Raw genomic sequence first — 115,343 nt, forward strand, 5'->3', positions numbered from 1 at the left:
TGAAATTGTAAGCCAAACGGCGAATTTTGATGACAACCTAGAGCAATTTGAACCTTATTTGTCTGAAGCGATTTCAAAATACGGTATTGATTTACTGGTTGAAACCCGTAAAGGCGAGAAAATCAAATTCAAAAAGACCAAAAAAGAAACAATGAATGATAAATTGGGACTTCCGGTATTATCACTTTACGAAGAATTGGCTTAAAACTTAAATGTTTAAAAAATACAAGTTTAAACTTTAAAGCGAAAAAATATGCTGTTAAAAAAGAAAATCCCAATGAAGTACGTTCTTGGGAAAATAAAAGTAGAATTGGCTCTATTGATGGCTTATACGATATTGTTTGAGATTTTTCATCACTATTTTATTAATGTTTCCGTAGATATTCCGATTGCGATACCAACAATGATTGGTACGATTATATCCTTGTTATTGGCTTTCAAGTCCAATCAGGCGTATGACAGATGGTGGGAAGCCAGAATTATCTGGGGATCTATCGTAAACGAATCCAGAACTTTGATCAGACAATTGTTGACATTCTATAAAGACCCTGATTTTTCTGTTGAAGCAAACGAATTCAAAGAAAATTTCACTAAAAGACAAATTGCATGGTGTTTTAGTTTGGGACAGTCTTTACGAAATAAAGACGCTATAAAACCGATTAAGGACCTTTTAAGTGAGGAAGAGTTGCGTTTTGTAAAGAACCATCAGAACATTCCAAATGCGATCTTGTTGTTACATGCGAGAGATTTGAGAATTGCCAGAAAAAATAAACGTTTCAATACCTATCAACAAGTTGAAATTGATAATACATTAACGAGATTGTGTGATGCAATGGGTAAATGTGAGCGTATTAAAAATACGATTTTCCCAACGACCTACAGTATGTATATCAGAATGACATTGTGTTTGTTTATTATCTTATTGCCTTTTGGGTTGATCAGCTTATTAAGTTGGTTTGCAATTCCTTTGATCACAATCATTGGAGGTACTTTTTTCTTAATTGAAAAAATGGCGATTCATTTGCAGGACCCGTTTGAAAACAGGCCTACAGATACGCCGGTTACCGCTATTGCAAATACAATCGAAAAGAATCTAATGCAAATGTTAGATGAGTATCAAAGTGAATTTGATATCATCAAAGAATTTGATCTTAAACCCGAGCCTAGAAAAGCGGAAAACGACGCTTATTTCGTTTTATAATTAATTTTTTGGTCCTTTAATTGTTATTGTTAGCCAGGCAGCGTGTTTATTGTTCACACTGCCTGGTATTTTTTTTGGTTTAAAAAGCTATGAAGCTACAAAGGGTAAAAATAGTTTTGTGATTACTTTAGCTTCTAAAAATGTTTTTACCACGAATTTCACCAATTGGCACGAATTTTTTTTGCCACTGATTAAAATGATTCACACAGATTATGGATCAACACGAAAACCTGTGGAGTAGCAAAAATTAAGCTTATATATTCGTTAGTCTAAAAAGGAAAAATAGATATTAGAATTCAGTTTATCTAACACACACACACACACACACACAGACACACACGGTTTGTCCTTTCGACGAAGGAGAAATCTCCGCAAGAAACTCCGTAAAAACAAGCTCAGCAAATGCAGCTTTATTGGGTTTATTCGCTTTCGTTCGGGTCACCTTCGTAAAAAAAGACAAAGTGAGTTAATTAGTGTAATCAGTGCAATTCGTGTTTATTTTTTTTGCCACAGATTAAAATGATTCACACAGATTAACAAATCATTTTGATCATTTTGCCAAGAATTTCAAAGTTACCCCGAGTTAATTAGTGTAATCAGTGCAATTCGTGTTTATTTTTTTTTTACATCACAGTTTATGAATCATTTTAATCCTTTAATCTGTGGCTTTTTTTGCTCATAAACCATTGATGAACTTTCAATACAGGGGAATGTTTGGTTATAAATCAACCAGTTTGCCCAAAGTTTGTATAGATTGTCTCAGCTCGTTGGTCCAAGGCAAGCCAAAACTCAAACGCATACAATTTGAAAATTGATCCTGAAAAGAGAAGATTCTTCCAGGAGAAATACTAATCTGATGTTTCATTGCTAAATGATAAAGGTCAGCCGTATCTATTCTTTTATCAAGTTCAACCCAAAGGAAAAAACCACCTTGTGGCTGACTCACTTTTGTCCCCGTTGGAAAAGATTCTAAGACCGTATTAATATAATTGTTACAATTCTGATTTAATATCTTGCGAATCTTGCGAAGATGATTTTCATATCTTCCGTTTTTTAGAAAATCCCCCACAACCTCATGTGTGATGGTAGGAGAGGAGATGGTATGATAGAGTTTAGAGCGCAGGACTTCTTTTTTAAATTTCCCCGGTAATACCCAACCCACACGATATCCGGGAGCCAATGTCTTGGAAACAGAACTGCAGCAAAGTACAATTCCACTTTCATCGTAAGTTTTACAATTTGTTGGACGGCCGGAGCCAAAATACAAATCCCCGTGGATATCATCTTCAATAAGTGGAATGTTATAAAACTCCATTAAGCGAACGACTTCTTTTTTATGTTCATTTGGCATCATGCTTCCTGACGGATTACTGAAATTACTCATCAGTACACAGGCTTTTATTTTTTTGGTTGCAATGGCTTTTTTTACGGCATCTAATTCAATTCCTGTGGTAATATTGGTCGGTAATTCCATCACGTATAACCCCAAAGATTTGGCCAATTGTAAAACACCAAAATAAACAGGACTCTCTGTGATTATAGTATCTCCGGGTTTGGTTAAAGACATTAGGCAATGTGATATGGCATTGACACAACCGGGAGTGGTTATAATATCATCTTCGGTCGGAGATCCTCCCCAAGTGAATGCCCAACGTGCGATTTCTTTTCTTAGGTTTAGATTTCCCTGTAGTTCTTCATAACTGGTTCCACTATTGGGTAAAGACCGCATGGCTTGAATCATGCCTTTGTTCAGCTTGGCGATAGGAAGAAGTTCATTTGATGGAAAACCTAATGAAAACATCGTAACTCCTTTTGCTCTCATATCATTATAAACCAAATCGATTAAATCTTCACGCTCTACATTTTTTACGCTTAAAATAGGAGAACTGGCCGAGGGTTCGGGAACCGTTCGGGCAGAAATATTACTTACATAATAACCCGATTGCGGCCTTGATTCGATTAAAGAGCGACTTTCAACTTCATAGTAGGCCTTGCTCACCGTACTCATGCTGTAGCCCGTTTCTGAGCATACTTCCCGAATCGAAGGTAATTTGTCTCCAACACTCAAAACGCCCGATTTTATTTGCTTTTCAATTCGATCAGCAAACTGTAGATATAAGTAATTTGAATTTTTCATAAAAGAAACTGTTATGGTGCAATTTACAAAAACTGTATCTGTATTGCTGTATTATTTTTAAGAAATTTGTTGCATCAGAAATCAAGCAAAAAAGAAGATTCCGTGAAAACAACAAAATATTACTTAGCAGCCATTACAGCTTATACGATTTGGGGATTTTTTAGCTTAGCGCTAAAGCCAATTCATGACTATCCTTCTTTAGATATTTTATTCAATCGCGTTTTTAGTTGTAGCATTCTAATGTTATTGATTGTCTTTATTTTTAAAAGAAAAAGAGTAAAAGAAACTATAGAAATTTTTAAAGCATTATCAAAAGCAGAAAAAAGAAAGACTATTTTGTTAAACTTCGGAGGTAGTACTTTTCTAATGGCCAATTGGTTTACGTTTATCTATGTAATGAATCATGTTAGTGTAAAAGCAACTTCGCTGGCGTATTTGGTGTGCCCGATTCTAACCACGTTGTTGGCTTATTTTCTTTTGCATGAAAAACTTTCTAAGGTACAGTGGGTTTCTGTTGGGCTAAGCGTTTCAGGCTGTTTGTTATTGTCTTATGCCGACATAATGGACATGTTTTTTAGTATTATAATAGGTTTGACCTATGCGGGTTATTTAGTAAGCCAACGAGTAAATAAAGGTTTTGATAAATTTATTACACTTACATTTCACATTACTTTTGCAGCAATTGTTTTACTGCCTTTTTACCCGTTTTACAGCGGACCGGTTCCAACAGAGTTTAAATTCTACTTGTGTATAGAGACAATAGCAGTTCTGTTTACTATTTTTCCGTTATTCTTAAATCTGTATGCGCTTTCCGGAATTAATTCCTCTACAGTTGGAATGCTTTTAAATATCAATCCAATGATTGCTTTTGGTCTGGCAAATTTTGTGTACCACGAAAAAATAAGCAGTTTACAGATTGGTGCATACGGGATTATTTTTATGGCAGTATTAGTATTTAATTCACATCATCTTTTTGCAATAAGACAAAAATGGATTCTTGCATCGAAAAACACATAAGAAACAGTAGTTCAATAAAATTACCAGAATCTTAACAGGATTTATAAACAGGAATGAGTATTTTTCATTTCTGTTTTTTTTGTTTACGGACAATTCAAAATCAGAAAAAATTATGCCACGAATTTACACAAATTAAGGATTGAAATTTTTTGCAACGAAATAATGCCACAGATTAAAGGATTAAAATGATTTAGTGCTGCACCATCAACAAATAATTCGAGAAAATTAGTGCAATTCGCGGCAAAAAAATCAGTGCAAATCCTTTGAATCTGTGGCAAAAAAATAAATACACTAACTGATTTAAGATGTTATGAAAAACACCAAGCTCCAAGCCTTTATACCGTTATTTTATCTAGTATGGTCCGATGATCTTTTGACCCAAAAAGAGTTTGCCACTTTAAAAGAATTTATAGTTGGAAAAACAGGAATTTCGCCCGAAGACCAAGAGTATCTTTTGTCTAAAATTGATATTTCAAATCCGCCTTCGCGAAATGAATTGGAACAATGGAAATCAGATATAGCGAAAACCATTCAAAATAAACCTTCAATTAAAACCATTTTTGAACTTGCCGGAGCGCTTTCAGAAAAGGATTCTGCGATCTATGTAGTAGAGGCTGATTTTTTAAAATTAGAAAATGACCTTGGAATTTTAGGAGAAGAAGTAATTCAGAACTTTAAAACCAGAACAGGTTCTTTTACCGCCAGTTCTCAAACCACTTCTAATTTTGATATCCAAAAAATAACAACACTTCTGGATGGTAAAGAAGCGGCAATCATAAAAAAAGTAAAATCGATTATTTCAAAACGCGAATTTGCTTATGAAACTTCGACCGATATCAATGTCTATCGTCAAACCGTATACAATTGGTGCAAAATTTTAGCCGATGAAAATCTCGGAAATATGGCCTATCCAAAACAATATGGAGGAGGAGAAAACATAGCCGACTATTTTGCCATAATGGAAACACTCAGTTATCACGATTTGAGTCTCGTAATTAAGTTTGGAGTCCAATTTGGACTTTGGGGGATGAGTGTTCAGTCGCTGGGAACAGAGAAACATTACGCAAAATATTTAAAAGATATCGGTTCCTTAAAGCTTCCGGGCTGTTTTGCCATGACCGAAACACATCACGGTTCCAATGTTAAAGGACTTGAAACTACAGCAACTTACCAGCATAACAATCAAACTTTTATCATTCATACACCAAACAAAAATGCTCAAAAAGAATATATTGGTAACGCTGCAGTTCACGGTCAAATGGCAACAGTTTTCGCTAAACTGATTATTGGCGATCATGATTATGGTGTAAATGCTTTTATAGTTCCTTTACGTGACACAAACGGAAATACCTTAAAAGGAGTTACCATCGGAGATTGCGGGCACAAAATGGGACTGAATGGTGTCGATAACGGAACAATTAGTTTTGATCAGGTTGAAATTCCAAAAGAAAATATGCTCGATCGTTTTGCTTCTGTAAATGACAAAGGCGAATTTGAAAGTCCTATTCCAAGTGATAATAGACGTTTTTTTACGATGTTAGGAACCTTGGTCGGAGGGCGAATTGGTATTCCACGTTCGGCTTTGGCTGCTGCTAAATCGGGGCTTACGATTGCAATTCGCTATAGCGATCAACGCCGACAATTTGGACCTGAAGGCGGTTCTGAAGTGCCGATTCTGAATTACCGTATGCACCAACGCAGGTTATTGCCTCCTTTAGCCAAAACATACGCCGTGCATTTTGCTTTGCAATACCTGACCAGTCGTTTTCTGAACCGAACCGAATCGGAAATGCAAGAAATAGAAGCTTTGGCAGCGGGAATGAAATCCTATTCGACTTGGAGCACCAGAGATATTTTGCAGGAATGCCGCGAAGCTTGCGGTGGAAAAGGTTATTTATCTGAAAACAGAATCAACGCCTTAAAAAACGATACCGAAATTTACACCACTTTTGAAGGAGATAACACGGTCTTAATGCAATTGGTAGCTAAAAACCGTTTGTCTGAATTCAGAAAGGCATTTGGCGAAATGGGTTCTTTAGGAATCATCAATTATGTGTATGAAAATGCAAAATCAGCCATTGCCGAGAAAAATCCGATCGCAACCCGTAAAACAGATGAGGAGCATTTATTGGATGGAGCCTTTCATTTGTTGGCCTTTCAGCACAGAGAAAAAACAATTCTGGCATCGGCAGCAAAAAGAATCAAAAAACTGGTTGAAGAAGGCTTAGAAGCTTATGATGCTTTTAATGTCGTACAACATCAAATGATAGATGTAGCGCAAGCCTATTTGGAACGAGTAGTTTTGGAGCAATTTCAAACAGCGATTCAAACGGTAGAAGATGAAAATTCTAAAGCTATCCTGATAAAACTAAATCAATTGTATGCACTTTCGCAAATTGAAAAAAATAAAGCCTGGTATCTTGAAGACGGTTATATGGAAGCAGTAAAAACGAAAGCAATTCGTAAAATGGTCAATCAGCTTTGTTGGGATATTCGTCCCGATGCTGTTGCTCTGGTAAATGCTTTTGATATTCCCGAGAGCTGTCTGGCTGCGCCAATTGCAGTAAAAAAGTAATTAATTAGAAGTACATTTCGATGCTATTTTTTTGAATATCTAATAGGTGTTTTTTGAATAGCCGTTGGTCTAACCAACGAATTAAAAAAAGCTAATGATTTGAATTTTAGTCCAATATCAGAAAGTTAAGGATCGTCAAAAAAAGCCTCACGCAGATTTTAGCGGATTGAAATAAAAAAATCCGCAAAATCCGCAAAATCTGCGTGAAAAAATCTCTTAACTTAATAACATTGAGCTTTAGCCAAAACGCTAGACTTACGTTTTTTTGGCTAAAGCCTATCAACCCAAAGATGCACGACCGTTGGTTAAAACCAACGGCAATTCAAATCCGGATAGGCTATTTATAATGCAGAAGATTAATTTTTGCAAGATTAAATGGTAATGATGCGAGCTCTAACCCAATGTCAGAAAGTTAAGAATTATCAAAAAAACCTCACGCAGATTTTAGCGGATTGAAATAAAAAAAATCTGCAAAATCCGCAAAATCTGCGTGAAAAAATCTCACAGGTCAAATTACAAATGGAATGTAGTGAAAAACAGATTCCAATATAATGGTTTTCTTTAGGTTTGTCACTCTAAAATTTTGATGTTTGTCACTCTTTTAATTTATCCTTTTGTACTATCACTTTACTTATATTTGTAATTCTGTTTTATCTTTTATTAGTTTGAAAAAATATTTACTGTTTGTTTTCACCCTTCTCATTTGTTTTCCGACCTACTCATCGGATAGTACAGCTACTATTTTGAATAAACTGAATGATGCTCTGAAAAAGAAGCAGTATTACGTTAAACTTAAGGAAGAACGAATTCTGAACTTCAAAAAAATTAAGTCAGCTGATTTAACCAAAGAACAGGAGTACAATTATAATAAAGCCTTGTATGCAGAGTACCAGAAATTCAATTCAGATTCGGCTATTTTTTATGTGAAAAAGAATCTGAAAATAGCGGCTGAACTTCAAAATAAAGAACTTTCCGATTTGGCCAACCTGCAATTGGTATCGCTTTATTCCTCTTCCGGAAAATACCGTGAATCGGAAGGAATTTTAAAAAGTATCGACAAAAGAAAATTGTCGGTGCCGTTGCTTCCGACCTATTACATTGCATATCGCGAGTTTTTTGAACATTATGCAGCCAACAGTTACAACAAAAGATACATAGAACAAATACAGCAGTACCGGGACTCTTTGCTGACTGTTTTAGATCCGAACTCTTTAAATTATAAGATTAACAAAATTCAACAGGAGATTTACCAAAAAAAATATGCTGTTGCCCAAAAGAAATTAGTTGATCTATTGCAAGATCAAAAAGAAGATAACCCTCAGTATGCTATGATTGCGTATCTTTTGGGGAGTATTTATGAAGGAACACATCAATTAGAATTAAGAAAAAAATACTACGCTCTTTCGGCTACCTCAGACATAAAAAATGCAAATAAAGACAATGCATCCCTTCAGGAATTGGCATTGGTTTTTTATGAAGTAGGGGATGTAGATATGGCGTACAAGCTGACGCAATCAGCTATTGAAGATGCCTTGTATTGCAATGTGCAGTTTCGTACCCTTTTGATGTCAGAAGTATATTCGATAATCAATACGGTTTATTTAGAAAGAGAGGCCAAGAGAAAAACAGAACTGCAACTTTATCTTTTATGCATCAGTTTACTCTCGGTATTTTTGATTATCGCGGTGATTTATGTGTACAAACAAATGAAAAAAGTATCCAAAATCCGTGGAGAACTTTATGAAAGCGGTCAGAAATTAGCCGAATTAAACAAAGATATTACCGAAACCAACAATCAGTTGCAGGAACGTAATGCACAATTATCAGAATCAAATCATATTAAAGAAGAATATATTGCGCACTTTTTTAGTCTTTGTTCTACTTACATCAACAAATTGGAGAATTATCGAATCATTTTGAATAAAAAAGCTACGGCCAAACAATTTGATGAGATCTATAAAATGCTAAAATCAACTACATTGGTTGATACAGAATTGGAGGAATTATACAAAAACTTCGATAGTATTTTCTTAAACCTCTACCCAACCTTCGTAAAAGATTTTAATGAACTGCTTATTAAAGAGGAGCAGATTGTTTTAAAACAAGGAGAATTACTCAATACAGAACTTAGAATTTTTGCCTTAATCCGTCTTGGGATTACCGACAGTGTAAAAATTGCTGCTTTCCTGCGTTACTCTTTAAGCACGATTTATAATTACCGCACCAGAGCCCGAAATAAAGCCGCTGTTTCGCGAAATGATTTCGAAGAAATGGTCATGAAAATCGGTTTAATTTCCTTGAAAGCCTAAGGATTTATTTTAAAAGCACTACTTTTTTTTGGCTTATTAACTTGTTAACTTGTTGTTTGTTAGTATTTTAATTTTTTAAATCACTACTTTTTTTCGTTTAGAAATGTAACGTTTACTATAACGTTTTAGCTTTACAATAGTATTAAAAGACACTTTTTAAAAGAATGCGTTGGGTGTAATGGTGTCACATACTATCTTATCACATAGAAAGATAAATTTAGAATTGACCATCTAAGACGCTTCAAGAAAATCACAATTTTTCCAAACAGCCTTATGCGATTTATTCGGAATAAAATGTCTATTTTAAGCTTAGTAAGTCTATGCCTTGATGTGTTAAAACAACAATAACCGGCAGACCAAAAGAGCCTCCTGACCAAAGTAAATGCTTTAATAAATTAATAATTATGTTTAAAAACGTTAAGACAATTGTTGTTTTAGTTTTATGGAGTTCATTAGGACTTCAAGCGCAAAATAAAGTTCCGGTTTATCTGGATGATAAAAAGCCGATTCAGGAACGCGTAGAAGATGCGCTTCTGCGAATGACTACCGACGAGAAAATTGCCATGATTCATGCCCAGTCTAAGTTTAGTTCGCCCGGCGTTCCTCGTTTAGGAATTCCTGAAAACTGGATGACAGACGGACCACACGGAATTCGTACAGAGGTTTTATGGGACGAGTGGGATCAGGCCGGCTGGACAAATGACTCCTGTATTGCTTTTCCTGCACTTACCGCTCTTTCAGCTACCTGGAATAAGGAATTAGCTGCATTATACGGGAAATCAATTGGAGAAGAAGCCCGTTTCCGCAATAAAAATGTATTGTTAGGTCCAGGTGTAAACATCTACAGAACGCCATTAAACGGTCGTAACTTCGAATATATGGGTGAAGATCCTTTTCTGACTTCAAAAATGGTAGTTCCTTATATCAAAGGAGTTCAGTCTAATGGAGTTGCGGCCTGTGTCAAACATTTCGCCTTAAACAATCAGGAGACCAACCGTAATGCTGTAAACGTAATTGTTGATGATCGTGCTTTGTATGAAATTTATTTACCCGCTTTTAAAGCTGCCGTTCAAGAAGGTGATGCCTGGGCGATAATGGGTTCTTACAATAAATACAAAGGACAATTCTGCTGTCATAATGAGTTTTTATTGAATGATATTCTTCGTGGTGAATGGGGTTTCAAAGGCGTTGTAATTTCCGATTGGGGAGGAGTTCATGATACCAAACAAGCCATTCACAATGGTTTGGACATGGAGTTCGGCTCGTGGACAAACGGACTTTCGTGGGGAACAAGTAATGCTTACGACAACTATTATTTAGGAAAACCTTACTCAAACATGATCAAAAATGGCGAAGTAGGAACTAAAGAACTAGATGATAAAGTACGTCGTATTTTACGTTTGTCTTTCTTAACCACTATGAATAAAGAAAGACCTTTCGGCTCTTTCGGAACAAAAGAACATGCAGATGCCGGGTTAAAAATCGCCGAAGAAGGAATTGTATTACTTCAAAACAAAAATAATGTTTTGCCAATCGATCTTTCTAAAACCAAAAAAATTGCGGTAATCGGAGAAAATGCGATCAAAATGATGACCGTTGGCGGGGGAAGTTCTTCGCTTAAAGCGAAATACGAAGTTTTACCTTTAGACGGTTTGAAGAAAAGAGTAGGTTCACAAGCCGAAATTGTATACGCCCGTGGTTATGTGGGAGACCCAACCAGTAAGTACAACGGCGTAGTTGCAAAAGTTAGCTTAGAGGACAAACGTTCCCAAGAAGAGTTGACTGCCGAAGCCTTGAAGGTGGCAAAAGACGCCGATATTGTATTGTTTTTTGGAGGTTTGAACAAAAGTGATCATCAGGATGCAGAAGGACATGATCGAACAGAACTAGGACTTCCGTACCATCAGGATCAATTGATTTCTGAATTGCTTAAAGTAAATAAAAAAATCGTTTTTATAAATATTTCAGGTAATGCTGTAGCGATGCCGTGGGTAAAAGAAGTTCCCGGAATTGTTCAGGGATGGTTTTTAGGTACCGAGGCCGGAAATGCTTTGGCAGCTGTTTTAGTAGGAGATGTAAATCCTTCGGGGAAACTGACTTTTACTTTTCCGGTAAAATTATCGGATAATGGTGCTCATGCTTTAGGAGAATTTCCGGGTGGCGATGAGGTAATCTATAAAGAAAGCATTTTTGTCGGATACCGTTGGGCAGACAAGCAAAAAGCAAAACCCTTATTTGCTTTCGGACATGGTTTAAGCTACACTACTTTTGAATATGGGAAAGTGACAGCCGACAAAAAACAAATGACAGCCGGAGATCAGATCACGTTTTCCGTAAAAGTAAAAAATACAGGAAGCAGAGAAGGATCTGAAGTCGTTCAGCTCTATATCAGTGATTTGAAATCGTCTTTGCCTCGTCCGATTAAGGAATTGAAAGGTTTCGAGAAAATTTCGCTTAAAGGGGGAGAAGAGAAAACAATAACGTTTACAGTAGATAAAACGGCTTTAAGCTTTTTTGATGATAAAAAACACGACTGGGTGGCTGAACCAGGAGCTTTCGAAGCTATAATTGGAGCCTCGGCAGTGGATATAAAATCTAAAGTGAGTTTCTCGCTTCAATAATTTCTATTAATTTCTAAACTTTGGTTGGTTTGTAAAGCTGCAATGGTAAAAAGTTGCAGCTTTTTTTTAATCGACTACTTGTGGGAATGTGAGATGTTGAATGTGAAATAGGAAAGGTTTTATTTAAAATAATAATAATTTAAAAAGTACAGCATGAAACGAATAGTATTACTGACAGGAGTTTTTCTTTTGTTGCAAAATCTTTCTGCGCAAAGTCTTAACAAAATGCAATGGTTTAATGAACCCGAAAAATGGGAAATTAAGAATAATGCTTTGCTAATGAATGTTACGGCCAATAGTGATTACTGGCGTATTTCGCATTACGGATTTACGGTAGACGATGCCCCGTTTTATTATGCGAATTATGGTGGGGAATTTGAGGCAAAAGTAAAACTTACCGGAGATTATAAAGCCCGTTTTGACCAAATGGGATTAATGATTCGCGTTGATGAAAAAAACTACATCAAAACCGGAGTTGAATTTGTGGACGGAAAGTTTAATATCAGCACCGTTGTAACGCATGATAAAAGCGATTGGAGTGTTACAACTTTAGACAAAGCACTACCCTTTGTTTGGATAAAAGTAGTACGCCGTTTAGACGCGATTGAAGTGTTTTTCTCGTACGACGATAAAACCTATACCATGACCCGAAATGCACCGCTACAAGACAATACACCTGTGATGGTAGGCTTGATGGCAGCATCTCCTGACGGAAAAGGTTTTGAAGCTAAATTTGAAAATTTTACGGTAAAACAGCTGCCGGATCAGCGTAGGACGGAATGGCTTAACAGGCAAAATTCTAATAAATAAGAGGTTAAAATTCAAATTCCAAATTCCAAATTCCAAAATCCAAATTCCGAATGGGTTTTGTTTTACTTTTGGATGTGGAATTTTAACGCGAAACTTTGTTTCGTTCTGATTGTTTAAATTATTGAGATGTTTTTTGGGTTACAAAACGATGTCTTGATGCGTTAAAAAGATAAAATCGCTCTACTTGAAATTTTTAGTATTTTAGATTAAACCAAAACTAACCTTTTAACCACCAAAATATTTTATGAGTTCAGATTCATCAGTTATCAAACCCAAAAAGCATTACGAGATTCTTGACGGATTGCGCGGTGTTGCGGCAATTTTAGTAGTTGCTTTTCACATTTTTGAAACTTTCTCAGGCGGGAATCGTTTTATACAAATGATCAATCACGGTTATCTGGCTGTGGATTTCTTTTTTCTTTTATCGGGTTTTGTCGTTGCTTATGCGTACGACGATCGCTGGGAAAAGATGACTCAATGGGAGTTTTACAAACGACGTTTAATTCGTTTGCAACCTATGGTCATTATGGGAATGATCATTGGAGCCGCATTGTATTATTTTCAGGCTTCAGATGTTTTATTTCCGCAAATTGCAACTATGCCGGTTTGGAAACTGATTCTGGTGATGTTTGTTGGATTTACCTTAATTCCGTTGACACCATCAGCAGAAATTAGAGGTTGGGGCGAAATGCATCCGCTCAACGGGCCGGCCTGGTCTTTGTTTTTTGAATATATTGCCAATATACTCTACGCGGTACTCTTTCGCAGATTTTCAAATAAAGTGATGACACTATTTGTTGTGATATTTGCCGGAATGTTTATCAATTATACTGTTTTTGGACCAAAAGGGGATGTGATTGGTGGCTGGTCTTTAAACCTGGAACAAATGAATATTGGTTTTACCCGCTTATTGTATCCGTTTTTTGCCGGAGTTTTACTTTCCCGTTTGGGAAAATTAATTCACATAAAAGGAGCATTCTGGATCTGTAGTTTGTTGATCACGATAGTATTAGCCATCCCAAGAATTGGAGACGAAAATACTTTATGGATGAATGGGATCTATGAATCCGTTTGTGTTATTTTATTATTTCCTTTAATTGTCTCTATTGGAGCCGGAGGAGAGTTAAAAAATCCGTTTTCATTGAAAATCTGTAAACTTTTGGGTGCTATTTCATACCCGATTTACATTACACATTATCCGCTTATTTATTGGTATACAGCTTGGGTTGTAGATAATAAAGTTGCTTTAAAAAACGGTTATATGTTGGGAATCGGAGTTTTGATTGCCAGTATCGTATTGGCTTATGCCTGTTTGAAATTATACGATGAACCGGTTAGGAATTGGTTGCAGAAGAAATTTCAAAAAAGGAGTGTGCCTGTTTTATAAAAGATAAAAGTTTCATTTGTGATTTTGTTAGTTACAGATAAGTAGAAAGATAAAATCTAAGTTTTACCCATTTCCTACAAGGTCATTTTTGACCTTGTAGGTATAAATTAGAGTTATTAATTATTAAAAACCTACAAGGTCAAAAAAGACCTTGCAGGAGTATATAAAATGCTGTAATTAACTGTAAAATAGATAGTAGAAAGAAAAATTATTCTAAAATCAAATCGTCATAGAGAAGGTAGTAAGCTACAACTAAACCTTGCTACCCTTGCACAAATCCTTGCGTACCTTGTCTTTACTTTGTGATTAAATAAAGTAAAGGTTTGCAAAGATTTTCTTTTTCACGCAGATTTAGCAGATTAGGCTGATCTATTCACCTCTTAAAAAATCTGTTCAATCTGCTAAATCTGCGTGAAAAAAAATTAGATGTGAAATTAAAAAGGAGTCATACTGCTATAATTAAACTTTGCGTACCTTGCGGTTAAAATTGCCGCAATAAATTCGGAAAATAAATTACTCCAAAACCAATTGTCCTAAAGCTTCTTTACTAAAACCTTTCAATTGATCTGTTTTTCCTGCTTTGATTTTCGCCACCCAATTCGGGTCAGATAAAAGAGGTCTTCCAACCGCAACCAAATCAAAATCGCCTCTATCGAAACGTCTGTTTAATTCTTCTAATGAAGTTGGTTGAGAACTTTCGCCGGCAAAAGCACCAAAGAAATCTCCCGATAATCCAACAGAACCTACTGTAATGGTTGGTTTACCTGTAATTTTCTTAGCCCAACCCGCAAAGTTCAAATCAGAATTTTCAAACTCAGGTTCCCAGAAACGGCGTTGTGAACAGTGTAAGATATCTACACCGGCATCCACAAGAGGAGTAAGCCAGGCTTCCATTTCCTGAGGGTTTTTGGCCAGTTTATAATTGTAATCAGAAGGTTTAAATTGAGAAAATCTCATTATAACTGCGAAATCTTCTCCAACTTGCTTTCTGATTTCTTTAATTACTTCTATAGCAAAACGGTTGCGTTCCGGCAATGTTTTTCCACCATAACCATCGGTACGCAAATTGGTTTCGGCTCTAAAGAACTGATCGATTAAATAACCGTGAGCGCCGTGAATTTCGATAGTATCAAAACCTAATCTTTTGGCATCTGCAGCGGCTTTTCCAAAAGCGATTATTGTATCCTCAATATCTTTTTCAGACATTGCATTTCCGTTACTAAAATCAGGTCGGTTTAATCCTGATGGTCCTTCAAAAGGAGTAGGAGGAACCCATCCCGAATGGTGGTTGTCCATAATTCCCATATGCCAGATTTGAGGCCCCATTTGTCCTCCGGCTGCATGAACTTCATCGATGACCTTTTTCCAGCCTTGCAGCGCTTCATCCCCATGAAAACGAGGTACATTGGCATCATTTGAGGAAGAAGCTCTGTTTATTACAGTTCCTTCAGACAATATTAATCCAACTTCGCCTTCCGCTCTTTTTTGGTAGTAAGAAGCTACGTCGTTAGTTGGGATTCCGTTAGGCGAAAAAGAGCGCGTCATTGGCGCCATTACGATTCTATTTTTAAGACTTAAAGTTTTTAAGTGAAAGGGAGTAAATAAACTATTTGTACTCATAGTAATTTATAAATTAGATTTAATTATTTTACTGAGTGCTTCAAAGGCACCTTCGTTGCGTTTGTAGTATGTCCATTGTCCAACGCGTTTAGATTCGATAAAACCGGCACGTTGCAAAATCGACAAATATTCAGAAACTGTTGATTGCGTCAGGCCTGCCTTGGCTTGTATCTGCCCAACACAAACGCCATGTTCAAATCCTGCAGTGATTTGGCCCGGGAAGTTTATTTCAGGTTCTTTCAACCATTCCAGCATTTGTAATCTGGATTTATTAGACAATGCCTTGAATATTTCGATATGTTCCATGCAACAAAGATATCGACTTTTCCCGATATATCTGTTTAACGAAAAATATTTAGCATAACTTTAAGATGGAGCAGGGGGATATTAGAAGCTTAAATTTTGAAGGAGGTATTGAAATATTTCAGGAAGTCATTATATTTGTTTTGTTTTAGGTCTTTTATTGTTATTCCCGGCAAACCGCCAGAATACAGGTTTTTTGACTTACTTTGAGGTGAATTTATCACGCAGATTTAGCAGATTTATTTGGATTATTTTGACAATAGAATAAGAGAACAGATAGATAAGTGAGCGTTCCAATAATAAAGTTTAGTTTAAATGAACTTATATAACTTATATGGTTAAAAATTTCACACCCAGAAATGCAAAATAGCTAATTCTTTCACTAAGCCAATTAGTATGGAATACGAAAGATTTTGAATTAAAAATGATACAAAAGAAGATAGTCCCAAATTTATCTGATAAACACAATTACCTATGAAAAAAAACTACTTTATTTTAGCCTTCGTATTCTTTGCTCTAATCCATGTCAATGCACAAGTTGTTGGAACTGATGTAGGAGATATTGCACCCGAAATTGACCTTCCGGACACCAAAGGAACGACAATCGCACTTTCGTCTTTAAGAGGCGGATTGGTTTTAGTTGACTTTTGGGCAACCTGGTGTGGACCATGTCTAAAAGAACAACCGGAATTACTAAAGCTTTATAATACGTATCCGGATAAACTTTCTATCTATGGTGTTTCTTTAGACAATAAAAAAGCGAATTGGGTGGCAATGGTTGCGAAATTAAAACAACCTTGGTCTCAGGTTAGCGACATAAGGTACTGGAGCTCTCCTGTTGTGGGTGATTATATGATTCAGGCTTTACCATTTAATGTTTTACTGGATAAAAACGGAGTCGTATTAGCGAAGAACATCCACGGAAATGCATTGAATGAAATGGTCAAAAGCCTGGTAACAACACAATAGTGGTGAAAATTCCAAATCTCAAATTCCAAATTCCAAATTCCAATTTTAACGTATAAGATTGGAATTTGGAATTTGGAATTTGAGATTTGGAATTTAATTAATCGTTCGGTGTTTTTTTGACCCCTCCAAAATTGGTTTTCAGCATTTCTCTGATTTGAAACTGTGTTTTACTTCGGGTACTGTTTTTCCATTCCTGAAAATCAAGAATATGAATCTGGCTGGCGTACGGGTTGGTAACAAAGGCAAGCCTTGAAATCGAGTACTTATAGGATTTTAGTTCATTAGACACATGGCGGTCTGGAACAATGATAAGTATGGTTTCCCATTGGAGGAAATCTTTAGGGATATCTTCTCTTTCATTTAGTCCAAGCGACTCAAAAAAAGCAACTATTTTTTCATCATTCAGCGTATTAATCTTCTGATCGATGCTTTTCAGGGTGCTATGAAACGTGTCTACATCTTTTATAACACTCATAATTCATACAATTTATCTATTTGTAAGTAAAATTAAGTTAATTGAATAAGATTTGACAAATAAGGGCAGATAGAATGATTCTAAATTTTTTAAAACCCAATAATTATAGATGGAACTTGAAGAATACTAGTGATTTAAGGGGGTTAAATCCCAATTCTCAAATTCCAATTCTCAAATTCCAAATTCCAAATTCCAAATTCCAAATCAAAAAACCAAATCCCAAAATCTACAATCTAAAATCTTTTCACCTTTCCAAGAAGCAAATATCTGTTTGAATTTCATAACTTTGACGCATGAAGGAAACCCTTATTTCTGAAACTGTTGATTTTGCTGCTTCCGACTTGAAACTGAAGGGATTTAAGGTGTATGAGGTGGGGAGCGATTGTAGTGCCATACCCATTTATAATCGAAGAGATTTTTACAAGATCTGTATTACTACCGGTCAGAATATCATACAATATGCCGACAGAGGGATTGAAACCGACGGAACTATTTTGTTTTTCGGGAATCCGCATATTCCTTATTCTTGGGAAGTATTGTCTCCTTCTTATCATGGTTTTGCCTGTGTTTTTACAGAGGAGTTTCTAAAGGTAAACGATCGTTCAGAAAGTCTTCATGAATGTCCGTTGTTTAAAATCAGCGGAACTCCGATTTTTTATTTATCGGCTGAACAAAAGGTATTTGTAACGTCTCTTTTTCAGAAAATGATTGAAGAACAGGATACGGATTATGTTTTTAAAGACGACTTAATCCGAAATTATATCAATCTGATTATTCATGAATCCATGAAAATGCAGCCTTCGGAAAATTTCTATAAACATAAAAATGCGTCTTCCAGAATAACGGCTTTATTTTTAGAACTTTTAGAAAGACAATTTCCGATTGAGACTAAAAACCAGCCGCTTATCTTAAAGACACCGCAAGATTATGCACAAAATTTGGCTGTTCACGTAAATCATTTAAATCGTTCAGTAAAGGAAATCACGGGAAAACCTACCACAGCCCATATTACAGAACGAATTATCAGTGAGGCAAAAGCATTACTGCAACACACCGATTGGAGTATTGCAGATATCGGATATTCGTTGGGATTTGAATACCCGAGTTACTTCAATAATTATTTTAAAAGACTTACTGGAACGATTCCGAAATCACTTAGGGGGTAAATTGTTTGATATTCTTAATTTTTTGTTTGATTTTTATTATTCGGAGTAACTTTACTAAAGTAAATTTGTGTTCGATTAATCGTAATACTCATTTACAAGTCCTTAGTGGTCGGTTAAAGCGCAGTTTTCAATAACGGATTGCTTTTTAATAATAACACCGCGGATAAATCGGGACTGAAGAGTGACAGACCAGCATCCAATAGTTTTTGAATATTTAAAAAGAAACCCTTTAATACCTAATTTATGTCAACAAAATATAGTACCGTCACGGAAGAAGGAAAAGTTTCCAATATTTATATGACTGGTGATGTTTCTTATAAAAAACAAACCAGCGCTATTCACCCAAGAAATACAATGATAAAAGATGTTGCTTTTGAACCGGGTTCAAGATCCAACTGGCATATCAATTCAAGTTTGCAGTTGTTTATAGCTACAGCCGGAGTTGGTTATTATCAGGAAAGGGGTAAAAGAATACAAACGATTCAGAAAGGTCAGGTCATTACCGTATTGCCCGGAGTAGAGCATTGGTACGGTGCAACGCCGAATAGCCGATATTCTCATATCACAATTATCACAGAAATTGATAAAGGTAAAGGAGTCTGGTTAGCAAGTGTAACCGACGAAGAATACAATAGTTTTGAATAAAGTTTCTAAGGCACTAAGTTTCTAAGAAAAAACAGCAAACGTTAAACTTAGAAACTTAGCATCTCAGTACCTTAGAAACTTATCTTATTTTTTATCTAAACCTTGTTTAAGCATTTTGGCATGCTCCAAATGTACCGTTAAACCGGCAATACTTTTAGATGCCCAAAGTTTTGAGTCTGGTTAGCAAGTGTAACCGACGAAGAATACAATAGTTTTGAATAAAGTTTCTAAGTTTCTAAGTTTCTAAGAAAAAACAGCAAACGTTAAACTTAGAAACTTAGCATCTTAGTACCTTAGAAACTTACCTTATTTTTTATCTAAACCTTGTTTAAGCATTTTGGCATGCTCCAAATGTACCGTTAAACCGGCAATACTTTTAGAAGCCCAAAGTTTTATGTCTTGATCTTTTGCACTCTCAGAGGCTTTTCGTAGTTCATTAATTGCTTTTTCATGACCATCGATCATCATATCTGCGAATTTTTTATCAAAATCAACACCAGATTTTTCGTTTAATTTATTGTATGCTTCCTGACCCTCTTCGGTTAAAGAAGTTGGAATAGTGAAGTTTTTGGTTTTCGCCAAAGCGCTTACTTCAGAAGCAGATTTGGTATGTTGGTCAACAAGCATTTTTCCCAGTTTTTTTACTTCTGCATTGGTACTTTTGGTTTGAGCCAGTTTTCCGATTTCAATTTCAGCCAAATTTACCTCCGTAATATCTACTAAAAATTCGGAGTCATCCTGTTTATCTTCAATGGAGTCAAATTTGGCCTCATTTGTATCTTCAGCGGCCTCTTTAGGGTCTTCTTGTTTCGGTTCGTTTTTGCAGGAATTTAGAAATATCAGGATTAATCCCGCGCCAAAAATTACTTTTACTGCCAGTGCTAACTTTTTCATAATGGTATGTTTTAAATGTTATACTGTAAAACTATTCAGAATCTTAAAAAATATCTTACAGCATTTATAGATAATGTTACAGGATTTCTCTTTTTAGTAGTTTTATGGATCAATCGTATAAAAGCAGGAGTTATGCTTTCAATGTTAATTATGAAAAAAGAGGGATGAAATGTTTAATCGATTATTTTTGGCCTTTCAATATAAAAATCCGTTTTTGTCAGCGTTTTTGCTATTGCAAATCCGCATAATCCGCGTCCAATGCTACATGACATTTATAGATGGATGGTTGGCCTGAATTTAATTTGGAAAGATTAAGGTTTTACTTCTTCCGGAAGTGGAATTTTGTTTAATTCTTCCTCTTTTTGAGCTCTTTTTTGAGCCGCTTTTCCTTTCCCGATAGGTAATCCGGCTGTTACATAAAGCGATCTGTTGTATGAATTTGGGTTGATATCATTTTTCATAACCGGAACCAATCCGTAGTAATATTGAACGGTTAGGTTTAAACCATTTCCAACCTTCATATGATAACCGGTGCCAATAGCGATGCCGGCGTCAATGACATGAATCTGGTCGCGGATGTTTTTTTTGTAGACAACATCCTCTTTGTCGTATTCCTGATGGAATTTATCAAAGGCTTTTGCTAATAAACCCAATTGTGGTCCGGCTTTGAAATAGATGCCGTTTTTAAGTTGGTACTTGATTAAAATAGGAACATTAAAATACCGAATTTCCCGATCAACACTTCCATTAGCAAAAGTTTTATCCAGGTTTTCATCGTTTAAGGAATAGACCGGCAATCCGTGTGCGCCCATGGGAGATTTTACAATTACTCCGGTGTTGATCATCCAGGCCGGATTTTTTTTGGATCGGATATCAAAATAAAAACCTAGATTAAAACCGGGCTCTGTTCCTGAAGTATCCAGGTTAGAGATTGTCGAAAAATTGACACCTCCTTCTAAACCAAACTCCAGAAAAGGGGAGTTGAGTTTGTCTCCAAAGATCAGAGAGATTAAAACCTGAGAATGTACCGGAGCCATACTAAATAATAAAACGAGTAGTACTAATCCTTTTTTCATACAGTTGAAGTTAAAGTCCAAAACGATATTGCAGACCGCATAAAACCTGGGTGCGGCTGCCTAAAAAGCCAGTCTCTAATCGGAGCATAAAGTGTTTATTATATTGAAATTGAGTTCCAACAATAAAGTTCCACATATCTTTAGGGGCTTTCTGAAGCGAGTATTGTACAGTTGAAGAACCAGCGGTACTTAAAGCGCCGTCCAAGGTTGTCAAAATGTTTCCGGCAGATTCTAAGGCTCTGTTTGCGGTATTGTGTTTGGCAATATTGGCCGGATTTTTTTGTTGCGTAGGTGTTAATGCCCCCCACCAATTATCAACTTTTGTTTGATTTTCGGACACTTTTGCCAAACCGTTATCTACTTTTTCCTGAGCACCTTCCAGAGGGATTACATCAGATAAAGCTAGGTTTCCGTTGGTATCACCGGAAATATGTACTCTAAATCCACCAACCCATACCGCAATGTTTTGATCTTCTTTGTGAAATTTGAAAGTTTTACCCAATCGCGGTCCAAAAATATAGGAGAAGGCAGGTTTATCTAAAGCACTAATATCGGTCCAGGCCATATTCATATCAAGAGCCAGCCAGCCACCACCAATACCTATTGTGGGAGTCATACCAATTCCAAATGTAGTGGCGTTAAAATGCTGTTGGGTTTTAAAACTGACAACTTCAGACCAGTTATTATCGGCATCCGGAACCCAGACACCGGCATTTATTTTGGTCGCGGTATTGGCTTTCCCAAAGATACCATACACATTCAGAAAGGGAAGCAGCCATACATCTGGTCGGATCGTAACAGAACTGGCCACAACAGAAGATTTATCAAAACGTATAATCTCGTCCAGATTGTATAAGGGGCCATTATTGAATCCCACTTCTAAGCTATTGATAATAATATCTGACTCCTGCCAGAAGTAATTTACAGAAAGCCCTGCAGAATAGGGTAGTTTATACCCTTTTTGGGCTACTTTTTCTCCCCATATGGGTAGGGCGTAAGGGTATTTTTCGACTTTGAGACTGTCTTTAAGTTCCTGGTTTTTTTCTCCAACAATTTTATCAGTATATACCTGTCCGAAAATTTGAATGCTAAAGAATAATAAAAAAGCGGATAGTAGTGTATTGCATTTCATTGGCTTAGTGTTTTTAAAATTAATTAATCAAACTGCGTAAAATAAATAGGTACTAATATTCTTTGTGGTTCTTTTTTAGAATTGTGGTAGTATAAATGGATTATTTTAAAGGATTGAATGGGGCTAATATGTTAATTAGTGTTAAAGTTAAATAATTTTTCTTACCAATTTTATATTATTTTCAATAAGATGAGTTTTTATAATAGGAATAATGTGTTGAAAATGAATAGAATGTGGGTTTAAAGTAAAAAAGACAAAAGAGAAAGCTTCTTTTGTCCTTATGGGGTAATAACGTTGAAAAATTAATCTTCCCAACCGCAAAGTGTTAATCCGTAGCCCTGAGCTTTAGAAACTGGTACTTTTGTAATTTCATGCCGACAGGCGGTTAATCCACGACAATTTTCGGTGTAATGGTATTTTTTTGCTCCTACAGGCCCACAGATATATACTTTGGTTTCCAGCGGACGAAAAGAAGCAAAAATGACAAAGAGCAGGATAATGGCATGTTTCATTTGATGAGATTTGGGGTTAGGGTTTTAATCGACTAGTAAGAGGTATTCATTTTTTTGATTGTCAGTTGCTTTTAGTTTTCCACGGGAAATCCACTCTGTTTTAATTTCAATATCCGCGATGGTATCAAAAAGGAGTATTCCGGCTCCGTATTTTCCTTGAACATTAATATTCCCATGTACGGAATCTCCTTTCGAATTTACCCCTTTTACATCATAGTTATACTCGTAATGAGTTGGTGTACCCGTTCGGTATTCGTACTGATGTCTGGTGTTTACCTGATAGGTTTTTGCTTCTTCGGGCGTAATAGTTTTTCGATCATCGGCTGTAACGACTTCTTGATAGAAGGAATTTATTTTTTGTGGGGGAGTGGCTTTTTTGCAACTGACTAGTGTTGATAGCAATACTAAGAGTATATTTTTAATCATAGTTATACCTGAATTTAAGCCAGTTCGTAACTCTCAATAGTTTCTAACAGTTCTTTTTCAAATAAATATACATCATCTATAGTTTGTATGGGTTGACGAATTTCGCTTTTATTGTCATTAAAAAGACTGATGTATTTTTTACCTCCGTTAAGATGCAATCTGCAAATCGGTTTACGGTTATTATCATCAAGCAGCACTCCAAAATAGGATTGCGTATCACGATAGACAATGCGGTTTGTGGGAAGTTTTCGTCTCAATATGGCCACAACAATTCTGTAGCCTTCCAGTTCTTCCTCACTGGTAATAATTTTGGTATCTTCGGGAATGACAATCTCTTCGGATTCTTCTTTTTGCTTTTGGTTTTCTTTATTAATTGCGGCGTTTAGACGGTCGTTTATCTTTTCGCTGATAAATTGATTAAACCCTTTTTGAACAAGATCTTTAAATTCATCCACCACTTTTTCGGTTAATCTTCCGGCATATACTTTATTAGCAAATAGTTTTATAAATTCATTGGAAGGGTTTTGTAATTCATTGTCGATTTGTTTTTTGATTTCGGTGGTGTATTTAAGTAAACTGGCATTGTTTACGATTTTATTCACATCAAAATTGGACTTGTGAAATTTAATGATCTCGTTTATTACATTCTCTTTTAAACTTGTGATATCAAATTCCAGAAATGGTTTTTCATCCATTTTATTTTTTTCATCCAAATCGGTAAAAAACTGATAGGTAATTCCATTCGTTAAAAGGGCAAATCGTGTTTTAGTAACATGAAAATAGCGGAATAACTGAGAATTATGAATCGTTAGTTTTTCTTTCCAGCTCTTGCATTCGATGATAAGAATGGGAGCACCATCCTGAAAAATCGCATAATCTACTTTTTCTCCCTTTTTCAAGCCCAGATCGGCAGTAAATTCAGGAACAACTTCTGTCGGATTAAAAGTGTCATAACCCAATATGTTTATAAAAGGTAAAACAAAAGCATGTTTGGTTGACTCTTCTGTTTCAATTTTATCTTTTAGCAGTATAATTTTATCTGCTAATGCTTTAAGTTGAATGTTAATTTCCATAATTGTGTAGTTTAGTAATACTTTGATTATTTATTCAAATGTAAACCCAATAAAAATCAGTAGTTTATGGAAAACCGTAAACTGATTTTTTTTATATTTAGGGGAGTGTTATATAGCAAAAAGAGGATCGATAAAATCCTCTTTGCGAAACGAATTAATAATTTTCTTTTAGTTGGAAGTAAAAAGATTACTGCTTTTCCAGTATAAAGTTTTTGATGATTTTTTCCATGTTTGATGGTAAATCGGCATTTTTAATTTCAAAACGTTTTACTTTCATTTCAGTAAACCATTTGGTCCAATAGGCTTTTATGACTTTTTCTTCGTAAGGATTCGCACGACTGGGATTAATTCCTAAAACCAAAACTTCCAAATTTGACAGGTCGTCATTGGCTTTGATAAAACCAAAATCGCCATTTTGTACTTTTTCCTCCCAGTCTTTTGTGTTCAGACTATTTTTTTTGATCAGTTCCGGTGTAATAAAAGAGGTGCGATTGCCTTCTTTCATTTTAGTACTTTCATAATACATATAACCATCGGTTAATATGACCAGTATATTACGGTCTCCATTTTCGATACACTGATCTTTCACTTTTGAATCAAAAAAACTCCATATATCCGAGCCAATAAAATTGTTGTCTTTTATAGCCGAATTATAAATTTTTGAGGTTTGTAAAGCGTAATTTGAGTTTATTGAATTCAATAACTCCTTTGAAGCATTATTTTTATCAATCGTAATTTTCAACTTTTGAGAAATTGAATTAATGTCCGGATCTTGAGGTTCAGGATTAAAAAACAATTGCATTTTGTCCTTAATCTGTCTTATTCTTTTGGATTTTAAATGTTGGGTAAAAGCTTCTGAAACCCATTTTATGTATCCCAAATCCCTTTGATAGTATTCCATTGTTGGATTTGGATTCTTCTGAAGACTAATTCTGTCAGACAAATCCAAAAGTATACTAATGTTATAATTTTCTGCGACTGTGTTTTTAGATAGTATTTCTTCATGAGTTGTATCAGAATCCTGTTTACACGAAAATGCAGAAACCAATACTAGTAACAGGACGAATGTTTTTATAAGGTTGTTCATAGAATTAGTTTTTAGAATAGACCAAATGCTGAAAGTCAGGATCTACTAAGTTTAATTTACTAAGATGTTCTTCGGAATGAAGTTCACAGTTTTCCAGCAGTTCTGTTTTTTCTTTATGAGCCAAAGCGATTTCGGTATTTATTGCCTGAAACCATCCTTCTTTGTACTGATGATGGTAGTGCAGGTATTCTTTGACAGGGAATACAAATCCGTCGATTTTAGACTGTAGTTCTGATATTTTCCCGGTTATGGCAATTAGCTGTTGTTTGAAATCATTTGTTTTATTGATGTAGTCTGTTTTTAGTTTTTCTAAATCGATAAGTTTTTCCTTTTTACCTCTTACGAAAGCTCTGATTTTATCTATGTTTTCAAACTCCTTCATGACAAAATCAAAAACAAGTCCCCAGATGATATATACTACAAATCCGGCGAATATGATCATCCAGAATTCGGCTTCTCCCAATGCAATATTTAGATTGTAAGGAGCAGAATCTGTTGTTTTATTAAATTCGTAAATCTTTTTCTCGATTTGGTAAGCCAATAAGGCATCAAATAAAAAGGTGGTAAGGAATAAAGCAATCATCCTGAAGGTATTTTTAATGCCTTTTCCTTTTTGTACCATATGAATTACATAACCTAACCCCATAAAAACAAATGGGATGGTAACAACCAAAACGCCTTCTAACCAGCTTGCTTTAAAGGAATTGGTCAAGGCATCGGCATCAAAAATGGCGGCAGTTAAACTATCATTTGAAAATTCTTTAAAAAAGGCAGAATAAGAAGCAGAAATGTAAAAAACCAGTACATAAAGTGTAATGGGCAGGAGCAAAAATAATCCGATGTAAAACTGGGCTTTCAAGCCCTTTCCATCCTCAATACCGTATTTATCAGGATTACGTTTTACTTCGATAATTTCATTTTTTATTTGATCAACAGTAGCATCGATATCCAGTTCTTTTTTTTCATAAATGCCAATTGCCGCCTCGCATTTTTTAAGTTCTGTTCTGTTTTTCTCCTGTTCTTCGCGATAAGGCTGTTTTAGTTTATCCTGTTCGAGTTTTTGTTTCCGGCATTGATCTTCAAAACTCATATAAAGATTTTGTAAACATGCTTTTAGAACGATTGGCTTGCCGGTCGCTTTTATAGATGCTGCAAACCCGCTTTGATAATACGTAATTCTGATTTGTTCTCTGTCTTCTTCGTTTTCATCAATAGTTTCGACTGAAGAATCTTCCGTTTTTTTTATGCTGAACAGTTGGGTAAGTGATTTCATGATCTAAGTGTTTAATTGACTAATGATTTCTTCTTTTTGAATGTTTTTCTGAACGCAATCAATAAGGTAACTAGAGAGTTCCTCAATGTTTTCGTCCAGAAAATGAAATTTCCTGCAATACTTTTTCAGCATATTTAGTTCGTCATCGGTAACTTTTCCGTCAGCCCATATGATTCGTGCAAGATCATATAAGTACTCTATGCGTGTGTTTAGTGTCTCCGGTATAATTAGTTCGGAATTTATCGGGTTCAGGAAAAGTTTATCTAATTCCTCTCGTGGAATTCCTCGTTCATCAGCAAAATGATATAGCATTTGAAGTTCTAATACGTCAAATTGATCATCGGATAATGCCATTTGATACAATCTCAAAAAATGGCTTTTTAGTTCTAGTGTCATCATGTTTTGTACTGTTTATTTAGATAAGTTTTCGCAAGCAATTCCGTCTCCGTCCGCATCGAGATTCTTGTAACAGCTTTTATTACTATTAAAAGTTGCTTGTGCTTGTGCCTGAGTTGTAAAATCACCACAAGTTTTAGTGGGACAGTTGTTTTTTGCTGTTGTATCTGTTTTTTCTGATGAGGACGAATCTGAACATGCCATTGGCAATCCTAATAGCAATAGTGCTAAAAATAATATCAGACATCCGTTATTTTTATTCGAAAAAGATTTGGATCTGTTATTAGTATAATGTCCCTGAACATAAGTTCCATCTTTTTTAAAATATGCTTTTCTATATCCCATAGTTATAAATGTTTTAGTGTGTAAATTAAAAGTGTTGTAAATCCTGTAAAAGCAATAAGTACCATACAACCGCTATTTTGATATCTTAGCCCAGGTATTCCCGTCTTAACCGAATAGCTATTCTTGCTAAACGTCCCCATTTTTGTTCTTAAACTTGGAGAAATGCCGGATTGACTTAGGTTTATGCCGAGCCCACCTCCGAGTTTTATTCTCTTTTGAAATCGAAATCCCATGGCAGTTTAATTGGTATGACAATCAAGACAGCAGATTTTGCAGCCATTGGATTGAGGATAGGTTTTCTTTGCTTCGATAATGGCTGGTTCACAGGAAGCATATTCACCTAAGTATTTTCTATTGGCAGAAATTGGTAAATGGCTGCAATCGCTTGTATGGACTTCATGATCTTTACTTTCTTGTGCATTTTTGTTTACGTAATAATTTTTCATAATTTTTCAGGTTTAATTAATAGTTTGATTTTTAATTATTCAAATGTAAACCCAATAGAAATCAGTATTTTATGGAAAACCGTAAACCATAAGAATTTAAAATCGAACCATAAAAAAAGCCCCCGAAGGAGCTTGATAAATGATGGTGCGGACTATTAAAAGACTTAAATAATCCCCATATCTTTGGCAATAGAAACTAGATGAATCGTATTATTGGCCTTAAAAAAGTCTTTTAGTTTTGAGATTCTTTTTTCGATGGTGCTTTTGCTGTTTGGCTTTATCCCCAATTCTTTAAAAGTTTCAGTAAAATCGTCTTGTGGGGTTCCCAAAGACAAATGTTTTATGACTAACACATCAAAATCATCTATTTCGTAATTGTTATTTTCCTTAATTGCAGAAGCAATATCCGGCGAAATGTACTGTTGGTTGGACAACACTAAATGAATTGCTTTCTTTAATTCTTCAATGCTATTTCTGCCTTTCAATACAAAGCCATCGATTCCGGATTTATCAAAAAGTGATTTTATGCGATAGCCTTTGTCTTCGACAGAGTAGGCAATGATCTTAATATGAGGTTGTAAATTGCGAACCTCCTGTATGAGTTCATCACCATTGGCAATTTTTACTTCACGATGATCAGTTTTGAAAGACAAATCACTAATTAGTAAATCATAAGGTTCGTTGTCCTGAACCGCTTTTCGTATTTTTAGAAAAGCATCATCACAATATTTAGCATGTTGATAATTGATAATGCCTAAATCATCAAGGGCTTGCTCGATTCCTAAATTGATGCTATCCAAATCCTCAGCAATTATTACTTTTTTAAACATATAAAGTTTATTTTGGCGTTGATATTTTAACTCTGAATCCATTGTCAGGTTCAGTGTCAAAAATAATAGTTCCTTTTATAGTCAGAATACGGTTTTCCATATTCTGCAAACCATTTTTGATGATTTTTTCTTTTGTGCATCCTTTTCCCTTATCTACATAATCAATAAGCAGTGCTTTTGCGTTACTGTCAAATTTTACCATTACCACAGGGGCCTGACTGTGTTTTTTCATATTCACCATCAATTCCTGTAAAACACGATAAATAGTAACTTTTTTAATTTCGTCAACCGCTTCCCAGTTTATTTTTTCGATATTGTTTACAATGACATTTGTGGTACTGCTGTTATAAGTAGAGAGCATCTCTTTTAAGGTTGCCGAATAATTTGTACCGGTGTCGATATCATTATTTTCTCTCGAAATCCCTCTCACACGGGCATAAATATCGTCTAATTTTTGAAGTAGATTTTCTTTGGTGTTTGGCGTTGCTAAAGGTTGTGTTTCTGCGAAAGTGATGGCATGAAAGACATCATTCGCTAATTCGTCATGGATTTTTTTTGAAATTCGCTTCTCCGTATCATAAGAAGTCTGAATTTTTTCTATTCTGTGTTTGTTCAGATAGTACCTTCTGTATACGATCACAAGTGGTATGAGAAGAGCAAAAATGATCAGGAGTACAAATTTTTGATATTCTGCTTTTTGTAAGGACACTAAATCCTCTGCTTTTTCTAAACGAAGTTTCTGGTTTTCGTCTTTTTCTTTTTTGGAATCGTATTTGATTTTGGCAAACTTATTTTTAAAGTTGTTTCGGATCTTGATGATACTATCGTTTAATGTAATATACTTTTGAGCATATTTTGTATCGGCATCATTTGATATTAGTAAGGATAAAGCTTTGAGACGCTCATCAATACTATTAAATTTTGTCGCTATCGCATAAGCACTTTGGGCATATTGATTAGATTTTTGACGATCAGTTTCAGCAAAATATTCCGCTAAATGAAGGTAACTTTCAATACTCCCATAAGAATCATCGATTTGTTTTCGGAGTTCCAGACTTTTATTCATTAGTTGAAGCCCTTTGTCATTGACTCCTTTTTTAAAATAGGCATATCCCAGATTGTCAAGAACTCTGGCTTTTCCTTTTATAAATTTAGAATCTTCCAGCACTTTTGTGTCTAAGATGGATTCCAGTACAGTTATTGCGCTGTCGTATTTTTTCTGTTTAATGTAAACAACTGCAATATTGTTTAACGGGGCTTGCTGTATTACTTTTCCCGAGGCATTTTTTAAAGCTTCCTTATAATAATAAACAGCATCATCGTATAAAGAAAGTTCCTTATCAGCAATTCCGAAATAATTATTAATTGAAGCCGAATAATTATAGTCTTTTCTAATAAAAGGTAAAGCCTCTGTCAATGTCTCTTTACTACCATAATAATCGCCGTTTATTTGTTGAATAGACGCCATCATAACAAGATTATAAGTAATATTAGAGCTGTCTTTTATGGACTCAAAAAGTATTTTTGATTTATTGAAGTAGTAAAATGCACTATTGAATTTTTTGTTATCAAGGTAATTCAGTGCTTTTTCCCGCAAAGAATGAGCTTCTTTTTTACGAGAGTCCGGTTGTATTGAAACGGTTGTTTTTTCTTTACAGGAAAGGAAAATTATAAAAATAAATAAACAAAAAAACGGGGATCGTAGCATGAAAGTTACTTTCCCCGAATTTAGTAATTAATAGTAAACGAACTACTTTAACTTATTATTTTTTTGGTGGCTTGATTGGAATCGGCTCATCTCCGGGACCTTCATCAGTTGCTTGTGTTTCATATTTTAGATTTTCTTTTTTTAGATCTGTTTTTTTGTCGGCTGTTTCATAGTCGTCAGCTGTGCAAGAAAATAATGTAGTAGTCAATAGTGCAAATGTTCCCAAGTATATTAATTTTTTCATGATATTAAATTTTAAAAATGAACATGGGTATGGCCGTCCGGATTCTGTCCGGATCTTGTTAAAGCAATACCAATTGAGGTTGGGAAGTGGAGTGCGTAGAACAGTATGATTTTATTTATACTTCCCAGATAAAGTCCGTCTTACGGTTTTCCGCACTCTTTAATTGAACTAGTTTTGTACATTTGTTTTTGACCTGCAGATCAAATCGATAACTAATTTCTTTCACAAAGGAACTGCGTTTATGAGCCTGCATTGATAAGGAATTCCCGGAATTCCTACAATGTTTAAGAAATCCTGAAAAATCCTAGTAATTCCTGAAAAATCCCGGTAGCCTATGCGTAACAATACTTTTGAAGATTATAAAAAAGCAATTCAAGCAAAATATGAAGTGGAAAAAGAAGGCGTTTATTTTAATTTTTTATCTCCTCCTTCACAAGCCAATCTTAGAAATTTATGCTGGGAAATATTCAACTCCAATACGAATAGTGATGATTTAAAAACGTTTCATTCTTTCTTTGATTTTGAATTCGATCTTGAAAAAAGGAATCATTTTAAAGAGCAAACAGATAGATTTAGACCTATTGGAAGTTTTTTGAAAGGGGAGAAAGTTCCTTCTAATAGATTTGCTGTAGAACTTGCGGCAATTTTGGTTGACTTTCAGCCACGTCCCTATAAGAAATATAAGGAAAGAGGTATAATTGGATTAGATCAATCAGTAAAGAATCCTAATATACCGGAAGTCTTCTTGATGAAACCTTTAGAGGAGATCCCAAAAAACGAGAGTGAAGAGGAAGAGGATTACAAAGAAGAACCGGAACAAGACAACGGGAGTCCAAGTGATAAATTGATGGCAATAGCGGCTTTTGGAGCGATTGATGTAAAAATAGAGGATGAGGGAGTAGTCAAACAGGGCGTTACAGGAGTAGTAATGAGTAACGGTATTAGCCTTAAGAGCAGGTTATTTGATAAATTATTTAAGAGATCAAAATCAACTATGTTAGCGGTAACCTTAATTTTTTGTCTGATTGCTCTGGTAATTTATCTTGCTTTCATTAAAAAGGATTGTATGCAGTGGACGGGAGACCATTATGAAATCGTAGATTGTACTTCAGAAATAAGTAGGGATTCAAATGACATAATTCCACTCGATAAAAATCTGTTGGATTTTAGAAAAATAGAAGTTTGTGATACGACAACTTGTTTTAAAAAAAATGGAGATCCAATAGTTTGGTACTCCAAGAATAATAATCAGGTAGAGTTTTTTAATAAGGACGGTAAGAATCCAATAAATGATAAGCGCTTACGACGAATAACTGCACATATATTTACTAAGTACAAGGGAAGTTGTGTTCAAAAAAAAAGTGAAACTGCAAACTAGCAACTTCACTTTTTGATTTGTACAAAAGTTCATTTAGCAATCATTTTTCATTTTGTAAAACATAAAAAAAAGCACTTCTTATTACGGAAGTGCTTTCTTTATTGGGGATGAGAGATTAATAATAATTTCCGGTAATGTCGGTACTCTTATTAAAATTCTCTGATTTTTTTTCCTTGATTTTTTTATAACAAGCAGATGTCAGCATTGGTATAGCCAGACCTGCAATAAAAGCCCCTGCTTTGTCATGTCCGGTTTTCTTTAAAGCTGCACCAACTAAAAGTGAACCTACTCCTGCACAAATCAATTGTTTGACAGAGATTTTTGATGTGTTATCTTCTAATAAAGGGGTATTTCCTGCTAGTAATGGATTAATGAAATTTGCCATATTCTGTTTTGTTTTTTTAATTAGACATTTTTAAAATCTGAAAATCAATTCAGATTCGGTTTTAAGCTATAAACCTGTAATTATAAAGGGGTATAGCTTTTTTATTAGTTCTTTTTAGTAAATCTTCTTTTTAGGATATTAATCTCTTGTGCGATCCGTATCCTTTTTTTGCCCGGATTCTTTCTCTTTGTTTTTAGAAAAATTTGGATGATCATTTATAAATTCTTCTACAGTCTGAGTATTACCATTATTTAGCTTCGATTTATGAAGATTTTCTACGGTGTCTTTTTCCGGACAATGATCGTTGTCGGGATCATAATTCTTTTCTACCATAACACTTTTGATTTAAAAATTAACCTCAATAGGTTGTATGTATCAAAATTAAGGCCATAAACCGTTTTTACTTTATAGAATTTAGATTTCTAATTACATAATTTTCAGCGAAAAACGGTTACTGTTTTGGATATAACAGCTAAACCGGAAATTAGCGTACTACAATGATTGTAATAAGATGTTTTTGAAAAGGAATTGATAAAACGTAGACCCTTCTTTAGAGCAGCTGTAGTTGGATTGTTTTAAAACAGGATACAAATAATGCAATTTGAGATTTCCGTTTATGACCTAAAAATACTCAGTTGTGTGTAAAAAGTAAACCATTTTTGAGGAATAGAATTTTTAAGGTCTTTTTAAGTTTAGTGTTAATTTATTGGTAGTTAATGTTTTATGTTCGTAAAAGTGGTTTCTGCCTGTTTGTCATAAAATATAATGTTCCAATAGCAGAATTGTATTTGTAAATTAGCTGTCAAATAAATAAATCCAAATGACAGTACTTACATTTACCCTGATTATGATTCTGGGTGCATTTTTAGCTGGTTTTATAGGTTCTTTATCGGGATTAGGTGGCGGGATCATTATCATACCTCTTTTGACGATTGTTCTTGGAGTCGATATTCATTATGCCATCGGTGCTGCTTTGGTTTCTGTAATTGCCACTTCATCGGGTTCGGCTGCTGCTTATGTAAAAGAAGGGATCACCAACATGCGTTTAGGGATTTTTCTTGAAATCGCAACCACAATCGGAGCGGTTTGCGGAGCATTGCTTTCTACAATTGCGCCAACTTCTTTTATTGCAGTCTTATTTGGACTGACCTTGATTTTCTCCGCCATAAATTCATTAAGAAAAAAGACAGAACATATTGTTTTGGAATCAAGTCCATTAGCCAAAAAGTTAAAATTAGAAGGAACCTATCCTACGCACAATGGAGAGTTGGTGACTTACGGAACAAAAAATGTATTGGGAGGATTCAGCATGATGGGAATCGCCGGAATGATGTCAGGGTTATTAGGAATTGGTTCAGGCGCCTTCAAAGTAATTGCAATGGACAATATCATGCGGGTTCCGTTTAAAGTATCTACCACAACCAGTAATTTTATGATGGGTGTAACTGCAATGGCGAGTTCTGTTATTTACATTCAAAAAGGATATATCGAACCTGGAATCTGTATGCCAGTTGTTATCGGAGTACTGTTTGGAGCCATGGCGGGAGCTAAAATTCTGGTGAAAACAGATCCTAAAAAACTACGTATCTTTTTTGCCTGTCTTATTTTTGTACTGGCCTTAAACATGATCTACAGTGGACTTAATGGAAAAATATAAGACTATGACACAGGAAAAATTTGGAGAAAAAGATTTTCAGACTATTATAGGTAATTTATTGCGTTATGGGGTTTGGACTTCGTTATCCGTAGCATTTATTGGAGGTATTGTATATCTGTTACATCACGGCAACGAGCTTGAAGACTACTCTGTTTTTAAAGAAAATGACCGAAATATTTTCGAAGTAATTACCGCAGTATACCAAGGTGTAATTCAGGGAAGGGGAGAATCTATAATATTTCTGGGTATTGTATTGCTTTTCCTGACGCCGGTTTTCAGAGTATTATTGTCATTGTTTTCATTCTTTTTAGAGAAAGATTATTTATATGTTGTCATTACCACAATCGTTATCGGAATAATTGTATTGAGTATTTCATTTGGTTTTTCGCATTAAAGAGATTTAAAGGTGCTGAGGTTCAGAGTTGTTAAGGTAATAAGATAATGAGGCAATGAGATAATGAGGTATTAAGGTAATGAGGTAATGAGGTCAAAGGCGCACAGCTTTTTTTCAATAGCCTCCAGCTTCAGCTGGAGGTATAAAAGAAGGATATAAAAGGCTTTAGCCAAATCTCAGCATCTCAGCATCTCAGAACCTCAGAACCTTTTCAACTTTGAGCTAGAGCTAGAACTACTTCTCTAAAATCATTGTAATTCCTTGTCCGCCTGCTGCACAAATAGAAATGAACCCTCTTCCGGAGCCTTTTTCGTTTAGCAATTTGGCCATTACACCAATTATTCTTCCTCCCGTAGCTGCAAAGGGGTGAGCGGCGGCCAGACTGCTTCCTTTTACATTAAGTTTGTTCCGGTCTATGGCACCTAGATGTTTTTTAAGACCAATTTCTTTGCTTAGTTCGGGGCTCTCCCAAATTTTGAGCGTGGCTAAAACCTGAGCTGCAAAAGCTTCGTGAATTTCATAATAATCAAAATCCTGCAAAGTAAGATTGGCTTTCTCCAACATTCGCGATGCAGCAAATAAAGGGGCTAACAATAAATTTTGTTGGTTTTTGACATATTCAATAGCAGCTACTTCTGCGTGGGTGATGTAAGCCAAAATCGGTAAGCCGTGTTCTTTTGCCCATTCTTCACTGGCCAAAAGTATACTCGAAGCACCATCAGTAAGCGGAGTAGAGTTGCCTGCTGTAAGTGTTCCGTTGATTTTATCAAAAGCAGGAGCTAATTTGGAGAGTTTTTCCAGTGTGCTGTCTTTTCTTAAATTATTGTCTCTGTCAAGTCCGTTAAAAGGACTAATCATATCAGCAAAAAAGCCTTCGTCATAAGCTTTAGCCATATTCAGATGACTTTGTAAGGCCAGTTTGTCCTGATCTTCTCTTGTGATTTGGTAATATTTAGCCGTAATTTCTGTGTGTCCACCCATAGAAAGTCCGGTTTGTGATTCTTCGTTTTTGGGCACTAAGGGCGTCAGATCCTTTGGTCGGATTTTCAGAAACAACTTGATTTTTTCCCCTAATGATTTTGCTTTTCTTGCCTGGAGCAATATTTTTCGGAGCTTTTCACTCACCGCAATTGGCATGTCGCTGATCGAATCAACACCACAAGCAATTCCGGATTCTATTTGTCCAAGGGCAATTTTGTTGGCGATGTAGATGGCACTTTCAATTCCTGTATCGCAAGCTTGTTGCAAATCACAGGCAGGTGTTGCAGGATCAAGAGCAGTCTTCATCACACACTCTCGTATTAGATTATTATCTGCTGTATGTTTGATTACAGCACCACCAACCACTTCTCCAAGCAATTGACCTTGCAGTTTGTATTTCTCGATAAGACCATCAAATGTAGCCGTCATCATTTGTAAATTACTTACATCCGAATAGAAAGTATTAGCCCTGGCAAACGGAATTCGGTTATATCCAACAATGGCTACTTTTCTAATTTTATCCTGATTTTCCATAGTGATTGTATTAAGTTCTTATTGGGTAATAAAAGTACGACGATCTTGTTGTAAATCATAGGTAAGGTTTTGCAATTTAGTATTGAGATTTTTTTCAACGAATCTTATTACTTTTTATAAACCCCATCCTTTTCTTTAAAAGCCCATTCTGCCATGGCATGAATTACAGGAATCAAACCATTTCCGGCATTGCTTAATTTGTAGGTTACAAACGGAGGTACAACCGGTTTGGCTTCTCTGATTACCAAACCATCTGCTTCCAGTTGTTTCAGGTGTTGAATAAGCATCTTTTCGGTTATGGCCGGGATCGCTCTTTTTAATTCGCTGTAGCGCTTATTACCGGTTGATAAGTGGTAAAGGATTATGGGTTTCCAGTATCCGCCAATTTTTTCCATTACATAAGTCACAGGACAGGTGTCTAATGCGTATTGTTTGTTTTCCTGTATTGTAGAGGCTTCTTTGATTGCTGTCATGATACATACTTTAGGGTAAGTACTTGTATAAAAGTAAGTACAAATATACCTTTGTTTTTATAAATTTAAAACAAATTAAAGATGAAAATTATACTTTCAGGTTCTTTAGGAAACATAGGAAAGCCATTGGCAAACAAACTGGTAGCTGCCGGACATGATGTAACGGTTATCAGTAGTAATGCCGATAAAAAAGAAGCAATTGAAAAAATAGGGGCAAAAGCGGCTATTGGTTCGGTTAGTGACGTTGCTTTTTTGACTGATACTTTTATCGGAGCTGACGCTATTTTTGCAATGACACCACCCAATTTAGGAGGGAAAAATGTGATTTCTAATACCGTTGAGGCCGGAGAAGCTTTCGCGAAAGCAATACAAACCGCAAATATTAAGCGTGTAGTAATGCTTAGCAGTATCGGTGCAGATTTAGCAGGTGGAACAGGTCCAATTGCAGGACTTCATCATATAGAGGCAGTTTACAATAAATTAGAAAGTGCAGCGGTTACTTTTCTGCGTGCCGGATTTTTCTATACCAATTTGTACAATGATGTCCCGATGATTAAAGGTGCCGGAATTATGGGTGCTAATTATCCTGTTGGTATTAAAATGCCGTTAGTACATCCCGAAGACATTGCAACCGCAGTGGCGGAAGAGTTGTTAAAAGAAGCTACAGGTAAAAACATCCGTTATATCATTAGCGATGTACGAACTCCAGGTGAAATCGCAAAAGCAATAGGATTAGCCATTGATAAAACCGATTTACCTTGGGTTGAGTTTACGGATGAACAATCTTTGCAGGGGATGATACAGGCGGGATTGCCCGAAGAAATTGCCGGTTTGTATACCGAAATGGGATCAGGCTTGCGAAGTGGTAAAATTACAGAAGATTTTATAAAAGGAAGTTTCTCTGTGGATGGAAAAATCAAATTGGAGGATTTTGCAAAAGAATTTGCTGAGAAATTTTAAGTCCAATAGAGTATAAATTAAAAGCCGTCAAATGTATACTTGACGGCTTTTGGTTTTTTTGAATCAGAACAGATTTTAGGTTGAAAAAGCCAGACCTTTTGCTTTAAAGTTGCTAAACAATACCTGACGGGCATTGCTGACGGTTTCCTCGGTTTTGTAAATACTGCACCAGAATTTAATCTGGATTTTAAATTTCCCTTCAGAAATGGCGGTGTAATAAATTTGTGAAGGTTTTGTGTCGTTAACCAAAGGAATCGTTTGCAGGGACTCGTTTATGATGCTATTAATGGCTTCTGGTGAACTATCTCCTGTAATTTCAATAGAAACCTCGACCAACTTAAAATTGTCCGTGTACGTCCAGTTGGTGATGTTTTGAGATAATAGGTTTCCATTCGGAATAATGATCTCGGCTCCATTTGAGGCATTAATTTTTGTGGTACGCAATCCCATAGATTTTACGCGGCCTGATTCAGAGCTGATATCTACTACATCTCCAATCTGTATCGGTTTATCGAAGATCAGGATAATACCCGAAACGAAGTTACTGACGATGTTTTGCAATCCAAGTCCGACTCCTACACCTAAAGCACCTAAAAGAATGCTTAACTTGTCTAAAGGCATACCCGAAGCTGCTACCGCCAGAAGATATCCCACAATTAAAACAACAAGTCGGGTGATCAGTAATCTGGAATGTTGTCTTTTGTTGATGTTTTCTTCGTTTTCATCATCAATCTCTCCAAAAAAGTAAGCGACGTATTTTTGCAGCAAATGCGCAACCCAGATAATGATAAAAAACAATAAAATGTTGCCTAAGGTAAAGGTAATGCTGCCAATGGTGTTAGGATGGCTAAGCAGCGATCCGAACCAAGCCCGAAGTGATTCCCAGATATTCAAATTTGAAGCAATCACAACCAGCCACATATAACTGATGATCAGAATAAACGGTTTTTTTAAGGTATCTGATAAACTTTCGTGATCGAAAATCTTCTCAATTCCGCGCTTAACCCTTGTCGTGTAGATTTGTAGAATAATAACTTCTAAGATTATTTTCAAAAGAACACTTAGTGCGATAATTTGAGTAAGGGAAATAAAAGCCGTTAAACTTAGCATATTAGAAAGCGAAACGCGTCCGAAAATATTGTAAAGTATCGACAAACCATTAAACCCAACAAAAAGAATACTGGCCCATTTAAAGAACCCTTTAATGTACAATTCGTCTTTCACACTTTTGATCTGAACCAGTCCATAGCGTATTCCACATAGGTTTATGATAATAAAGCAACAACGTTGCAATAGCCCGACACTGATAAATAAATCGAGGAAACAGAGGGCAAAAAACAGTCCCAAAAGAAAGGTCCAGTTTCTCATCGCATTTGTAGACCACTTGTTTTTGAAAAGGATCGTAAGAATTCCGAGTAGGATAAGCTGAAGTATTTCAATAAATAAAGCCGGAGCATACAGATTGCTTACCACGGCAATGTTAAGGCCTATTACGGCTACAGGAATCAGAATGCCTCTGTTGAGGTATTTAAAATTAAAAAGAGACAAGTTCTCGGCATGGCCGTTGCTTTTCAGGTATTTGATATTGCGAGAGATGTACCAACCCAATAAACCTATGAAAAATGCTAAGGTAAATAAGCCCCCGGCACAATAACCCAGATAATAGATTGCGACATGTTCTTCGACAATTATTTTTGATTTGATGGTCTGGGCTACTTTCTTTTTGGGTATAGAATCGGTTACATTCCATAAAAAAGGATATTCTTTTTTAAGAATGCTGATTCCGGTTTTTTCAAGTTTGCTTTCTACGGCGATAAGCGCATTAGAAACGGCAATTTTTCTTTGTACGGTCAGCCTTTTGTATTTGTTTAATACGCCTTGGTTTTTAGTCATCAGACTGTCCGTATTCTTGTATTTTTTTCTAAGATTGGCAAATTCATTCTTAAAATTTTTACGGCGGATCGTATCTTTTAAAAGCCCTATTAATGTTTTGTCTTTGCGCAATTCGATAAATCGGTCTTTGATTTTTTCAAGATTTTTATTGCGTAAGTTGATGGCATTATTCTGTTCGTCCAATTGTTGTTGGATTTCTTTTAAAACAACACGATACATTTGTTGGTTGCGCACATTTGGATTGGCGTCTTTGAGACTTTCTAAAATTAAATCCAGTTTGCTTTGGGTTCCTTTAATCTCTCCAAAAAGGTGATGACTGGCTCCGTCAAAATCGGCATCGTTGTATGCTGTTTCCATCACCGTACTGGCTTTTTCAATTGCCATCAGATAATCGCTGTCGGTTGCGGTTTCTTCAAATAATTTAGAACGGCCTTCTGTTTTTTTAGCCGGAGTTTGCGAGTAGGTAAGTGTGGTAAAAAACAACAACGTCAATAAACTCAGAAAACGCGTAAAACTTCTTTTTTGAATCATAAAATTTGGGAATGAATTAAGGGCTCAAATTTAATTTTTTTTGAGGAACTTTCGTTAAAATCAGTCATGATTTAAGAGAAAGTTTTGGTTAGAAAATTAAAATTTAAACGCCATAGCGGTTCTGAAATAAAAAGCGGCTTTTTTAGAGGTGTAAGACTTGCTTTTTTACTGAAATTATATTTTGTAGGAATTGATTTAGTTATATTGTTATTCAGTTTGTTATGTTTCTTTATTTGATTTAATTGTTTATGAGTTTATACAGAAAACTCCAATTGTGAGAAATTGGAGTTTTTGCCATTTTGTCATTAAATTTTGTGTTAAAAAGAGTGTTTTTTAGCTTTAATTTTCACACTCCAATAGCTATAAACGGTTATCGAATTTATGCAAGCCAATAGCCAAAGAACCGGACTTGCAAAAAAATTTTGATAGGTTCTTCCGTTTGGAATTTCGACCAAAGGAACGGTAATTAAGACATCCAATGATAATGCTGTGACGGACATAATTAAACCAAGAGTTAAACCGTGCATTTTTGAACTGTTTTTATAGTGAAAAGAAGCTCCGATTATAGCATATAAAACAATCAGCATCATTACTATTAGGGTTTGCAGGTTAAAGTAATCTTTCACTATCGGAATTAGACCTAAAAGTGAAAAGGACAGACTAACACAAATCCACACAAAAATACCGGGCAGCAGAATTTTTGAATAAGCCATGATCGTGATTTTAGACATTTACAGCATTCCAAATTCCGGTTTTTGCGATCTCTTTTGCATAAGCACTGAAATCGGTGGCTTTGCGGTTCAGCACTTTTTCGATGTCGTTGGTGACACTTGAATTTCTGCCGTCCAATACGTGTTCAAAAAGGTAGTTGATCAGCCAGATATGATCTTCCGAAACTTGATATTCCCGTAGTTGCTGCGTGTATTCTTCCAGAGTTAAAGATTGAAATTGAATCTCTCGGTCTGTTGCTTTGGCAATTTCTTTAACGGTTTCGGGGAAGGTTAATAATCTTGGTCCGGTAAGTTCATAGGTTTGACTGTTGTGTTTGTCATTCAAAAGACATGCAGTAACGACATCGGCAATATCATTAGCGTCGGTAAAAGGTTCGAGAGCCTCTGCTCGGGGTAAGGCGACAAAGCCGGCTAAAATGGGCTCTAGAAAGAAGCTTTCGCTAAAGTTTTGATTGAACCAGCTCGCTCTTATAATAGTCCAGCTTTTTGCGGTAGATTGTACTATTTCTTCGCATACCTGTGCTTCTTTTTCACCTCTTCCTGATAAGAGAACCATTTTTTCAACGCCAAATTTATTCGCAAGACGTGTAAATTCGGTGATAATTTCCGGAGCGGAGGGAACTGCCAGGTCGGGTTGAAAAGTGATGTAAACCGAATGAACTCCTTCAATAACTGCTGGCCAGGTTTCAGGATTCTCCCAATCAAAAGGATGCTCCGCAGTACGCGATCCGATGATGATTTCTATATCGTTTAGGTGTTGTAAACGTTCTACGACTCTTCGTCCGGTTTTTCCGTTAGCACCAAGTACTAAAATTTTCTTTTTGCTCATATCAATATTTTTTAAGTGAATACTGATACAAAGGTGCCTGGTTTAAGGCTAAATCATTTGTTGCAAAAGAATTATGATTTGTTTGAAAAGTACTTTTGCTTTACATCATTCGGGCGGGTTGCGAATTTTTTATAAAAGGCATTAGAGAAAGAACTGATGCTTTCGTAACCCACTTCCCAAGCGGCTTCCTGAACCGTTTTATCCTTGTTCTGTAACAGCTCATAAGCTTTGTTTAATCGTTCTTCCTGAACAAATTTGAATACCGGAATGCCAAATATTTCCTTAAAGTTCTTTTTTAACTTGTTGCTGTTAAGTCCAACCATTTTAGATAGTTGGGTGATAGAAGGAGGTTGGGAGTAATTATGTGTGACAATTTCTTTGGCCTGAAAAATTTTGTCTTTGTCCTTATCAGAAAAGGCTTGTTTTTGATCACTTGCTAATAGTCCGAAAAAGTGCGCTAGTAGTTCGTTGATCTGACTTTTCAGGAATAACAATCGGGTATTGTCGGTATAATTGGTATTGAAAATTTTCTGAACGGCCAGTTGCATGTCCAAGGTCATATAAAAAGACGGGCCTTTTACAAAATGCTCCTGAGGGTTGAGTAATTGAGGCAGGTATTTTTCAAAAACTTCTTTTTCTGCTTGCGGTAAAGAAGGCAGATTTTTTAGTTTGGTGAAGATGCTAATGGACTGTAAAGGTTTATCGGGTTCAATTTTATGCGCAAATTCTACTTTCTGATTTCCAAAAAAGCAAATGGCCAAACCCGTGGTGTTGGTTAAGTATTTCGTTTGATTGTTGTGTTTTATTTCCAGTTCAACATTGCCTGAACCATAAAAGGCAAATCCTACAGCGTCACCATCAATTTCACATTTTTGAACAAATGTTTTTGTTGCGTTGGATTGTTCAATCAAAACAATAAAGTCGTTTAATTCGATGATATCTGTTGTCATTGGTTTTTGCTTTAGAATTGGTTGGGGCAGGATGTCTTTTTCTGTTTTTTAATGAGTCAGTGTTATGAAATTTTGTTACGTCAAGATAGAAAAAGTTTTAGAATAAAGTGAATCAAGTTCAAAAGTTGTAGAATTTCTCTTTTGTTAGAAGTAGCAGATCTTATACTTTTTTTGCCATCAATTTTCAAAGGGACATTTTCCAAATTTTCGCGTTGAGGGTCTCGCAAAGACACAAAGACGCCAAATTTTTCTTCTTATTTTTTAAGCTTTACTATTTTGTTTTCTAATTTCTCATTTTAGCTTTCTCGAAATGATAGGGGCTTTAAAGGTTTTTTTTACTTCTTTATTAAAACTTTGCGATTTTGCGACTTTGCGAGATTTTACTTCCTCATAACTCTTAGAATTGATTCAATAAAAGCTCAAAATTAGTTCAAAGAGAAAGACTTTTTTAATTTTTATGTGTTTCAAAACCGTATTATCTAGGATGTTTATGTTTCATTTTATAGAATGAAACCTCTTTGCAAGTTATTGTTTAATACTTCTTGTTAATTTAGTAGGTATCAAAACAATAGTAACAATTGATTATTAAAAAACGATTTCATTAAACAGCTGCTTATTTTTTTAATTTATTGTTTTATTTAAAAAGAGAAATATGTCCCTTCCCAACGAATTGTACAATACAAAATTTGCTGAATACATCGAATCGCTTAAGATTTTGTATTTGGTAGATGATAAATTTAAAACAATCTGTGATGAGTATTCGAAGAGTAGAATCAAAACAGAGAAGTACAGAAAGAAATTTGAAAAGGATTTTCGCAACCAGTTGGAGTTTGAAAACTTATCAAAAGAACTGGAAGAAGAGATATTGATTTATCTGATCCGGAAGGAATAAATAGCCCCTTGGACGCATTTTTTTAACACCTAGACTCATAGATAACAAAGCCTAAACAGGGCCGGGTTTAGCTTAATGGTTCTAAACCCTGTCTTTTTTGTGAGCAAGCTCTAATGCTGCAATAATTTGCTTTTTCATCAGCGTATGAGTGTAATCTTTGGCCTCAGCATAAGAAATCTGATATTTTCGTGGAATATCCCGGAATTGAACGGGGAAAGTTTCTAAGATCGTATCGTAATAACGATCAAGTTCGTTTTCGTGAGGCATCTCAAATTTCAATTGCAACTGAAATCTTCTCAATAAAGCAGTGTCAATACTGTGGTAATGATTGGTGGCACAAATCAGTAAACTGTCTGCAGGAAAGTAATCAATTAACTGAATGATGGTATTTACAAGACGTCTCATTTCTCCCACGTCTTTGTCTTCGCTATCGCGACTTTTTCCAATCTGATCAAATTCGTCCAAAAACAGCACTGCTTTTTCGCGAATCGCCTTGTCAAATAAGGCTTTTACATTTTTGGATGTCTCGCCAATGCGAGCATTTATTAGAGTACTAAGATTTAAAATGACAATGTTTTTCCCCAAAGCCGTCGCGATTGCTTTTGCCGTTGTGGTTTTACCGCAGCCCGAATGACCGTAAAGCAGTATTTTATGATCTACTTTAAAATTGTATTTTTTTAATTCCTCCAGATAGTGATGCTCTTTGATCGTCTGCGCTAAGGCAGCTTTATTCTCGGGACTAAAAAACAGATCTTTCAACGCAATTTTTTCAGTATCATTTACGATAAGCTCGGACAAATTCATTTGCAGTTTTTATTTGGTGCAAAAATAAAGCTTATTCTGTAATATAACAGCTTAAAATTTACTTGAGGTATATTTTGATGTCAAGATCACAATAAGGCTTTTGTTGGGCTTAAAACACGGCATTTAAGAGTGATTAAGTAGTAGGGGTGATCTGTCGGGTGCGATTTTTTAACACATAGAGACATAGCTAACAAAGCCCAAAAAAAGACGTTTCACTTAACATAAATCGCATAAGACTATGTGAATTTTTTTTGATTTTCTTATAACTCCCCAATAATAACAATTCTAAATCTATGTTTCTATGTGTTAAAAAAAATTATGCTCAACGGGTTATTTTAAGATTATAATAAGGCTTCTGGCGGGCTCAAAATACTGCGTTTAGGAGTGATTAGGCAGTAGGGATGATCTGTTGGGTGTGATTTTTTTAATACATAAAGACATAGCTAGCAAAGCCGCAAAAAAGACGTTTCACTTAAAATAATTTACATTAAGACTATGTGAAAAAAATGTAATTTTCTTAAAAAACTCTGGGAAAAGAACAACTCTAAATCTATGTTTCTATGTGTTAAAAAATTATGCTCAACAGGTTAGATATAATATTTATATTTGTTACAGAGAATCCAAATAGTATAAAAGAAACCCAATTAGGTACTTAGATGAAGAAAATCAATATTTTTATAATTTTCGCTTTTTTACTGACGTATTCAGCAACGTTTTACGGTCAGCAAGTTAAACTCATTACGGTTGATCAGCTTCAGGAAAGAATAAAAAAAGGAAATGACAGTACTTATGTGGTGAATTTCTGGGCGACTTGGTGTGCACCCTGTATTAAAGAATTACCGCATTTTGAAAAATTAAGTCAAGAGTATCAATCAGAAAAACTGGTTGTATTGTTGATTAGTGTGGATTTTAAATCGAAATTGAGTTCGGCAGTCATTCCTTTTGTGAAAAGAAAAAAGATAAAAAATGAGGTTTTTCTTCTCAACGAAAGCAATCCACAGGAATATATCGATCGTATAGAACCATCGTGGTCGGGGAGTATTCCGGCAACACTATTTATTAAAAAGGAGAAACGAAAATTCACCGAAAGTGAACTTAGCTACGAACAATTATTAACCGAGTATAAAAAACTATAAATCATGAAAAAGTACATCACCATTATGTTGTTTTTGACTGCCTTTCTTTCTCAGGCGCAAAGCAAAACTTTAAAGGCCGGAGAGACGGCACCGGATTTTAAACTTAAAAATGTAGACAACAAAGACGTTTCTTTTGAAAGTTTTCCAAAAGCAAAAGGTTTTATTGTGGTTTTTACGTGCAATACCTGTCCGTACGCCAAAGCATATGAACAACGAATAATTGACCTGGACAAAAAATTTAAACCCGAAGGATATCCTGTAATCGCCATTAATCCAAATGATCCGGAAGCATCAAAAGCTGATACGTTTGATAAAATGCAGGATTTGGCTAAAGATAAAAAATACGCTTTCCCTTATTTATTTGATAAAGGACAGTTGGTAACCGATCAATATGGTGCCAAACATACACCACATCTTTTTGTGGTGTCTAAAAGTGCAAAAGGAACTTTTGTAGAATATACCGGTGCGATTGACAATGATCCAGAAGGAGACAAAGCAGAAAAAACAAAGTATGTTGAAGACGTAATTTCGGCCTTACAAAAGAATCAAAAGCCAACTATAACAGAAACGAAAGAAATTGGTTGTACCGTGAAAAGAAAAGCGAAAGCATAATTTGATTAATGCCGCTAAAATAGTGTAAAAACGCCTCAATTTTTGAGGCGTTTTTTTATTTCTGACTTTGTGTTTTGGTCAAATCTTAGAAGCTCCCCTAGGAGTTGGTCTCTATAATGTTTTTTACGATACTGATGAAAGTATCCGTATTTTCGATTTCCTGCTTGATATAAGAGTCAAAATCCAATAAATTGAACCGCTCTATCATATCCTTTTTTGTATATTTTATTATTGATTCGAGACTTCGGCTATCTGTTTCGTGCAGTCGGTTTAATTGACGCTGTTTGCTTTCCAGATAATTTAAAGATTCTTTTAATGTTTGAATGTTTATTTTTTCCACCTGTTACTTTGTTTAATGGCGAATAATCAGGAATGAGGTAAAGTTCAATAGCTCCAAAAAACGTATTATTCATTTGAATTCACCTCATTCAAGAGTATCCTTTCTTACAAATACGCTCAAATAGGTAATTTGGTTTTAGTAGAATTCTATTTTTTTTTTCGAATAGGGTTCAAGTCCAAAAGTTTTGTGGAAGTAAAAATCTTGCCAATTCGCAAAACCGAAAAGTATTTTTCAAATATAAGATGAAAACACTCAAATATCGATTTAAATCTATTTTACTGAGGGTTTGGTTGTTATTTTAATCGCGTGTAGTTTTTATGGAGTACAAAAAATAAGGACAGTATATATGGAAGTATTTGAAATCATTTCGTTTGCACCATCAGAAGGCCCGATTGGGACAATAATTAGATTGGTGTCTTCCGATAATAAGAATGTTGAACCGGAGTCTTTGGTATTGGAAGGTGTTGAGTTTGCCTGTAGTAACAATAGAAGATTAAATTCTGCTTTTACTACTTCCGGTGTAGTAAATGAATCCTATACTCATTTTTCAGTTAAAGTTCCCCCTGATGTTTCTGAGGGAGAATCGTATGTCATCATTTTCAGGTTTAAGAAAAAATCAGAATATGGAAGTAAAGTTTATTTTATTACCTATCCTTTTAACGATCTTTTCGTCGTTAAAGAAAAAGACTAAGGTATTCATGCGCTGCAATGTAATATTTTGGGAATAAGTATTGGGTCATTAGTGGTTGTTTTTTAAGTTCAATTTCTCGATATTTTTACTAATAACGTTTTGATCCGCTGTCGTTTTGGCTAACTCCAAAGCTGTTTCAAATTGTTTCAAGGCTTTTTTTGTGTCAAAATCCGCATATAGATTTCCAAGCAAAGAATAATAAAAATGATTGTCGGTCAAATTGAGTTTCTCGGCTTCTGCAATGGCTTCTTTTTTGCTTTTTACTTTTGATAAAGCATAGGTTCTGTTTAGCGCGACAATAGGAGAATATTCTAAAATAATCAGATTGTTGTATAATTCCAGAATATGTTGCCATTTTTCGGTTGTATCTTCTTTAATCGTATGCCAATAGGCAATTCCGGCTTCAAGATGGTATTTTGAAAGAGTATTCCCGGTAGAAGATTGGCTCAGAAAATACATTCCGCGCTCTATTAATTCCTGATTCCAAAGCGATTGATCCTGATCGACGTATAAGATAATTTCTCCGTTTTCGGCTGTTCTGGCCTCAAATCGGGAAGAATGGAAACACATTAGAGCCATTAAAGCATTCGTTTCCGGTAAATTAGTGTTTTTGTTACTAATTAATAGATAAGTAAGACGCATGGCTTCGGCACACAGATCTTCGCGTAACATCGTATTTTGTGAAGTAGAGTAGTAGCCTTCCGAGTAAAGCAGATAAATGGTTTTCAAAACGGTACTTATTCGTTCCTTTATTTCCGAGATACTTGGGTTTTGAATTTTAATATCTTCTTCTTTAAGCTTTTCTTTGGCGCGGTTGATTCTTTTGTAAATGACTTCTTTATTGGAAAGGAAAGCATCGGAAATTTCATTGATTCCAAAACCACACAGTAGATTTAGTGCCAGTGCAATCTGTGCTTCGTTGGAATTACAAGGATTACAAACTGTAAAAATCATTGCCAATTGACTGTCGGCAATATTCTGATCCGATAAATCAATGTCGACTTCGGGATTGTTTAGTGGGGTGTTGTATTTTATTTCAGCGGCTACTTTGGTTTCAAAAAGAGTATTTCTCTTCAAGTAGTTCTTGGTTTTGTTTTTGGCAACGGTATAGAGCCAGGCGGCCGGGTTTTCAGGTGTTCCTTTTATAGCCCAGGTCTCTGAAGCAGACAAAAAGGTATCACTCACGATATCTTCGGCAATTTCGATATGATGAATACCAAACAGGTTACAAAGAACAGAAACAATTTTTTGATATTCGGTTCTGAATAAATGAGGTATAAGTTCTTTGTTCTCCATAGTGTAAAGTAAAAATGCCCAAGTAAAGATACAAAGGCATTTTTAAAATTTGTCATTTGAGAGTTTAAACGCCCATACGAATTTCAACGTTTCCACCGAAATTTAAAACCGGACATCCCTGTGCGATTTCGGCTGCTTCCTCATAATCTTTGGCTTTGATTATAATTAACCCTCCAATTGATTCTTTGATTTCAACAAAGGGACCATCGGTGATTCCTTTATTAGAAGAAACCAATTTACCTTGTCCGTCCCAACGTTGTAAGGGTCTTGCTAATTTGTCTTGTGCTGCAAGGCTGCCAAACCAGTTTTGCCATTGTTGTAAATGTTGTTGCAATTCTTCGGGTGAAGGCTGTGTCTCTTTGGTTATAAAATCTCTTCTGAAAATCAATAAAAATTCATTCATTTTTGTACGTTTTATAAGTTGTCAATTTGCTTTTGTAAAATTGTTTGGGCTACACACTGCTTTTATTCCAATGATAAAAATAGTGTTTTGCGGGATTAAAAAATCCAATTTAATTATCCAAATTGCCCCACTCTGTAAGTTCCCGGGGTATTAGCAAAAGCAATATTAATGCGATTCCAGGTATTTATTGTCGTGATGGCAAGTGTAAGATCTATTAATTCTTCTTCCGTAAATTCCTCTTGTGCAATATTGTAAATTTCATCGGGAACATCACAAGCATTTACAGCTTCTGCGTAGGCAAGAGCAATTCTTTCACGTTTTGTAAAGTAAGGAGTTTCTTTCCAGGCGCTTAATCCAAATAAACGTTGTGTAGTTTCGCCATTGGCCAATGCTTCTTTGGAGTGCATGTCTAAACAATAAGCACAATTGTTAATTTGAGATATTCTAAAATCGATTAATTCCATAAGAGATTTATCGAGGCTTGATTTTTTCAAATAACCGGTAATTGCAAATAAAGTTCCGATTGCTTTTTGACCTTTTTCAAATACGTTAATTCTAGTTTCCATGTAGTGTGATTTTTAAATGTTTATACTCTAATAACAATTGAACTTTCAAAATTGGACAAAAAAAATAAAAAAAATGTAAAAAAAAATGAACGTGAGCGTAAAAGTGAATGTTTACGGGACTTACGAACTGAAATAAAAAGAATTATTTGCTGTTTATTTTTATTTGAAAGTATTCCGGAAGACGAAATCGTGTTGGAAATGGAGTTAGTAATGAGCTGTAAACACATTTAGAAAAGTAAAAAATATAAGATTAGCATTTTTAAAGAGATATTTTATAAGTGATAAAGGTTTCTTAAATTGATTTGGAAACATTTTTGCTTGTAGTAAATTAGTAAGGCAATAACCTTAAAACAGTTGAATCATGAAAATAAAAATCATTTTTGCCACAGTATTGCTGGGTTTTGCAATATCGGCTAACGCGCAAAAGAGAATCAAAATTATCGAGCTTCCCGAAGCATCACAAGATTTTCTAAAAAAACATTTTAGTTACACCACTGTTGAAGTAGTCAAAAAAGACGCGGAACACGGTGAAAAAGGATATGAAGTCATACTGAAAGACGGAACCGAAGTTGAGTTCTGGAAAGACGGTTCCTATCGAGAGGTAGACGGAGGTAAGAAGCCAATTCCGACTGCATTTATCCCGGCAGCTGTTAAAGACTATGTCGCAAAAAACTATCCGAACGAAAAAATAACCCACATTGATTACGGTCACAAAGACCTCGATGTAGATTTAACGAACAAAATTGATCTTGAATTTACTAAAGAGGGCAAACTTCTAAAAGGAAAAAAAGAGTAAATTAAACCGTGGAGTGCGGTTCAGGGAAATTGCAATTTTTTCAGATCGTTTGATGGGGCTTGTTTGTTGTGAAATGTGGAATGTAAAACATTAAACATTAAACATGAAACATGAAACGTGAAACATGAAACATGAAAAGAGGAGTAGGTAAATACTATTCCTCTTTTTTTTGCGTTAATAAAGGAGCATTTTAAAATTCATTTTGAAGTACTTTTCAAAATTGATAGAATTGACGGTTGCAACACTTCAAAGCAATTGTATTTACTCGTAATCTTAGCTTCCGGATACACAAAACCTGTATAAACATTGTACAAGTGTATAAACTTTATACACACTAAATCGTATTGAATTATCGTAAATCCCTCAGAATCCATTTTATAGGATAATGGCACATGCATTGCTAAATGTGTTACTGTGAATTCCTGTTTTCGGGAAAATTTATTTAAAAGCCATAGGATAGAAATCAATAGAAGTACAATATGAAGAGTGAAACAATTATTTCAGAACAATTTTATACTACAAGCGACAATACAAACAATAACGAACATTCTGTAAGCAGTTCCATTTTTCGTTTTAAGAGTAAAACAGCAACCAATAACAGTGAAGAAAAGGCAAGTCCATTAGGTTTAATAGTCCTTGCAAGTACTTTTATACTGATGTTAACGGGCGCTTTTATGGTGCATCAATTTCAAACCGATTTTGATCAGTTTCAAATTGACCGAATAAATTCCAGTTGGGGATTTTCTTTTTTAATTTTAGCGATTGCTTTATTTGTCTTTCAAAGCGGTGTTTTTGCTTATAATTTATTTCTTTACCTGCGCTACAAACCAATCGAGTCCGTTTCGGATGATTTATTGCCAACCTGTACCGTTATCGTTCCTGCGTATAATGAAGGAAAATTGGTTTGGGATACTTTATTGAGTTTAGCCGAAAGCGATTTTCCGGAGCAAAAACTACAAATACTTGCTATTGATGATGGGAGTAAAGATGATACCTGGTACTGGATGCAACAAGCAAAAATAAAGTTAGGAGATCGTTTGACCATTTTTCAACAACCTGAAAATGCCGGAAAACGACATGCCCTTCACCGTGGATTTGAACTTGGTACAGGAGAAATTTTTGTAACGGTAGATAGTGATTCGATTGTAAAAAAGGATACTTTGAGAAATTTAGTGAGTCCTTTTATAGTTGACGAAAAATGTGGTGCAGTCGCCGGGAATGTTCTTGTTTTGAACAATAAAAAAGCATTGCTTCCTAAAATGTTAAACGTAAGTTTTGTAATGAGTTTTGAATTTATGCGTTCTGCTGAAAGTAGTCTGGGATCGGTGCTTTGTACTCCGGGTGCAGCAGCGGCATACCGCAGAGATGCTGTTTTGGAATGTCTTCCGGAATGGATCAATCAAACTTTTATGGGACAACCTTCTGATATTGGAGAAGATCGTGCGATGACCAATATGATTCTAAAACAAGGACTTCATGTGTTGTTTCAGCGAAATGCTTTGGTTTTAACAAATGTACCGGAAGAATATACCGGTTTATATAAAATGTTTATCAGATGGAGCAGGAGTAATGTGCGTGAGAATCTTATGATGGCACAATATGTTTTTAAAGATTTTAGAAAAGGATCTAAGTTTGGTACAAGACTTTTATTTGTGAACCAATCTTTGCAAATCATTTTAGCATATCCGTTTCTGATTTTTATGCTGTTTTTTATACTGACACATCCGTTGTTATTTTTAAGCTCGACTTTGTTGAGTATCTTGATAGTGTCTACTTTTCCGGTTTTATTTTACGCCAAAAGATACAATTTTGCTGATTCACTATGGGCTTATTCCTATAGTATATTCTACACCTTTAGTTTGTTCTGGATAACGCCTTATGCAATTGTTACAGCAAATAAAAGAGGATGGTTAACCCGTGGACTGTCGGATAAAAATTAAAAGTGAAAATTGAAGAATAAAAAGTGAAAATTGTAATTTTGAATTGATTGAGATTAATTTGTTTGAAAAGCTCCTGTTCGACTGAACAGGAGCTTTCTTGTTTTATAACTTATTTATATGGCGAACCTCTAAAAAGCTAAATTCTAATTAATTCAAGTTGCTGGCTAATTGTTTTTTTTTAATTTAAATAGCCTCCAGCTTTAGCTGGAGGTAAATGATTGAGAGCGTACAATTGGCTTTAGCCGAAAAAAGCACGGCATATTTGGCCAATATCGTTTAATTTTTAATCTTAACTATATTCCTCCAGCTAAAGCACAATATTATCAAACTAAGACATTTTTTCACGCAGATTCTGCTGATTCTGCAGATTTTTTTGTTTCATTCTGCTGAAATCTGCGTGAGACTTTTTTAGACAATCTTATAACTTGTTTTATTTTAGTGATAAGAGAACTGGCAACTTGAATTAATTAATGACCTTTTTAGAATAAACAGTACCATTTGTATCTTTTAGTTTAATAATATACATCTGGTGATTGTTTAATACTGGTAAATCATAGTGGGCTGAATTGATTTTATCGAAATGAAATAAAACTTTACCGGTAATATCATAGACATAGATTTCCTGTAATAGTATCTTATTAGCTTCAACCCTGAAAGAACCGTTGTTTTTATAGATAACATAAGACGGTAGCTCACTTTCGAAATTTTCAACACCCAATGTTCCACTTTTGATTATTATACCATAGTCTTCAACATCAAAAACATTTGATGAACTTGGATAACAGCCAGAGTCTGATATAGCTGTATCAGAGTAAGGGTCTAAATCAGCAGAAGCAGATCTGTAAACGATACGCATCGTTAAAATTTTATTACTTACAACTTGATTAGGAATTACAATATTGTGTGATAAAACAGTACGTAGTGTTTGGGTTTGGTCTCTCATTTGTTTACCGGCAAAGATGACTTCACTTTTATTAAAAACCCCGTCATTATTATAGTCAATCCAAGCTTTAACATAACTATTACGACTTGTTATAGTAGAGATAGAGGTTTGTAATTGGTAACTTTTAGAGGTTTGAACTTCGGTAATTTTTGAACATTTAAAATCAGAGTATTGTTCATTTAAACTTACAGAAGTTGTGTTTTGTATGGTGTTAAATTCTACTTTACTTAATGCAGCTCCAAAGTTCCCGCTTTGGTACGTTCCAAATTTACAAGACGGAGTAGTTCCGGTCTCGCCTATAGTAATAAGCTTTGATTTTGTTTTTGTAACAGTTCCTGCTGAAGTGGTAATGGCTAATGTTACATCATAAGTTCCGCCTTGTGTCAAAGCAAAACTTGGATTCTGCACAGTAGAGTTTAATGTTGTAGTGCCATTGGTAACAGTCCAAAGAAAACTAATACCAGGATATTGGCTATTTGGTAAAAGGCTGTTAGGAATACACGTTGAGGCATCTCTTAGTGTAACGCTATTATTAGAAGGGCAGATTATAGTTTTATCTGCAACAAAATCAACTTCTGCTTGTTGTACCGGTACTAAAGATAAATTTCCGTTTTGAGCCAATAAACCTTTTCGGGTTGTTTCTAATGTAGCGATCATTCTGTCGATTTGGTCTTGTGTAAACATGAATTTACAAGAGTTCGGAGAATACGACATTATATTATTCATAAAGTATTTATTACTTTTTAACGATAATCCAGTTCTCGAATCAACATAATTTAGAGCACATGCATTAATGTCTTCGTCTTTGTTTTTATCACAATCCTGATTTGTTTCGAGATGTGGCGGGGTATCTTCACAAAGATCTCCTGAAGCAGGGTCTAATGACGGACATGTAGTATCGGAACTTCCCTCAAAAGTATGACGTAGGCCTAATCCATGTCCTATTTCGTGTGCAATTGTTTTGTTATTGAGATCATAGGCAAGCGTTGCGTTAATAAAAGCCCCGTCTGTGCTTGTTCCGGGATAATAAGCATAACCGTTAAGTCCTGGAACTTTTGCCAAATAGACATTATAATATTTTTTTGGATCCCACTGCATGGCCGCTCTAATTTGAGAATCAGGCACTCCGGTCTTATCATTTATTCCGCCGCTAACGTAAGTAGCGTTGTTTGAATAATCATATCTTTCAATACCGTTAGTACAATTTCCATTTGGATCACGTACTGCCAAAACAAATTCGATTTTAGAATCTAAACCATAACGCTTATCAAAATTTACATCACCATTTAAATAGCGATAGTACAGATTTAATCTTTTTACATAGTTTAGGACCACCTCTTCAGATAAATTTAATCCTGTTCCTAAAGCTTCACCTGTATGTATAATATGTATCACAATTGGAATTTGATAAAGAACAGTCGCGTTGTTTTTTGAGGTTTTTGAAAACTCGTCGCGTTCTTTTATCTTTTGCTGTAATTGCATTTCCTGCATTTTAAGAACAGCAGGATCAATTTTATTTAATTCAATCTTAAAGCCGCATTTGTTATCAATATCCTGCGCCAGAATTTTTAAAGAGAACAGTAAAAAGAGAATAAAGTAGTTTTTTTTCATAATAAAAGTGGGGTTAGTCGAATAGAGAATTATTTGGAAAAATAAGTCAAGTATTCATTAAAGTCAGCAAAAATGTAAATTATTTTGATAGGAAGCATCATAAATTAGTAATAATTCTTATAATACTAAGATAGTTGTCAAAAAAAAGCATAACAGAAGTTATGCTTAAAACTAATAAAAAACTAAAAATTCATGAAACCTCTTTCTTTGTATTGGCACAAATATAAGATGGGCAGTTTGAAAGAGTTTGTATTGATTCATATATGATTTATATGAGTTTATATTTGTAAATAATGTTTATATTCATGTTGCTAAAAGTATGAATATTCTTGTTTTTGTCTGAGTGATAATTCTAAGATTATTGGATATACGAACATAAGTTGTCTTGAAGATTTCGAAATTCTCGATGCGCATAATTATTAAGCATGAGATAAATAGTACTACGCGCTCCCTTTCTGAGTATTTGTTTTGAAGGGAAAATGGAATGAATGTAACGACTCTTTTACCTTTAACATTAGAATCTCTAATGTAATTCTAATGATTTTCTAATCTGCTTATTTAGATTAAGTAAAAATAGATTGCTAGTTTTGCCTTCCTATTTTAAGAAATTCAAAAAAAATGCGTTTACTATTGCTCATGTTCTTGCTGGTTAATTTTTCGGCCTGGTCTCAAAACGGAAATGTTGGTGGAAAAGTTACTTTTAATGACAAGGAACATGCCTTTGGAGCAACAGTAATGGTCATGGGGACTCAAAAATACGTGGTGGTAGACAATGACGGCCGATTTGAAATTAAGGGACTTCCTTATGGAGTCTATACTTTAGAGGTTTCTTCTGCAGAAGCTCAAACAAAAACAGTTGATATTGTTTTAGACCGTCCTTCTTTGACGGTTGCCATAACAATAGAAAAGAAAGGGGCACAAGGTTTAAAAGAAGTTGTTATTCAAAAAACATCGGTTAAAAAAGAGATTATCAACAAGGGCTTTTCTGTAAACGTAATTGAAACGGAAGAAGCAGCCAAAAGAAATCTTCAAACAAACGATTTATTAGACCGATCCGTAGGGGTTAGAATTCGACAAAACGGGGGACTGGGTTCCAGAGTGGATTACAACCTAAATGGAATGTCAGGAAATGCAGTACGCGTATTTATTGACGGAATTTCGATTTCTACTTATGGCCCATCCTTCAGTTTAAATAGTATCCCACCGGCGCTAATAGAGCGTATCGAAGTGTACAAAGGCGTTATTCCCGCACACCTGGCTGATGATGCATTAGGTGGAGCCATCAATGTTATTCTTAAAAACGGAGCTAAAAATACTTTAAACGCTTCTGTTTCATACGGTTCATTCAATACTTTTCAAGCCAATCTAAATGCAAGTTATCGTGCTAAGTCCGGTTTTACGGTAAAAGCATCGGGATTTTCAAATTACTCCGACAACGATTATGAAGTATGGGGAAGATTTGTTTACAATATAAATCCTGGTGGGCAACGTATTCCAACGAGAGTTAAACGTTTTGAGAGTATGTACCGCTCTTATGGCGGAAGGATAGAGGCTGGTTTTACAAAAGTTAAATGGGCTGATGCTTTTTTGATCGGATACAATGGTTCAGCAGATTACAATCAAATCCAACACGGTCAATATATGACCAAACCCTATAAAGGTCGTTTTACGGAATCTGAGGCTCATGTGCTTAGTTTGAATTATGCCAAAAAGGACTTTTTGGTAAAAGGGCTTGAATTTACTCTGAACGCGGTTTATAGCCAGAGAAATGAGATCGTAAATGATACCGTTAAATGGGTTTATAATTGGGATGGTAAGAAGTCAATTGGTATACATGGAGTGCCACTTTTGACACCTTTAGGTGCTCAACAAGGCGCGGCAACACTAATTACAATTAAAAATAACATACTAAATACAAGAGCGGCATTAAATTACAGCTTGAATGAAAATCACAAAATAACAATTGGTAGCATGTTTTATGATTCAGATCGAAGTGATTTAGATATAATGAAACCCGAATTGCAAAGAACTTATGAACCTAAGAGTGATTATCAAAAAAGCATTACCTCGTTGGGTTATGAAATGAGTGCTTTTGAGAATCGTTTGAAAACAAATCTTTTCGGTAAGTTTTATGAGCAAAAGTACGTATACAGAAACTGGAGCTTGGTACAAAATGTTATAACGGAAAAGATAACCAAAAACACCACCTCGGTTTATGGTTATGGATTTGCAGGATCTTATTATGTGACACCAAAAGTGATGGTTTCGGCCTCTGCAGAAAGAGCATACCGATTACCGTCTGATGACGAAATATTTGGTAGACCCGGACAAAATATTTTACCTAACCTTGCTTTAGGACCAGAGTTAAGTAATAACCTGAATGTAGGATTAAGATTTGGTCCTTATAAATACAACGCGCATAAAATCTCTTGGGGTGGATCTTATTTTTGGAGGAATTCCGAAGATAAAATTGCTCAAAGAATAAGTGACAGAGTAAATGAAGCAATCGAGGCATCGCCTTATGTGAATGTGGGAAGAGCGCAGTCAGTTGGTTTTGAAGCCTCAGCCGAGTATGTTTACGATAACAGATTGTTTGTGTCTTTGAACATGTCAAAATTCAATTCTTTATATAAAACGAAGTATGATAGTAATGGTAATCTCGTTCCATGGTATAACCGGCAGTTGCCAAACGAGCCCTTTTTTACAGTGAATGGAAGTGTTCAATACAATTTTAAAAATATTATACAGAGTGAATCAGAGTTTAATCTGTATTACAATTTTGGTTATGTAGCTCCTTTTTATACGTCATGGCAGAAAGAACTGGATTTTGCTCCGGCACAGTTTCCGCAGGATTTGGGAGCCAGTTATACGTTTCCAAATAAAAAATTTGTAGTGAGCTTGGATGCCAGAAATATTTTTAACGAACAGATATATGATAATTTTGGTGCTCAAAAACCCGGAAGAGCCTTTTATGTGAAGTTGAACTATACGATCAGTAAATTTTAATAATTAAATTTTTAATACAATAAATATGAAAAAGAGTACCTTTAAATTACTTGCATGTGGTTTGGTTCTAACCACATTTGGATTGGCAACTAGCTGCAGTAGTGACGATAAAAAAGAAGAGGTTATTGTTGCTCCGCCAGCAGCAGATAGTCGTTGGATCACTCTTGCAGGAGCTTTAATGCAAGATCAGCCAGGGGATGGAAATGGTGGAACCAAAGTGTTTTCGATTAGTAAAGAAAATGCAAAAGATCCTGCTTTCTCTGTTAATGTTTTTGACGACGGAGCTCCGGTACAATCAAGCAGAACGGCACGTTTACAATCTTCTGTAGATGGTAGTACACTTTTTAATATTACCTATACAGGAGCAAATGGAGGTGAATTTATGACTTATACTGTAGGTGGTGGAAAAAACTTTATTCAATCAGGAACTACTGTAAATATTTCACAATATGCAGGGACATCACCTAGATGGAACAAACTTTTTGACGGAGATAAAACAGGTGTAGCAGTAAACATAACAACTCCGGTTGTAGTTACAAATGAAGATAAAAGCTACAAACACACTAGAGGTGGAGCTACCGTATTGTCTTTAGATTTAAAAGGGATAGCAATTTCTGCTGCTCAACAATACCAAATTCCATTGTCAGATGCAGAAGAAGCTTTAGGGCACTATATTTTTCGTTTAGACGCTCCAACTCTTAATAAAGCAGGAGATAAATTGATTATTGGTACCTGGATGGCTAAGACTAACCCAGCTACAGGACAGCAAGATAAAGAATTTACTCGTATTGGCTCTAAATCTGTCGTAGTAGATTATCCTTCATTAAAAAATCCTCAGATTATTACTTCTACAGTAGCTTTTGGAGATACAAGTGGTTTTAGAAGTTTTAACAGTTTTCTTGCAACTGACGGAAACATTTATCAGGCAACTCAGAGAGATTTAATTAAAGGTTCTTATATCTTAAAAATCAATCAAAACAATCAATACGATAACACTTATGACTTTAGTTTAGATACTGCTTTAGGAGTAAAAGGTTCTTATGTGGAAGCTTGGAGATATGTTGGTAATGGTATTGCGTATGCAGTATACAGAGTTGGAGCTAGCAAGCAAAGTTTTGTAGCCAGAATTGATCTTACTGCAAAAACAGCTAAATTAGTAGAGGGTATTCCATATGATGCAGATTTAAGTTTTGAGCAGTATCAAGGTTTTGTGGTAGATAAAAATGAACTTTTTATTGCAGTTACTCCTGTTGGTAAAGATGGTAATATCTATATTTTGGATGGTAAAACCGGAGCCGTTACAAAAGGTGCTAAATTAATTAATAAAACTGGAAATCGCTATATTGGAGTGTTCTAGGATTTTTGTTGAAAAATTAGAACAGAATCATTAATTCTTATTTTGAAATATTCTAAATAAGAACTAACTTTCCGCCTCGAATTCACGGGGCGGATTGTTTCGTTTCATACACTACCATTTGTTATTATTTAAATTATGAAAAAAATACTTTTTACTGCCATAATCGCAGCGACATTGCAGGTTAACGCTCAGGAAAATAAACTTTTAGATGCAAATTTCTGGAAAGCTGCTCCAAATTTAGCGACTTTAAAAGCTGAAATAGAAAAAGGAAATAATCCTGCAGAATTAAATGCAAATGCCTTCGATCCGGTTGTTTTGGCTATTAATAATAGTGCACCTCTTGAGGATATAAAATATTTGTTAGAGCTCCCAGGTAATGCAACTAATAAAATGACACACGATAATCGTATTTATTTGCATTGGGCGGCTTACAAAGGAAACACAGAACTGGTACAACATCTTATTGCCAAAGGTTCTGATATTAATCTGGAAGACAGCCATGGCACAACACCAATTGCATTTGCTGCTTCGGCAGGGGTAAATAATCCAACGACATATGATGCTTTTTTTAAGGCAGGAATTGATCCTAAGAAAAAATACAGTGAGGGAGCAACCCTTTTATTACTTGCGATTCCCGGAGATAAAGATTTAACCATTACAGATTATTTAGTATCAAAAGGACTGTCTCTTAAAGAAGTTGATGGTCATGGAAATACTGCTTTTGACTATGCAGCAAGATCAGGGAATATTGATTTATTGAAAAAATTAGCTTCCAAAGGGGTAAAATATACAGATAATGCTTTAATAACAGCAGCTCAGGGAATGCGAAGAAGCTCAAATTCTATCGAGGTGTTTAAATACTTGGTAGATGATTTAAAATTAAAACCAACTGCAACTGCTTCAAATGGACAAACGGTACTTCATATTTTAGCTTACAAAGAAAAACAAGCTGAGATTGTAAAATATTTTATAGACAAAGGAGTAGACGTAAACAAAGCCGATAAAGAAGGAAATACCGCTTTAATCATTGCAGCAGCAGGAAAAGATGTTGAGCTAATACAAACATTGTTGCCAAAAGTAAAAAATATCAATGCAGTAAATACTAAAGGAGAGTCTGCGTTAACTGCGGCCGTAAAAGGAAGTTCTTCAGAAGTGATCTCGTTGCTTTTAAGCAAAGGAGCCGACATTAATGTTAAGGACACTGCAGGAAACAATTTGGCATTCTATCTGATTGAATCTTACAAAGGTTCAAGAGGTGGAGCACAAAAAGACGATTTTGATGAGAAATTGAATTTATTAAAGAGTAAAGGAATTAACTTTGCAGCGCAACAAAAAGACGGAAGCACCCTGTATTATACTGCTGCCGCTAAAAACAATATCGCTTTGTTGAAAAAACTGGACGGATTAAACATTGATGTCAATGCTAAAAATAAAGAAGGTTTAACAGCATTACACAAAGCAGCTATGATTGCAAAAGATGATAGTGTTTTGAAGTATTTGTTGTCGATCGGGGCTAAAAAAGAGATTAAGACTGAATTTGACGAAACAGCTTATAATCTGGCACAAGAGAATGAATTGTTAACAAAGAATAATATAGCAATTGACTTTTTAAAATAGTAAATAAATATAAATGAAATCAGTATCTAAAATCTGCCTGATGGCAGTACTTGTATCCCTATTTTCTTTTCAGGCTTCGGCACAAACCACCAAATACAAATGTCTTTTGCAAATGTCAAATTATGTAGGTGAAGGAGCTTATGTAGCTGTATCGCTTATTAATGCTAAAGGAGAATATGAAAAAACCCTGTATGTAATGGGTGATGATAAAAAATGGTATACAAGTTTAAAAGAATGGCATAAATTCAGTTCTAAAAAGGCAGATGTAAGCGCAAAAACAGGTGCTTCTGTTACCGGAGGAGACCGCAGTGTGACGATGTTTGAAATCGAAACCGCTAAAATAGACAAAGGGTATAAAATACGTTTTGAATCAGCAGTTGAAGATCAAAAATATCACGTGACTGACGCAGAAATACCTTTAACAACAGCTGGTATTACTGAAAAAGTGGAAGGTAAAGGCTACATTAGATATGTAAAACTTAGCAATATATAAGGCATATGACATTATCCGTTTGGAGATATGCTCATTTAACTTTGGCGGTATTTTCTTCACTCTTTCTTGTTTTGGCATCGCTTACCGGAGTGGTACTTGCTGTCGACGCAATAGGGGAGAAAATACCGCCTTATCGTGTAGCTAATTTTGAGAATTTGTCAGTAGCGGAGGTTCTCCCTGCGTTGACTAAAAATTATCTGGAAGTTAGTGAAATCAGCGTAGATCACAATCAATTTGCAACATTAAAAGGTCTTGATGAAGACGGAAACGATGTTGATGCATACATTAATCCTGTTACCGGCAAAGTGGTAGGGAAAAACCAAAAGAAAAGCGATTTTATACAATGGGTTACTTCACTTCACCGTTCTCTTTTTTTACATGAAGCCGGAAGACTTTTTGTGGGCGTTAATTCTTTTTTACTTTTTCTGATTGCTATTTCGGGTTCCATATTAGTGATACAGAGACAAAAAGGATTACGACGTTTTTTCTCTAAAATTATTAAAGACAGTTTTGTACAATATTACCACGTTATCTTAGGAAGACTAATGTTAATTCCTATTTTGATCATGGCACTTTCGGGGACGTATCTTTCGATGCAAAGATTTAAACTTTTCCCTGAAAACAAAAACGATCAGAAAGAAGTACAAGTTGAAAATAAGGCCCTTAAACAGCAGAGCATTGCCGATTTTGAAATTTTCAAAAAGACTAAACTTGCTGAAGTTCAAAAAATAGAATTTCCTTTTGATACAGAAGATCCCGAAGAAGTTTATGTACTGAAATTAACAGACCGTGAAATACAGGTAAACCAGTTTACAGGGCAAATTAGTAGTGTAGTACACTATCCAACTACAGTTTTGCTCGAAAACCTGAGCCTTGATCTCCATACTGGAAGAGCAAGTGCCATTTGGGCAATCGTTTTGGCAATAGCAGCACTAAACATCCTGTTTTTTATGTATTCCGGATTTGCAATGACTTTACGTCGTAGAGAAACCCGAATTAAAAACAAACACAAAGCAAAAGACAGTCAATTTATTTTATTGGCAGGCTCAGAAAACGGAAGTACATTACGTTTTGCCAATGCCGTTCATATGCAATTAATGACGAATGGTTTCTCTTCTTATTTGGGAGGTTTAAATGAATATGCTCAATTTTCAAAAGCAGAACATATTATTATTTTTACTTCTACACACGGATTAGGCGATGCACCTTCAAATGGGACCAAATTTTTGTCCTTGGTAGAACAATACCCACAAGAACAAAAAGTTAATGTTTCTGTAATCGGATTTGGTTCAAAATCATATCCTGATTTCTGCGGTTTTGCTAGAAAAACGGATGAAATTTTGACCGCTCAAACCTGGAGCAACCGCTTTTTGGATTTGCATACGATCGATGATAAATCCCCCGTACAATTTGCGGACTGGGTTAAAAAATGGAATACAAAATCTGAAATTACTTTAGCTACAACACCAGCAACGTATGCTCAAAAGCCAAAAGGTTTAGAGAAAATGATTGTGTTTGAAAAAACGACAATTTCAGAAACCGATCATACCTTTATGTTGACCTTGCGTGCCGGAATGAGAACAAAATTTACTTCAGGAGATTTGCTCGCTGTTTATCCTGCTGGAGATGGCAGAGATCGTTTGTATTCGATTGGAAAAAGTAATGGCAATATAAGTTTGGTGGTAAAATTACATCCACACGGATTAGGATCAGGATATTTGTACAATCTTCAGCCGGGTTCGGTTATCAAAGCTCGCGTGATGAAAAACGAAGCCTTCCATTTTCCAAAGAAAGCTACTGCTGTGGCTATGATTTCAAACGGAACCGGAATTGCCCCATTTCTGGGAATGATAGAACAAAATAAGAGCAAGGTAGCCTGTCATTTGTATACAGGTTTTAGGAATGAAACTGAAACCGTTACCAAACACAAACAGTTTGCAGAAAACCAGATTCAGAAGCAACAGTTAAAAGATTTTCATATTGCATTTTCACGCGAACAGAATCAATGTTATGTAATGGATCTAATACAAAAAGAGGCCGAGTTCTTTGCTACTTTATTGCAACAAGATGGAGTTGTTATGATTTGCGGTTCACTGGTAATGCAACAAGATGTTGAAAAAGTGCTGGATGCCATTTGCATAGAGAAAAACGGAAATAACCTTGCCTACTACAAAACAAATAAGCAAGTGCTGGCAGATTGTTATTAACCGGAACTCGTTTAATATTTAAATTATTGTTTGTTAGTATTTAATATCCGTTGGGTGCAATTAATTGTAACACATAGAGACATAATTAACAAAGCTTAGAAAGACGTTTTACTTTAAATAAATCGCATGACACTATGTGAAAAAAGTGTGATTTTCTTAAAATTTCTCGAATTATAATTTCCAAATCTATGTTTCTATGTGTTAAAAAAAAATCAGTAACTTAATAATTCAACTCAGGTTATAAGGTTATAAAATATGATTATGAAATTTAAAAATACAATTCTAACTTTCTTATTCCTGTACAGTTTCTGCTGTACAGGACAAGGAGTGATGAGAAAAAGAACCACCTTATTAATGGGAAGTCGTTTTGATATTACCATCGTAGCACAGGATTCTTTGACCGCCGAAATCCGAATAAACGAAACCATTGCAGAAATTACACGCATAGAAAATCTTATTTCAGATTGGAAATCAGATTCTCAAGTTTCCGAAGTCAATCAAAATGCCGGTATTCGTGCCGTAAAAGTGGACAAGGAAGTGTTTGATCTTACCAAACGCGCCATCGCAATTTCAAAAATGACAAACGGTGCTTTTGACATTAGTTTTGCCGCAATGGAAAAAGTTTGGAAATTTGACGGTTCAATGACCGAAATCCCAACTCCTGAACAAATTAAAAAGTCAGTAGAAAAGGTAGGGTATAAAAACATAGTTTTGGACAGTATTCAATCGACTATTTTCCTCCAATTGCCTGGAATGAAAATCGGTTTTGGATCAATCGGAAAAGGCTACGCAGCCGACAAAGCCCGTGAAGTTATGGAAGCCAAAGGCATAAAAGCCGGAATTGTAAATGCATCCGGTGATTTGACAACCTGGGGAAAACAACCCAACGGAAAAGAATGGACGATTGGGATTACAAACCCTTTTGATACCGAGAAGTTTGTTAAAATAGTTCCGTTAAAAAGAGAAGCCGTTACCACATCCGGCGACTATGAAAAGTTTGTAGAATTAAACGGTAAACGTTATTCACACATTATAAATCCCATGACCGGTTATCCCGCTACAGGATTGGTGAGTGTTACCGTTTTTGGTCCCAGCGCAGAAATGGCAAATGGATTTAGTACTTCCTTAATTGTTCTAGGAAAAGAAGCAGGTCTTCAATTAATCAATCAGTACCCGGAGTATAGTTGTATGATGATTACAGACAAAGGGAAGATTTTCAAATCAAAGAAGTTTAAGCGTTAAAAGGCTTTTGAACCGAGAGAACAATGCAGGTTTATCAATATAATAAGTAAATTTTGTCATTTCGAAGAATGAGAAATCACACAAGAGAAGTCACATAGAAAGTCGCTAATCTTTGTCGAGTTACTAGTGTGATTTCTCATTCTTCGAAATGACAATAAAAGAAAAAAATGGGGTATTAATGACCTCATTTTTTTTTAGTTAAGTAAGTTGATCCAGCCTTTTTTATATTTCGCTAACTTAGTGTAAGTGTTTGATTTTTTTATTTAACGTAGATTACAAAGTTCTCTGCGTAGACTCCCTTTCAATAATGTAAGTAGGCAATACAACTGTCTGATGCACTACCGGAAGATGTTCTTTGAGTTGTGTGATTTCATCAATTAGTATTGCGGCGGCACGATATCCGATATCATAGCCGGGTTGGTCGATAGTAGTTAGTTTAGGCGAAATTACCGTACTCATGAACCAATTGCTGAATCCAAAAACAGCGACTTGCTCCGGGGTTTTTATTTTGTTGTCGTTGAAATATTTAATAATTCCAATAGCAACCAAATCTGTGATGGCAAAAACGGCATCTACATCATCGTGATCTTCTATTAACTTTTTGGCATTTTCATAACCGTCTTCAAAATCTGTATTGTGATCGCAAACATATACCAAAGAAGGATCGTATACTATATTGTGGTCTTCCAGTGCCTTTTTGTATCCTAGAAAGCGATCGATGGAATTCTGAGGAACATAAGAACCGCGAAAATGAGCGATCTTTTTATATCCTTTTTCTATCAAATAAGTTACAGCATCATATGCGGCCTTCATGTCATTAATTACAACCTTTGAACAATCAACCCTTTTAGCAATTTTATCAAATAAAACCACAGGAGTCTTTTTTCGAATTGCTTCATTGATATGCGAAAAATCATCCGTTTCGTTTGAAAGAGACATCAGAATACCATCTACTCTTTTTTGAAGCAATAAGGCGACTTGCTTTTTCTCCAACTCATATTTTTCACTTGACTGCAGAATAATAACCATGTAGCCTCTTTCCTCTGCTTCTTCTAAAATTCCGTTTAGAACGCTCGAAAAAAAGTGATGCACGGTTGCAGGAACGATGACTCCGATAGTTTTGGTTTCATTAGTCCTGAGGTTTACAGCAACAGAGTTAGGCATATAGTTCATCTTATCAGCCATCTCAATCACTTTTGCGCGAGTACTTTGGCTAATGTCTGTATAACCTTTTAGGGCTTTCGAAACGGTGGTGACAGAAATTCCTAATGCCGAAGCAATATCAATTAATTTTGTATCATTCATGAACTAAATATACTAAAAAATCTTAACCGCAAGATCTGGAGAGATTTTTTAATTCTTTATAATAGTGTAAGTCAGTAAAGACAGTGAGATATAATGGTACTAAGTTTTTTATGCACGCAGATTTTGCAGATTAGGCCGATTTTCTCCACTCTCCAGAATAATTGCGATCGTTTGATTTGTTCGTTTTAACAAGAGAACAATCCAAATAAAACCAATACACCCCAAATAAATCCGCTCAATCTGCAAAATCTGCGTGAAAAATTTTCGGCAAAACATAAGGAGACAATTTAACGCCTCTTGCCTATAAACGCTTTAGAGCTTAACAGTTAGAAAAAACAACACAAAAGTTAAACTAAGTTTTTTGTGCACGCAGATTTTGCAGATTGAGCTGATTTTTCCCCGATTCTGCTAAATAATTATAATCGTTTGATTTTTAGGTTTTACAAGAGAACAATCCAAATAAATTCAAAGCACCCAAATAAATCCGCTCAATCTGCAAAATCTGCGTGAAAAATTTTCGGCAAGACATAAAAACATAGAATAACAGGCTCTAGCGTAGCCCCTTGTGAACTTAGCGGTTAAAAAAAACTAACTTTATACTTAAATAAAATAAAATCGAAAACGTTTTAGGTGTTTTCGAAAACGTTTTCGATTTTATTTTCATAGTCAGGGTATAATTAGTTGTATAAGTTTACAGTAACAATCATAAGATTTACTAACCAAACCAATACCAAATGAAACCAATTAATACGTATCTAGGCAGACTATTTTTAATGTTGTGCCTAATTTCTGTTCCCAACCATTTGTTGGCACAGGAGAAGAATACTGTTTCCGGAAAAGTATTCGACGAAACCGGACAAACTATTCCGGGAGCAAATGTATCCTTAAAAGGAAGCGATCAAAATGTGATCACAGATGTAAACGGAAGTTATTTATTTTCGAATGTGGCTGCCGGCACTTATACCATTTCAGCAACAAATGTGGGGTATAAAAGCTTCGAGAAAAAAATTACTGTAAAAGAAGGAGAGTCAGTAAAGGAAGACCTGTTTTTAGAAACGGAATCACAGAGCCTGAAAGAAGTAGTGGTTACGGGATCATCCAGTCCACGATCTAAATTAGAATCGAGTGTGGCAATTACAACGATGGGAGCAAAGGCTATTGAAGACCGAGCCCCAATAAGTACTGCAGCTTTACTTCAAACCATTCCGGGATTCGTAGTAGAAGCCTCGGGAGGAGAAATTGGAAACAACCTTTTTGCAAGAGGGATTCCATCAGCAGGAGCTTATGAATATGTACAAATTCAGGAAGACGGATTACCGGTTTTTGAAGACGGAGCGTTGCAGTTTGCCAATGCCGATACTTTTTACAGGTTAGACGAAACCGTAAGCAAAATGGAAGCAGTACGTGGAGGATCAGCCTCGATATTTGCGAACAATGCTCCGGGTGGAATTATCAATTTTATCTCAAAAACAGGGCAAAATGAGTTTCAGGGAAGAGCTAAATTTTCGACCTCGGATTATGGGATGTTCAGAACGGACCTTAATTTATCAGGTGCTTTAATTCAGGATAAATTATTTTTTAATGTCGGCGGTTTTTATAGAGCTGATAATGGAGTAAGAAATACAGGTTTCACTGCTAATAAAGGAGGTCAGATCAAAGGAAATTTAACCTATAAATTTGATGATGGAGATTATTTAAGAGTTAATTTCAAACATCTTAATGACAGAAATACGTTTTATCTGCCAATACCCTTAAAAAGTAATAACGGAAAAATTGAAGGCATAGACGGTTTCAATCCAAATTATGGAACGCTGACTTCTGCAAATTTCAGTCATTTGAATGTTCCGCAATACGGTGGTGGCACTTTTACTGCCGATTTAGAAGATGGTTCTCATCCAGTTATCAACTCAATCGGAGCGGAGTTTAAAAAGAAAATATCGGATAAAGTAACATTCAAAAATGCATTCAAACAAACAGCAATCGATTTGAATTACAATGCAATTTTTCCTAACGGAGGTCCGTGGACGCAAGATTTTTATGCGACCGATATTCAAAAAACCACTGCCGGTAATTTAGCTTATACTTATGTAGATAATGGGGCTGCTGTTGATCCAAATGCACTAATTATGAGAGCAGATCATTGGTCCATTCAGAAAAAAATGAACAATTTTGCGAATAATTTCTCTTTCTCATTTGATTTAGACCCTGTGAAATTGACCGCAGGATACTATTATTCAAATTGGAAATCGAATCAATACTGGAACTGGAATTCGTATCTGGTAAATGTTTCAGACAATCCAAGACTTTTAAATGTAAAAGACAATACAACCGGAGTAGACCACACCTGGAATGGAGTAGAAAGAATCACTTGGCTAGAAAGAGATGCGCAAACCAAAGGTGTTTTAAATGACATATATGCCGACGCAGAAATTAAAGCCACTGATAATCTTACTTTTAATGCCGGTTTGCGCTACAATAAAGACAAATATTCAGGTTATAGAGACAATGCCCGATTCTTTGCCGAAAACTTAGGAGTTTTAGACAACAATACCGCCGATGATGCCGTGACAACCGTAAAAGGAAATCCGTATACCTATTGGAGATATGATGTGAGCGAATGGTCTTATACTGCTGCCGGAAATTATAAATTCAATGATAATATGGCTTCTTATATTCGTTATAGCCACGGTTTCAGATCTCCAATTGAAGAATCGTTTTATGACAACGCTGCTGATTTAAGCAAGCTGGAAAACACAAAAGTGAATCAATTAGAACTTGGTTACAAATATTCCGGTTCGTTTTTCACGGTGAATGCCAATGTATTCCATATGAATTTGAAAAATGTCGCTTTTACCGATATTTTATCTGACGGAAGTTCTGAAAACAAGTTTGCTGACGTGAACAACATTGGACTTGAAGTAGAAACCAATGCCAGATACGAGATGGTAAAACTGAATTTTACATTCACCGTTCAAAAACCGGAATACGATAAGTTTACCGGTACAAATGCGGACGGTTCTACCTTTGATTTTAATGGAAATACAGCCCGAAGAATCCCTAAATTCTTCTGTAATCTAAGACCGGAAGTAGATATCACAAAAGATTTTACAGCTTATGTACAACTCTCTTATTACGATAAAAAATTCACCAATCAGGATAATAAGCAGGTTTTACCAGCCTATAAAGAAGTTGGGGCAGGTTTAAATTATACGTACAACAACCTTCGTTTTGCGGTTGATGCATCGAATTTATTCAATGAAATAGGTTTAACAGAAGGCGATCCGAGACAAACTACATCAGCAGCAAGCGATGTGTTTATGGCAAGACCAATTTTGGGACGCGCTTTTAGATTCTCAGTAGCCGTTAATTTTTAATTAGTTGTTAGTTTAGATGGATGGTGACCAAATGCTGTTGTGAAAAACGGCATTTGGTATTTTTGTAACTTTAGAGAAAGAACCTTATTGAGATATCTTTCGTTAGATTATAAAACTCTGTTGCGGTAAAATAAAAATAGTTTTTTGCCACAGATTAACACAGAGTAATTTATACAAAGAAAAAAATCCTTTTAATCTGTGTAATCAGTGGCAAGAAAAAAATTTTCATGGCAATTGGTGAAATTGCTTCGCCTGTTCGCTATCGCTCGAGTCATGGCAAAATATGCATGATCATAAAAGAACAAGAACCGCTTAATTACAAGTGTTTTATTATACGAAAATATAGAACTATAGAAACCAAAAACAAGCATATTCAAATTAATGTACTGGTTTAAAATAAAAAGAAATCCACGAATGAAAAACCTGGGAATTAAAATATCACTTTATCTGAACTACTTTGTCTTTGCTATTTTATTGAATAGCGTAGGGATTGTAATTCTCAAATCACAAAAAAATTACGGAGTAGACGAAGTACAGGCCAGTATTCTGGAAGCCTTTAAGGATATGCCTATTGCTATTGTCTCTTTTTTTATAGCCTCATTTTTGCCTCGGATCGGTTACAAAAAAGCAATGCTGACGGGTTTGGCATTGGTAACTTTAGCTTGTATTTCAATGTATTTTGGAAATTCGTTTGATAACGCCAAAATATTATTTGCAACGGTAGGTGTCTCTTTTGCATTGATAAAAGTATCGGTGTATTCGTTAATTGGTACCGTTACCGAAAGTCAGAAGGAACATAATGCCTTAATGAGCAGTATTGAAGGTGTTTTTATGATCGGAATTGCGTTGGCTTATTTTTTGTTCCCGGCTTTTAATGACGAAAGTAATCCGGATTCCTGGTTAAATGTCTATTGGTTTCTGGCCGGATTATCATTGCTTTCTTTTTTGTTTCTGTTTTTTACCAAATTTGAAGAAACTAAGGTAACTGCGGGAGCAAATTTTACAGATGATTTTCTACAAATGTTTAAATTGATCGCAAAAACACTTACAGTCATTTTTGTAATCAGCGTTTTTCTATTTGTAATGATCGAGCAGGGAATACTTTCCTGGCTGCCAACCTTTAATACCAAAGTACTTCATTTACCCGAAAACATCAGCATAATGATGGCCAGTATTCTGGCGATATCATTGGCGATCGGGAGACTTGTTGCCGGAATCGTTACCAAAAAGATTAATTGGATTTGGGTACTAAGTTTTTGCGTGGTAGCAGCCATGTTGATTGTCTATTTTGTGCTGCCAAATGTGGTTGGACTTGAAGTAAAAAATATTAATTCACTTTCAGATATTCCGCTTATTGGATTTGCTTTTCCGCTTATCGGGTTGTTTATAGCGCCTATTTATCCTTTACTGAATTCAATTGTACTCAGTTCATTACCCAAAAATCTGCAAAGTTCAATGACAGGATTAATTGTTATTTTTTCTGCCCTTGGAGGTACATTAGGTTCGCGTATAACAGGTTGGTTATTTAAAAATGAAGGTCCGGAGAAAGCCTTTTATTTCACGTTGATACCAATGTTTTTACTATTGATCTCCTTTTTTATTCTCAAAAAAATTACTTCGAAAAATGAAATTTAAATTACATATCAATCAGACGCTTAGTCAATTATTGGCTCAGGAAGACACTGATGGCGACAAGAAGATAACCATTGATGATAAGGGACCAAAAAGCTTTTCATTACAAGATGATAAAGGAAATTCGATTGCCATTAAAGGAACGTATCAGCTTTCGAATTTGTTGCAGGAATTGGCATTGTCCAAAAAGACGAATGTTGAATTTGCCGAAATCAACTTAGCCGACATTACAGAAGATCCGGTAAAAAGAATCTCCCGAAAAATTAAGGATTTATATTGGAACGGGCTTACCAGAACGATCGATGCTGCAGGAGTAAAAAAGATTTTGGAGGATGATAAAATAGAAAATGCGATTTCGTATTTATATGTACCGGCCGGAGACACAACAGCTTTTACTTATTTCAAAAATTTAGAAGCAGCAAATCCTACTTTAAAAGTGGTTCAGTTGCCTGAGTTTATTTCACCCGAATATGTTTTATCATTGAATAAAAAACCCGGTATTTTAGCCTTAGCGCTGCAAACTAAGAACGGCACAACCGATGGAGTCCCTTTTGTAGTTCCCGGTGGAAGGTTTAATGAAATGTACGGTTGGGACAGTTATTTTATTGCCATGGGGCTTCTGATTGATGACAAAATTGATTTGGCACTTGGCATGGCCGAAAACTTCAAATACCAGATTGATCATTATGGGAAAATCTTAAACGCCAATCGCAGTTATTATTTAACCCGAACTCAGCCGCCTTTATATACCTCATTGATTGTTGACATTATCCAAAAGTCTAATCCCGAGATTTCATGGGTTGAAAGGCACTTAAAAACAGCCATAAAAGAATATCAAACGGTTTGGATGGAACAGGGGAAAAGGCTTACTCCAAATGGATTAAACCGTTACAAAGCAGAAGGAATTGGACTTCCGTTTGAGGTCGAGGAAGGGCATTTTGATGATATATTAGAAAAGTACGCTCCAAAATACAATCTTTCGACCAGAGCATTTGAGAAAAAATACCTGGAAAGAGAAATTTTAGACGCCGATCTGGACCATTATTTCACCCATGACAGAAGCATGCGTGAAAGCGGTCACGACACCACAAATCGATTGGTTGGGATTTGCGCCGATTTAAATACGGTAGCTATAAACAGTCTTCTCTATAAATATGAAACTGATATTGCCTTTTTGATTGAAGCTGTTTTTAAAGATGATTTCCAGTACAACGAAAACACCCGTTATTCCAGTGATTATTGGAGAAAAAAAGCAGCACAAAGAAAAGAAAAGATCAACGAATTGTGTTGGAATGAAGCTAATGGTCTTTATCTTGACTATAATTTCGAGTTAAAAGAGCAACATTATTTTGAAGCTGCAACAACTTTTTATCCCTTGTGGGCCAAAATCTGTACGCAGGAACAAGCCGCCACGTTGGTTCAAAAGACATTGTCTAAATTTAAAATGAAGGGCGGAATTGCCGGAAGTACAAAATCATCTATTGCTGCGGTAACTGAAAATGATCCTACAAGGCAATGGGATTATCCTTTTGGTTGGGCTCCGCATCAAATATTATTATGGAAAGGGTTATTGAATTACAATTTTCAGGAAGAAACACAAGAGATGGTCTATCGCTGGTTGTGGCTGATCACGCGAAATGCGGTTGATTACAATGGAACAATTCCCGAAAAATTTGATTTGTCTATAAGTTCCCATAAAATTTTTGCGGAGTACGGAAATGTGGGAACAGAATTTAATTACATCACCGAAGAAGGATTTGGCTGGATGAATGCCTCTTACCAATTTGGACTGACACTTTTAAAACCACATTTAAAAGAGAAATTATCCGATTTAGTGGATCCTGATTTGTTATTTTAAAATATAAACCTAACAGGTTTTTAAAACCTGTTAGGTTGGTTTTTAATTTTCAAGACAAACCAATTGATTTGGAGAAACGCCATACTTCTTTTTGAAAACAAAAGAAAAATGAGAGAGATCCTCAAAACCTACTTCAAGATAAATTTCAGTTGGCTTTTTCTTTTTCTGAATGAGATAATAATGAGCCAGTTCCAATCTTTTTTCAGTTAACCACTTTTGAGGGGTGGTATTAAAATGTTTTTTAAAATCTCTGTTAAAGGTAGACAAACTGCGCCCCGTAAGATAGCCCAATTTTTCCATGGGCATATTAAACATAAAATTGCGTTCCATAAAACGGATTAAATCAATTTTGCCGGGTTGGTCAAAATTAGCTAAGACACGATCAATATTTTTATCGATTGTTCTTAGTATGCTGATTGCTTCCGTTATTTTGAGAGAGGCGAGGTCTTCGGGAAAATCGCCTTCCAAATCAAAGTAAGGAATCACAGAAGCCATACAACTTTCTAACAGTGGATGATTGTTAAAATGATAGATTTTATTTTCAAAAGGAAGGTTGGAATTAATATCGATTTTCTGATAGAATTTCTTAAGCCTTTCAACCGATAAATGCATGACCACGGTTTTATGCGGAAGGCCATTTTTAGGACAATTGATAATTGTGGCCAACTGATTTCTCGGAATCAGAAAGATATCACCCGTCTTAAAAATAGAGGTCGTATCGGCCTGTATGATTTTTGTTTCACCTGAAATAAACCAGATCAACATATGATCTTCAAAAATCAAATCGGATTTAAAAAGTTTGTCCTCATAACAGGAAAGCTTAATGTCCATGGTTAAATATTTAGAGATATGTTCCATCGCAATAGGATAATACAAAATGATTTAGATTGATCTAAGGTACTATAAAATAGGCTTGGAAGAGGTTTTTTGTTTCAAGTTTCATGTTTCAAGTTAGATGGGTGACGGTCTTACTATACACTTTAGACCCAAGCCGAGAATGCAACCTGAAACCTGAAACCTGAAACCTGAAACTTGAAACTTGAAACCTGAAACTTGAAGATTCCAAAACCCCCTCACAACATTACAAGACCTGAAACACCACCCCCGTCATTTGTTCACTTAAATCCCAGAGTCTTTTTGCGTTGATTTCGTCAAGCGAATAGGGTTGTACACCGCGTATTGTCAATGGTTCGTCAAAACGATGTTCTATTTGACCTAAATCTAATTCGGCAATATTGGCATCTTCGCAATATACACCTCCAATATGGTCTAGTAATGAACTTGTTGCACACCAAATGGTGGTTGCCGCACCTTGAGGAATTGTTTTAAGTTTGGCTGCTACTTCCGGTTTTATTGCGCCCGTAGTATCGTGAGTGCCCAATTGTTTGAATAATTCTATTGGTTCCTCGCGACCTAAATCAGTACCCAAAACACTTCCGGGATGTAAAGAATAAGCTCTGACTTTGAAATCTTTACCACGATTGTCTAATTCAAGCGCAAATAAATTGCTGGCGGTTTTAGATTGTCCATAACCCTGTAAAGTCTCATAATCACGATAAAGAAAATTGGGATCCTCAAAGTTAAATGGTGCCATCTGATGACCGTAAGAGGATACATTTAAAACTCTTGCTCCGTTGGCTTTTTTAAGGCTGGGCCACAATCTTGCCGTAAGTTGAAATTGCCCCAGATAATTAGTTGCTAATTGTGATTCATGACCAAGATTATTTCTGCGTAGCGGAACCCACATGATTCCGGCATTATTGATTAACAAATGAAGCGGTCTTTTTGAAGCGATAAATAGCTCGGAAAAAGCATCAACAGATTCAGGATCCATTAAATCCATGCTTTCAATTTCTACGTTAGCAATGTTTTGAAGATTTTTTATGGCTTTGTTCAGATCCCTTGCTGGTACAATCACAGTCGCACCCGCTGCAGAAAGAATTTTGGTGGTTTCTAATCCTATTCCGGTATGACCGCCTGTTACAATCGCAATTTTGCCTGTAAGATCAATTCCCTTAATTACTTCGCTTGCCGTTGATGCAGCATTAAAACCTGAACCAATAGGCTGTTGTAATGCGCCCTGATAATTATTGTTTTCCATTTTTTTTAATGTTAATGTTATGGGACAAAATTAGAAGGATAAGAGAATGGCTATTTTGTTTAAAATGTCAATTTACTTTGTTGTGAATGTCAATTTGTAACCAATAAAGGTTGTTGAATAACTGTAGATTTTTAAAAAACAAGATTTCTTTGTCGATTATTTTGTAGCTTACACATTCTATAACGAATAAGAATCTCTTTTTAAAAATATGAATCCATTAATAGAAAAACTAAAGACCTATGGCGATTTAACCGTCGAAGCAGAACGAGAGCTTGCCGGGAAAATCAATTATTTCAGCAAAAAGAAAAATGATTTTCTATTAAAACAAGGACAAATAATGGCCAGTCTTTTTATGCTTGAAAAAGGTCTGGTAAGAGCCTATTTTATTAAAAATGATAAAGAAGTCAATTCCTGGTTTGGTGTTGAGAATGTAATAATAGGTTCAATTCTTCCTTTGTATGCGGGAAAACCGTCTTTCGAAAATATCCAATTTTTAGAAGACTCTGTGGTGTATTCTATTGCGATCAATGACTTGAATGAACTTTATAAAACCTATCCGGAACTCAACACTATTGGAAGAAAACTGGCAGAAGAACTTTGTATTATTCTGGAGGAAAGAATCAATTCATTGCATACAGAAGCTGCTGAAGAACGCTACCTGTCCCTAATTGCGGAGTTTCCCGACCTTTTGCAAAGAATAAATTTAGGGCACATAGCTTCTTATGTTGGAGTCACTCAGGAAACGTTAAGCAGAATCAGAAAGAGATAGATGATTTTGATGTACATCAAAAAAGCGTTTTGAATTGTTCGCTTTCTTTGTACTTTAAAATCAAAAAAAATGAAATACGTATTCTTGGGCTTAGCCATTATATTAGAAATTGTGGGTTCCAGCTTTCTGAAAAAATCAGAAGGATTTACAAAACTGGTACCAAGTATTGTAACAGTTGTGGCTTTTGTAACTTGTTTTTACTTTTTTTCGCACGCTTTAAAATCGATTCCACTTGGGTTTGCCTATGCGATCTGGGCAGGTTTTGGGATTGTGTTGACGGCTATTATTTCGGTAATTCTTTTTAAGCAAAGTCTGGATCTACCGGCAATTATAGGTATACTACTTATTGTTTCGGGAGTGGTTATAATGAATGTATTTTCGAAATCGGCCACACATTAATTGAAATACTTGTGAAAAAGATATAGTCTTTGTTTGAATAAAAAAAAGCTGCTTCAATTTTTTGAAGCAGCTTTTTACTATTATTTTTGTTCGCTAATGTTAGATTTCTTTAGCTTAAGTATTCTAATTTGTTTGTTGGTCTTATCCGATAAGAAGATGCGATCCTCCAATTGTGTAATTCCCATAATCGTACCGAAAGAATTTTTCCCCATAATATCAGTAGCATTTATTCTGGCCGTATAGGTTTGATTTAAAAACTCTTCTTTTGGGTAAAATCTTAGATAATCAACCGAATCAACATTCTCAGAAGTTATGGCCCAATCAGCACCTAAAGATACTGTTGTTGGTTCGCTCTTCGAAATTGGCTTTGCCGAAGGCTGTAACGGTGTAACAAGAGAAGCTGCTGCATTGGCGCGAATAGCTGCAATATTGTAAAGCAAATAGGCTTTGGAATCTCTTCCGGCAACAACCAGATTTCCACCCGCCACATCCATAGAATACATTTCATCAAAACCGCTTAGGGTGTTTAGTTTTGCAATAGGAGTAAGGTTCCAATTACTACTTTCTGTAATTTGAGAGGTCTCAAAAACTTTTATAGAGGCGTGTTTTTCTTTTACAAAAACCAATCCGTCCTTTACTGTAACTCCAAAAACGTGAACAAAAGTGTTCCACCATTGACCGTTACCAACCGTATTGATTCCCAGATTAGTGTTTTCGTCTAATACAAAAAGACGTGAATCAACACTTCCTAAATAAATTCTGTTATTGTCAACAGAAACAGAAGAAAGGTTGGTAAAAGGAATCGTCGTAGTCCCTTTGGTATAAGTCGTTAGAGATTTGATGTATTTCAGGCTTTTTGCATCAAAAATTTCAAGAACATCACCGTTGCAAACGTATAATTTACCGTTGGCAATAGTTATTCCTCTTGGATCTAAAGCTCCGGTTCCGTCTCCAATTTGTTTGGCAGTTATCGTTGCCTTTTCTGTTGGATAATAATAGGAGTAGTCTGTAGGGGCATTATTTTCATCTTTATCGTTACAACTTGTTAATGCTAAAAGCAGTACGAAAACCAGTTTAGGTATATTGAATAGTCTTGTTAGTTCCATTTTCCTTCTCCTTTATATTTTAATAAAAATGTATTTTTTGGATCGATTTTAAAAACCGGTTTTTTATAAGTTCCTTTCAGATACTGTGTTTTAGTGTAGGTTTTTAATATATCAGGATCCGTAAATGGAAGATCGTCTAAGTAAATCAAGTATTTGTAAAACTGCGTCAGCATTTCCTGTTGTCCACCACCTTCGCCACTATTGGCAAAATTACTGTCATGATTGTAACCGGTGTGGTGCGAATATTCATGAGACCAAAGCGACATTTCTCCGTTCCAGTGTCCTGTTACGTATCCGCCTTCGTATTGTGAAGCCAGTGCTCCGCCGCCCCATGCAGCATCACCACCAACCATTGCCATGTAGAGCGTTCTTCCGTCAACATAGTCCCAGTAACGCTTCTCAATTTCGGCTTTTGTAAAATAGTCGTACTGGCCATTTGCATCCGCAGTATTGCCATGCCAGTCTGTAGCGCCCACTACGGCTGTTCCGGCAAGTGCAGCTTGTTCTTTTTTATAAACATCAAAGTTATTATGTGTTTTATAATAAATAGGATGACTCAACGCATAAGAGTAGTTAATGATCATGGTAATAGCTTCCTTGGCTAATACCGGATTCATTGGTAAAAACTTCCCAAGTTCTTCGATATGATACCCGTCGTGAAACTGAACCAATTGTGAAGATTTAATTTTCTTGAATTTTGCGAATAAAGGATCAGAGGATTCGATTGAAAATTCAATGCCTCCGGATGAGAATCCATCTATTTTGTCGATAGTAACGGTTTTTCCGTCTTCTAATTGATAATCATTTTTGGCCGCTACCAATGGAATTTGGTGAACAGAGCGATGAAAAGCAGGAATTTGTGTAAAATGATACAGTGCAAAACGTTTGCTGTAATTCGGTAATTTGGCATAGACCACCACATCTTTAAGACCAACCGGTGAATAAAGAGATAGTTGTATAGAGTCCTTTCCTTTTTGTATGATCTGTAAAGGTTGATTCACTCTAAACCATCGGTCTTTTTTGTCGTACATTCTTGCCGGATCTTCATTATCTGCAAACATGATCATCGGATGATTCGCAGCAGGTAGTTTCTCTGCATCAATTTGGGCTAAATAATGCGGTTCATAAGCATCTGGCTCACTGTCGCTACAACTTGTCTGTAGCGTAATGGCTAAAAATAAGGAGCCTATTGTGAATAGACTTCTGGAAAAAGTAGGTTTCATTGTCGTTAAAATTTTGGGGTTAAATGTGGGGTTTTGTAGTATGTTGCTTAAATAATTTCTATAGGCTTGTAATTAAATAATTAAGAATAATAGGTTTAATTTATTTGCCGGCAAAATAACGGAATTATAATAGCTCTACTGCAATTTTGAAGCAATAAATTAAAAATTATTTCGCAAGGCTTGCTTTTATTAGGGTTCAGGATTTAAGAGTGCCCACATGAGTTTTATGCAGCACTATTTTTTTTGTTAAAAGAGCTTTCAAAATTGATAGTTAAGGCTTTGGAAAAAAAATGTTTAAATAAAAGAACGTTCATTCACTTATTATTTTATCTTTGCTGAAAAAATGGCATGAGAATAAGAGATATTGATAAAGAAAAACTGGTTGTTGCAAGAGCAATAGATCAAATCGTGCAGGATGGATTTCAGGGTTTCAGTATGAACAAGCTTGCAAAAGCCTGCAATATTTCGGTAGCGACATTATATATTTACTACAAGGACAAAGATGATTTAATTCAGAAAATAGGGGCAACCGTTGCGATTGATTTTTTTTCAAGTACAATTAAAGACTTCTCACCTGAAATGTCTTTTGAAGAAGGATTGTGGATACAATGGGTAAACAGGGCTGGTTTTACCATGAAATATCCCAAGCAAGTTGCTTTTTTTGAGATCATTAAACACTCGCCACATGGGGAAATAATATTGAATTCTACCACCAAATTCTCAGATTTCAGAATGATAATGAAACAGTTTATTGATAATAGTTTGCGTAATAATGAACTTATTCCAATGTCGTTTGAAGTTTTTTGGGCAATTGCCTATGGACCATTATATACTTTGTTGAACTTCCATACTGAGGGTAAGAGTTTGGGAGGGAAGCCGTTTGTTCTTACCGATACAATGATGAAAGAAGCTTTTACCGCAACCATAAAAGCTTTAAAACCATGAAAAATTATGGAAACAGATTTAAACACAGTACATGTTTTTAAAACAAATATTGATAAAATTAGCTCAGCAGCTACTTTATCTGAAACACTAGATAATCATTTGGGGATACAGCAATGGAGTATCGATTACGAAGATATTGATTGCGTGCTTCGCATCGTGTCAGAAACCCTTAATCCGGATACAATAAAGAGTATCATTAAAAGACTTGGCTATGAGTGCCAGGACTTGCCTTAACCTAAAGAACAACCTGTTAAAATGGAAAAAAATACTATAGAAGCTCCTGCTTTTACCACACATCAAAAAATTATTATTGCCATATTGGCGCTTTTACAATTTACTGTTATACTTGATTTTATGGTGATCTCTCCGTTAGGGGATATTCTGATGAAAACACTTGATATGACACCCTCAAAGTTCGGTTTTGCAGTTTCCGGATATGCTTTTAGTGCCGGAATTTCGGGATTACTTGCGGCAGGTTTTGCAGATAAATTTGACCGAAAAAAATTACTGATTTTCTTTTATACGGGATTCATTATAGGTACCGTTTTCTGTGCGCTGGCCTCAACTTACGAGATGTTACTTTTGGCGAGAATCGTGACAGGACTTTTTGGAGGTGTAATCGGTTCTGTTTCACTAGCAATTGTGACGGATCTGTTTGTAATTCATCAAAGAGGCAGGGTGATGGGTTTTATACAAATGGCCTTTGCAACCAGTCAGATTTTGGGAATACCGGTCGGACTCTATTTTGCCAATAACTGGGGATGGCATTCCGCCTTTATTATGATTGCAGTTTTGGGACTATTGATTCTTGCAGCAATTATAACACAAATGCAACCAATCACAAAACATTTGGAATTACAATCAGACAAAAGTCCTTTTCTGCACCTTTGGCATACCTTAAGTAACAAACATTATCAGGTTGGTTTTACTGCCATTGCATTCCTTTCTGTGGGAGGTTTTATGTTACAGCCTTTTGGGACAGCCTTTTTGGTTAATAACATTCATATCAGCCATCTGGAGTTACCACTGGTATTTTTCTTTACGGGACTTTCTGTACTTTTTATCATGCCTTTAGTTGGGAAATTAAGCGATAAAGTCAGTAAATTTAAGTTGTTTGCAGTTGGATCAGTCATCTCGGTAATTATGATTTTAATTTATACCAATCTTAACCCGATCCCTATGTGGGAAGTAGTAGTGATTAATATGGTACTGTTTATGGGAATCATGAGCCGTATGATTCCGGCAACGACACTAAACACTGCTATTCCGGAGATGAAAGACCGTGGCGCTTATATGTCTATAACGTCATCACTACAACAGATTGCCGGTGGTATCGCAGCTGTTTGTGCAGGTTTTATTGTGCATCAGGAAACCAAAACGTCTCCTTTAGAAAACTACGATATATTGGGCTATGTAATTGCGGTTATTACACTATGTACCGTGTTTTTAATGTGGAGAGTAAATCAATTGGCAAAAGCAAAAGATAAAGTTTAACTGTAAAAAGAAGATTTTCGGGATCGTTTACTTAAGAAGATTTTCGAACAGATTTTATAAAGAACCAAACTAAAAAAAGACAATCCTTTGATTGTCTTTTTTTGTTTTTAGTATTAAAAAAGCAGAAGGCAAAAACATTTAAGTAAGAAGATATGTGCAAAATCTATTTGGATTAAACAGTAATAAGGCTGCTGTCAAAATAAATTTTTCAGCGATAAAGTAAGAACTTAACTCCAATTTAACTTTTCTTTATTTTATGGGGAACAGAGGTAAAAACAAAGTTAAAAAACGATGAATATTCTGTAAAATTAAAAATGAGAATTATAGGTAAAAACTTTATAATTACTGATTATTATACTTTAATTTGGCTTTAAAATAACGATTTGTTTAAAAAATATTTTACTAAAACGATTTTGTAAACCCTATTTATATATATTTGTCCAAAGCATTATAAAGCCATTTAATAAAAAACGTTAATGAGAAGAATCACTATTAAAGATATTGCCACCGAGGCCCAAGTGTCTATATCTACTGTATCTTTTGTTATTAACGGAAAAGGCGAGAAGATGGCAATTAGTCCGGCTGTTATAAAAAAAGTTCAAGAGGTTGCCGAAAAGCTTCAGTACCGACCAAGTATGATTGCCAGTAGTCTGAGAACGGGAAAAACGAGATCAATTGGTCTTATTGTAGAAGATATTTCCAATCAGTTTTTTGCTGATTTAGCGAGGGTAATAGAAGACGAAGCAAAAAATATTGATTACAGAGTTTTTTATTGCAGTACCGGAGATGATGATCAACGTTGTGAGGAATTAGTGCAAAGTCTTTTGCAGGCCAATGTAGAGGGGTTTATTATCACACCAACAAAAAATTTAGAAAAAAGTATTGATTTGCTTTTAAAATTGCAAAAGCCAGTAGTTTTAATCGATAGGTATTTTGCCAATCAGGAAGTAAGTCACGTTGTGATGGATAACTATGAAGGTTCTTACTCAGCTACGAAATTTCTAATAAATAAAGGACGCAAAAATATTGCCGTTGTCAATACTAAATCTGAAATGATTCAGATGAAATTAAGGGAAAAGGGTTATACAGATGCCCTGAAAGAAGAAGGGATTTATGATGAAGCTCTGACGCTTCACTTAGATTACCATACTGATGAACAAAGCAGAATCGATTCGATTGCGCATTTTTTTCAGCAAAATCCCAAGATTGACGGTGTTTTATTTTTGGCCAACTATATGGGACTTGCCGGTCTTCAGGCCTTTAGAGGAATGGGGTACAGAATCCCGGATGATCTTTCGGTGATCAGTTTTGATGATCATGATAGTTTTAAATTGCATACGCCTACCATTTCTGTCGTAGCGCAGCCCATAAATGATATTGGGATTAAATCGATTGAGCTCTTAATGAGTCAGATGACAGATTTTGATTCCTTTACCGTAGAGAAAGTACTTAAAAAAGGTACATTGATTGTTAGAGAATCGGTTTAGATAACCTATAATTTTTGAAGTTAAAAATAAAAGAAAAAGATAAATTATTGCAGTAGTTTTTTTTTAGTCATTTTACTAAATCGTTTTAGTAAAATTAGTAAACAAAAAGAATCGCTTTTAGTTGCTTCTTTTGAGAAAGAGATACATAGAAAAAACAGCCGTACAGCTTTATTTTTCGGGCTATTCCGAGAGCTAAACTTGCCGCTTTTTTTCTTGAAATGGAGTTCAAAATTTTTATTAATATTTAAAAACAAACGCGTTAGAAACAAACAATAATCAAAACAATTAAACCAAAAAAAATGCTTATGAAACGAATTTTAGCAGTGTTAGGAATGATATTGTTCAGCAGCTTAGGTGTTGTTGCGCAAAATCGATTAATAACAGGCATAGTGGTAGATGCAGAGAACAAGGGAGTTGTTGGTGCATCGGTTGAAGTACAAGGAAAACCGTTTAATGCCATTACTGACTTTGACGGTCAGTTTAAATTAAATGTTCCTGAAGGTAAAGTTACTTTAAAAATAACTTCTTTAGGTTTTGTATCAAAATCAGTGGTACTTCAAGAAAATGAAAGCAAAATTTCTGTTGTATTGTCAGAGAGCAATCAGGAATTAAATGAGGTGGTAATTACTTCTTTCGGTGTTAAAAAACAAAAGAAAAGTATAGGATATGCCGTTGGAGAATTAAAAGGGGATGAACTGACAAAAAACAAAGAAATTAACTTAGGTAATGCCCTTCAGGGGAAAATTGCAGGGGTTAACGTTTCTGCACCGGTTACGGGACCTTCAGGTTCCAGTCGTGTGGTGATTCGTGGTGCTACTTCAGCTTCAGGGTTTAACCAGCCTTTGTATGTGGTAGATGGTATTCCGATAGACAATACACAGCAAGGAAATGCAGGAATGTGGGGAGGTGCCGATAAAGGTGATGGTATGTCTTCTTTCAATCCGGATGATATTGCTTCGATGTCGGTTTTAAAAGGTAGTGCCGCTTCTGCTCTTTACGGGTACAGAGGATCAAATGGTGTTATCTTAATTACGACTAAAAAAGGAAAAAACGGAACAGGTTTAGGAGTAGATTTTAGCTCAAGTGCAACTTTTAATACGCCTGCAAGTCTTTTGAACTGGCAGGATCAATACGGAGCAGGAGCTCCTGTAAATGGTGTTTATACGAGATTTAGCGATTTGCAGGAACTAAGAGATTCGTACTATTTTGCCTGGGGTGATAAATACGACGGAACAAATTCACTTTCCATCGATGGTACAACAAGACCTTACAAAGCCTATGGAAAAAACAATGTGGAGAATTTCTACAGAACCGGATTTTCTTTCAGTAATACTCTAGCTATTTCGGGTGGAAATGAAACTACTAATTTCAGATTATCTTTCGGAAACACAAAAGACGAATCTATTTTACCGGGAACAGATTTTGGTAGAAATAACCTGTCTTTGAGTTTAAACTCGTCTCCAAATAAGAAGATCAATGTAGAGGCAAATGCACAGTATATCTCAGAGAAGAGTGATAACAGACCTTACTTGAACGATTCTCCAAGAAATCCTTCTTTCCCGACTGTTTTCCTGACTCCGGGAACAGACATCAGATGGCTTAAAAATGCGTACGATCAAAATGGAGGTGAAGCAGATTATTTTGGTGCGAATGTGTATCATACCAATCCATATTATACTACAGAACAGCCTTTAAACGAAGATCTTAGAAAACGTTTTATCGGTTCGACAAAAGTAACGTATAATATTACAGACAAATTTTATGCAAAAGCGGTTATCGGTGTTGATGATATTAATTATGAATATACTGAAATTGAGCCAACAGGAATCAATTACAATCCTGGAGGATCTTATGAAAACAGAATTGAAAATCGTTCAGAAGTTAATGCCTCCGGTTTTTTAGGTTATAGAGGAGACATCGTTAAAAATCTGTCACTAGATGCTTTTGTTGGTGCTAACCGTCAACATAACAGATACAGCGGTATTAAAATGAAAGGAAATAACTTTATTGTACCATTTGAATATTTCTATGGAAATACACAACCGGACAAAACAGAAAAATTGTTTTCTGAACGTGAAGTGAACTCTCTTTTTTACTCGGCAGATTTGGGATACAAAGATTTTTTATATGTTAGTTTAACAGGTCGTCGAGATTGGTTTTCTACTTTAGATCCAAAAGACAATAGTATTTTTTACCCATCAGTAAGTACCAGTTTTATTTATTCTGAAGTGATAAAATTACCGGAGTGGATGTCTTATGGTAAGCTTAGAGCAGGTTGGGGTAATGTAGGAGGTGGATTGCAGGATGCCTACGCCTTAGACTTAACGTATACAACACCGGACGGACAAACCGATTCGCAAGGACAACCGATTTTAGGTGTTAACGGGGAGACTGTTCCAAATAGAAACTTAAAGCCTTATAATGTAAGTACAATTGAATTTGGTTTTGAAAATACATTTTTCAATAACAGAGTAAGTACAGATTTGACTTTCTACAGCAAAAAAACGACTAAAGATATTGCTGATGCAGACATTTCTCAGGCAGCAGGATACAGAACAACCAAAATTAATGTGGGACAAATCCTGAACAAAGGGGTGGAGTTTGCAATCAACGTAAAAGCGATTAAAACGCCAAGTTTTTCTTGGAGTGTTGGATATAATTTTGCTTATAATGACAGTGAGGTTATTAGTCTTTCTGATAAGATTAACACCAAATCATTGGAAGGAAACAGAGACTCAAGAGCTTCTGTAGTTTTAGAAAAAGGACAGCCTTTCGGAGTAATCAAAGCATATGATTATTTAAGAGACAAAAACGGAAACATCGTATTAGGAACTGATGGTAAATTTTTGAGAGGTGATTTAATTATTGCTGGACAAGGAGTAGCACCAACTTCAATGGGGCTTTCAAATGATTTTACCTATAAAAACTTCACATTATCTGTTTTTGTAGATGCTAAATTTGGAGGAGAAATTTATTCGGCGACTAACCAATTGGGAACACGTTACGGATTAGCTCAAAGCACACTTGAAGGTCGTGAAGGAGGAGTTGCCGTATCGGGTACAGATGTAAATGGTAATCCGGTTAACAAACAAGTATCTGCATACGATTACTGGAGAAGTTATAGTGATGTAACCTCAAACTTTGTATACGATGCTGATTTTGTAAAGCTTAGAGCAATTTCTTTTAGTTATAATTTTCCAAGCTCTTTTATCAAGAAATCACCATTTCAATCCATTAGTTTAGCTTTCTCTGCTCATAATTTATGGACGATCTATGATAAAGTTCCGAACATTGATCCGGAATCTAACTATTCTAACAGTAATGCACAAGGACTTGAAAGAGCATCTATGCCTTTGACAAGAAATTACGGTGTAACGCTTAATGTTAAATTCTAATACTAAAAAGTAAAAAATGAAAAATAAATATATAAAAATATTTTGCGTTGCAGTAGCTAGTACATTGGTATTAACATCATGCGACAAAGGATTTGAGGAAATGAATACCAACCCAAATGCCTTGACAAAACCTGCGGTAAAATCAATGTTTACCCTGGCTGAAATTTATGTAGACGGACAAGATTTTTCTAATACAAGAGGGAACAATGCTTATGCAGCACAAATTGTACAGCATTTTTCTTCATTGGGTGGGCCAGGATCAAAATATACCTATTCTCCCGAATATTCGGGTTCTCTTTTTGGAGAATCGTATGGAAAAGGATTGAATCAGATCATGCAATTGTTATCAGTATTAGAAAATACGCCTGAAAACTCTAATATGATCCAAGCTTGCAGAATCATGAAAGTATTGATGTTTCAGAAATTGACCGATACTTATGGTGAGATTCCTTATTTCGAAGCCGGAAAAGGATATAACGGAAATATCTTTTCGCCAAAATACGATACGCAAGAAGCAATTTACAATGATCTTTTAAAAGAATTAGACGAAGCAGGAACAGCTTTAGATGCGAATAAACCATTTGTTGGTAATGCCGATTTGTATTATCAAAGTGATGTGGCAAGATGGAAAAAATTAGCCAATTCATTAATGTTGAGAGTCGCCATGCGTTTGTCTAAAGTAAACCCTGCGAAAGCCAGAGAATTTGTTGAAAAAGCAGCTGCAAAAGGTGTTTTTACTTCAAATAATGACAGTGTTGTACTAAAACATGATGCAGGCCCTCCAGGTGTTAAAACGAATCCAATTACTTCTTCATGGGTTAGAAATGACTTGAACGGAGGAGAAGCAAACATTAAATACAGCAAAACTTTCATAGACGCATTGAAAAATACAAATGATCCGCGTTTAAGAATTTATGCCAAATTGGAAGCAACCGGAGATAATTCTCCTGCAAGTCAGCAAGGTCTTGCTAATGATGCTAAAGAATTTCCGGGTGGGGATAAAAAGCTTTTTTCAGACCCGAATACTTCAACAGTATTGCGTTTAGATGCACCAACTTTAATTTTGTCGTATGCCGAAGTAGAATTTATATTGGCAGAAGCAGCAGTTAAAGGGTGGAGTGTTGGCGGAACAGCTCAAAAACACTACGAAGACGGAGTAAAAGCTGCCATGGAGATTCTGACTATTTTTGGAGATAAAGTACCGGCAGTTTCAACTACAGAATACAATGCATATATCGCTGCTTTCCCTTTTAAATCTGCTGGGACAGAAGCGCAAAAAATAGAGCAAATTATTGGTCAAAAATGGATTGTTCTATTGTTTAATGGTTTTGAAGCTTTTTCTGAGTACAGAAGAACAGGTTATCCGGCATTGGTTCCTGTTAATGATGTAAATGGAGAAACTCAAGGTACTATTCCAAGAAGATTAGTTTACGACCAGTCGGAGTTGATAACAAATGCTGACAATTACAAGGCAGCAATTCAACGTCAGGGGCTTGATGTTATGACAACCAGAATCTGGTGGGACAAATAGTTTAAAATATATATTGGTTGGTTTGTTAGAATAAGTCGGGTAATTTCCTTTTACCCGGCTTATCTTTAAATCGTTTATTGATAAGTTTCAAATAGAATTCTTATGGTATGGATTGGATGTATTGCTCTAATGTCTTTTTTTTCGCAGCCGCTAAAATTGCTTTTGCTGAAAAAAAGGGGATTCTTTTTTAATACACTTATAGCAATCACAGCACCAAAAAGAATAGCTTTTAGAACTGTTAATAAGTTGATTTAATATACTGTTACTACAGTTAAATTGATTAAATTGTAGTACAAATTCCCGTTAAATTATGCGCAGTATAGGAAAATGATTTCTGAATATTTTGTTAGTTATTCGTTGACATGTACCCCTAATGAGGAGGGATAATGGTGTAGCGCTTTATTCCTTCTCCTACTGCCAATAATTAAAAATTCATATACTATTAATTTATTCCGAAATAAAATGAATTTAAAAAAGCACTTTTACAGCGTAATCTGCCTTGGTCTTATGCACTTTTCATCGGTAGTTACTGCTCAGAATATTGATTTAAAAAAGGATTGGAAGTATCGTGAAGAAAAAACACAAAAATGGTATCCGGCGACTGTTCCCGGAGAGATACATACCGATTTGTTGAATAATAAAACAATCCCTGACCCATTTTACCGGGACAATGAAAAGAAAGTAGTATGGGTGGAACGCAAAAACTGGGAGTACAAAACGACTTTTCAGGTAGCTGCAGCAACGCTAAAAAAGAAAAACACCGAACTGGTTTTTGACGGATTGGATACTTATGCCACCGTTTACCTTAACAATCAGTTGGTTCTTAAAGCCGACAATATGTTTCGTCAATGGCGTGTAGACGTCAAAAAGGTGCTAAAGTCAGGAAACAATGATTTGGTGATTGTATTTCAGTCCGCACAAAATGTGGTTGATTCTCTTGCTAAAAAAGACCTGCCTTTTGTAATTCCCGATAATCCTCGTGCCTATGTTCGTAAAGCACAATATCATTTTGGATGGGATTGGGGACCAAAATTCACAACCTGCGGAATATGGAAAACCCCACGATTAGAAGCCTACGATAAAAAAGAGGCGGAGAAACCGTATGTACTAAACCGTAAAATCGAATTGGTACAACAGCCCGATAGTCTAGGTAAGTCATTTTACTTCAAAATTGATGGCAAACCGGTATACATGAAAGGAGCCAATTATATTCCTTCTGATGCTTTTCTTTCCAGAGTAACCAAAAAAGAGTACGAAAAGGTAATTGCGATGGCAAAAGACGCCAATATGAATATGCTTCGTGTTTGGGGTGGCGGAATTTATGAAGACGACTATTTTTATGATTTATGCGATAAGAATGGAATTTATGTCTGGCAGGATTTTATGTTTGCCGGTACAATGGTTCCGGGCGACAAAGCCTTTTTTGACAATGTAAAAGAAGAGGTGAAATACCAAGTGAAGCGTTTGCGCCACCATCCAAGTATCGTTTTATGGTGCGGTAACAACGAAGCCGATGAAGCCTTTAAAAACTGGGGATGGCAAAAAAGTATGAACATGTCGAAAAAAGATTCCATCCGTTTGTGGCACGATTATGTTCGGTTGTTTCAGGACAGTATTCCGAAATGGGTAAAAGAAGTAGACAATAAGCGCCCTTATATTAGTTCTTCACCTTTATTTCATTGGTCTAAAGAAAAAAGTATTACCGAAGGAGACAGTCATTACTGGGGAACTTGGTGGGGACTGGAAGATGTTGAAGTCGTAAAGAATAAAACAGGTCGTTTTGTGAGTGAATATGGCATGCAGGCCATGCCCAACTATTCGTCTATAGAAGCCTTTACGTTACCGGAAGACCGATATTTGTATTCAGACATTTTACAAGCCCATCAAAAAGCAGGGAAAGGTTTTATAAAATTAGATTCCTATTTAAACCGGTATTTTATAGACTCCACTAAAATAAAAAAGATGAACGTGGAAGATTATACCTATCTGACCCAATGTTTACAGTATTATTCTCTTAAAAATATTATAGGCATTCATCGTTCTAAAGCCCCTTACAATATGGGAACTTTAGTTTGGCAGCTCAACGATTGCTGGCCGGTGGCAAGTTGGAGTGTGACCGATTATTACAACCGCCAACCCAAAGCAGCCTGGTATGCCATGCGCGAAGCTTATAGGGATGATATCACGCCTCAAATTGATCTGACCCGTCCGATTGACTTGCAGTTGGAGGACCCCAAAATAAGTTGGCAGATCAAAGGAAATAAGGTGGTTTTAAAAGCGACAAAAGCAGCAAAATATGTATATATTTCTGTAAAAGGATACACCGGAAAATGGAGTGATAATTATATAGACCTGACCGCCGGAGAAGAGAAAACGCTTTCATTTGAAGGTAAAATAGCAAATCCCGATATTAAGGTTGTTTCTTTATACGATGTTTTGAAAAAATACAAATAATGTAGAGACGCACAGCAGCGTCTCCACATACACGGTAGAGACGCACACGGTAGAGACGCACAGCAGTGCGTCTCTACGGAACGTGCCAACCAAAAAACAAATAAAAATGAATAAAAGATACCAACACATTGTTTTTTCAATAATGATGCTGATTAATTTATCGGCATTCGCACAAGAAATTAAAAATAAAACCACCAATCACCCCACTGATTATACCGGTTATGTGAATCCTCTCATAGGATCTGCAGGTCATGGGCACGTATTTGTTGGAGCTAATGTTCCTTTTGGGGCGGTACAGTTAGGACCGGTAAATGTTTTTGAAGGCTGGGATTGGTGCAGTGGTTACAACTATGCGAGTAATACGATTTTAGGTTTTACACATACCCATTTGAGCGGAACAGGAATTGGAGATTTAAACGATATTCTTTTGCTTCCCGTATCCGGTAAAGTTGCCCTTACCAAAGGAACAAAAGAAGACATGGTAAACGGTTACGGTTCGTATTTCTCACACAAAAATGAAGTAAGCAAACCGGGATATTACAGTGTTTTATTAGACAAATACAAAATCAAAGCAGAACTAACCGCCAGCGAAAGAGTAGGTTTTCATAAATATACTTTTGATTCCGCTACCGATTCACACGTGTTACTGGACCTTGCGGACGGAATCGGATGGGACAAACCGGTTAAAACATTCATAAAGAAAATAAACGAAACGACACTTGTAGGATATCGTTATTCTAAAGGCTGGGCCAATGATCAGCGCATTTATTTTACAATCGAATTTTCAGAGCCAATGGCGGCTGTTACTTTGTATGACAGCATTTCGCCTGTAAAAGGAAATGAAGGCGAAGGTTTGAAAATGAAAGCCATACTAGATTTTAATAGCTTAAAAAACAAACAGGTTTTGGTAAAAGTGGGAATTTCTCCTGTGAGTTACGAAAATGCTGCTGCCAATATAAAAGCAGAGATTCCAAATTGGGATTTTGATCAAGTAGTAAAAGAAGCAAATGACAAATGGAATAAGGAACTGCATAAGATTCAGATAAAAGCAGACGATAAAACCATGAAAGTTTTTTATACGGCATTGTATCACACCATGTTTGCACCGTCCATTTTTAATGATGTCAACGGAGATTACCGCGGAACCGATAAAAAAGTATACGAAAAAGCCAATTTTACCAATTACACGACTTTCTCACTTTGGGATACGTACCGTGCTTTGCACCCTTTGTATACCATTACACAACCGGATAAGATTAACGATATTGTTAAATCGTTCTTAGCTATTTATAAACAACAAGGCAGACTACCGGTTTGGCATTTAATGGGGAATGAAACCAATACAATGAATGGGAATCATTCCATAGCGGTAATTGCAGACGCTTATCTCAAAGGATACAGAGACTACGATACAGCATTGGCTTACGAAGCCATTAGAAAAACTGCCATGCAAACACGCGACGGGATGGATTACGTCCAGAAATTGGAATATATTCCCGCAGATAAAATGTTAGAATCTGTTGGAAATGCTTTAGAATATGCCATCGATGATTACTGTGTGGCACAAATGGCAAAGGCACTAAACAAAACAGAAGACTATGTTTATTTTACCAAAAGAGCCAATTTGTACCAACTTTATTTCGATAAAGAAACCACATTTATGAGAGGTAAATTAACAGATGGAAATTGGAGAACGCCTTTTAATCCGCTCTCCTCAGCACATCGCAAGGATGATTATGTAGAAGGAAATGCCTGGCAATATACCTGGTTAGTTCCTCAGGATCCTTATGGTTTGATCGATTTATTTGGCAGCGAAAAACAGTTTTTAGATAAGTTAGATTCTTTGTTTTTAATTACAGATAAAGTAGAGGGCGAAGAAATTTCTCCCGACATCAGTGGTCTAATCGGACAATATGCACAAGGAAATGAGCCCAATCACCATATTCCGTATTTGTATGCCTACGCCGGACAACCTTGGAAAACAGCAAAATTAATTCGTGAAATCGATGATAAATTTTATTCAACCAAACCCGATGGTTTATGTGGTAATGAAGATTTAGGTCAGATGTCGGCTTGGTATGTTTTTTCTGCGATGGGATTCTATTCTGTTAATCCTGCCAACGGAGTTTATGTTTTGGGAAGTCCATTAGTAAATAATGCCGTAATTCATCATAAAGAAGGAATTTCCTTTACTTTAAATGCCGTAAACAACAGCAATATCAATATGTACATCCAAAAAGCGGAATACAATGGAAAGCCTTATACCAAATCGTACATCACACACGATATGATCGTAAAAGGAGGAGAACTGAAATTGTACATGGGCAACAAGCCTTCACCAACTTTTGGAGTAAATAAAGAAGACAGACCTATGTAAATAAACGTTCCTAACAGGTTTTTAAAACCTGTTAGGTATAACGGTCAATAGTCACAGTCGCAGTCGCAGTTTGCAGTTTCAGTTCAAACTAATCCTGCAAAGTTATTAAAACCCTTGCAGTTATATAAAAATAGAGCCCAAAGCTTACATTTTACAAACTACATTTCACAGATTACAATTCACATTTAACAATACTACCATGAAAATAAAGAGTTTAATTTTTTTAGGATTAGTGCAATGCAGCCTTTTTGTAAGCGCACAGGTGAAGACCTTAGATCCTGTAGAATATGTAAATCCTTTAATGGGAACCCAATCTTTACCCAATCTTTCTAACGGAAATACTTATCCGGCGGTTTGCAGACCCTGGGGAATGAATTTCTGGACACCGCAAACCGGAAAAATGGGTGACGGATGGGCTTATACCTATACAGCAGAAAAAATCAGAGGATTTAAACAAACCCACCAGCCATCGCCTTGGATGAATGATTACGGACAATTCTCGATTATGCCGGTTACCGGTAAATCAGCTTTTACCGAAGACGAACGTGCCAGTTGGTTCAGTCATAAAGCAGAGGTTTCAAAACCGTATTATTACAGCGTTTATCTGGCTGACTATGATGTTACAACAGAAATTACCACCACAGAAAGAGCGGCTCATTTTCAGATTACATTCCCGGATAACGAAAATTCGTCTATTGTAGTGGATGCTTTTGATAAAGGCTCTTATATTAAAATTATTCCATCCGAAAATAAAATTGTTGGTTACACAACCCGCAACAGTGGGGGTGTTCCGGAGAATTTCAAGAACTATTTTGTTTTACAGTTCGACAAACCTTTTTTGACTAATGCCACTTGGAATGAAAAAAAACTCGAAAAAGGGAAGTTAGAATTTTCAGGAACTCACGTAGGTGCAGTAGTTGGTTTTAAAACTAAAAAAGGAGAAAAAGTAAATGTAAAAGTGGCGTCTTCTTTTATCAGTTTAGCTCAGGCTGAATTGAATTTAAATAACGAATTAGGCACTGCTTCTTTTGATGAAACCGTAGCAGCATCTAAAAAAGAGTGGAATAAAATTTTAGGAAAAATAACAGTAGAAGATAACAACGAAGACCAATTAAGAACTTTCTACTCTTGTTTGTATCGTACAGTTTGTTTTCCTCAAAAACAATATGAAATTGACGCAGAAGGAAAAACAGTGCACTACAGCCCCTACAACGGAAAAGTTGTACCGGGTTATATGTTTGCAGGAACCGGATTCTGGGACACTTTTCGCGCCTTATACCCTTTGTTAAATTTAGTATATCCTTCTATAAACAAAGAAATGCAGGAAGGTTTGCTAAACGATTATAAAGAAGGCGGTTTTTTGCCGGAATGGTCCAGTCCCGGTTTTAGAAATGTGATGGTTGGAAACAATTCAGCTTCTGTAGTTTCGGATGCTTATATGAAAGGATTGCGAGGTTATGATATCAATACACTGTACGAAGCTTTATTGCATGGTGCCAATAATGAAGGTCCAATGGATGCAGTAGGAAGAAAAGGCGTGAACTATTACAATACTTTAGGTTACGTTCCTTACGATGTGAAAATTAATGAAAATGCCGCCAGAACACTGGAATATGCCTATGATGATTTTGCGATCTGGAAATTAGCGCAAGCATTAAATCGCCCGAAGAAAGAGATTAAGTTACTCGAAAAACGAATGATGAATTATAAGAACCTGTACAATCCGGCTATCGGATTAATGAGCGGAAGAAACAAAGACGGAAGTTTTCCGGCGAATTTCAATCCGTTTAAATGGGGAGATGCTTTTACCGAAGGCAACAGTTGGCATTACAGCTGGAGTGTATTTCATGATGTTCAAGGTTTAATTGATCTCATGGGAGGGGCAAAATCTTTTACAGCCAAGCTGGATGAAGTATTCACTACACCTCCGGTTTTCGATGATAGTTATTACGGATCGGTAATCCATGAAATTCGTGAAATGCAAATTATGAATATGGGACAATATGCACACGGAAATCAACCAATTCAACACATGATTTACCTGTACAATTATGCCGGAGAACCTTGGAAAACCCAATACTGGTCCAGAGAAGTCATGAATCGTTTGTATAAACCAACTCCGGATGGTTATTGTGGTGATGAAGACAACGGACAAACTTCGGCCTGGTACATTTTCTCGGCAATGGGATTTTATCCGGTATGCCCTGGTACAGAAGAATATGTTCTTGGTGCACCCTTATTCAAGAAAACAACCTTACAGTTAGAAAACGGAAAACAGCTTATTATAGAAGCTCCAGGTAATTCGGCAAACAATAAATATGTAAACGAATTAAAATGGGACAATACAACCTACACAAAAAATTACATCAATCACTTTGATGTATTGAAAGGTGGAGAATTAAACTTTGAGATGAGCAGTTCTCCTAATTTACAAAGAGGCACAACCGCCGGAGCGTATCCCTATTCTTATTCAACTTCAAAATAAAATTTATGCAATCACGTAGAAAATTTATAAAAAATACAGGAATTTTTTCAGCTGGACTATTGGCCATTCAAGCAAATGCTTTTGGACTAAATTCGGATGATTTTCAGTTTACGGTTAAAGATTTTGTGAGTAAAAGACCTCCGTTAGCAGAAAGAAAATTTACCAGTGAAGCTGTCGAAGCGGCAATTGTCAGAATTAAAAAACAAATCGCAAATCCCGAATTGGCTTGGTTGTTTGAAAACTGCTTTCCCAATACATTAGATACCACAGTCGATTTTGAAATCATTGACGGAAAACCAGATACCTATGTAATTACAGGTGACATTGACGCCATGTGGTTGCGAGACAGTACAGCGCAAATCTGGCCTTATATTCCGTTTGTAAAAGAAGATCCTAAGTTGGCCGAGTTGGTCAAAGGAGTAATCAATCGTCAGGCAAAATGCATCCTATTAGATCCGTATGCCAATGCTTTTTATAAAGATTTTACTAAAGAAAGCGAATGGAAAAACGACCTGACTAAAATGCAGCCCGGTATTCACGAAAGAAAATGGGAGATTGACAGTTTGTGTTATCCCGTTCGATTGGCGCATGGCTATTGGAAAGAAACCGGAGACATCAGTTTGTTCGACGACCAATGGAAAAAAGCGATGTTATTGATACTGCAAACTTTCAAAGAACAACAACGTTTAGACGGAAAAGGAGGACCATATAGTTTTCAGCGTCAGACGGCCTGGGCCACAGATGGGGTTCCATTAGCAGGCTACGGTTATCCGGTAAAACCTTGTGGGTTGATTGTGTCAACTTTCAGACCAAGTGACGATTGTACTTTGTTGCCTTATTTAATTCCAAGCAATATGTTTGCGATTGAAATATTGGGTTATCTGATCGAGATATTCTCTTTGCCGGCACTAAAAGACACTGATTTAGTGGCTAAAGTAAAAGAATTAAGAGAGCAGGTAAAAAAAGGATTAAAGGAAAACGGAATTATAGACCATCCGAAATTCGGAAAAATTATTGCTTTTGAAGTGAACGGCTACGGTAGTTTTCACATGATGGACGATGCCAACGTTCCTTCTTTATTGTCTTTGCCTTATTTGGGAGCAATCGCACCAAACGATCCTTTATATCTTAACACCCGAAAAGTGGTGCTTTCAGAAAACAATCCTTTTTTCTACAAAGGAAAAGCAGGCGAGGGGATTGGGGGTCCACATACAGGAGTAGATACAATTTGGCCGATGAGTATTGTGCTGAGAGCGATTACAAGTGTTGACGAGAAAGAAATACAAGCCTGCATAAGCAATCTGGTCAAAACAAATGCAGATACCGGATTTATGCATGAATCCTTTCATAAAGATGATGTCGCAAAATTTACCCGAAAATGGTTTGCTTGGGCAAATACCTTATTTGGCGAGATGATTGTTCACACCAGTAACAAATATCCACAAATTTTAAAGAATAAAAATATTTAAAGAAGCAAGTTAAACGAGGAAAAATGAATACACCACACGCCATTGGGCTAGATATAGGGGGGACACATATTACAGCAGCAGTTATCGATATAACAGAGATGAAAGTTATTGACTACTCTCTGCAAAAAGAATCTTTTGACTCTAATTTACCGGTTGATCAGGTTATGACCATTTGGGAAAAAGCTATTTCTGCCGCCATAGAAAATTCTAAAATTGAAAGTATGGCTGGTTTAGCAGTATGTATGCCCGGTCCGTTTGATTATCAGGAAGGGGTTTGCTGGATAAAAGGACAATCCAAGTACGAACATTTTTATGGATTGAATGTTAGAAATCTGCTTTTGGACAGTCTTAGTCTCTCCGCCGATTTTCCGATACTTTTTGAAAATGATGCCGTTTGTTTTGGAAAAGGAGAGGTTTTCAAGCAGAAAGAAAACTTGTCCAAAAAAGTAATTGCAATTACGCTGGGTACGGGCTTAGGTGCTTGTTTTATTGACAAAGGAGTTTCGGTAACCACAGGAGATTTGGTACCCTTAGACGGAGAAATATACAATCTGCCCTATAAAGAAGGGATAGCCGAAGACTATGTTTCGGTACGCGGGCTTTTATCGCATTATCATGCTTTAAGCGGTACAACACGCAATAACGGGTTGGAATTGTATAATTTGGCAATAAAAGGAGATCAATTAGCAATCAGTGTATTCGAAAAAATGGGTACTGATTTGGCAGCAATTGTTATTCCTTGGATACAAAATTTCAGTGCAGATCACATTATTATCGGAGGTAAAATAGCCAATGCCGGTGCTTTATTTTTGCCATCCTTTACGAAAAGCGTAAAAGAAGCCGGTATCGAAGTTCAGGTTTCTGTTTCGAATGACAATGAGGCCGCTGCATTGTTAGGAGCGGTAAGTTTGCTTTGTACATCGCATTCTAAATAATAACAAGAGCAATAAGAAGAAATCAATAGAGCGCAATAACGAAACGCATTTATAGGCAATTGTGACTAATGAATAAGTGATTTAATTCTTATTTGACGTTTGTGTCTGGAAATTAATCGATTCAGGAAAATGGATTGAATTGTTTAAAGGATTACTCGGAATAACCGAAAGCGACGTAAGTAAATAAGTAAAAAGTGCTGTTAGAAAAGAAATCATAATACTACTGATAATTTAAGGTGATGGGCAGTAAGACTATACTGCCCTTATTTTTTTAAGTTTAAAACAGTTGCGGAATAATTTTTAGAAATTCTCTTTTGTTAGAAGTAGCAGATCTTATACTTTTCATCAGAGCTTTTTAAGTTCCTGTTTTCCGACTTCTATCTTTGATGATCTCGCCAAGTCGCCAAGCAGCTAAGTTTTTTCTTCTTATTTTTAAGCTTTCCCCTTTCTCATTAAAACTTTGCGATTTTGCGACTCTGCGAGATTTTTACTCCCTACAACTTTTGAATTTGATGCATAGATTTGAACGCTTTATAAAGCCATTAAAAATTATAATTGACTTGTACAGCAGCATAAGGTGCAGATTTAAACTGAAATTTATCCTTAGTACTAAACATACTTTTTAAAGATTTCTCTGCATAATAGGCAGGACGTGCACCACTAATTCCCACTGTAATAGGGATCGTAATGTGTTTGTTAATCTTAAACTCCGGTCTTAATCCTCCGACCATATATTGATGGGTAAAGATGACCTCTTTTCCTGCTCTTTGAGTAAGTGCCATTTGCCCATTCATCAATCCAACAATACTTAGTGTAAAGTAGTCTGTCAGTTGATATCCTGCTGATGCTCGTACACCATCTAAAAGCGAAACATTAAAGACGTATCTCCCGGGAGAATTATAGCTAAGATATAAAGCCGGGAATACCATAGGGAATCCAAATGAATTGTTGAAAGCAAGTCCACCACCCAGATCTAATTTAGAATTGATTTTTTTGATAAAAATGACACCCGCGTTTCCAAGAATATTTCTGGCGCCCATTTTAGAAATTTGAGTCTGATCTGTAAATACGCCCGCTCCAACTGCTGTCAGAAGACTCCATTTTTTGCTAATCGGACGCATATTATACAACGAAAAGGATGCATTCACAATATCAGATACAACAAGTTCTTCGGTAAAATTTTTATTGTCCAAAGAAGCGTAAGCACCCGCTAGGGATACGCCCCAAACAACAGGAAGATTGTCTTTGTTCGTTTTCATTGAAATCGGAATATTGGCAGTGGCCTGATAAACGATTGCGGATCCTTTACCGTTTCCAATATTGTTATTCTCTTCATCGCCGTAGCGTGATTCCCCAATATATTCGGTTTGAATAGATATTTGTGCTTTAGCCTGCGTGATTCCCATTAGTAAAACTAACAAAGTAAGTAAGGAAGATGTTCTCATGATTTAATTTTTTTATTTGACAGGGCAAAACTATTCCAAGAGTTAAAAGTTTTTTTTTGGTTTTGACCAATGGCTTGCATTTGTTGACCAGTGGTTCTTGATATGATAGAAAATGCATTAAATTTACAATCAAACTTTATCAGTATGTTTACAATCAAAAGAATCAGCCTTCTTTTTTGGATCTTTTTATTCCTTGTTATTTTTTTGCAGTTAATGCTTTCCGGTATTCCAAAATTTAGTTTTCCGTGTGCTTTTTTAACTGCAGGTTTTAATGTGCTGACCCTGCGTTTGCATGTATGTTTTCTGAATGTATTTATAAGAAAATATATGGAAACACATGATACGGGAAAATTCGTGTTTTCGGTACTTTTTATTAGTTCCATCACGGCCTTTTTTATTACAATAGAATGTTATTTAATAATTCGCTTTATGATGCCTGAAGCTGTTTATACGAAAAACGATATGATCTCTATGTTTTGCGGAACGTTTATGGCCAGTATCTTAGTTTCGGGTATGTGTTATTCTATCGAAATGTTTCGAAAGAATGTCGTCGCAGAGAAAAGACATCAGGAACTAAGAAATAGTGTGCTGGAAATGGAAATCGATCATTTAAGAACCCAACTTAGCCCGCATTTCACCTTTAACATACTCAATAATCTTCAGTTTTTGATTCGTAAGGATCAGGATGAAGCCTTAGAATTGTTGTCAGCCTACAGTAAAATATTACGCTATTACGTCTACGAATCTCAAAATAAATGGATCAGATTAGACAGCGAGATTACTTTTCTAAAACATTATTTTGAGTTAGAAAAAGGCCGCTCGGGAGAAGATCTTGAGATTTCCTGTCAATGGGAGATACCCGAAAATACACTTTTGGTAATTCCTTTTCTCTTATCGACATTTGTAGAAAATGCGTTTAAACACGTTTCTTCTTTCACCGAAAAAAAGAACTACATAGAACTGCATGTTTTTCTAAAAGAGGAAAATCAATTGTTTTTGAAGATAAAAAATTCATTCGATTCAGAAGTGTTAAATCGCAAGAAGGCGGGAGTAGGGTTGACTTATGCTAAGAAAAGATTAGAACTTTCCTATAAAGATAATTATGATTTAGAGTTTGTTTCTGAAGCGGACTCTTATAGTGTAAGCCTTAAATTAAACTTGACCAACGCATGAAATGTATCGTAATTGACGACGAAAGAATTGCCAGAGAAGGTCTGGATTCTTTTATAAAAGAGATTGATTTTCTAAGTAATGAAGGGGTATTTTCTAATGCACATCTGGCTCTCGAAAAACTAAAAACAGATACCATTGACCTGATCTTTCTGGATATAGAAATGCCATTGCTTAACGGACTGGAATTTGCAAAACGAATTGCAGACAAACCTTCGATGATTATTTTCACAACGGCCTATTCGGAGTATGCCCTCAAAGGCTATAAGGTAAATGCTGTAGACTATTTGTTAAAGCCGATCTTTTTTGAAGACTTTAAAGCCGCGGTTTTTAAAGCCAAAAAACTGTATGATTTAATGTATCAGCAGGAGTTGATTTCGAAACCTTTGTTTTTTAAAGAAAACGGAACGACAGTAAAAGTGCATCCAAGACAAATAATGTATATCAAAAGTATGCAGAATTATATTGAAATATATACAGAGAACAGTAAAAAAATCATCATTCATCAAACCTTAAAAGGCATTATGGATGAGCTTTCCAATGCTGACTTTTTACAGATTCATCGTTGTTATATTGTGAATGCAAAATACATAACACATATTGACGGTTTCAAACTCTCCGTAAAGGACACTATTTTGCCGATTGCAAGAAACAGGAAGAGGATTGTGATGGAGCATTTCAAAAATGAGTAATAATGATTTTTAAAAGGTTAAAAAGACGCTAAGTGTTTAAGGTACAGAGTAAAATAATGATTTTAATAATTAAAATTGAAAGCTTTTTGAATAACCTCTCGCTTTACCTCAATGTCATTAAGTTAAGGATTATCAAAAAAAGTCACACGCAGATTTTAGCGGATTAAAATTAAAAAATCCGCAAAATCTGCGTGAAAAAACAGCATTAACTTAGTTTAGCTGGAGCTAAATTGTCAACAGAACAACTGGCAGCCTGAATTAATTATTTAACAAGGTTATTCATTTGATTTAATGAGTATATTTGAGAGTATAACTGTAGCCAAAATGAAACGATCCCAACTAGTAGTACTGTTGTTATTTATCGCTCTTGTAGTAATTCTCTTTGTGGATTTTGATGTCAAAGGTGACATTCCCACTGCACCAAAAAAGAAACTCCCTAACCAACCCGGGATTGTATTAACTTTTGATGACGATTATGTAGATACCTGGTACAATGCCGAAAAAGAACTGCGTGCCTACAATTGGAAAGCTACTTTTTTTATCTGTAAGTACAGTGCCTTTACACCGGAACAAAAAGAAAAGCTGCATTATCTTCAGAATATGGGACATGATATAGCCGGACATGGTTACAATCATGAGAATGCCGTTAAATATGCCGCTCAATACGGAATCGACACTTATATAAAAAACGAAATCCTTCCGCTAAAAGAAATCATGCGCAAAGATGGATTTGATATAAAGTCTTTTGCCTATCCCGACGGAGCCAGAAACAGTCAGCTGGATAAAAGGCTACTCAAATATTTTGATTTTATAAGGGGAACAACTTACGGCGAACTTAGACCGGATGCTCAGTATTGTTATTATGAGAACAAACGTGTGATCTACGGTTTAGGAATAGACGAAGACTACGAACAGTTTAATCTGGAATATTACAAAAGCCTTTTACTTTACGCAAAAAAGCACAATAAGATTGTCATTTTCTACGGACATAAAACAGTAGACAAAGTAAACGACAGGTTAGAAACTCCGATCGGATTACTGAAACAGCTTTGTGCGTTTGCAATAGAAAATAACCTTAAGTTTTATTCGGTTGATGATTTAAAGAACTTAGAAAAGTGATTGATTTCATTTGCCTGCAAGGAACTTTGCTTTTAAGTTTAAAAACCTAATCTAGATCTATAAGTAGTATAACATAAAACCCACCATTATGAAATCAGATTTTTACACCAAGTTTATTTTGACCGTTATTGCGATTTGTCTAAGCATTCTTACGCTTAAAAGTATTGACTTTATTCCAAAAGCTTATGGAGGAAGTTTAAAATCTGAAGATAAGAAACCGCTTTTAAATACGAATTACGCTTTAGTGCCTGTAAATTCTAATGGCACAATAGATGTCAACATAAAAAGTAGTTCAATGCTTGATGTCAATGTTAGTAAGGTCACTACATCAGATGAATTAGAAGTTAATATTACTGAAGTAGCAGGTTCTTCTCTACTATATGGAGCAGTGCCGGTAAAAATAAAACAATAGCGTTTGAGCCAATGGCAAGTAATACCATATTGGACTAAAATAATTAAAGAAAATCTAATTAATTCTAGTTGTTATTTAATAATTAGTTGATCCTATTTGACGAAAACAAAAAAGATTGATTTATCTCCTACTTCTGCTTAATGTCATTCAGTTAAGGATTGCTTAAAAAAAGTCTCACGCAGATTTTAGCAGAATCAAATAAAAGAATCCGCAAAATCTGCAAAATCTGCGTGAAAAAACTCTTAACTTAATGACATTGTGCTTCAGCTGGAGGCTATTTATATTTTGGAGAGTTATAGATTTTATACTAAAGTCTCTCAGTTTCATTTAGAGTGAAACGGAGAGACTATTATAGAAAGCGTAAAATTTATCCTTTTACAAATTAAGTTTTCGGTATTGCAAGGGCGAAAGTTGCTTTAATTCTTTGAATTTTCGGTTGAAATTAGAGATGTTATTAAAGCCACATAACTCTGCAATTTCTAATACAGAGAGCTCTCCGCTACTCGATAATAGTTTTGCCGCCCGCTCAATCCGGACTTCGATGAGAAACTGAAAAAAAGATTTGTTGGTCCGGACTTTAAAATACCGGCAAAACGCATTTTTAGTCATACTCGCTATTGAGGCGATTTCATCAAGAGTAATGTTTTTTTGAAAATTGGTCATTACATATTCAAAAACGGTTTGCATTCTCTTGCCTTCATTATCCGTTATTTTTTTATGATACAAGTAATTAGAGAGCGAGTTGTTCTCTGAGACCGAAAGCCATTTTACAATATCCAGAAACAGTATAAAACGAGAATAGCTGTCCGCTTTTTTGAGCTTCTTAAAGTATTTAGTGACTTTTTTGGGAGCATTGTGAATGATGAATCCATTTTTGCTGCTTTCTAAGATCGGATGAATGTTTTTGAAGGTAGGCAATTCAAAAAAATCCTTTCCAAAAGAATTAAAAGTAAAAAATAAAGTTCGCATAATAGAAGTTTCGTTTTCCTGAACGTCGCTTCTAAAAACGTGAGGTAAATTACTGCCAATCACTAATACATCGCCTTCGCGATATTGTGAAATGGTGTCTCCGGCAAAAATGGCTCCTTCTCCTTTTTCGATAAAGCTGATCTGAATTTCTTCATGTTGGTGTAATTTGTCGTAAAAAGAGATTTCTATATCTTCTTGATAGATAAGGGGTTCTTCTCCAGATTTGGGGATCTTAAATGGAAAAACTTTCATGGTTTGGTTGGTTAGTTATAATCAAATATATTGCATTTTAACAAAAAAATGATGATATAGTGATCAGTTTTTTATGTTTATTGACTATACAGGGTAATATAGTATTGTTTTGAGGTAATTATTTGCCTGAATGCTCTGTTGTTTCTAGATAATTTTGGTCTATAATAAAAAATCAATAGTATGAGTATTCAATGGAACGGCGTTATGCCGGCAGTAACTACAAAATTTACTGCAGATGATAAGTTAGACTTCAATATGTTTGAAGTTAATATGAAGGCACAATTAGAGGCCGGTGTATCAGGAATTATTTTAGGTGGAACATTGGGAGAAGCCAGTACACTTTTGGAAGACGAGAAAAGAGAGTTGGTCAAACATACTGTTGCACTTACTAATGGTAAAGTACCTGTGATTATGAATATTGCAGAACAAACTACAAGAGGAGCAATTTTGGCAGCCAATAAAGCGGAACAAGATGGAGCAAAAGGTTTGATGATGTTGCCTCCAATGCGTTACAAAGCCTCTGATCACGAAACGGTAGTTTACTTTTCTGAAGTAGCCAAAAATACTTCCCTTCCGATTATGGTCTATAACAATCCTGTCGATTATAAAATCGAAGTGACCTTAGACATGTTTGAAGAATTATTAAAATACGATAACATTCAGGCCGTAAAAGAATCCACAAGAGATATCTCAAATGTGACCCGACTGATTAATCGTTTCGGAGATCGTTTAAAAATCTTATCAGGCGTTGATACATTGGCATTAGAAAGTATATTGATGGGGTCTGACGGATGGGTATCAGGTTTGGTTTGTGCCTTTCCGGCAGAAACTGTCGCGATTTTTAACCTGGCTAAAGCAGGTAGAATCGATGAAGCTTTAAAAATTTACAGATGGTTTTTACCTTTATTAGAATTAGACATTAATTCTTTTTTAGTGCAAAACATCAAACTGGCAGAAGTGGCTACAGGAATAGGCAGCGAGCACGTTCGTGCCCCAAGATTACCACTTCAGGGTTCAGAAAGAGAGAAAGTTTTAGGTATTATAGCCGAGGGATTGCGTACCAGACCAACATTACCGGATTATAAAAACTTATAAGAATGTTGCTCAACGAGTAATTATTTTTAACACATAGGAACATAGAAAAAAAGCAGGAAGAGTATATGGCAAATCATAATTTGACGCGTAGCTTATGTGATTTTAAACAAAGTGAAACGCCTTTTCAGAGAAATGAAACTATGTCTCTATGTGTTAAAAAAAAAGATTTTCAGGAATATAGCCTAACAACAATACAATCATTAGAATCGATTTTACAGGTTACATTCTTTTAAGTAGGCATAATATTTATTTATAATACCAACAAACATGATTACAGGAAAAAATTATATAGGAAGTCAACTCAAGGCTGGGGGAACAAAAACCGTAAAAACGTTTAATCCACAATTAAATATCGAAAATCCTTGGGTTTTTACAGAAGCAACTCCTGAAGAAATTGAAGAGGCTGTTGCTTTAGCCAATCAGGCATTTACCAGTTATAAAAAATGTTCCGGTTTAGAAAAAGCGCAGTTTTTAAATGCTATAGCAGATGAAATTTTAGAATTGGGGGACGAATTGTTGGTTCAATATTGTAGCGAATCCGGTTTTCCAAGGGGAAGAGCAGAAGGAGAACGAGGCAGGATGATCGGACAATTGCGTTCGTTTGCTGTTATGCTTACCGAGGGAAGCTGGGTTCAGGCTACAATAGACACTGCAATACCGGACCGACAACCGGCTCCAAAAGAAGATTTACGCAAGATGTTGGTACCATTAGGACCAATTGTAGTTTTTGGATCGAGTAACTTTCCTTTTGCATTTTCAACCGCAGGAGGAGATACAGCTTCGGCTTTAGCTTCGGGTTGTCCGGTGATTGTAAAAAGCCATTCGATGCATATTGGAACCGGTGAAATGGTTGCTTCGGCCATTATTAAAGCAGCACAAAAAACAAATATGCCCGAAGGTGTTTTTTCAAATCTGGTAGGAGGAGGAAGAACATTAGGCACCAGTTTGGTAAAACACCCACTAGTAAAAGGAGTTGGGTTTACAGGCAGTATTAGTGGAGGTCGTGCTTTGTGCGATTTGGCAGCGCAACGTCCCGAACCAATTCCGGTTTTTGCCGAAATGGGAAGTGTTAATCCTGTTGTATTATTACCCGAAGCTTTGAAAGTAAACAGTCAGAAATGGGCAGCTGCTTATGCGGGTTCTATTACTTTAGGAGCTGGTCAGTTTTGTACCAATCCCGGTTTGTTACTGGCTGTTAAAGGAGCTGAATTAAATGAGTTTGAGACCGAATTAACAACAGCCATCGAAAAAATAGAGCCTTTGTGTATGTTACACTCCTCCATGCAGGCTGATTTTGAAAAAGGAATTGCAGAAAAGGAAAGCCAAAAAGGGGTTTCTAAAGTCGCTCAGTTTAAAGGAGAAGTATTACCCAATTACGGTCGTCAGACTATTTTGAAAGTAAGCGGAGAAGAGTTCTTAAAAAACCAATCATTAAGTCATGAGGTTTTTGGACCTTTTTCGATTCTCGTGGAATGTGAGGATGAGGTACAGTTGATCCAAATAATTAATAAATTAGATGGACAGTTAACCGGAACAATTATCAGTGAGGAGAAGGAATTGCAAAAACACCAAGCCGTGATTTTTGCTTTGCAAAATCGCGTTGGACGCTTGATTTTTAACGGAGTTCCAACAGGAGTTGAAGTATGCGCGTCTATGTTACACGGTGGACCGTATCCAGCCTCTTCAGATTCGAGGTTTACGGCAGTAGGAACACATGCTGTTTACAGATGGGTGCGTCCTTTGAGTTATCAGAACTGGCCGGACGATTTGTTACCTGCCGAGTTGCAAAACAATAACCCGCTGCAAATTGCACGAACAGTAAATAATAAACTAACACTAGCCGGTTGTGACTAATTTTTTAACACATAGAGACATAGATTTAAAAGCTTAAAAAGAGGGATTTCACTTATTGATAAATCATATAGAAATCTATGTGAAGGATATGTGTTTCTTTTTTGTATTCTTCATCATGTTAAAGAAAATCTATGTCTCTATGTGTTAAATAAAATTTTATAAATAAAAACTAACACTAGCCATTTGTGAGTAATTTTTTAACACATAGAGACATAGCTTTAAAAGCTTAAAAAGAGGGGTTTCACTTATTGATATATCATATAGAAATCTATGTGTAGGATATGTGTTTCTTTTTTGTATTCATCATCATGTTAAAGAAAATCTATGTCTCTATGTGTTAAATAAAATTTTATAAATAAAAACTAACACTAGCCATTTGTGAGTAATTTTTTAACACATAGAGACATAGCTTTAAAAGCTTAAAAAGAGGGGTTTCACTTATTGATAAATCATATAGAAATCTATGTGAAGGATATGTGTTTCTTTTTTGTATTCTTCATTAATGTTAAAGAAAATCTATGTCTCTATGTGTTAAATAAAAACTAACCGGTTACTATTACCTTATAACTAATGCTAAAGAAAACTTTTTTTTGTGTAGATGCACATACCTGCGGGAATCCCGTGAGAGTGGTTGCCGGAGGAGGACCAAATTTAGTGGGACAATCCATGAGCGAAAAACGCCAACATTTCTTAAAAGAATTTGACTGGATTCGCAAAGGACTTATGTTTGAACCCCGTGGTCATGACATGATGAGCGGTAGTATTTTATACCCGCCAAGTGATCCCGCCAATGATTTCGGAATCTTATTTATAGAAACATCAGGTTGTTTGCCTATGTGTGGACACGGAACTATCGGAACCATAACCATTGCAATCGAAGAAGGTTTGGTAATACCAAAAGTGCCCGGTAAAATCAGAATGGAAGCACCGGCCGGTTTAGTACAAATCGAATACCAGCAAACAGGAGCTAAAGTAGACTGGGTACGCCTAACCAACGTCAAATCGTATCTTGCTGCTGAGGGATTAACTATTAATTGTCCTGAACTAGGTGAACTTGTTTTTGATGTGGCTTATGGTGGAAATTATTATGCAATTGTAGACCCACAGGAGAATTTTTCGGGTGTTCAGGATTTCACCGCCAGTAAAATTATTCAGTACAGTCAGGAATTGCGCAATAGGATAAACGAAGAATACCCGCATTATTTTATTCACCCTGAAAACAATACCATTAGAGACGTAACCCATATGTTATGGACGGGACAGCCAATTGATTCCAGTTCGTCAGGAAGGAATGCTGTTTTTTATGGAGATAAAGCCATAGATCGCTCTCCTTGTGGTACCGGAACTTCGGCAAGAATGGCGCAATTGCATGCAAAAGGAAAACTGAAAGTAGGCGAAGAGTTCATTCACGAAAGTTATATCGGAAGCAAATTTATTGGAAAAGTAGTTGAAGAAACCACTATTGGAGATATTCCTGCGATTGTTCCAAGTATTCAGGGCTGGGCAAAAGTATACGGTTATAACAATATCATTATTGATGAAAGCGACGATCCTTACGCATTCGGATTTCAAGTGATTTAAGAATAAGATAAAATAAAGTGGCATTGCTAAAAGAACGAATTTGGTCAATGCACTTTTAATTAATATAAAATGTATGAAAAAAGTAGGTATTGTTGGTGGTGGAATTATCGGTCTGTGTTCCGCTTATTATCTTGCTAAAGAAGGTTACGAAGTAGCTGTTTTTGATGAATCAGCGATGGAAGACGGTTGTTCGTACGGAAACGCGGGAATGATTGTGCCTTCTCATATTATCCCTCTGGCGCAACCCGGTATGATCGCACAGGGCATGAAATGGATGTTTGACAGTCAGAGTCCATTTTATGTAAAACCACGTTTAAATACCGATTTATTGAAATGGGGTTTACAGTTTTATAAACACGCGAATAAAAGTCATGTAGAAAGAGCCATGCCGGCTTTACGAGACCTGTCTCTGTTAAGTAAAGAGTTGTATCAAGATTTCGCGAAAGAAAACAATTCTTTTTTTTACGAAGAAAAAGGACTTTTGATGCTTTATAAAACTGATAAAGTAGAAGAAGAAATGTACCACGAAGGCAAAGAAGCCGAGCGTTTGGGGCTGGAGGTGAATTACCTTTCGAGAAGAGAGGTAGAAGCTTTAGAAAGTGGAACTAAAACAGATGTAATTGGTGGTGTTCATTACAAAAGTGATGCACATTTGTATCCGCAGAAATTCATGAAGTTTATTAAAGAAGAATTAGTTCGTTTAAAAGTAGAAGTACACCAACATACGACCGTTAAAGATTTTGTTTTTGAAGGAAATAAGATCGCTAAAATAGGAACAAGTAAAGGTACTTTCGCAGTAGATGAAGTGGTATTGGCGGCAGGATCGTGGAGTCCTTTGTTGGCTAAAAAGTTAAATATTGGGATCTCAATTTTACCCGGAAAAGGATATAGTTTTACATTGAAAGACAGAAGTCAAAAACCAAGTATTCCGTCGATTTTATGCGAAGGAAAAGTAGCAGTGACCCCTATGAATAACGATATTCGTTTTGGTGGAACTATGGAAATTACACATACGGGAGATACTAAAATAAACGAAAATAGATTACGTGGAATTGTAACAAGTATCAACGATTTTTATCCCGACATGCAGATCGAAATGCCAAAAGCAGAAGAGACCTGGTTTGGATTTCGTCCTTGCACACCATCCGGAATGCCGATCATTACAAAAGATAAAAAAATTGTAAATTTGACACTAGCTACCGGACATGCCATGATGGGATTAAGTCTGGCACCGGCAACAGGAAAAATTGTAACCGAAATTATAGCTGGTAAAACGACTTCGGTAGATACTAAGATGTTTCAAATTTAAAATATGAGATACGACTCAATTCCAGTTTCCTTATTCGAAAAGAATCGAAAAAGGTTTACTGATAAAATGCAAAAGAATAGTTTGGCTATTCTGACTTCAAATGACGTGATGCCCAACAATGCAGACGATGTAATGGGTTTTGCACAAAACAACGATTTGTTTTATTTGTCCGGAATAGAACAGGATGAAACAATATTGGTTCTTTTTCCCGATGCTTTCAAAGAAGAGAATCGGGCTGTTTTGTTTGTGAAAGAAAGCAACGAGAACACCGTGCTTTGGGATGGTAATTTTTTAACAAAAGCAGAGGCCACCACTATTTCAGGTATCAAAAATGTAAAATGGATTGCAGAATTTGAAAAAACCTTGCAACTTTTTGCTTTTGAAGCTGATACCTTTTATTTAGGACACAACGAGCATATCAAAAGAATTACTGCCGGGATGCAAACCAGACAAGATCGAATGATTCAATGGTGCAAAGAAAAATATCCATTGCATCATTACGAACGTGCTGCAAAAATCACCCGTGATTTGCGACCAATAAAATCCGATGAAGAAATTGATTTGATTAAAAAAGCGATTGCCATAAGTATCAAAGGATTTCATGGAATTTTAAATGCCATTCAACCTAATATAAAAGAATACGAGTTAGAAGCTGAATTGGCCTACGCCTCTGTAAAAAACGGAGGAACACGACCGGCATTTAAACCTATTGTTGCTTCCGGTAAAAATGCCTGTTCGCTTCATTACAATACAAACGATCAGGTTTGCGGTGAGGGTGAAATGGTTTTGGTTGATTTTGGAGTTTGTTATGCCAATTACAATTCAGATACCACGCGCTGTGTTCCCGTAAATGGCGTTTTCAGTCCAAGGCAAAAAGCAGTTTATGAAGCGGTTTTGCATTGTTTGAAAGAAGGATCGAAACTTTTGAAACCCGGAATATTGTCTAAGGATTATGAGCTCGAAATGGCAAAATTAATCGAGGCAGAATTGCTTAAACTGGGTTTGATAACACAGGATGAAATTGTAAATCAGAATCCGGACAACCCTGCTTATAAAAAATATTTCATGCACGGTACTGCACACCACCTTGGTTTAGATGTGCATGACGTAGGCTTGTACTCGAGACCTTTTGAAAAAGGAATGGTGCTGACTTGTGAACCCGGAATTTACATACCGGAAGAAGGAATTGGCTGTCGTTTAGAAAATGACTATCTGTTAACTGAAAACGGAAATATTAATTTGAGCGAAGCATTACCAATTGAAATTGCAGACATCGAAGGTTTAATAAAAAATAACAAACAATAATATGAAAAAGTACTTGATTCTTGTATTCTTTATCTGCACATCTGCTTTTGCTCAGAGCGATATTGATATAAATGATCTGAATTGGTTGCCCGATTCCCATTCGTTTTGGGTAAACGAAAACAATAATCTGAAAGTTTATGATGTTGATCAATTAGACAAACACACTACTATCTTAACTCAGAAACAGTTGTCTGAATCGGGTTTTAGCGGAGAAATTGAAGGTATAGTGTGGAATGCTGCAAAAACGAAAGTATTGCTGTATACCAATTCAAAAAAGGTATGGAGAGCCAATACAAGAGGTGATTATTGGTTTTTTGATCTGGCCACAGGAAAAGGAAGAAAGCTAGGTAAAAATCTGGAGGAGTCGTCTTTGATGTTTGCTAAATTTTCACCTGATAATGAAAATGTAGCCTACGTTTCAAAACACAATATTTATCTCGAAAATCTACAAACCGAAAAAGTAACAGCATTGACAACCGACGGAACAGATAAAATTATCAACGGAACATTTGATTGGGTGTATGAAGAAGAATTATCGGCAAGAGACGGTTTCAGATGGAGCCCTGATGGCAAAAGTATTGCTTTTTGGCGCGTGGATGCATCGGCGACCAAATTTCATTTGATGATTAATAATACCGATTCGTTGTATCCGGTGGTAGTTCCTGTAGAATACCCAAAAGCAGGAGAGCGACCTTCTTCTGTTAAAATCGGAACTATTGATATTACCTCATTACAAACCAATTGGTTAAATATTCCCGGCGAACCGGATAACAATTATTTGGCTCGTATGCAATGGCTTACCAATCAATCAGTAATGGTAGTGCAGTTAAACCGCAATCAAAATCAGGCTACTATTTACAACTGTGATACAAAATCAGGTACAGCAAAGGTAGTTTACCAAGAAGCAGCAGCAGGATGGATTGATGTTTTTGATGTTTCTTCGGGTGTATACGATGGTTTTCCTTGTCATTTTGTTGATAATGGAAAAGCCTTTTTATGGAGTTCTGATGCAGACGGCTGGATGCATATCTATAAAATTAGTATGGATGGCAAGAAAAAAGAGCTTATCACAACAGCTAATTTTGATGCCTATTTTATGGCATATAATGATAAAACAAAAACAATCTATTATGAGTCAAGTCCGACAGATGCCACACAGCGTTATTTGTATGAAACGAATCTAAATTCAAAAAAGACAAAAAGAGTTACTCCGGACGCATTTGACGGAACAAATAAATACCGTTTCTCTACAGATGCGATGTATGCAAGACATCTCAATTCAAGCATAAACCGAGACTATAATATACGATTAGTAGCCTTGTCGGGACATAAAAAAATACTGCCAAAAGAAGCCGACACTTTTCAAGCTCCAAGAAGGAACTATTCGTTAGAAAAATTCAAAGTAACCACCGTTGATGGAATAGAAATGGATGGTATAATGGCAAAACCACTGGATTTTGATCCTTCAAAAAAATACCCTGTGTTTTTCTATGTTTATGGGGAGCCAATGGGAGCGGTTGCCAATGATACACCGTATTTTTATTCGCTTATAGCGCCATTAATTCCAAAAGGATATATCGGAATAGCGATGGACAATAGAGGAACACCTGTAATGAAAGGAACCCAATGGAGGAAATCTATTTATAAAAACATCGGAATCATCAATACCCACGATCAGGCAATGGCTGCAAAAGAAGTTATAAAGTGGAATTTTATTGATGCCGACAGAGTAGCGATTCACGGTTGGAGTGGTGGTGGAGCTGTAACCTTAAATCTGATGTTTCAATATCCGGAAATTTACAAAACGGGTATTGCAATTTCGGCAGTTGTAGACCAGCGCTTTTATGATAATATTTATACAGAGCGCTACATGGGACTTCCTGAGGGTAATGAAGCAACCTATAAAAAAGCATCTCCTGTAACGTACGCTAAGAACCTAAAAGGAAATTTATTGTACATTCACGGAACAGGTGATGACAATGTGCATTACAAAAATGCTGAGGTTTTAATAAACGAATTGATCAAATACGATAAAATGTTTGATTTAATGATTTACCCAAACCGTTCGCATGACATCGATGAAGGTGAAGGAACCACTAAACACTTAATGGATACTTTTGTGAGGTATATAGAAAAAAACTGCCCTCCCGGAGCAAAGTAAACTCAGATAGAATAAATAAAGGGCCCTCTTATAATTGGTAAGAGGGTCTTTTTTTTGCCTAAACGTATTAAATGTTTCAAGTTTCAGGTTTCAGGTTTTTGACCTAGATGTGAGGGGACAATGAGTAGGATCAAGTCCAAAAGTTATGTAGCGGTAAATTTTGCCACGAATTGCACTAATTTCCACTAATTGTTTTTTTGCCACTGATTAAAAAGATTTGCACAGATTATCTAACTCTTTTTTTACCAATTGCCGCGAATTAATTTGTGGAAATTAGTGTAATTCGTGTTTGTTTTTTTTGCCTGAATTTATTAATGTTTCAAGTTTCAGGTTTCAGGTTTCTGACCTAGATGTGAGGGGGCAATGGGGAGGATCAAGTCCAGAAGTTATGTAGAGGTAAATTTTGCCACGAATTGCACTAATTACCGCGAATTAATTTGTGTAATTCGTGCAATTCGTGTTTTTTTTTTACGTCACAAATTATTAATCATTTTAATCCTTTAATTCTATCTAAATCTTTTTTACCAATTGCCGCGAATTAATTTGTGGAAATTTGTGTAATTCGTGTTTGTTTTTTTGCCTGAACGTATTAAATGTTTCAGGTTTCAAGTTTCAGGTTTTCTTTGGGGGTAATTACGAGAAGTGCAATGATGACCAATTGATGATCTCGTAAAGACGCCAAGCCGCTAAGTTTTTTCTACTTTATCATTAAGACTTTGCGGCTTGGCGTCTTTGCGAGATTTTAAAACATTGAAACCAAAAAAGTCTCAGTCATAGTTTAAACCTGAAACCTGAAACATGAAACCTGAAACAAAAGTACCCCCCAAAACACTCCCCCAAATAAAAAACCGCAACTCTTTATCGGAATTGCGGTTTCTAGGTATAAAAAATGGTTGGTTAATAGCGATATTTTTTTTTACAATGATATATCTTTAATTTCAAACTAAAAAACACCCCTGTAACAAAATCAGGTTTTGATGTTAACTATTTAACATTACAGGCATTACCAACATGGTAACGGTTTCTCCTTCTTCTAAACCATCAACAGGAGTTAGAATACCGGCTCTGTTTGGTAATGACATCTCCAACATAATCATATCCGATTGTAAGTTGGTTAACATTTCTGTTAAGAAACGAGAGTTAAAGCCAATTTGTAAGTCATCACCTTGATAATCACAAGTCAATCTCTCTTCTGCTTTGTTTGAGTAATCAATATCCTCGGCAGAAACATTCAATTCAGCTCCTGCGATTTTTAAACGAATTTGGTGTGTGGTTTTGTTTGAGAAAATAGCCACACGACGAACAGAACTTAAAAATAAAGAACGATCGATCATCAATTTGTTTGGATTTTCTTTTGGAATTACCGCTTCGTAATTAGGGTATTTTCCATCAATCAAACGACACATTAAGATATAGTTGTCAAATGAGAAAGTCGCATTTGAATCGTTGTATTCGATTTTTACTTCTGCATCAGAAGAACCTAGGATACTCTTTAAAATGTTTAAAGGTTTCTTTGGCATAATAAAATCAGCCACCTGAGACGCTTTTACATCTGTACGGGCATATTTTACTAATTTGTGCGCATCAGTAGCGACAAAGATTAAACCTTCCGGTGAGAATTGAAAGAAAACTCCCGACATTACCGGACGTAAATCATCATTACCAGCTGCAAAAATAGTTTTACTTACCGCAGTTGCCAAAACTTCTGCAGGTACTAAAGTTACGGATGGTTCTTCCAGACTTACCGCTTTTGGAAATTCGTCTCCCGAAGCGTATGCTAAAGCATATTTTCCTGAATTTGAACTAATTTCTACTGTATTGTTATCTTCAACAGTAAAAGTTAAAGGTTGTTCCGGAAACGTTTTTAAAATTTCAAGCAAAAGCTTAGCAGGCACAGCCACACTACCTTTACTTGTAGAATCGATAGATAAAGTAGCCGACATTGTAGTTTCAAGATCCGAAGCTGAAACGGTCAATTCGTTATTGTCTAGTTCAAATAAAAAGTTGTCTAAAATAGGCAACGTATTGTTACTGTTGATTACACTACCTAAAACTTGTAATTGTTTTAATAAGTACGAACTCGATACTATAAATTTCATCTGTTATATTTTATTTTTTGAGGTGTATTTTAGCTAATAAAGGCTAAATATACGGATTACAAATATATCGTAAACTATCTAAAGTAGTACAATTTTTTTATTAACATCTATTTGCTGTATTTTCTTTTACGGATGTAAGTAAATGCAAGTCCGAAAATCAATAAAATAAGAATTGGAAGCCCGATAGTTATGAATTGTGTACGACTGTAATTGTCGCTAACTTTATCTTTATCGAGTAAAGGCAGATCAAGATCTTTACTTCTAATGTTAATAAGTCCGGTGTCATCCAACAAATAATTGATGCAATTCATCATAAAATCTTTGTTGTCGTAAAGTTTTCCTGTACGCTGATCGTATCCCAATTCTACAGGCATCCTGTTTTTGTCTAATTGATTTTTGGCTAAATCTCCATCAGAAATCACAATCATTTTAGTTGGTTTTCCTTTGGCTAAAAAAGAACCTTCTTTAAAGGGTAAAACACGGTTTTCAAATGCCGAATGGAAAGAGCCTTCCAATAAAACAGAAAGTGGTAAATCACCTTTGTCAACATATTCCTGAGGAGTCGTTTTTTCGTTTACAATATCCAAATTAATCTCAGCCGGAGTCCCGATTATTTTTGAATATTGAGAAGATTGTAATAAAACCGTTTTTTTGATTCCGTTTTTCAAAGTATCAATCGGACTGGCAAAATCAAATTTAATACCGCCTAAGTTTTTTACGATCGGATGGGAACTTGTCGGATAAACTTCTGGGGCATATTTCCATTTAAATTCCTGATATTGGGTAGCACTTCCTTGTTCACCCGTAGCTAATTTTATCGGAGTACCATATTCATCTTTTACTAAATCAGGGTTGATTCTGAATCCGTATTTGAAGAACATATCGTTTAGATTTAAATCTCTCGGATAGGCTAGAGTAGCGCCCGATTGGTTGTACAGACTGTCCATGTCTGCTGCAACCTGATCGATTAGCCAAAGCGTTTTTCCACCATTCATAATGAATTGATCCAAAACCTGTTTCTCTTCATCAGAAAAAGTTTCGGTTGGCTTCGATATAATGGCTAAATCGTATTTTTTTAAGGCTTCTAGAGTCCCTGTTGGACTTTTAGACACAGAATCTAAAGTAAAAGGGCCGATATAATAACTCTCGCGGATCTGCATGAGCATTTTCGCAATATGAATTTCATTGATCTCGCCATTTCCTTTAATAATAGCGA

General features: G+C 35.7%; 95 protein-coding genes (2 of these 95 cut by a window edge). 53 read left to right on the top strand and 42 right to left on the bottom strand.

Annotation, left to right across the window (positions count from 1 at the left end; translation table 11 throughout):
- Window positions 1–205 carry the end of a hypothetical protein gene (locus tag AB674_RS10560; protein ID WP_047776414.1) on the top strand. Its footprint begins 518 nt before the window's first position, so only the last 205 of its 723 coding nucleotides appear in the window; the start codon falls outside the window, past its left edge; its stop codon occupies window positions 203–205.
- A 48-nt stretch (window positions 206–253) separates the two neighbouring features.
- A complete protein-coding gene (locus tag AB674_RS10565) occupies window positions 254–1,201 on the top strand; it encodes a bestrophin family protein (RefSeq protein ID WP_047776416.1) in 948 nt (315 codons plus the stop codon).
- Window positions 1,202–1,919: 718 nt separating this feature from the next.
- Here AB674_RS10565 and AB674_RS10575 read toward each other — a convergent pair.
- Entirely contained in the window at window positions 1,920–3,338 is a 1,419-nt protein-coding gene (locus AB674_RS10575; protein ID WP_047776420.1) for a PLP-dependent aminotransferase family protein, read from the bottom strand.
- Window positions 3,339–3,440: 102 nt separating this feature from the next.
- Between AB674_RS10575 and AB674_RS10580 the strand changes: the two genes are divergently transcribed.
- The 6 genes from AB674_RS10580 to AB674_RS10605 all read left to right on the top strand — a co-directional run bounded on the left by AB674_RS10580 (window position 3,441) and on the right by AB674_RS10605 (window position 14,057).
- A complete protein-coding gene (locus AB674_RS10580; RefSeq protein ID WP_047776588.1) occupies window positions 3,441–4,355 on the top strand; it encodes an EamA family transporter in 915 nt (304 codons plus the stop codon).
- A gap of 310 nt (window positions 4,356–4,665) precedes the next feature.
- Window positions 4,666–6,930: an acyl-CoA dehydrogenase gene (locus AB674_RS10585; protein WP_047776421.1), complete on the top strand. Its 2,265-nt coding sequence runs from the start codon at window positions 4,666–4,668 to the stop codon at window positions 6,928–6,930.
- Window positions 6,931–7,595: 665 nt separating this feature from the next.
- The gene (locus AB674_RS10590; RefSeq protein ID WP_047776423.1) at window positions 7,596–9,239 is read left to right on the top strand and encodes a DUF6377 domain-containing protein; all 1,644 of its coding nucleotides are present in this window, start codon (window positions 7,596–7,598) and stop codon (window positions 9,237–9,239) included.
- A gap of 404 nt (window positions 9,240–9,643) precedes the next feature.
- Window positions 9,644–11,860 (top strand): glycoside hydrolase family 3 C-terminal domain-containing protein, encoded by a 2,217-nt coding sequence (locus tag AB674_RS10595; protein WP_047776424.1) that lies wholly within the window; start codon window positions 9,644–9,646, stop codon window positions 11,858–11,860.
- Between the two features lie 153 nt (window positions 11,861–12,013).
- Window positions 12,014–12,670: a DUF1349 domain-containing protein gene (locus AB674_RS10600; RefSeq protein WP_047776426.1), complete on the top strand. Its 657-nt coding sequence runs from the start codon at window positions 12,014–12,016 to the stop codon at window positions 12,668–12,670.
- Window positions 12,671–12,914: 244 nt separating this feature from the next.
- Window positions 12,915–14,057 (top strand): acyltransferase family protein, encoded by a 1,143-nt coding sequence (locus AB674_RS10605; protein WP_047776427.1) that lies wholly within the window; start codon window positions 12,915–12,917, stop codon window positions 14,055–14,057.
- A 513-nt stretch (window positions 14,058–14,570) separates the two neighbouring features.
- On the opposite strand, the gene AB674_RS10610 is transcribed toward AB674_RS10605, so the two are convergent.
- Both AB674_RS10610 and AB674_RS10615 read right to left on the bottom strand, forming a co-directional pair.
- Window positions 14,571–15,677 (bottom strand): NADH:flavin oxidoreductase, encoded by a 1,107-nt coding sequence (locus AB674_RS10610; RefSeq protein WP_047776429.1) that lies wholly within the window; start codon window positions 15,675–15,677, stop codon window positions 14,571–14,573.
- Between the two features lie 6 nt (window positions 15,678–15,683).
- The gene (locus AB674_RS10615; RefSeq protein ID WP_047776431.1) at window positions 15,684–15,983 is read right to left on the bottom strand and encodes an ArsR/SmtB family transcription factor; all 300 of its coding nucleotides are present in this window, start codon (window positions 15,981–15,983) and stop codon (window positions 15,684–15,686) included.
- Between the two features lie 471 nt (window positions 15,984–16,454).
- Here AB674_RS10615 and AB674_RS10620 point away from each other — a divergent pair, with 471 nt between their 5' ends.
- Entirely contained in the window at window positions 16,455–16,949 is a 495-nt protein-coding gene (locus AB674_RS10620; RefSeq protein WP_047776432.1) for a TlpA family protein disulfide reductase, read from the top strand.
- A 97-nt stretch (window positions 16,950–17,046) separates the two neighbouring features.
- Here the strand turns inward: AB674_RS10620 and AB674_RS10625 are convergent, their stop codons facing one another.
- Complete coding sequence (locus tag AB674_RS10625; protein ID WP_047776433.1) at window positions 17,047–17,424, bottom strand: hypothetical protein; 378 nt, start codon at window positions 17,422–17,424, stop codon at window positions 17,047–17,049.
- A 293-nt stretch (window positions 17,425–17,717) separates the two neighbouring features.
- Here AB674_RS10625 and AB674_RS10630 point away from each other — a divergent pair, with 293 nt between their 5' ends.
- Complete coding sequence (locus AB674_RS10630; RefSeq protein WP_047776435.1) at window positions 17,718–18,590, top strand: helix-turn-helix domain-containing protein; 873 nt, start codon at window positions 17,718–17,720, stop codon at window positions 18,588–18,590.
- A gap of 243 nt (window positions 18,591–18,833) precedes the next feature.
- Window positions 18,834–19,235, top strand: a complete 402-nt coding sequence (locus tag AB674_RS10635; RefSeq protein WP_047776436.1) for a cupin domain-containing protein — start codon at window positions 18,834–18,836, stop codon at window positions 19,233–19,235.
- Window positions 19,236–19,541: 306 nt separating this feature from the next.
- On the opposite strand, the gene AB674_RS10640 is transcribed toward AB674_RS10635, so the two are convergent.
- From AB674_RS10640 to AB674_RS10710, 15 genes are all read right to left on the bottom strand, one after another.
- Window positions 19,542–20,129 carry a DUF4142 domain-containing protein gene (locus AB674_RS10640; RefSeq protein WP_047776438.1) on the bottom strand — a complete coding sequence of 196 codons (588 nt, stop codon included), beginning with the start codon at window positions 20,127–20,129 and terminating at the stop codon, window positions 19,542–19,544.
- A gap of 311 nt (window positions 20,130–20,440) precedes the next feature.
- Entirely contained in the window at window positions 20,441–21,205 is a 765-nt protein-coding gene (locus AB674_RS10645; protein WP_047776439.1) for a porin family protein, read from the bottom strand.
- A gap of 10 nt (window positions 21,206–21,215) precedes the next feature.
- Window positions 21,216–22,337: a hypothetical protein gene (locus AB674_RS10650; protein ID WP_047776440.1), complete on the bottom strand. Its 1,122-nt coding sequence runs from the start codon at window positions 22,335–22,337 to the stop codon at window positions 21,216–21,218.
- A 302-nt stretch (window positions 22,338–22,639) separates the two neighbouring features.
- A complete protein-coding gene (locus AB674_RS10655; RefSeq protein ID WP_047776442.1) occupies window positions 22,640–22,849 on the bottom strand; it encodes a hypothetical protein in 210 nt (69 codons plus the stop codon).
- Between the two features lie 24 nt (window positions 22,850–22,873).
- A complete protein-coding gene (locus tag AB674_RS10660) occupies window positions 22,874–23,275 on the bottom strand; it encodes a hypothetical protein (protein ID WP_053004239.1) in 402 nt (133 codons plus the stop codon).
- A gap of 14 nt (window positions 23,276–23,289) precedes the next feature.
- Window positions 23,290–24,348 carry a type I restriction endonuclease gene (locus tag AB674_RS10665; protein WP_047776443.1) on the bottom strand — a complete coding sequence of 353 codons (1,059 nt, stop codon included), beginning with the start codon at window positions 24,346–24,348 and terminating at the stop codon, window positions 23,290–23,292.
- A gap of 187 nt (window positions 24,349–24,535) precedes the next feature.
- Window positions 24,536–25,435 (bottom strand): hypothetical protein, encoded by a 900-nt coding sequence (locus tag AB674_RS10670; RefSeq protein WP_047776445.1) that lies wholly within the window; start codon window positions 25,433–25,435, stop codon window positions 24,536–24,538.
- 4 nt (window positions 25,436–25,439) lie between these two features.
- The gene (locus AB674_RS10675; RefSeq protein ID WP_047776446.1) at window positions 25,440–26,708 is read right to left on the bottom strand and encodes an ABC transporter permease; all 1,269 of its coding nucleotides are present in this window, start codon (window positions 26,706–26,708) and stop codon (window positions 25,440–25,442) included.
- Window positions 26,709–26,711: 3 nt separating this feature from the next.
- Entirely contained in the window at window positions 26,712–27,107 is a 396-nt protein-coding gene (locus AB674_RS10680) for a TerB family tellurite resistance protein (protein WP_047776448.1), read from the bottom strand.
- 12 nt (window positions 27,108–27,119) lie between these two features.
- Window positions 27,120–27,449, bottom strand: coding sequence for an excalibur calcium-binding domain-containing protein (locus tag AB674_RS23075; RefSeq protein WP_117610309.1), 330 nt, complete (start codon window positions 27,447–27,449; stop codon window positions 27,120–27,122).
- A 2-nt stretch (window positions 27,450–27,451) separates the two neighbouring features.
- Window positions 27,452–27,682, bottom strand: coding sequence for a DUF4236 domain-containing protein (locus AB674_RS23215; protein ID WP_047776450.1), 231 nt, complete (start codon window positions 27,680–27,682; stop codon window positions 27,452–27,454).
- Window positions 27,683–27,688: 6 nt separating this feature from the next.
- Window positions 27,689–27,895: a hypothetical protein gene (locus tag AB674_RS10695; RefSeq protein WP_047776452.1), complete on the bottom strand. Its 207-nt coding sequence runs from the start codon at window positions 27,893–27,895 to the stop codon at window positions 27,689–27,691.
- 164 nt (window positions 27,896–28,059) lie between these two features.
- Window positions 28,060–28,725 (bottom strand): response regulator, encoded by a 666-nt coding sequence (locus AB674_RS10700; protein WP_047776593.1) that lies wholly within the window; start codon window positions 28,723–28,725, stop codon window positions 28,060–28,062.
- Between the two features lie 7 nt (window positions 28,726–28,732).
- Window positions 28,733–30,433: a tetratricopeptide repeat-containing sensor histidine kinase gene (locus tag AB674_RS10705; RefSeq protein ID WP_047776453.1), complete on the bottom strand. Its 1,701-nt coding sequence runs from the start codon at window positions 30,431–30,433 to the stop codon at window positions 28,733–28,735.
- A 55-nt stretch (window positions 30,434–30,488) separates the two neighbouring features.
- Window positions 30,489–30,677, bottom strand: coding sequence for a hypothetical protein (locus tag AB674_RS10710; RefSeq protein WP_047776454.1), 189 nt, complete (start codon window positions 30,675–30,677; stop codon window positions 30,489–30,491).
- Between the two features lie 334 nt (window positions 30,678–31,011).
- On the opposite strand from AB674_RS10710, the gene AB674_RS21865 reads away from it, so the two are divergent.
- Window positions 31,012–32,055 carry a hypothetical protein gene (locus tag AB674_RS21865; protein ID WP_053004240.1) on the top strand — a complete coding sequence of 348 codons (1,044 nt, stop codon included), beginning with the start codon at window positions 31,012–31,014 and terminating at the stop codon, window positions 32,053–32,055.
- A 115-nt stretch (window positions 32,056–32,170) separates the two neighbouring features.
- Here AB674_RS21865 and AB674_RS10720 read toward each other — a convergent pair whose 3' ends face one another.
- Together AB674_RS10720 and AB674_RS10725 are read right to left on the bottom strand one after the other, a co-directional pair.
- Complete coding sequence (locus tag AB674_RS10720) at window positions 32,171–32,440, bottom strand: hypothetical protein (RefSeq protein ID WP_047776456.1); 270 nt, start codon at window positions 32,438–32,440, stop codon at window positions 32,171–32,173.
- A gap of 138 nt (window positions 32,441–32,578) precedes the next feature.
- Window positions 32,579–32,773 (bottom strand): hypothetical protein, encoded by a 195-nt coding sequence (locus AB674_RS10725; protein ID WP_047776457.1) that lies wholly within the window; start codon window positions 32,771–32,773, stop codon window positions 32,579–32,581.
- Between the two features lie 487 nt (window positions 32,774–33,260).
- On the opposite strand from AB674_RS10725, the gene AB674_RS10730 reads away from it, so the two are divergent.
- Together AB674_RS10730 and AB674_RS10735 are read left to right on the top strand one after the other, a co-directional pair.
- Window positions 33,261–34,097: a sulfite exporter TauE/SafE family protein gene (locus AB674_RS10730; protein ID WP_047776459.1), complete on the top strand. Its 837-nt coding sequence runs from the start codon at window positions 33,261–33,263 to the stop codon at window positions 34,095–34,097.
- 4 nt (window positions 34,098–34,101) lie between these two features.
- Entirely contained in the window at window positions 34,102–34,491 is a 390-nt protein-coding gene (locus tag AB674_RS10735; RefSeq protein WP_047776596.1) for a DUF1634 domain-containing protein, read from the top strand.
- A 234-nt stretch (window positions 34,492–34,725) separates the two neighbouring features.
- On the opposite strand, the gene AB674_RS10740 is transcribed toward AB674_RS10735, so the two are convergent.
- Both AB674_RS10740 and AB674_RS10745 read right to left on the bottom strand, forming a co-directional pair.
- A complete protein-coding gene (locus AB674_RS10740) occupies window positions 34,726–36,006 on the bottom strand; it encodes an acetyl-CoA C-acetyltransferase (protein WP_047776461.1) in 1,281 nt (426 codons plus the stop codon).
- Window positions 36,007–36,113: 107 nt separating this feature from the next.
- Window positions 36,114–36,479 (bottom strand): winged helix-turn-helix transcriptional regulator, encoded by a 366-nt coding sequence (locus AB674_RS10745; protein WP_047776462.1) that lies wholly within the window; start codon window positions 36,477–36,479, stop codon window positions 36,114–36,116.
- Window positions 36,480–36,560: 81 nt separating this feature from the next.
- Between AB674_RS10745 and AB674_RS10750 the strand changes: the two genes are divergently transcribed.
- Window positions 36,561–37,439, top strand: coding sequence for an NAD(P)H-binding protein (locus AB674_RS10750; protein WP_047776464.1), 879 nt, complete (start codon window positions 36,561–36,563; stop codon window positions 37,437–37,439).
- Between the two features lie 75 nt (window positions 37,440–37,514).
- On the opposite strand, the gene AB674_RS10755 is transcribed toward AB674_RS10750, so the two are convergent.
- From AB674_RS10755 to AB674_RS10770, 4 genes are all read right to left on the bottom strand, one after another.
- Entirely contained in the window at window positions 37,515–39,863 is a 2,349-nt protein-coding gene (locus AB674_RS10755) for a mechanosensitive ion channel family protein (protein WP_082210620.1), read from the bottom strand.
- A gap of 317 nt (window positions 39,864–40,180) precedes the next feature.
- Window positions 40,181–40,576 carry a DUF5367 family protein gene (locus AB674_RS10760; RefSeq protein ID WP_131701539.1) on the bottom strand — a complete coding sequence of 132 codons (396 nt, stop codon included), beginning with the start codon at window positions 40,574–40,576 and terminating at the stop codon, window positions 40,181–40,183.
- A gap of 10 nt (window positions 40,577–40,586) precedes the next feature.
- Window positions 40,587–41,423 (bottom strand): NmrA family transcriptional regulator, encoded by an 837-nt coding sequence (locus AB674_RS10765; RefSeq protein ID WP_047776465.1) that lies wholly within the window; start codon window positions 41,421–41,423, stop codon window positions 40,587–40,589.
- A gap of 71 nt (window positions 41,424–41,494) precedes the next feature.
- The gene (locus AB674_RS10770; protein WP_047776467.1) at window positions 41,495–42,373 is read right to left on the bottom strand and encodes a helix-turn-helix domain-containing protein; all 879 of its coding nucleotides are present in this window, start codon (window positions 42,371–42,373) and stop codon (window positions 41,495–41,497) included.
- A 652-nt stretch (window positions 42,374–43,025) separates the two neighbouring features.
- On the opposite strand from AB674_RS10770, the gene AB674_RS10775 reads away from it, so the two are divergent.
- On the top strand, window positions 43,026–43,265 hold the full coding sequence (locus AB674_RS10775; RefSeq protein ID WP_047776469.1) for a hypothetical protein: 240 nt from the start codon (window positions 43,026–43,028) through the stop codon (window positions 43,263–43,265).
- Between the two features lie 81 nt (window positions 43,266–43,346).
- Here the strand turns inward: AB674_RS10775 and AB674_RS10780 are convergent, their stop codons facing one another.
- Window positions 43,347–44,069, bottom strand: coding sequence for an AAA family ATPase (locus tag AB674_RS10780; RefSeq protein WP_047776471.1), 723 nt, complete (start codon window positions 44,067–44,069; stop codon window positions 43,347–43,349).
- A gap of 656 nt (window positions 44,070–44,725) precedes the next feature.
- Here AB674_RS10780 and AB674_RS10785 point away from each other — a divergent pair.
- Entirely contained in the window at window positions 44,726–45,205 is a 480-nt protein-coding gene (locus AB674_RS10785; RefSeq protein ID WP_047776473.1) for a TlpA family protein disulfide reductase, read from the top strand.
- 3 nt (window positions 45,206–45,208) lie between these two features.
- Entirely contained in the window at window positions 45,209–45,817 is a 609-nt protein-coding gene (locus AB674_RS10790) for a thioredoxin family protein (protein WP_047776475.1), read from the top strand.
- Between the two features lie 97 nt (window positions 45,818–45,914).
- Here AB674_RS10790 and AB674_RS22140 read toward each other — a convergent pair whose 3' ends face one another.
- The gene (locus tag AB674_RS22140) at window positions 45,915–46,157 is read right to left on the bottom strand and encodes a hypothetical protein (protein ID WP_082210621.1); all 243 of its coding nucleotides are present in this window, start codon (window positions 46,155–46,157) and stop codon (window positions 45,915–45,917) included.
- Between the two features lie 346 nt (window positions 46,158–46,503).
- On the opposite strand from AB674_RS22140, the gene AB674_RS10795 reads away from it, so the two are divergent.
- Window positions 46,504–46,848: a hypothetical protein gene (locus tag AB674_RS10795; RefSeq protein ID WP_047776477.1), complete on the top strand. Its 345-nt coding sequence runs from the start codon at window positions 46,504–46,506 to the stop codon at window positions 46,846–46,848.
- A 48-nt stretch (window positions 46,849–46,896) separates the two neighbouring features.
- Here AB674_RS10795 and AB674_RS10800 read toward each other — a convergent pair whose 3' ends face one another.
- From AB674_RS10800 to AB674_RS10810, 3 genes are all read right to left on the bottom strand, one after another.
- On the bottom strand, window positions 46,897–48,144 hold the full coding sequence (locus tag AB674_RS10800) for an RNA polymerase sigma factor (protein WP_047776479.1): 1,248 nt from the start codon (window positions 48,142–48,144) through the stop codon (window positions 46,897–46,899).
- Window positions 48,145–48,208: 64 nt separating this feature from the next.
- Window positions 48,209–48,547, bottom strand: coding sequence for a YciI family protein (locus tag AB674_RS10805; protein WP_047776481.1), 339 nt, complete (start codon window positions 48,545–48,547; stop codon window positions 48,209–48,211).
- Window positions 48,548–48,660: 113 nt separating this feature from the next.
- Window positions 48,661–49,113 carry a carboxymuconolactone decarboxylase family protein gene (locus tag AB674_RS10810; RefSeq protein WP_047776484.1) on the bottom strand — a complete coding sequence of 151 codons (453 nt, stop codon included), beginning with the start codon at window positions 49,111–49,113 and terminating at the stop codon, window positions 48,661–48,663.
- Window positions 49,114–49,474: 361 nt separating this feature from the next.
- Between AB674_RS10810 and AB674_RS10820 the strand changes: the two genes are divergently transcribed.
- Entirely contained in the window at window positions 49,475–49,909 is a 435-nt protein-coding gene (locus AB674_RS10820; protein WP_047776486.1) for a PepSY-like domain-containing protein, read from the top strand.
- Window positions 49,910–50,388: 479 nt separating this feature from the next.
- Window positions 50,389–51,849, top strand: coding sequence for a glycosyltransferase family 2 protein (locus tag AB674_RS10825; RefSeq protein WP_047776487.1), 1,461 nt, complete (start codon window positions 50,389–50,391; stop codon window positions 51,847–51,849).
- 463 nt (window positions 51,850–52,312) lie between these two features.
- Here AB674_RS10825 and AB674_RS10830 read toward each other — a convergent pair whose 3' ends face one another.
- On the bottom strand, window positions 52,313–54,403 hold the full coding sequence (locus tag AB674_RS10830; RefSeq protein ID WP_047776488.1) for a M43 family zinc metalloprotease: 2,091 nt from the start codon (window positions 54,401–54,403) through the stop codon (window positions 52,313–52,315).
- A 618-nt stretch (window positions 54,404–55,021) separates the two neighbouring features.
- Here AB674_RS10830 and AB674_RS10835 point away from each other — a divergent pair.
- The 6 genes from AB674_RS10835 to AB674_RS10860 all read left to right on the top strand — a co-directional run bounded on the left by AB674_RS10835 (window position 55,022) and on the right by AB674_RS10860 (window position 64,325).
- Entirely contained in the window at window positions 55,022–57,409 is a 2,388-nt protein-coding gene (locus AB674_RS10835; protein WP_047776489.1) for a TonB-dependent receptor, read from the top strand.
- A 25-nt stretch (window positions 57,410–57,434) separates the two neighbouring features.
- The gene (locus AB674_RS10840) at window positions 57,435–58,766 is read left to right on the top strand and encodes a hypothetical protein (protein ID WP_047776490.1); all 1,332 of its coding nucleotides are present in this window, start codon (window positions 57,435–57,437) and stop codon (window positions 58,764–58,766) included.
- Between the two features lie 135 nt (window positions 58,767–58,901).
- Window positions 58,902–60,383, top strand: a complete 1,482-nt coding sequence (locus AB674_RS10845; RefSeq protein WP_047776492.1) for an ankyrin repeat domain-containing protein — start codon at window positions 58,902–58,904, stop codon at window positions 60,381–60,383.
- Window positions 60,384–60,396: 13 nt separating this feature from the next.
- On the top strand, window positions 60,397–60,876 hold the full coding sequence (locus AB674_RS10850) for a DUF2271 domain-containing protein (protein ID WP_047776494.1): 480 nt from the start codon (window positions 60,397–60,399) through the stop codon (window positions 60,874–60,876).
- Between the two features lie 5 nt (window positions 60,877–60,881).
- Complete coding sequence (locus AB674_RS10855; protein WP_047776496.1) at window positions 60,882–63,083, top strand: PepSY domain-containing protein; 2,202 nt, start codon at window positions 60,882–60,884, stop codon at window positions 63,081–63,083.
- Window positions 63,084–63,338: 255 nt separating this feature from the next.
- Window positions 63,339–64,325, top strand: coding sequence for an FAD:protein FMN transferase (locus AB674_RS10860; protein ID WP_410471210.1), 987 nt, complete (start codon window positions 63,339–63,341; stop codon window positions 64,323–64,325).
- Between the two features lie 273 nt (window positions 64,326–64,598).
- Here the strand turns inward: AB674_RS10860 and AB674_RS10865 are convergent, their stop codons facing one another.
- The gene (locus tag AB674_RS10865; protein WP_047776499.1) at window positions 64,599–65,630 is read right to left on the bottom strand and encodes a LacI family DNA-binding transcriptional regulator; all 1,032 of its coding nucleotides are present in this window, start codon (window positions 65,628–65,630) and stop codon (window positions 64,599–64,601) included.
- Window positions 65,631–66,364: 734 nt separating this feature from the next.
- Between AB674_RS10865 and AB674_RS10870 the strand changes: the two genes are divergently transcribed.
- The 3 genes from AB674_RS10870 to AB674_RS10880 all read left to right on the top strand — a co-directional run bounded on the left by AB674_RS10870 (window position 66,365) and on the right by AB674_RS10880 (window position 72,494).
- A complete protein-coding gene (locus AB674_RS10870) occupies window positions 66,365–69,004 on the top strand; it encodes a TonB-dependent receptor (RefSeq protein WP_047776501.1) in 2,640 nt (879 codons plus the stop codon).
- A gap of 414 nt (window positions 69,005–69,418) precedes the next feature.
- Complete coding sequence (locus tag AB674_RS10875; protein ID WP_047776503.1) at window positions 69,419–70,639, top strand: MFS transporter; 1,221 nt, start codon at window positions 69,419–69,421, stop codon at window positions 70,637–70,639.
- Complete coding sequence (locus tag AB674_RS10880) at window positions 70,629–72,494, top strand: alpha,alpha-trehalase (RefSeq protein WP_047776505.1); 1,866 nt, start codon at window positions 70,629–70,631, stop codon at window positions 72,492–72,494. Before AB674_RS10875 ends, AB674_RS10880 begins: the two co-directional genes overlap by 11 nt.
- A 42-nt stretch (window positions 72,495–72,536) precedes the next feature.
- Here AB674_RS10880 and AB674_RS10885 read toward each other — a convergent pair whose 3' ends face one another.
- Window positions 72,537–73,352: a helix-turn-helix domain-containing protein gene (locus AB674_RS10885; protein WP_047776506.1), complete on the bottom strand. Its 816-nt coding sequence runs from the start codon at window positions 73,350–73,352 to the stop codon at window positions 72,537–72,539.
- 223 nt (window positions 73,353–73,575) lie between these two features.
- Window positions 73,576–74,595: an SDR family NAD(P)-dependent oxidoreductase gene (locus AB674_RS10890; protein ID WP_047776509.1), complete on the bottom strand. Its 1,020-nt coding sequence runs from the start codon at window positions 74,593–74,595 to the stop codon at window positions 73,576–73,578.
- Between the two features lie 208 nt (window positions 74,596–74,803).
- Between AB674_RS10890 and AB674_RS10895 the strand changes: the two genes are divergently transcribed.
- Window positions 74,804–75,364, top strand: a complete 561-nt coding sequence (locus AB674_RS10895; RefSeq protein ID WP_047776511.1) for a Crp/Fnr family transcriptional regulator — start codon at window positions 74,804–74,806, stop codon at window positions 75,362–75,364.
- 69 nt (window positions 75,365–75,433) lie between these two features.
- Window positions 75,434–75,763 carry a DMT family transporter gene (locus AB674_RS10900; protein ID WP_047776512.1) on the top strand — a complete coding sequence of 110 codons (330 nt, stop codon included), beginning with the start codon at window positions 75,434–75,436 and terminating at the stop codon, window positions 75,761–75,763.
- A gap of 80 nt (window positions 75,764–75,843) precedes the next feature.
- Here the strand turns inward: AB674_RS10900 and AB674_RS10905 are convergent, their stop codons facing one another.
- Both AB674_RS10905 and AB674_RS10910 read right to left on the bottom strand, forming a co-directional pair.
- The gene (locus AB674_RS10905) at window positions 75,844–76,869 is read right to left on the bottom strand and encodes a hypothetical protein (RefSeq protein ID WP_047776513.1); all 1,026 of its coding nucleotides are present in this window, start codon (window positions 76,867–76,869) and stop codon (window positions 75,844–75,846) included.
- A complete protein-coding gene (locus tag AB674_RS10910; protein ID WP_047776514.1) occupies window positions 76,860–78,092 on the bottom strand; it encodes a hypothetical protein in 1,233 nt (410 codons plus the stop codon). The genes AB674_RS10905 and AB674_RS10910 overlap by 10 nt, the downstream gene beginning before the upstream one ends.
- 348 nt (window positions 78,093–78,440) lie before the next feature.
- On the opposite strand from AB674_RS10910, the gene AB674_RS10915 reads away from it, so the two are divergent.
- The 11 genes from AB674_RS10915 to AB674_RS10965 all read left to right on the top strand — a co-directional run bounded on the left by AB674_RS10915 (window position 78,441) and on the right by AB674_RS10965 (window position 96,664).
- Window positions 78,441–79,037, top strand: coding sequence for a TetR/AcrR family transcriptional regulator (locus AB674_RS10915; protein WP_047776515.1), 597 nt, complete (start codon window positions 78,441–78,443; stop codon window positions 79,035–79,037).
- A gap of 6 nt (window positions 79,038–79,043) precedes the next feature.
- Window positions 79,044–79,271: a hypothetical protein gene (locus tag AB674_RS10920; RefSeq protein ID WP_047776516.1), complete on the top strand. Its 228-nt coding sequence runs from the start codon at window positions 79,044–79,046 to the stop codon at window positions 79,269–79,271.
- A 21-nt stretch (window positions 79,272–79,292) separates the two neighbouring features.
- Window positions 79,293–80,531, top strand: coding sequence for an MFS transporter (locus AB674_RS10925; protein WP_117610311.1), 1,239 nt, complete (start codon window positions 79,293–79,295; stop codon window positions 80,529–80,531).
- A gap of 476 nt (window positions 80,532–81,007) precedes the next feature.
- Window positions 81,008–82,018 carry a LacI family DNA-binding transcriptional regulator gene (locus tag AB674_RS10930; protein WP_047776518.1) on the top strand — a complete coding sequence of 337 codons (1,011 nt, stop codon included), beginning with the start codon at window positions 81,008–81,010 and terminating at the stop codon, window positions 82,016–82,018.
- A 305-nt stretch (window positions 82,019–82,323) separates the two neighbouring features.
- On the top strand, window positions 82,324–85,413 hold the full coding sequence (locus tag AB674_RS10935) for a SusC/RagA family TonB-linked outer membrane protein (protein ID WP_047776603.1): 3,090 nt from the start codon (window positions 82,324–82,326) through the stop codon (window positions 85,411–85,413).
- A 16-nt stretch (window positions 85,414–85,429) separates the two neighbouring features.
- Window positions 85,430–86,944 (top strand): SusD/RagB family nutrient-binding outer membrane lipoprotein, encoded by a 1,515-nt coding sequence (locus AB674_RS10940; protein WP_047776520.1) that lies wholly within the window; start codon window positions 85,430–85,432, stop codon window positions 86,942–86,944.
- A gap of 462 nt (window positions 86,945–87,406) precedes the next feature.
- Window positions 87,407–89,398 (top strand): beta-mannosidase, encoded by a 1,992-nt coding sequence (locus AB674_RS10945; RefSeq protein ID WP_053004243.1) that lies wholly within the window; start codon window positions 87,407–87,409, stop codon window positions 89,396–89,398.
- A gap of 106 nt (window positions 89,399–89,504) precedes the next feature.
- Entirely contained in the window at window positions 89,505–91,775 is a 2,271-nt protein-coding gene (locus tag AB674_RS10950) for a GH92 family glycosyl hydrolase (RefSeq protein ID WP_053004244.1), read from the top strand.
- 199 nt (window positions 91,776–91,974) lie between these two features.
- Entirely contained in the window at window positions 91,975–94,260 is a 2,286-nt protein-coding gene (locus tag AB674_RS10955; protein ID WP_047776523.1) for a GH92 family glycosyl hydrolase, read from the top strand.
- Between the two features lie 5 nt (window positions 94,261–94,265).
- A complete protein-coding gene (locus tag AB674_RS10960) occupies window positions 94,266–95,729 on the top strand; it encodes a glycoside hydrolase family 125 protein (protein ID WP_047776525.1) in 1,464 nt (487 codons plus the stop codon).
- A 23-nt stretch (window positions 95,730–95,752) separates the two neighbouring features.
- Window positions 95,753–96,664, top strand: coding sequence for an ROK family protein (locus tag AB674_RS10965; protein WP_047776527.1), 912 nt, complete (start codon window positions 95,753–95,755; stop codon window positions 96,662–96,664).
- Window positions 96,665–97,206: 542 nt separating this feature from the next.
- On the opposite strand, the gene AB674_RS10970 is transcribed toward AB674_RS10965, so the two are convergent.
- A complete protein-coding gene (locus AB674_RS10970; RefSeq protein WP_047776528.1) occupies window positions 97,207–98,109 on the bottom strand; it encodes a DUF6268 family outer membrane beta-barrel protein in 903 nt (300 codons plus the stop codon).
- A gap of 144 nt (window positions 98,110–98,253) precedes the next feature.
- Between AB674_RS10970 and AB674_RS10975 the strand changes: the two genes are divergently transcribed.
- The 4 genes from AB674_RS10975 to AB674_RS10990 all read left to right on the top strand — a co-directional run bounded on the left by AB674_RS10975 (window position 98,254) and on the right by AB674_RS10990 (window position 101,502).
- A complete protein-coding gene (locus AB674_RS10975; protein WP_165579371.1) occupies window positions 98,254–99,282 on the top strand; it encodes a sensor histidine kinase in 1,029 nt (342 codons plus the stop codon).
- Window positions 99,279–99,971: a LytR/AlgR family response regulator transcription factor gene (locus AB674_RS10980; RefSeq protein ID WP_047776532.1), complete on the top strand. Its 693-nt coding sequence runs from the start codon at window positions 99,279–99,281 to the stop codon at window positions 99,969–99,971. Before AB674_RS10975 ends, AB674_RS10980 begins: the two co-directional genes overlap by 4 nt.
- 324 nt (window positions 99,972–100,295) lie before the next feature.
- Window positions 100,296–101,090 carry a polysaccharide deacetylase family protein gene (locus tag AB674_RS10985; RefSeq protein ID WP_053004245.1) on the top strand — a complete coding sequence of 265 codons (795 nt, stop codon included), beginning with the start codon at window positions 100,296–100,298 and terminating at the stop codon, window positions 101,088–101,090.
- A gap of 88 nt (window positions 101,091–101,178) precedes the next feature.
- A complete protein-coding gene (locus AB674_RS10990) occupies window positions 101,179–101,502 on the top strand; it encodes a hypothetical protein (protein ID WP_047776533.1) in 324 nt (107 codons plus the stop codon).
- Between the two features lie 375 nt (window positions 101,503–101,877).
- Here the strand turns inward: AB674_RS10990 and AB674_RS10995 are convergent, their stop codons facing one another.
- The gene (locus AB674_RS10995) at window positions 101,878–102,723 is read right to left on the bottom strand and encodes an AraC family transcriptional regulator (protein WP_047776535.1); all 846 of its coding nucleotides are present in this window, start codon (window positions 102,721–102,723) and stop codon (window positions 101,878–101,880) included.
- A 180-nt stretch (window positions 102,724–102,903) separates the two neighbouring features.
- Here AB674_RS10995 and AB674_RS11000 point away from each other — a divergent pair, with 180 nt between their 5' ends.
- The 6 genes from AB674_RS11000 (at window position 102,904) to AB674_RS11025 (ending at window position 112,028) form a co-directional block, all read left to right on the top strand.
- Window positions 102,904–103,818: a dihydrodipicolinate synthase family protein gene (locus AB674_RS11000; protein ID WP_047776536.1), complete on the top strand. Its 915-nt coding sequence runs from the start codon at window positions 102,904–102,906 to the stop codon at window positions 103,816–103,818.
- A gap of 267 nt (window positions 103,819–104,085) precedes the next feature.
- On the top strand, window positions 104,086–105,672 hold the full coding sequence (locus AB674_RS11005) for an aldehyde dehydrogenase (NADP(+)) (protein WP_047776538.1): 1,587 nt from the start codon (window positions 104,086–104,088) through the stop codon (window positions 105,670–105,672).
- Between the two features lie 570 nt (window positions 105,673–106,242).
- A complete protein-coding gene (locus tag AB674_RS11010; RefSeq protein WP_047776539.1) occupies window positions 106,243–107,253 on the top strand; it encodes a 4-hydroxyproline epimerase in 1,011 nt (336 codons plus the stop codon).
- 73 nt (window positions 107,254–107,326) lie between these two features.
- The gene (locus tag AB674_RS11015; protein ID WP_047776541.1) at window positions 107,327–108,562 is read left to right on the top strand and encodes an NAD(P)/FAD-dependent oxidoreductase; all 1,236 of its coding nucleotides are present in this window, start codon (window positions 107,327–107,329) and stop codon (window positions 108,560–108,562) included.
- A 3-nt stretch (window positions 108,563–108,565) separates the two neighbouring features.
- Window positions 108,566–109,867, top strand: coding sequence for an aminopeptidase P family protein (locus AB674_RS11020; protein WP_047776542.1), 1,302 nt, complete (start codon window positions 108,566–108,568; stop codon window positions 109,865–109,867).
- A gap of 1 nt (window position 109,868) precedes the next feature.
- Window positions 109,869–112,028, top strand: coding sequence for a S9 family peptidase (locus AB674_RS11025; RefSeq protein ID WP_047776544.1), 2,160 nt, complete (start codon window positions 109,869–109,871; stop codon window positions 112,026–112,028).
- A 980-nt stretch (window positions 112,029–113,008) separates the two neighbouring features.
- Here the strand turns inward: AB674_RS11025 and dnaN are convergent.
- A complete protein-coding gene (gene dnaN, locus AB674_RS11030; protein WP_047776545.1) occupies window positions 113,009–114,127 on the bottom strand; it encodes a DNA polymerase III subunit beta in 1,119 nt (372 codons plus the stop codon).
- A 107-nt stretch (window positions 114,128–114,234) separates the two neighbouring features.
- Window positions 114,235–115,343: the 3' portion of a gliding motility-associated ABC transporter substrate-binding protein GldG gene (gldG, locus tag AB674_RS11035; RefSeq protein ID WP_047776547.1), read on the bottom strand. It continues 577 nt past the right edge of the window; the window shows 1,109 of its 1,686 coding nt (coding positions 578–1,686); its start codon lies off the right edge, out of view; the stop codon is at window positions 114,235–114,237.

Origin of the sequence: Flavobacterium sp. ABG, assembly GCF_001027725.1 — a bacterium.
Classification (GTDB): Bacteria; Bacteroidota; Bacteroidia; order Flavobacteriales; family Flavobacteriaceae; genus Flavobacterium; species Flavobacterium cupriresistens.

Bases quoted from the DNA above. Each gene is read 5' to 3' on its own strand.
- AB674_RS10565 (WP_047776416.1), top strand. From the start codon at position 254: ATGCTGTTAAAAAAGAAAATCCCAATGAAGTACGTTCTTGGGAAAATA.
- AB674_RS10575 (WP_047776420.1), bottom strand. From the start codon at position 3,338: ATGAAAAATTCAAATTACTTATATCTACAGTTTGCTGATCGAATTGAA.
- AB674_RS10585 (WP_047776421.1), top strand. From the start codon at position 4,666: ATGAAAAACACCAAGCTCCAAGCCTTTATACCGTTATTTTATCTAGTA.
- AB674_RS10595 (WP_047776424.1), top strand. From the start codon at position 9,644: ATGTTTAAAAACGTTAAGACAATTGTTGTTTTAGTTTTATGGAGTTCA.
- AB674_RS10600 (WP_047776426.1), top strand. From the start codon at position 12,014: ATGAAACGAATAGTATTACTGACAGGAGTTTTTCTTTTGTTGCAAAAT.
- AB674_RS10605 (WP_047776427.1), top strand. From the start codon at position 12,915: ATGAGTTCAGATTCATCAGTTATCAAACCCAAAAAGCATTACGAGATT.
- AB674_RS10610 (WP_047776429.1), bottom strand. From the start codon at position 15,677: ATGAGTACAAATAGTTTATTTACTCCCTTTCACTTAAAAACTTTAAGT.
- AB674_RS10615 (WP_047776431.1), bottom strand. From the start codon at position 15,983: ATGGAACATATCGAAATATTCAAGGCATTGTCTAATAAATCCAGATTA.
- AB674_RS10620 (WP_047776432.1), top strand. From the start codon at position 16,455: ATGAAAAAAAACTACTTTATTTTAGCCTTCGTATTCTTTGCTCTAATC.
- AB674_RS10625 (WP_047776433.1), bottom strand. From the start codon at position 17,424: ATGAGTGTTATAAAAGATGTAGACACGTTTCATAGCACCCTGAAAAGC.
- AB674_RS10630 (WP_047776435.1), top strand. From the start codon at position 17,718: ATGAAGGAAACCCTTATTTCTGAAACTGTTGATTTTGCTGCTTCCGAC.
- AB674_RS10635 (WP_047776436.1), top strand. From the start codon at position 18,834: ATGTCAACAAAATATAGTACCGTCACGGAAGAAGGAAAAGTTTCCAAT.
- AB674_RS10640 (WP_047776438.1), bottom strand. From the start codon at position 20,129: ATGAAAAAGTTAGCACTGGCAGTAAAAGTAATTTTTGGCGCGGGATTA.
- AB674_RS10645 (WP_047776439.1), bottom strand. From the start codon at position 21,205: ATGAAAAAAGGATTAGTACTACTCGTTTTATTATTTAGTATGGCTCCG.
- AB674_RS10650 (WP_047776440.1), bottom strand. From the start codon at position 22,337: ATGAAATGCAATACACTACTATCCGCTTTTTTATTATTCTTTAGCATT.
- AB674_RS10655 (WP_047776442.1), bottom strand. From the start codon at position 22,849: ATGAAACATGCCATTATCCTGCTCTTTGTCATTTTTGCTTCTTTTCGT.
- AB674_RS10660 (WP_053004239.1), bottom strand. From the start codon at position 23,275: ATGATTAAAAATATACTCTTAGTATTGCTATCAACACTAGTCAGTTGC.
- AB674_RS10665 (WP_047776443.1), bottom strand. From the start codon at position 24,348: ATGGAAATTAACATTCAACTTAAAGCATTAGCAGATAAAATTATACTG.
- AB674_RS10670 (WP_047776445.1), bottom strand. From the start codon at position 25,435: ATGAACAACCTTATAAAAACATTCGTCCTGTTACTAGTATTGGTTTCT.
- AB674_RS10675 (WP_047776446.1), bottom strand. From the start codon at position 26,708: ATGAAATCACTTACCCAACTGTTCAGCATAAAAAAAACGGAAGATTCT.
- AB674_RS10680 (WP_047776448.1), bottom strand. From the start codon at position 27,107: ATGATGACACTAGAACTAAAAAGCCATTTTTTGAGATTGTATCAAATG.
- AB674_RS23075 (WP_117610309.1), bottom strand. From the start codon at position 27,449: ATGGGATATAGAAAAGCATATTTTAAAAAAGATGGAACTTATGTTCAG.
- AB674_RS23215 (WP_047776450.1), bottom strand. From the start codon at position 27,682: ATGGGATTTCGATTTCAAAAGAGAATAAAACTCGGAGGTGGGCTCGGC.
- AB674_RS10695 (WP_047776452.1), bottom strand. From the start codon at position 27,895: ATGAAAAATTATTACGTAAACAAAAATGCACAAGAAAGTAAAGATCAT.
- AB674_RS10700 (WP_047776593.1), bottom strand. From the start codon at position 28,725: ATGTTTAAAAAAGTAATAATTGCTGAGGATTTGGATAGCATCAATTTA.
- AB674_RS10705 (WP_047776453.1), bottom strand. From the start codon at position 30,433: ATGCTACGATCCCCGTTTTTTTGTTTATTTATTTTTATAATTTTCCTT.
- AB674_RS10710 (WP_047776454.1), bottom strand. From the start codon at position 30,677: ATGAAAAAATTAATATACTTGGGAACATTTGCACTATTGACTACTACA.
- AB674_RS21865 (WP_053004240.1), top strand. From the start codon at position 31,012: ATGCGTAACAATACTTTTGAAGATTATAAAAAAGCAATTCAAGCAAAA.
- AB674_RS10720 (WP_047776456.1), bottom strand. From the start codon at position 32,440: ATGGCAAATTTCATTAATCCATTACTAGCAGGAAATACCCCTTTATTA.
- AB674_RS10725 (WP_047776457.1), bottom strand. From the start codon at position 32,773: ATGGTAGAAAAGAATTATGATCCCGACAACGATCATTGTCCGGAAAAA.
- AB674_RS10730 (WP_047776459.1), top strand. From the start codon at position 33,261: ATGACAGTACTTACATTTACCCTGATTATGATTCTGGGTGCATTTTTA.
- AB674_RS10735 (WP_047776596.1), top strand. From the start codon at position 34,102: ATGACACAGGAAAAATTTGGAGAAAAAGATTTTCAGACTATTATAGGT.
- AB674_RS10740 (WP_047776461.1), bottom strand. From the start codon at position 36,006: ATGGAAAATCAGGATAAAATTAGAAAAGTAGCCATTGTTGGATATAAC.
- AB674_RS10745 (WP_047776462.1), bottom strand. From the start codon at position 36,479: ATGACAGCAATCAAAGAAGCCTCTACAATACAGGAAAACAAACAATAC.
- AB674_RS10750 (WP_047776464.1), top strand. From the start codon at position 36,561: ATGAAAATTATACTTTCAGGTTCTTTAGGAAACATAGGAAAGCCATTG.
- AB674_RS10755 (WP_082210620.1), bottom strand. From the start codon at position 39,863: ATGATTCAAAAAAGAAGTTTTACGCGTTTTCTGAGTTTATTGACGTTG.
- AB674_RS10760 (WP_131701539.1), bottom strand. From the start codon at position 40,576: ATGGCTTATTCAAAAATTCTGCTGCCCGGTATTTTTGTGTGGATTTGT.
- AB674_RS10765 (WP_047776465.1), bottom strand. From the start codon at position 41,423: ATGAGCAAAAAGAAAATTTTAGTACTTGGTGCTAACGGAAAAACCGGA.
- AB674_RS10770 (WP_047776467.1), bottom strand. From the start codon at position 42,373: ATGACAACAGATATCATCGAATTAAACGACTTTATTGTTTTGATTGAA.
- AB674_RS10775 (WP_047776469.1), top strand. From the start codon at position 43,026: ATGTCCCTTCCCAACGAATTGTACAATACAAAATTTGCTGAATACATC.
- AB674_RS10780 (WP_047776471.1), bottom strand. From the start codon at position 44,069: ATGAATTTGTCCGAGCTTATCGTAAATGATACTGAAAAAATTGCGTTG.
- AB674_RS10785 (WP_047776473.1), top strand. From the start codon at position 44,726: ATGAAGAAAATCAATATTTTTATAATTTTCGCTTTTTTACTGACGTAT.
- AB674_RS10790 (WP_047776475.1), top strand. From the start codon at position 45,209: ATGAAAAAGTACATCACCATTATGTTGTTTTTGACTGCCTTTCTTTCT.
- AB674_RS10795 (WP_047776477.1), top strand. From the start codon at position 46,504: ATGGAAGTATTTGAAATCATTTCGTTTGCACCATCAGAAGGCCCGATT.
- AB674_RS10800 (WP_047776479.1), bottom strand. From the start codon at position 48,144: ATGGAGAACAAAGAACTTATACCTCATTTATTCAGAACCGAATATCAA.
- AB674_RS10805 (WP_047776481.1), bottom strand. From the start codon at position 48,547: ATGAATGAATTTTTATTGATTTTCAGAAGAGATTTTATAACCAAAGAG.
- AB674_RS10810 (WP_047776484.1), bottom strand. From the start codon at position 49,113: ATGGAAACTAGAATTAACGTATTTGAAAAAGGTCAAAAAGCAATCGGA.
- AB674_RS10820 (WP_047776486.1), top strand. From the start codon at position 49,475: ATGAAAATAAAAATCATTTTTGCCACAGTATTGCTGGGTTTTGCAATA.
- AB674_RS10825 (WP_047776487.1), top strand. From the start codon at position 50,389: ATGAAGAGTGAAACAATTATTTCAGAACAATTTTATACTACAAGCGAC.
- AB674_RS10830 (WP_047776488.1), bottom strand. From the start codon at position 54,403: ATGAAAAAAAACTACTTTATTCTCTTTTTACTGTTCTCTTTAAAAATT.
- AB674_RS10835 (WP_047776489.1), top strand. From the start codon at position 55,022: ATGCGTTTACTATTGCTCATGTTCTTGCTGGTTAATTTTTCGGCCTGG.
- AB674_RS10840 (WP_047776490.1), top strand. From the start codon at position 57,435: ATGAAAAAGAGTACCTTTAAATTACTTGCATGTGGTTTGGTTCTAACC.
- AB674_RS10845 (WP_047776492.1), top strand. From the start codon at position 58,902: ATGAAAAAAATACTTTTTACTGCCATAATCGCAGCGACATTGCAGGTT.
- AB674_RS10850 (WP_047776494.1), top strand. From the start codon at position 60,397: ATGAAATCAGTATCTAAAATCTGCCTGATGGCAGTACTTGTATCCCTA.
- AB674_RS10855 (WP_047776496.1), top strand. From the start codon at position 60,882: ATGACATTATCCGTTTGGAGATATGCTCATTTAACTTTGGCGGTATTT.
- AB674_RS10860 (WP_410471210.1), top strand. From the start codon at position 63,339: ATGATTATGAAATTTAAAAATACAATTCTAACTTTCTTATTCCTGTAC.
- AB674_RS10865 (WP_047776499.1), bottom strand. From the start codon at position 65,630: ATGAATGATACAAAATTAATTGATATTGCTTCGGCATTAGGAATTTCT.
- AB674_RS10870 (WP_047776501.1), top strand. From the start codon at position 66,365: ATGAAACCAATTAATACGTATCTAGGCAGACTATTTTTAATGTTGTGC.
- AB674_RS10875 (WP_047776503.1), top strand. From the start codon at position 69,419: ATGAAAAACCTGGGAATTAAAATATCACTTTATCTGAACTACTTTGTC.
- AB674_RS10880 (WP_047776505.1), top strand. From the start codon at position 70,629: ATGAAATTTAAATTACATATCAATCAGACGCTTAGTCAATTATTGGCT.
- AB674_RS10885 (WP_047776506.1), bottom strand. From the start codon at position 73,352: ATGGAACATATCTCTAAATATTTAACCATGGACATTAAGCTTTCCTGT.
- AB674_RS10890 (WP_047776509.1), bottom strand. From the start codon at position 74,595: ATGGAAAACAATAATTATCAGGGCGCATTACAACAGCCTATTGGTTCA.
- AB674_RS10895 (WP_047776511.1), top strand. From the start codon at position 74,804: ATGAATCCATTAATAGAAAAACTAAAGACCTATGGCGATTTAACCGTC.
- AB674_RS10900 (WP_047776512.1), top strand. From the start codon at position 75,434: ATGAAATACGTATTCTTGGGCTTAGCCATTATATTAGAAATTGTGGGT.
- AB674_RS10905 (WP_047776513.1), bottom strand. From the start codon at position 76,869: ATGGAACTAACAAGACTATTCAATATACCTAAACTGGTTTTCGTACTG.
- AB674_RS10910 (WP_047776514.1), bottom strand. From the start codon at position 78,092: ATGAAACCTACTTTTTCCAGAAGTCTATTCACAATAGGCTCCTTATTT.
- AB674_RS10915 (WP_047776515.1), top strand. From the start codon at position 78,441: ATGAGAATAAGAGATATTGATAAAGAAAAACTGGTTGTTGCAAGAGCA.
- AB674_RS10920 (WP_047776516.1), top strand. From the start codon at position 79,044: ATGGAAACAGATTTAAACACAGTACATGTTTTTAAAACAAATATTGAT.
- AB674_RS10925 (WP_117610311.1), top strand. From the start codon at position 79,293: ATGGAAAAAAATACTATAGAAGCTCCTGCTTTTACCACACATCAAAAA.
- AB674_RS10930 (WP_047776518.1), top strand. From the start codon at position 81,008: ATGAGAAGAATCACTATTAAAGATATTGCCACCGAGGCCCAAGTGTCT.
- AB674_RS10935 (WP_047776603.1), top strand. From the start codon at position 82,324: ATGAAACGAATTTTAGCAGTGTTAGGAATGATATTGTTCAGCAGCTTA.
- AB674_RS10940 (WP_047776520.1), top strand. From the start codon at position 85,430: ATGAAAAATAAATATATAAAAATATTTTGCGTTGCAGTAGCTAGTACA.
- AB674_RS10945 (WP_053004243.1), top strand. From the start codon at position 87,407: ATGAATTTAAAAAAGCACTTTTACAGCGTAATCTGCCTTGGTCTTATG.
- AB674_RS10950 (WP_053004244.1), top strand. From the start codon at position 89,505: ATGAATAAAAGATACCAACACATTGTTTTTTCAATAATGATGCTGATT.
- AB674_RS10955 (WP_047776523.1), top strand. From the start codon at position 91,975: ATGAAAATAAAGAGTTTAATTTTTTTAGGATTAGTGCAATGCAGCCTT.
- AB674_RS10960 (WP_047776525.1), top strand. From the start codon at position 94,266: ATGCAATCACGTAGAAAATTTATAAAAAATACAGGAATTTTTTCAGCT.
- AB674_RS10965 (WP_047776527.1), top strand. From the start codon at position 95,753: ATGAATACACCACACGCCATTGGGCTAGATATAGGGGGGACACATATT.
- AB674_RS10970 (WP_047776528.1), bottom strand. From the start codon at position 98,109: ATGAGAACATCTTCCTTACTTACTTTGTTAGTTTTACTAATGGGAATC.
- AB674_RS10975 (WP_165579371.1), top strand. From the start codon at position 98,254: ATGTTTACAATCAAAAGAATCAGCCTTCTTTTTTGGATCTTTTTATTC.
- AB674_RS10980 (WP_047776532.1), top strand. From the start codon at position 99,279: ATGAAATGTATCGTAATTGACGACGAAAGAATTGCCAGAGAAGGTCTG.
- AB674_RS10985 (WP_053004245.1), top strand. From the start codon at position 100,296: ATGAAACGATCCCAACTAGTAGTACTGTTGTTATTTATCGCTCTTGTA.
- AB674_RS10990 (WP_047776533.1), top strand. From the start codon at position 101,179: ATGAAATCAGATTTTTACACCAAGTTTATTTTGACCGTTATTGCGATT.
- AB674_RS10995 (WP_047776535.1), bottom strand. From the start codon at position 102,723: ATGAAAGTTTTTCCATTTAAGATCCCCAAATCTGGAGAAGAACCCCTT.
- AB674_RS11000 (WP_047776536.1), top strand. From the start codon at position 102,904: ATGAGTATTCAATGGAACGGCGTTATGCCGGCAGTAACTACAAAATTT.
- AB674_RS11005 (WP_047776538.1), top strand. From the start codon at position 104,086: ATGATTACAGGAAAAAATTATATAGGAAGTCAACTCAAGGCTGGGGGA.
- AB674_RS11010 (WP_047776539.1), top strand. From the start codon at position 106,243: ATGCTAAAGAAAACTTTTTTTTGTGTAGATGCACATACCTGCGGGAAT.
- AB674_RS11015 (WP_047776541.1), top strand. From the start codon at position 107,327: ATGAAAAAAGTAGGTATTGTTGGTGGTGGAATTATCGGTCTGTGTTCC.
- AB674_RS11020 (WP_047776542.1), top strand. From the start codon at position 108,566: ATGAGATACGACTCAATTCCAGTTTCCTTATTCGAAAAGAATCGAAAA.
- AB674_RS11025 (WP_047776544.1), top strand. From the start codon at position 109,869: ATGAAAAAGTACTTGATTCTTGTATTCTTTATCTGCACATCTGCTTTT.
- dnaN (WP_047776545.1), bottom strand. From the start codon at position 114,127: ATGAAATTTATAGTATCGAGTTCGTACTTATTAAAACAATTACAAGTT.